We start from the raw sequence: 112,371 nt of genomic DNA, 5'->3' as shown, positions 1-112,371 counted from the left end.
GACCAGCCAGTGGGCGCGTGACACGCAGCGCCAGATCGACCAGGCGCAGCAGTACCTGGGGCGGCGGCTCGCGCAGGGCGTCGCCAACCCGGCGATCGTGCTCGACGTCGACGACACCTCCGAGATCACCTACGGCTGGGAGGCGGACAACGACTTCGGCTTCGATCCGGTCAAACAACAGCAGGCGATCGACCACGGCACGTTCACCGCGATCAAGCCGACGCTGGCGCTGGCGAACTGGGCCGCCCAGCGCGGCGTGCAGGTGTACTTCCTGACCGGGCGCTCGCAGCACCAGGGCCCGGCCTCGCTGAAGAACCTCGCCAACGAGGGCTACCCCGCCCCGGCGGAGGCGTACTTCAAGCCCGAGGGCACCGCGCCCGACTACCTCGCCTGCGGGCTCACCTGTACGACCGTGCAGTACAAGTCCGGCACGCGGGCGCACATCGAGTCGACCGGCGCGGACATCGTGCTGAACATCGGTGACCAGTACAGCGACCTGGAAGGCGGATATGCCGAGCACGGGGTGAAGCTGCCGAACCCGATGTACTACCTGCCCTGACCGTGCGACTCAGGCGCCGAGCCCGTTGTCGCTGTTGATCAGCGTCTGACCGTTCCTGGTGATCATGCCCAGGTGGTGCGTTTCGTGGTACTGCCTGCCGTTGTAGGTGTAGTCGATGGTGACCTGGACGGTGTCGGCGCCGGTCTGGCGCGGGCCATCGGTCACCCGGAGCGAGCTGACCTTGGACCACCATTCCTTGTAGCTGGCCAGGCCCTGCGCCTGCAGACCCGGCCCGAGCTTGGTCCAGCCCACGTCGGGCTGCCCGGGCATGATCGCGTAGTAGTCGCTCACCGCCTGCACCATCGAGGCAGGCGCGTTGGCGGGAGAAGAACTGGCCTGGGTGCTGGTCGACGCGGCAGTGCTGGACGCGGGAGCGGAGCCGGTCGCGGACGCCGTCACCGTGGCTGTCGCGGTCGCGGGTGGCGGCGCGGCATTCGGGTTCTGGCCGGAGTCCTTCGTCAGCAGCACGGTCGTGACCACGGCCGCGGCCACGACCAGCAGGGCCAGCCCGGCGTAGAGCGGTTTGCGGTTGCGCTTGTCCTTCGGCGCGTCGGTGAGCGTGCCCAGTTCGGCCGCGAGCTCGGCCATCGTCGGCCGTGCCGCCGGCTCGAGGTGCATCATCTTGGCCAGTACGCCGGTCAGCGGCCCGGCCTGTCGCGGAGGGCTGACGCGCCCGGCAGCGGCCGCGTACAGCAAGGCCATCTGGTTCTCGGTGTCGCCGTAGGGAAAACGGCCTTCGACGATCGCGTAGAGGGTGGCGCCGAGGGAGAAAACGTCCGAGGCCGCGTCGGGCTTCTCGCCACGCGCGGCCTCGGGGGACAGGAATGCCGGGGTGCCGGCGAATCTCCCGCTGCCGGTCAACGTGCCGTCGTCGGCGGCCTTCGAGATGCCGAAGTCGGTGATCTTGGCGGTGCCGTCGTCGCCGAGCAGGATGTTGCCCGGCTTGACGTCGCGGTGCACGATCCCGGCCGAATGCGCGGCGGCCAGCGCGGACGCGGCGTGCGCGCCGATGCGCGCGACCTCGCTGGGTGGCAGCGGTCCTTCCGCGGTCAGGACTTCGGCGAGGCTGCGCGAGGGCAGGTACTCCATGACGAGCACCGGCATGCCGTCGTCGTCCGCGACGTCGAACACGGTGATCGCGTGCCGGTGCTGCAACCGCGCAGCGAGCCGCGCCTCCCGCGCCGAGCGTTTGCGGGCCTGCTCCGCCTCCGCCGCGCTCAGCCCGGGCGTCAGCAGAAGTTGTTTCACCGCAACGGTTCGGTCGAGTAGCTCGTCCTTGGCCAGCCAGACGATGCCCATCGCGCCACCGCCGATCCGGCGTTGCAGCCGATAGCGGCCGGCAATCAGTCGTCCGTCATCGTGTCTTTCCGTCCCGGTCACCCGGTCAGGCTACGGCGTCCCCATTGTTTCGATCATCAAGCTACCGCCTGTGTCACCGCTTCGGCGGTACGAGCAGGTCCGTCAGCCCATCGAGGAGACGTTGCAGGCCGAACTCGAACACCTCGTCCAGCTCGAAATCGATGTCGTGCCGCAGCAGTTCGGCGAACTCCGGATACTGCCCGCCGTCGAGGAACAGCCCCAGCAGCGGCTCCTGTGTCTGCATCCATTCGTCCGGCGTCAGCCCGGTGTCGCGCTCCGCCTCGGCCTCGCCTTCGAGGTTCACCGCGATGCCGCGGACGAAGTTCAGCAGGGTGAGATAGGCGTAGAGCTTGGCCTTGGGCGCCAGGCCGCGAAGCGCTCGCAGCGACCATTCCGTGTGCGGCAACCCGTTGCGCAGCAGCTGCGGCCTGGTGAGCGAGAGGCTCCTGGCCAGCCACGGGTGGCGGCGGAAGATGCGCCACTGCAGCCGGCACAGGTATTCGAGCTGCTCGCGCATTCCGGCCGGCGGCTCCGCGGGCAGCGGTTCGTCGGTGAAGACCTCGTCGGTCATCATCAGCACCAGCTCGTCCTTGCCGGGGATATGCCGGTACAGCGACATCGTGGCGGTGCCGAGTTCGGTGGCGACGCGGCGCATCGACACCGAAGCCAGCCCTTCGCTGTCGGCGATTTCGATGGCCACGCGCACGATCCGCTCGCGGCTCAGCTCTGCGTCGGACGTGCGCCGCGGCGTTTGCATGGCGTCGGCGACGACCGTTCCCACGCCTTGCACCGCGCGCACCAGGCCCTCCTGGCGAAGGGTGGTCAGCGCCTTCGTGGCGGTCGCCATCGCTACTCCCCAGTCCTGCGTGAGCTGCCTCGTCGAGGGCACCCGGTCGCCCGGTTTCAGCTCGCCTTCGGCGATGCGACGGCGTAGCTCGGCGACGATCCTGAGGTACGGGTGCTCCACTGGACGGCCTTTCGGTGTACTAGTGCTCTACGTGCCATATCCACTGTTCAATGGCAGTGCACTAGGAAACTTTACACTGTACCGCAAGTGTTTGTACGGTGTACGCATGAAACGAATCCTGATCTCCGGCGCGAGCATCGCCGGGCCCACGCTGGCTTACTGGTTGCACCGTTACGGCTTCGAGGTCACCGTCGTGGAGCGCGCTCCCGAGTTGCGCACGGGTGGCCAGGCGGTGGACATCCGCGGCTCCGCTCGCGAGGTGATCGAGCGGATGGGGCTGATGGCGGACGTGCGCGCGCGGCACACCGGTGTGGTCGGTCTGCGCATGGTCGACGGGGTGAACCGGGAACGTTGGCGCTGGGGTGTCGAACTGACCGGGCATTCCGGCGGAATCATCGCGGATCTGGAAATTTTGCGCACCGATCTCGCGCGCATTTTGCACGCGGCGACGGAGCCGGACGTGGAATACGTTTTCGGGGATTCCATCACCGGGCTGGAACAGCATCGTGAAGGCGTGGAAGTCACCTTCGAAAGCGGCTCCGTGCGCCGGTTCGACGTGGTGGTCGGCGCGGACGGGCTGCACTCCGCCGTGCGGCGGCTGGCCTTCGGGCCGGAGCCGGAGTTCGTCACCGACCAGGGCTACTACAAGGTGATCTTCGCTGCCGAAACCAGCCTTGACCTCGGTAATTGGCAGGTCATGTGCGCCCTGCCCGGCAGACGCCGGGCCGGGCTCTACCCGACCTCGACCGGGCAGACGCGCGGCATGTTCTTCTTCGCCGCGCCTCCGGTCGGCTACGACCGGCGTGACCTCGACGGGCAGAAAGCGATCGTCGCCGACGCGTTCGCGGATTGTGGCTGGGAAATCCCGCGAATGGTCGAGTCCATGTGGAAAACGAGTGATTTCTACTTCGACCGCGAAAGCATGGTGTGTGTCCCGGAATGGTCGCGCGGGCGGGCGGTGCTCGTGGGTGACGCTGTTTCCGGTGGTTCCGCCGGCATGGGCACGAGCATGGCGATCGTCGCCGCGTACGTGCTCGCGGGCGAACTCGCGGCCGCCGGCGGTGAGCACGAACGAGCCTTCGCGCGGTACCGGCGGAAGCTCGGAGGTTACGTCTCGGCTAACCAGAAACCTATGCCTGGTGGGGTAAACCTGTTCCTGCCGCGCAGCGCGCGCACCGTCTGGCTGGGTGATCAACTGACCCGGCTGATGCTCGCCGGGCCGTGGCGGCGGCTCCTCACCGGCGACATGGGCAGCAAGGCCGAAAGCGTCACACTCGAAAAGTACGCTATTGCGGCACAGACGGTGGACGAAGTGCGGTGAGAAGAGGATGCTTGATAACAACGGGTTTTCGCTGAATAGTCCATAAAGGACTGTCGCTTTCGGGAGGTGCTGATGACGGGCGCGGACACTCGCGAGGATCTGGCTCCGCTACGTACGGATTTCGACCGGTCCTGGCGCGGGTACGACGCCCGTCAGGTCCGGGAGTTCGTGCAACGCGTGGAGGCGGACCTCCGGTTGCTGATCAGTGACCGCAACGCGGCGGCCGCCAGCGCCGAGGAACTGGCCAGGCAGCTGGAGGAGTTGCGCACCAAGAACGACAAGCTGCAGGCGAGGATCGACCGGATCAGCCGCAGCCCCATCGAGGCGGACGGGTTGTCCGAGCGGCTGTTCCGGATGGTGCAGCTTGCCGAGGACGAGGCCGCCGAGATCACCGAGCGCGCCCGTGCCGCGGCCGAGCGAAGCTGGGCGGCGGCCGAGCACGCCGGTCAGCGCCTGCGGGAAAGGCATGAACGCCTGGTCGCGGACGTGGACGCGCGGCGAAGGGAAGCCGCGCAGCAGCACGAAGAGTTGATGCGCCGCACGGCCGAGCAGGTCGAGGAGATGACCGCAGAGGCCGCGCGCACCCGGCATCGCCTGGACGAGCAGGCGGCCCGGCGGCGCGAGCAGGTCGAGGCCGATTTCGAGGAGGCGATGGCGGTCCGCCGCGCGGAGGCGATGCGGGCCATCGCCGAGCAGGAACGGGAAGCCACCGAGAAGGCCGAGCGCATCGTGGCGGAGGCGCAGCGCAAGGCCGGGGTGGTTGATGCGCTGCGCGGCCGGATGACCGAACAGCTGCGGGAGACCCAGCGCCTGCTGGCAGAGGCCACGCCGTTGTTGCAGGTCGAGCCCGCGGACCCGGCGTTACCGAAGCCCCGCAAGGAGGACGAGTCCGCGGCCGCGGAGTCACCCGCGGCGGAGGTGGTGATCGTGCAGCCTTCGCCGATGCCACGGCCGGCCGAGAAACCCGCTGCGGCGAAGAAGCCCGTCGGGAAGGAACCCGCCGCGAAGGAACCCGCTGCGGCGAAGAAGCCCCTCGGGAAGGAACCCGCGGCGAAGGAAATCGCTGCGGCGAAGCCGAAACCGGTGAAGGAACCGGTCAAGGCCGCCGGGTAGCCGGTTCCCAAGGCTTCGCGTACAGCGCCGAGTGCGGGTTGAACAGGCCGGCGCGGAAGTAGTAGATGTTGGTGACCACCTGCAGGAAGAGGAACAGCACCGCGTACTGCGCGCCGTTGAGCGCCGGCACCAGGTTCACCGGCAGCGTGTAGGCGATCAGGAAGCGCACGCCCGCGTCCAGCAGTGTCGCGGTGCCCCAGATGACGTTCGCCGTGCGCCAGACACGCCGGAAGCCCGGCGAGCGGACCCAAAGTGACTCCCACGGTTCGCCGCCGCCGATCCGCCCTTCGAGCAGGAACTGCGCGAAGTGGTAGACCACCGGCTTGTCGGCGCGGGTGGTCACCAGCATCCAGAAGCCGGTCGCCGCGGTGAGGAAACCCTCCTTGGCCAGCAGGAACCGCTCATTCCCGCTGACCACGGCGACGGCCGCGGACAGCAGGGTCATCGCCGCCATGAAACCGGCCAGCGCGTTGAGTTTCCGGTTGCGCAGCAGCTGGAAACCGGTGGTCAGCACGGACGGCACCGAGCTCAGCAGCAGCGCGTGGTACATGCTGAAGCCGATCCCGTGCAGCAGGTAGTACAGGGCGATCGGCGCCGCGATGTCCAGCAGCCGGGGCAGGAAGCGGATCATCTCTTGATCCCGAGGTCGTAGAGGACGACGAGTTCGCGCGCGGCGCTGGCCAGGTCGAGGTCCGGGTGCGCCTCCAGCATCATCGGGATCCCGTCCAGGCTGCGCTGCACCGACGACGCGACCACCCGCACATCGAACTCCCGGAACTCGCCCGCCCGTTGCCCGTCGGCCAGGATCTGTTCCATCGGCGAGAGCACCTCGCGCTCGGTTTCCCGCGGGTCGTAGTCCAGGCCGCCGTTGAGGAAGATGCTCAAGAGCGCCTTCATCGGGGTGCGGTGCTCGGCGACGAATTCGATGTAGCCCTCGATGTACGCGTGCAGCGCGCCGGTGCACGTCTCCTGGCTGCCGACACGCTCGGTCATGTGCCCGCCGATCTGCTGGTAGACCTCGGCGACGACCTGCTCGATCAGCTCTTTTTTGCCCTTGAAGTGGTACGAGATCAGCCGCGTGCTGCTCAGCCCGGCCCGCTCCGCGATCTTCGCGAACGAGGCCTGCGGATACCCCACCTCGGCGATGATCTCGATCGCCGCCGCCACGATCTGGGCACGGCGGGCGTTGGCGGTGAAACTCCGCTCGCTTACCTGCATGAGTAAAGAGTACCTCGTACAAGTAAGGATTGTTAGTGGTCGAGTAACTCCTTTGGGCTGAGCTGGGAGGAGGCTAATGTCGAGGAGATGAACAGCCAGCCAAGCTTCCGGGTGCGCAGCGTCGGGCGGGACGACTACGTGCCCGCCTATCTGAGCCTCATCTCGAACGCGTTGTCCTGGGGCGGTTCGCGGTTGTTCCTGCGTTTGCACGGGGTCGGCATCAACGAATGGCGGGTGCTGTCCGCGATCGTGAACGCTCCCGGCAGCACGGCCACCCGGCTGGGCGAGGAGCTCGGGCTGAACAAGTCGGTGATCAGCCGGAGCATCCAGCTGATGCAGACGCGCGATCTGGTCGCCATCGAGACCTCCGATGGCAGGCGCGGGCTGCGACTGACGGCGCGCGGCCACGAGCTGCACGACCAGCTGATGGCCATCTCGCTCAAACGCGAGGAGCTGCTGCTGGCCGGGTTCAGCGAGGAGGAGAAGCGGCTGCTGCTGTCGTTCCTGCGCCGGATGCACCGGAACGTGCCGGTGATGAACGCCTACGACCCGGAAGACCCGGTCCGGGTGTGAGGTCCACAGTGGAGCAGCTCGGTTTCGTCAGCACGGACCCGGACGTCCTCGCTGGATACCGATTCGACCAGGCCGGCTTCTGTAGTGCCGGGACGCCGCGCGCGCTCGCGCGGCCCGGCTCCACCGCCGAAGTGGTGCAGGTGCTGCGGCAGGCGAACGACGAGCGGATCCCGGTGGTGCCACAGGGCGCGCGCACGGGGCTTTCCGGCGGGGCGAACGCCATCGACGGCTGCGTGCTGCTCTCGCTGGAGCGGATGACCGAGATCCTGGAGATCGACGAGGTCAACCACACGGCGACCGTGCAGCCGGGCGTGATCAACTCCGTGCTCTCCCGGGCCGTCGCCGACAAGGGCTTGTGCTACCCGCCGGACCCCGGCTCGTGGGAGATCTCCACGATCGGCGGGAACGTGGCCACCAACGCGGGTGGCCTCTGTTGCGTGAAGTACGGCGTGACCAGCGATTTCGTCCGCGAGCTGGAGGTGGTGCTGGCCGACGGCCGGGTGCTGCGGACCGGCCGCCGGACAGCCAAGGGCGTCGCCGGGTACGACCTGGTCCGGCTGTTCACCGGCTCGGAGGGCACCCTCGGCGTGATCACCGAGATCACCGTCGCGCTGCGGCCGGCCGCGGAGAAACCGTTGACCGCGGTCGCGTTCTTCGCCACCGCGGGCGCGGCCTGTGCGGTGGTCAGCGAGTACCTGAGCACCGGCAGGCGGCCGTCGCTGCTGGAGTTCATGGACAAACCCACGGTGGACGCGGTGTCGGCGTACCGGGATCTCGGCTTCCCGGACGACATCGAGGGTGTGCTCATCGCGCAGTCCGACCGCGGTGCCGCGGCCCCGGAGGATTTGGCGGCGTTCGCCGAGGTGGCCCGCGCGGGCGGCGCGACCGATGTGCTCGTGGCGTCGGACGAAGCCGAGGCCGAGTTGCTCGTCGAAGGCCGCAGGCTCGCCGGGGTGGCGATGGAGCGGCTCGGCGACCGGCTGGTCGACGACGTGTGCGTGCCGAGATCGCGGCTCGCGGAGTTCGTCGAAGGGGTCGCCGCGATCTCCCGGGAGCACGAGGTCGCGGTGCCGTGCTGCGGGCACGCCGGCGACGGGAACATGCATCCCAACGTCGTGTTCGACAGCGCGGACGAGGATTCGGTGCGGCGCGGGCAGGCGGCGTTCGACGCGATCATGGCGCTGGGGCTGCGGCTCGGCGGCACCATCACGGGCGAGCACGGCGTCGGGATGCTCAAGCGGGACTGGCTGGAAACCGAACTCGGCGAGGTCGGCGTCGCCGTGCACCAGTCCGTCAAACAGGCCTTCGACCCGCGCGGGATCCTCAACCCGGGGAAGGTGGTGCGCCGCCGGTGAGCTTGCCATGCTGGCGGCATGGAGACAGCTTTGTGGCACCCGTTCTCGGACATGGCGACGGTTTCGGAGCACGAGTTCGTCATCGATCGTGGTGAGGACGTCTGGGTCTACGACACCGACGGCAACCGGTACCTCGACGGGACGGCCGGCCTTTGGTACGCGAATGCGGGCCACGGGCGTGCCGCGATAGCCGATGCGGTCGCGGCCCAGATGCGGAAACTGGCCGGTTATTCGATCTTCGGCGACTTCGCCAACGAACCCGCCCGCGCGCTCGCGGAGCGGTTGTCGGGGCTGGCGCCGATGCCGGACGCGAAGGTCTTCCTGACCACAGGCGGCGGCGAGTCGATCGACACCGCGGTCAAGATCGCCCGCCGCTACCACGTGGCGCAGGGCGAGCCGGGCCGCGTGCACGTGATCAGCCGGGCGCAGTCGTACCACGGGACCAACGGCATCGGCACCGGAGTCGCGGGCATCGAGGGCAACCGCGCCGGGTTCGGTGAACTGCTGCCGTCCGCGTCGCGAGTGCGGTACGACTCGGTCGAGGCGCTGCGCGAGGAAATCCTGCGCGTCGGGCCGGAGCGGGTGGCCGCTTTCCTGTTCGAGCCGGTGATCGGTGCGGGCGGCGTGCTGCTGCCGCCGGAGGGTTATGTCGAAGGCGTGGTGCGGGTGTGCCGCGAGTTCGGCGTGCTGGCCATCGCGGACTCGGTGATCTGCGGGTTCGGCAGGCTGGGCACGTGGTTCGGTGTCGAACGCTGGGGCGTGGAGCCGGACCTGATCACGTTCGCGAAGGGGGTCACCAGCGGGTATCTGCCGCTGGGCGGGGTGATCGCGCACGGGCGGGTCGCGGAGCCGTTCTTCGCGCGGCCGGGCAATTCCCTGCGGCACGGTGCGACGTACTCCGGGCACCCCACTTGTTGCGCCGCCGGGCTGGCGAATCTCGATGTGCTGGAAGGCGAAGGTCTCGTGGGTCGCGGGCAGGCGCTGGAGGGCGAGCTGGCGAGCGCGCTCGAACCGCTGGCCGCGCACCCGCTCGTCGCCGAGGTGCGTGCGGGGCTCGGTTTGCTCGCCGCGGTCGAGCTGACGCCGGAGACGTTGGCGGCGTTGCCTTCGGCCGTCACCGAGCTGCAGCTACTGGCGCGCCGGCAGGGTGTGCTGCTGCGCCCGCTGGGCACGGCGCTCGCGGTGTCCCCACCGCTGACGGTTCAGCCAGAGCAGTTGCGGCAGATCGGCACGGCCTTCGCGGACGGGCTCGACGAGCTGAGGCTCAAGGTTGAGTCCACAGTGGACTGAGTCAGCCGCCGTAGGGGTGCTTCGCCCGCGCCTCGCGGAGGGCGAAGCCCCACCAGGCGAGTTGGTCGAGCATCGTCTTGGCGGCGGTGTTGCAGCCGTCAGGTTCGAGTGGTTCGCCCGAATCGTCGAAGCGGCCCCACGCGCCGTGGAAGCTGACCGTGTCCCGCACCGTGACACTGTGCAGTTCGGCGAAGACCGGCCGGAGGTGCTCAACCGCGCGGAGCCCGCCGGCGACCCCGCCGTACGAGACGAAACCGACCGGTTTCGCCTGCCACTGGGTGTAATGCCAGTCGATGAGCGTCTTCAGCGAGGCCGGGTAGCTGTGGTTGTACTCGGGGGTCACCACCGTGAACGCGTCCGCCTTGGCCAGTCGTTCCGTCACCGCGGCGACCTCCGCCGGGGCCCGCCCGGCGAGCTCGCCGGGCAGCCGGGCTTCGGCGAGGTCGATCACGTCGACCGCCATGTCCTCGTGCTGCTCGGCCTGGCGTGCGAACCATCGCCCGACAGTTGGTCCGAACCGGCCTTCACGGGTGCTGCCGATGATCACGGCGAGCTGCAGTGGAGCTGTCATGCGCCCATGATGAAAGTTCGAGTAAGGTCGAGGTCAAGTCAGTCCATTCCGGACTGATCTTGGCGGCTGTCCGTGGGCGGAAGATCACTGAAAGCAGTCGCGCCGCGCCAATGGTTCAATGCAGTGGGCCATTTGTCAGATTTCTCGCGATGGCGGTTCTCGATAGTCTTCTCGGCGTGAGTCAAGCCTCGACCGAGGCCCGGCCTGGTGATCTGGTCGAGCGTCTTCAACAGCTATGGCAACAGGCCTGTGATGACGAGCTCCGCCCACTGGGACTGACCCTGGCCCAGCTCAACGTGCTGAGCGCGCTCGCGGGCAGGCCCGAGGTATCCACGACCGAACTCGCCCCGCTGGTCGTGCTCGACCGGCACGCGCTGCGCGACGTGCTGGGCGGGTTGCGCGGCGCGGGCCTGGTGCTGGTCGGCGGCCGTGGTTCGCTGGGGCGCACCCGTCCGGTGCAGCTCACCATCGACGGCCGGGCCCGGCTGCGCGCCGGTGAGCACGCCGTCGCGGCCGTGCAAGGGCGCATGCTCGCCGGGTTCACCCCCGGCGACCGGCATCGGCTGAGCGCGATGCTCGCCACCTGTGCGGTCAACCTCGCGCGGTGAGCCGAAACCGCTGCGCGGGCGCGATGGTTTGGACTAGCTTGAGGGGGTGACGAGCGGTGCATCCGTCGTGGGCAGGATCGGTGAACTGATCCATCCCACGCGGGGTGAGAACGGGCCGGGCGAGGTACGGCTCAGCATTCGCGGTGGCACGGAAATCTATCTGGCCCACTCCCGCGAACCCCTCTCCGCCGGTACCCGCGTACTGGTCGTGGAATGGCGCGGAGCGCGGGCCGTCGACGTCGTGCCGTGGACGGATCTGCCCGGCACTCACTGAGGAGAACACGATGTTCGGTTATCACGTGCCCGCGCCGGACGAGGCGATGCTGATCTCGGGCGGTAAGGGCGGCAGCGGGGAGAGCCCGTTCCGCGTCGTGACCGGCCATGGCAGCTTCGTCCTCCCGTTCTTCCGGAAGGTCCGCTTTCTCACGCTTGCCATGTGTGAGGCCGAAGTCGGCGAAGCCTGCGTCACCAAGCAGGGCATCGCGCTCAACGTGCGCGCGGTGATCGCGTTCAAGGTGGGCAACGACGAGGAGAGCATCGTCAACGCCGGACAGCGCTTTCTGTCCGATCAGGACCAGATGTCGGTCCTCACCGGCCGGATCTTCGCTGGGCACCTTCGTTCCATCGTCGGCTCGATGACGGTGGAGGAAATCGTTACGGAGCGCCAGAAACTGGCCACCGAGGTGCTCGACGGGTCGAAGGCGGAGATGGCCAAGATCGGGCTGACCGTCGACTCGCTGCAGATCCAGTCCATTGACGACATGAAGCTCGGCTACATCGCGGCGATGGCCGCGCCGCACAACGCCGCGATCCAGCGGCAGGCGCAGATCGCGCAGGCGCAGGCGAACCAGGCCGCGGCCGAGGCGGAGCAGGAATCCCAGCGGCAGCAGGCGGAATACGCCCGGAAGACCGCGGTCGTGCAGGCGCAGTACAAGGCCGAAGTGGACCGTGCGCAGGCCGAAGCCGCGCAGGCCGGGCCGCTCGCGCAGGCACAGGCGCAGCGCGAGGTCATCGCGATGCAGACGGAACTGGCGCAGCGCGAAGCGGAACTGCGCCAACAGCAACTGGTCGCGGAGGTCGTCAAGCCGGCCGACGCCGAGGCCGAGCGGGTGCGGATCCTGGCACAGGCCGAAGCGGAAAAGATGCGCATCCAGGCCGAAGCCGCCGCTTCCTACGACCGCGTCGCGCTGGACCGGATGCTGATCGACCAGCTGCCGATGATCGTCAAGGAAGCGGCGGCCGGACTGGCCGGCGCGAACGTGAACATCCTCAACGGTTCGGACGGCCTCGGCGAGCTCGCGGCCGGGCTCGTCGGTCAGGGACTGTCCATTCTGGACTCGGTGAAGAAGGGGCTCAACGGCGGCAACGAAAAGCCGGGCACCGAGCTCGATCCGCGCTGAGGTCGGACCAGGGTCGCGCCCGCGCGTTTGATCGGCCTCGTTCGTGTGGGGTCAGCTTCGGCCGATTCGTCCGGTGGCCAGGGACATCGCCGCGGCGAGCGGTGTTCCTGGCCCGGCGAGTATCTTGTCCACTGTGGACTCGATCGCGTCGACCCGCGCGCCGGCGTCCTGGTCGTCGAGGCCCTCGATCTCCCGGCCGAGGGTGTAGATCACGCCGCCGGCGCTGGCGACGAAGTCCGGGATCCACACGACTCCCTTCGCTGCCAACGCTTCGGCCAGGGTGTCGTCGGTCAGCTGGTTGTTGGCCGGGCCGACGACCAGCGGAACCCGCAGTCGTTCGATGGCGGCCGGGTCGAGCAGGCCGCCCACAGCGGCGGGAATCAGCACGTCGGCCGAAGTGGTGAGCACCTGGTCCGGCTCGATCCACTCATAGCCCAGTTCCCGTTTCGATTCGTCCACATCGGACGCGATGATCCTTGTGCCCGGCAGTCCCTTGGCGATCAGGGCGCCGACCGAGCCGAGCCCACTGATCACCACGGTCTTCCCGGCGACCTGGTCGGAGCCGAACACGTGCCGCATCCCGGCGCGCAGCGCGGCCAGCACCCCGACGGCGGTCGGGCCGCTGGAGGAACCCGTGCCGCCCTGGTTTTCGGGCAGGCAGAAGACGTTCGGGGTGTGCTCGCGCAGCGCGGCCATGTCGGCGGGACCGGTGCCCACGTCCGGACCGGCGATGTAGGCCCCGTCGAAGGAGGCGATGAACTCCCCGAGATCGTCGAGGACAGCCTGGCGGAACTCGGCCGTCAGCGGTGTCGACGGGTCGAGCGCGAGCACGGTTTTCCCGCCCCCGAAAGGCAAATCGGCGGCGGCGCATTTGTACGTCATCGCCGTGGACAGGCGCAGCGCGTCCTCGAGCCCGTCCCGCCAATCGGGGTAACGACGCAACCGGACACCTCCGACAGCGGGCCCCAACGCCCGGGAGTGCAAGGCGATGATCATCGGCACCCGGCTGCGGCTTCCGCGCCGGACGACCACTTCTTCATGTTCCATGCCTGAAAGCTAGCCCGATGAGCAACGTTGTGATCCAATGCCCGAACGATGTTCGGTGTCAGCGCGCGGGAGGCGAACATGGACGAACTTGATTCGGCGATCATCCGATGTTTGCAGAAGGATGCGCGGCAGTCGAACCGCGACATCGCCCGGAAGCTCGGGATCGCGCCGTCCACCTGCCTGGAGCGCACCCGCCTGCTGCGGCAGCGTGGCGTGATCCGGGGCTACCACGCGGAAATCGACCTGCCGTCGCTGCACCGCGGCGTGCAGGCGATCGTGGCCGTGCAGGTGCGGCCGCTCAGCCGCACGGTCGTCGAACGCTTCGAGCGCTCGGTGTCGGACCTGCCGGAGGTGCTCTCGGTGTTCACGATGGCGGGCAGCGATGACTTCCTCGTGCACGTGACCGCGCAGGACATCGACCACCTGCACGCCTTCCTACTGGACCGCTTCACCAGCCGCCGGGAGATCGTGGGATTCCGGACTTCGATCATCTACCAGCATTTGCGGAAGGTGGTTTTGGAGGAGTTGCCAGAGGCTTGAGGACGTGTGTGGATCGGGGCGGCGATTCGGCTACACCGCCGGGTCCGGTTTCAGCGCGGCGAAGACGGTGGGCCAGTCGGGGACCGGGGACTCCGGATCGTCGTACAGTTCGAACGTCTTCCCCGAAGCCGAAGGGTCGAACAGCGCCGCCACAACAGCGTCCGCGACTGCTTGCCTGCTGATGCGGCCCTCGCCGGTGTCGCCCTGCTCGATGCGGACGCCGTCGGAGCGCAGGTCGTGCAGCCAGCTCGGGCGGACGATCGTGTACTGCGCCCCGCTGGCCCGCAGCGCTTGCTCGCCGCGGGCCCTGGCCTCGATCCGCTCCGCCATCTCGGGGTGCTCGGACGCGCGGGTCAGGTAGATCTGCGAGATCAGCACCACCGGGATGTCCTCTTTGGCGGCGATCTCCGCGATACCCGCGATGCCTTGGTGCATAACGGTTTCCGCCTCGTCCGCCGTCTTCGGTGGTTCGACGGTGATCACCACGCCCTCGGCGCCGGCGAACACCGAGCGGTCCAGTGCGGCCAGGTCCAGTGTCGCCGTCTCCACCCCGTCCGCGACCTCGCCCGGCTCGCGGCTGGCGGCGATCACCCGGTGGCCACCGGACGCGAGCCGTTCGGAGACCGCGCGGCCGGTCCGGCCCGAACCGCCCACGACGACGAAGGTGCTGCCCATGATGCCTCCCCGTTGGCTGGTGGGGAACAGCATGGCCGCGCGGCCGACCCCGGGTCAATATCCGCGCCCCGCCACCCTGCCGCCTCCGGTGAGCGGGTCGGTGCGCAACCGCTCGAGTATCGCTTCGGCCTGCGGCTCGGCGGCCAGTTCGCGCCACACCGCCAGGGCCTGCTCGTACCATTCGCGCGCCTTCGCCGGCTGGCCCTGGCGCCGGTGTAGTTCGCCGAGCAGTTCGCTGACCTCGGCCACCGAGCGCCGGTCGCCGGTTCTGCGGTGCACGGAAAGGGAGTTGACCAGAAGCAGCCTGGCGTGCGCGAGGTCGCCGCTGCGCAGGAAGAGCTCCCCGAGGCATTGGTGCGCGTAGCCGACACAGTGATCATCGCCCAGCTCCTCGAAGATCGCGATCGCCCGGTTCAGCTCCGAGCGGGCCGCGCCGAGGTTGCCGCGCATCTGGTGCAGCACCGCGATCTGCTGCAGCGCGCGGGCTTCCCGGTGACGATCCCCGATCGCGGCGGAGAGCTCGTAAGCGTCGGTGTACCACCGTTCGGCCGTCGCGTAACAGTCGCGCAGCAGCCACAGGCTGCCGACCGCGATCCGGACGACGGCCTCACTGTGCTGATCGCCGACCCGCTCGAAGGTCTCCAGCGCCCGCAGGCACTGCGCCAGCGCGAGCTCGTCGTCATCGGTCACCCGGGACACGGTGCTGAGCCCGGCCAGCGCGATCGCCGCTCCGCGATCGTCCCCGGCCTCCTCGAACAGCCGCAGCGACTCCCGGAACGAGTCCGCCGCGGCGCGGTAATCGTCCTGGTACAGGGCGACCTGACCGAGGTTGCGCAGCACGATCGCCTGCCCGCACAGATCGCCGCAGCGGCGCGCGGCGACCAGCGCGATCTCATGCGTGCGCTGCCAATCGTCGTGCAGCGCGCGCACATCGAAATACGGGGTGCAGGCGGCGGTCAGGCGCCACGCGAGATCGTCCAGCTGCCAGTCCACGGCCAGCTCGACCAGCGCGACGAGCGTCTGCGATTCGGCCTCGAACCAGGCGTTCGGTTCGCCGGCGCCGCGCACGGCCCGCCAGGAACCGGACAGCTCGGGCACCATGCCGAAGAAATGGATCGGCATCCGTTCCGTGGCGTCCACCGCCAGCGCGAGATACCCCTCGATGACCCGGCGGACGCGTGCGCGCCGGGAGTCGGCCTCCTCCGGCGCGGCCTGTTCGACGGCGTAGCAGCGCAACAGGTCGTGCAGGCGGTAGCGCGGCTCGCCCGTGGAAGCCACCATCTCGACCAGATGCGCGTCCACCAGCACATCCAGTACGTCGTCGGCTTCCGGCCGGTCGAGGACCGCCGCGACCACCCAGGCCGGGAACTGAACGGGCCCGAGCTGCCCGAGCCCGCGGAAGGCCCGCGCGGTGCTACCGGGCAGCTGCTCGTAGCTCAGGCTGACGCTTGAGCGCACCGCGAGATCCCCGAGCCGCAGCTCGTCGAGTCGCTTGCGCTCATCGGACAAGCGGTCGGCAAGGACGGTAAGCGTCCAGTTAGGACGGTGGGCGAGCTTGGCCCCGGCCACCCTGATGGCCAGTGGAAGGCGACCGCAACAACGCAGAATCTCTTGTGCCCCTTCGGGTTCCGCGGACATTCGCTCGTGTCCGACGATGCCGGCCAGTAGCTCGGCCGCCTCCTCGCCGGTCAGGACCTCGACGTTGATCGTGCGTGCCGCGGGCAGCCCGGGTAGCAGCACGCGACTGGTGATCAGCACCGCGCAGGAGCCGGTGCCGGGCAGTAGCGGGCGGACCTGAGCCGAGTCGGCCGCGTCGTCGAGCACGATGCACAGCCTGCGCGAGGCAAGCTTCGAGCGCAGCAGCGCCGAGCGTTCGGCCAGCCCGCGCGGCATCGCCGGATCCAGAACTCCCAAGGCGCGCAACAGTTCCGCCAGTACGTCCTGCGGACGGCGCGGCGAGTCCGCGGTGCCACGGAGGTCCACATGCAACTGTCCATCCGGGAATTCGTCGCGCAGGCGATGGGCGACCCGCACCGCGATCGAGGATTTCCCCACGCCGGGCGCGCCGGACAGGATCACGGCCACCGGCTGCGTGTTCGACCTCAGCAGCCCGGTCACCTCGGCCATCAGCTCCTCGCGGCCGGTGAAATCGGGGAGGTCCAAGGGAAGTTGATGTACGGGTAACGCGGTATCGGCGCTCAACTCGGCGTGCGTCCGGCTCAGCGCGGGGCCTGGCTCGGCGTCCAGTTCGTCACGCAGCACGCGCTCGGCCTGTGTGTACGCCTCGAGCGCTTCGGCGCGGCGTCCGTCGGCGTCCAGCGCCAGCACCAGCTGTCGCCAAAGCTCCTCACGCAACGGGTTTTCCGCCAGCAGCTCCCGGATTTCCCGGACTGCCCGCGCCTGCTCGCCCAGTTCGACACGGAGCCGCACGCGTCGCTCCTGCGCGGCAAACCGCTGTTCGGTGAGGCGCGCGACTTCGGCGCTCCACAAGTGGCTGTGCGCGAGATCGGCCAGGACTTCGCCGCGCCAGCAACCCATCGCCTTGTCCAGCGCGGCCAGCGCGGCCTGCGGCTCGGCACCCTCGGCCTCGCTCAGCCTTGCCTCGAACTCGGCCACGTCGAACTCACCAGGCTCGACCTGCACCACATAGCCCCCGGCGCGGCCCTGGATCCGCTCGCCGACCCCGGCGTCGCCGAGACGTTTGCGCAGCGAATGGACGTACGTGCGGATGTTGGCCGCCGCCGAACGGGGCGCTGACCTGGGCCAGAGCACCTCGGCCAGCGCGTCCGCCGACACCACCCTGTTGGCCTGCAGCAGCAGCGTGGCCAGCAGCAGGCGCGGTTTGGCGCCGCCCAGTGGCAGGGGCCTGCCTGCCACGGCGACTTCGAACGGGCCGAGCGCGCGGAAGGTGATCACCAGGGCGAATCGTATGGTCACGGTGGGGGCGAAGCCAACACCGGCTCGTGTCCACTCGGTAAATCCTGCCGGGGGATCGGCGAACGGTCACCGCACGCGGCGCGGCGCCCCCGCCGAGATGGGCCGGAGCTCGGCCGCCGTCCGGCTCAGCCGCGGCCCGTGCGGCTCCGCCGACGCCAGCCGGTAGCAGGCCAGCAGGCGCAGCCCCGTCCACTCGTTCGCCGTCCAGCTCAGGGCCGTGATCGGCGGCGTCCAGCCCTCGGCCTGCGCGGCGTGCCACACGTCGTGCGCGTGCCCGGCGATGAGCACCAGATCGGTGACCGGCTCCGCGCGCGGCACCAGATCGACCTCGCAGCGGATCGCGTCGGCGACCGCGCTGAGATGACCCTCGAACGGGGGCCATAGCTGGGGCTCGGCGGCGAGGGCGAGCCAGCCCGGCTCCAGCCGCCCGGCCATCCCGGACAGCCAGCGCCTGGCGGAACGATCCGCCAGGAAATCGGCCCAGCCCATACAGTGATGATGGGCCGATCCCCGGCGCTGCGCCACCCGGGGGGACATTATTCCGCCGGATGCGCGTTTCGCCCGCGACGGATTGTCACTTTTCTGCCAATGAATTCAGCGGCCGTAACCAGCTCGGCGTAATGCGTCCGCGAGAGCACCGCCGGCGGCGTTACCGGAATCGCGGCGATTGCGCGACTGGCCGCCGCCCTTGCGCTGCTGGCCCTGCCGCTCGCCACCACGCTCATTCGGCTGCCGCGCCGGTTTGCCGCCGCCGACCTCGTCGTCCAGTCGCAGCGTCAGCGAAATGCGCTTGCGGGGAATGTCCACGTCGAGCACCTTGACCTTGACGATGTCGCCGGATTTGACGACGTCGCGCGGGTCCTTGACGAAGTTCTTCGACATCGCCGACACGTGCACCAGACCGTCCTGATGCACCCCGATGTCGACGAAAGCGCCGAACGCGGCCACGTTGGTCACGGTGCCCTCCAGCCGCATTCCCGGCTTGAGGTCCGCGATTTTCTCGACGCCTTCGGCGAACGTGGCCGTTTTGAACGCCGGACGCGGGTCGCGGCCCGGCTTTTCCAGTTCGGACAGAATGTCGGTGACCGTGGGCAGCCCGACGGTCTCGTCGACGAACTGCTCGGGCCGGACGGCCTTGAGCGCCCGCTCGTTGCCGATCAGCTCCGGCAGCTGCTTGCCCGTGGTGGTCAGAATCCGGCGTACCACCGGATAGGACTCCGGGTGCACGCTGGTGCAGTCCAGCGGGTCCTCACCGTCGCGGATGCACAGGAAGCCCGCGCACTGCTCGAACGCCTTCGGGCCGAGGCGCGGCACCGACTTGAGCACTTCGCGGGAACGGAACGGGCCGTTGGAGTCACGGTGGCTGACGATGTTCTCGGCCAGGCTCGCGGTGATGCCGGAAACCCTGGTCAGCAGCGGGGCGGACGCGGTGTTCACGTCCACGCCGACCGCGTTCACGCAGTCTTCGACCACCGCGTCCAGCGAACGCGACAGCGAGACCTCGGAGATGTCGTGCTGGTACTGCCCGACCCCGATGGATTTCGGGTCGATCTTCACCAGCTCCGCCAGCGGATCCTGCAGGCGGCGGGCGATGGACACCGCGCCGCGCAGCGACACGTCCATCCCCGGCAGCTCCTGCGCCGCGAACGCGGAAGCCGAGTACACGGAGGCGCCTGCCTCGGAGACCACGGCCTTCGTCAGCTTCAGGTCCGGGTGCTTCTTGATCAGTTCGATGGCCAGCTTGTCGGTCTCGCGGGAGGCCGTGCCGTTGCCGATGGCGATCAGGTCGACCTTGTGCTCACCGGCCAGTTCGGCCAGCTTCGCGATCGACTCGTCCCAGCGGTTGGCCGGCTGGTGCGGGTAGATCGTGTCGGTGGCGACGACCTTGCCGGTGGCGTCGACGACCGCGACCTTCACGCCGGTGCGGAAGCCCGGGTCGAGACCCATCGTGGCGCGGGTGCCGGCCGGCGCGGCCAGCAGCAGGTCACGCAGGTTCGCGGCGAACACGCGCACCGCGTCGTCCTCGGCCGCCTGGCGCAGCCGCAGCCGCAGGTCGATGCCAAGGTGCAGCAGGATCTTGGTGCGCCACGCCCAGCGCACGGTGTCGGCCAGCCACTTGTCGGCGGGACGGCCGTCGCCCGAGATGCCGAACCGCTGCGCGATGCGCTGCTCGTAGCTGCTCGGGCCGGGCTCGTCGGAGGGCTCTTCCGGCTCGATCGTGAGGTCGAGGACCTCTTCCTTCTCGCCGCGGAACATCGCGAGCACGCGGTGTGACGGCATTTTCGTGAAGGGCTCGGCGAAGTCGAAGTAGTCCGAGAACTTGGCGCCCTCGGTCTCCTTGCCCGCGCGCACCTTCGACGAGAGGCGGCCCTGCGCCCACATCTTCTCGCGCAGCTCGCCGATCAGGTCCGCGTCCTCGCCGAAGCGCTCCACCAGGATCGCCCTGGCCCCGTCGAGCGCCGCCTGCGCGTCCGCCACGCCCTTCTCGGCGTCCACGAACACCGCGGCCGCTGCCTGCGGGTCCTTCGACGGGTCGTTCAGGAGGCCCTCGGCCAGCGGCTCCAGGCCTGCTTCACGGGCGATCTGGGCCTTCGTGCGGCGCTTGGGTTTGTAGGGGAGGTAGATGTCCTCGAGCCTGGCCTTGGTGTCGGCCGCGCGGATCCGGTCGGCCAGCTCCTCGGTCAGCTTGCCCTGGGACTGGATCGAGTCCAGGATCGCGCCCCGGCGCTCGTCGAGTTCCCGCAGGTAGCGGAGCCGCTCCTCGAGCGTGCGCAGCTGGGTGTCATCGAGCGTGCCGGTGACTTCCTTGCGGTACCGCGCGATGAACGGCACGGTCGACCCGCCGTCGAGGAGCTCCACGGCGGCCTTGACCTGTCCCTCGCGCACGCCGAGCTCCTCGGCGATCCTGTGCTCGATCGACTGCACGACGCCTGTCACGTTCCTGATCCACTCCCTTGTCGAGGCCGGTCCGTTGCATTCTGCCTTCGGCATGCCCGCCGGTGCGGACAGGGTTGCCAAACCGTGGCGTGGGTCCAGTAACCAAATGCCGTCTGGCTGCGACTCGTGAGTATCGACAACGGTCACCCGTCCCGGTAGGTGCGTATGCAAGGCTGTGAAACGGGTGGCCGGTGTGTGCAGGTGAGCGTGCACTGCAGGCAGGTACGGGTGGAGACGGGGGACGGCAGGCGGGTTTCGTTGTCGTATCCGGGAATTCTGCTGACCGGTTTCGAGGACGGGAACCAGGTATTCGAGCGTTGGGTTCCGTTCGGCGCGGAGCCGACCGAGGAGGACGACGAGCGCTTGGTCGAGGCACTGCACGAGGCCCTGGTCTGGCAGGAGCGGCCAAGCGGTTCGGGCTGCCACACCGGCCAGCAGTGAGTGGAAATGCTTGCCCTGCATGGAGAATCGGCACCGGCCACGCGCGTCCGTTGTTGTCGCCGCGCGCGGCGGGCACGGGGAGCAGGCTCGGCGACGGTGCGGAACCCAGCGGAGTGTGCCAAGCTCGGACCGGCTCGATGAGGAGGCGCTGTGGACGACTACGTACGCGTCGGCACGGGTGGGCATCTCGTCCTCGCCCTGCACGGCTGGTTCGGATCGGCGAACGCGTGGGAGAACCTGATCCCGCATCTCGACGCCGAACACTTCAGCTACGTCTTCCCGGATTTTCGCGGCTACGGTGCCCGCAAGGAAGTGCCGGGCGAGTACACGATCGCGGAGGCGGCAGGGGATGTGCTGGCGCTGGCCGACGAGCTGCAGGCCGAGCGCTTCTCGCTGGTCGGGCATTCCATGGGCGGCAGCGTGATGCAGTGGGTCTACGCCGACGCGCCGGAGAGGGTGCGCGCGCTCGTCGGCGTGTCGCCGGTGCCGGCGAGTGGGGTCCCGTTCGACGAGCAGACCTGGGAGCTGTTCGCCGGCGCGGCCGAGGATTCGGCCAACCGTAAGGCGATCATCGATTTCACCACCGGCAACCGCCACCCCGACGCCTGGCTCGACGGCATGGTCCTGCACTCCGAGGAAAACTCCGACCGGACAGCGTTCGCCGCGTACCTGCAGGCGTGGGCGAAGACCGACTTCCACGAGCGCATCGAGGGTGCCGAGGTGCCGGTCAAGGTGATCGTCGGTGAGCACGACCCGGCGCTCGGCGAGCAGGCGATGCTGGCCACTTTCGCCCAGTGGTACCCGAAACTCGACCTCGAGGTGATGCCCGACGCCGGGCACTACGCCGCCGACGAGGTGCCGGTGACGCTCGCCAACACGATCGAAGTGTTCCTGGACGAGCACTGATGCCTGCCGCGGACGTGTTCGATCCGCGGGTTTTCGCCCGTGGCCTGCCGCACGAGGAGTTCCGCCGGCTGCGCGACACGGAACCCGTTTCGTGGCAGGACGAACACGAGGTGCTCGGCTGGCCCGCCGGCCCCGGTTTCTGGGCGGTGACCCGGTACGCCGACGTCCGGCACGTGCTGCGCACGCCGGAGATCTACTCGTCCTGGCTCGGCGCCACCCAGATCCGTGACCCGGAGCCGGACGATCTCGCGTTCATCCGCCGGATGATCCTCAACATGGACGCCCCCGAGCACAACCGGTTGCGGCGCATCGTGTCCGCGGTGTTCACACGCCGTCGCCTGGAGCGTTCGGCCGAGCAGATCGCGGAGCGGGTGCGCGGCCTGCTCGGCGCCGTCGACGGCCGGTGTGATCTGCCGGTGCAGGTCACCGACGACTTCCCGTTGCTCAACCTCGCCGACCTGCTCGGCGTGCCGCCCGCCGATCGCGGGCTGCTGCTCAAGTGGACGAACCGGGTGATCGGCTACCAGGACCCGGAACACGCGGAGATCGTGCGCGACGAGCAGGGCAGGCCGATCAACCCGCGCTCCCCGGCGATGCTCGCCGACATGTTCGGCTACGCCCAGCAACTCGCGGAGCAGAAACGCCAAAACCCGGGCGACGACCTGATGACGGCGCTCGTGCGGGCCGAGGTGGACGGGCGCGCGCTGGATGCCGCCGAGCTGGAGATGTTCTTCTTCCTGGTGGTGATCGCCGGCAACGACACCGTGCGCAGCGCGCTACCCGGCGGAGTCCTGGCGCTGCTCGAACATCCCGATGAGTACCGGCGCCTGCGGGAAAACCCGGAGCTGCTGCCCAGTGCGGTGGAGGAGATGCTGCGCTGGCATCCGCCGGTGCTCACGTTCCGCCGCACCGCGAGCCGGGACACCGAACTGTCCGGGCAGCGGATCCGGGCCGGGGACAAGGTCGTCGTCTACTTCGCGTCGGCGCATTTCGACGAGCGCGCCTTCCCCGACCCGTACCGCTTCGATCTCGCCCGGGAACCCAATGACCACCTGGCTTTCGGGCAGGGACCGCATCTGTGCCTCGGCGCCCATTTCGGACGCCTTCAGCTGCGCACGTTCTTCCGCGAGTTCCTCCGGCTGCCCGAAGTGCGGCTCGACGGCGAGGTCCGGCACCTGACGTCGAACTTCATCAACGGAATCACGCATCTCCCGCTGCATTGGTGAAGGCACGCAGTTCCACACCCGCGCCCGCCAGGGCGTCGCGCACGCCACGGGCGATCTCGACCGCGCCCGGGGTGTCGCCGTGCACGCACACCGACTCCGGCTCGACCTTGACCACGCTGCCGTCGATGGCCACCACGGTGCCCTCGGTGGCCATCCGCACGACCCGCCGCAGCACCTCCTCCGGCTCGTGGATCACCGAACCGGGCTGCCGCCGCGAAACCAGCGTGCCCTCCGGGGTGTAGGCGCGGTCGGCGAAGGCTTCCCGAACCGGGCGCAGGCCCGCGGATTCCGCCTGGCGCAACCATTCCGAACCAGGCAGCCCCAGCACGGGCAGACTCGCGTCGTACGCCTTCACCGCTTCGACCACCGCGGCGGCCTGCTCGGCGTGATGCACGATCGCGTTGTACAGCGCGCCATGCGGCTTCACGTAGGTGACGCGGGTCCCGGCGATCCTGGCGAACCCGTCCAGGGCGGCGATCTGGTAGATCACGTCGTTCACCAGCTCCGCGGGATCCACGTCGATGAACCGGCGGCCGAACCCGGCAAGGTCGCGGTAGCCGACCTGCGCCCCGACCGCGACCCCGGCCGACGCGGCCCGCTCGGTCACCTTGCGCAGCACGCTGGGATCACCGGCGTGGAACCCACAGGCCACGTTCGCACTGGTCACGATGCCCAGCAGGGCGTCGTCGTGGGTGAGCGGCCAGATGCCGAAGCCCTCGCCGAGGTCACTGTTCAAATCGATCAACGTGCTCCCCAAACTCTTTACCGAACCCGAACAAAGCGCCGACGCTCCTCGAATCCTCGTACAGCACAGTCCCACACGTCCCGGCAAGGTGCCGGGACTTCAGGAGACGAGGAGTGATCCGATGCGCATCCCAGCACGCGCCGCGCTCGCGGCCTGCGGCGCCGTGGCCATGATCGCCGTGGGTGCCCCGGCGGCTTCGGCCGACACCACCAGCTACGCGCCGATCACGCTGAGCCCGGAGGAGTCCCAGCACCTGTGCGCCGACGTGCTGCCTCATCTGATCGACCGGAAGAACAAGCTGGTCGACAAGATCAACGGGGGTGCCGACGTGCGGGGTTCGGTCGCGTGGCTCAAGCAGCGCGCGCAGAACCAGCGAGCCAAGGGACATCCGGAACTCGCGGACAAACTGGACCAGCGGGCGACGCGGCGGGCCGGTCGGGTGGACGATCTCAAGTCGGTGGACCAGCGCCTCACCGACTTCAAGAACGCCCACTGTGTGGCGAAATGAACGCGCGGCGGGTAGTGGCGGCCTGTCTGACCGCGACGGCTCTCACGCTGGGCTGCGCCGCCTGCGACGACCAGGCGGGCGGCGGCGCTTCGCAGGGAGCGAACGAGCTGAGCCAGGTGCAGACTACGCTGGACGCGATCGATTCGGAGGTGGCGGGCGACGGCTCGCCGTGAGCCAGCCCGGAGCGCCGATGACCGCACCCGCAGGCCGTGGACTCGTGCTCGTGGTGGAGGACGAGGCCGCGATAGCCGACCTCATCGTGCGCTACCTGCGGCGGGACGGGTTCGGCACGCACGTCGAGTCCAGTGGGGAGGGTGCGCTCGCCGCCGTGCGGCGGTTGCGTCCGGTGGCGGTGATCCTCGACATCGGACTGTCCGGAATGGACGGTGTGCAGGTCTGCCGCACGATGCGGGCGGGCGGAGACTGGACGCCGGTGCTGTTCGTGACGGCCAGGGACGACGAGGTGGACCGCCTGCTGGGCCTGGAGCTCGGCGCGGACGACTACGTCACAAAGCCGTTCAGCCCGCGCGAGCTTGCCGCACGTGTGCGTACGGTGTTGCGGCGCAGCGCGGGCCCGCCTGCCGAGGTGCTCGCGGTGGGCGGGGTGCGGGCGGACGTGGCTCAGCGCAAGGTTTGGGCCGGGGAGCAAGAGGTTTCGCTGACCTCGACGGAGTTCGACCTCCTGGCCGAGTTGCTGCGGCAGCCGGGCCGGGTGTTCGAGCGTGGACAGTTGCTCAGCGCGGTGTGGGGGTACGAGGCTTCGGCCGGCACCCGGACCGTGGACGTGCACATCGCGCAGTTGCGGGCGAAACTCGGTGATTCGAGTCCGATCAGGACAGTCCGTGGCGTCGGTTATGCGGCGTCGTAGCTCGCTCGCCGCGAGGGTCACCGCGGTTTGCCTTGCGGTGGCGGGGATCGCGGTGCTGGTGGCGGGTCTCGTCGCCGCGTCGCTGGTCCGGCGCACCGGCGAGGACGTGCTGCAGCGTTCGCTTTCGGCGCAGGCGGATGTGGTCGCGAGCCAGGTGGATGCCACCGGCGTCGGATCGCGAGTCGGTCTGGCCAAGGTTGCGGATGTCCTTCATGGGCAAGGGATCTCGGTCGTCACCTCGCGTTTTCCGGCCTTGGCGAGCGCGGACGCGAGTACGACGCGCGCTGCCACCGAGGCCGGTTTGCAGCGGGTCGGGGCGGGACAGTCGGTCTCGGTGAAGCGGACGGTGGCGGGGCAGGAGTACCTCGTCGAGATCCGTGGCGTGTCGGGCGCGGCGTTCGCCTTGGTGGAGCCGGTGCAGATGGCCCGGAACACGCAACGGGTGTTCGTGCGCAACCTGTTGCTGGCGCTTGGTGCGGGGCTGCTGGTCGCCGCCGTCGCCGGTCTTGCGTTCGGCCGCTTGCTCGCGAGGCCCTTGCGCCGCACGGCGAACGTTGCCGCGACGATGCGCCAGGGCCGTCGCGACCTGCGTGCTCCGGAGGAGGGGCCCGCGGAGGTGGCGGAGGTGGCGAGCGCGGTGAACGAGTTGTCGGCGGCGTTGCAGCACAGCGAATCACGGCAGCGGGAGTTCCTGCTGTCGGTTTCCCACGAGCTGCGCACGCCGTTGACCGCTGTGCGCGGGTTCGCGGAGTCGCTTGTGGACGGTGTGGTTTCCCCGGCCGAGGCGGGCGAGACGATCCAGCGCGAGTCGCAGCGACTGGAGCGCCTGGTGAACGACCTGCTGGACTTGGCGCGTCTCGGCGCGGACGAGTTCCGGCTGGACCTGGCGGAGATCGACCTTGCGGAGACGGTGCGTTCCTGCGCGGACGTCTGGCGGGTGCGGTGTGAGCAGGCTGGGGTGGTGTTCTCGACGGAGCTTCCGCCAGGGCCGGTTCGCGTTGTCGCTGACCCTCGGCGGTTGCGTCAGGTGCTGGACATTCTGGCCGAGAACGCCTTGCGTGCCACGCCTGCCGGTGCACCGATCGTGTTGTCTTTGGATAGTCGCGGCGTGATCCAGGTGCGGGATGGTGGGCCCGGGCTTGCGCCGGAGGATTACGCGGTGGCCTTCGAGCGGGGCGCGCTGAACGCGAAGTACCGGGGGAGCCGGGCGGTGGGGTCGGGGGTCGGCCTGGCCCTGGCGCACGGGCTGGTGACGCGGATGGGCGGGGTGATTTCGGCCGGGCCCGCGGCGGAGGGTGGGGCGGCGTTTTCGGTGGGGTTTGTGGTGCGGTGAGGGGTTGATCACCCGACTTGTTGCGGCTTGGGATAGCAACGGCCGCGCGCGGGGCGCGCTCTGTGCCCCCACCTCCGCCCCGAACGCGCAGTGTTCAACGGTCGGGATCGGCTCGGGGGAGGGGTGTGGGCGGGGTGGTGCGTTGGCTTGCGTTGCCGGGCGGCGGTTTGTGGGTTTGTGGTGTTAATCCTCCAGGTCGCCCTCGGTCCGTAGGTAGACCTCGCGCAGTTGCGCCAGCAGCTCCGGGTCGGGCTCTTCCCACAGGCCACGGTCGGCGGCCTCGGTCAGGCGCTCGATGATGCCGCGCAGGGCCCACGGGTTCGACTGCGACAGAAAATCCTGGTTCTGCTGGTCCAGCACATACGACTCGGACAGTTTCTCGTACATCCAATCGTCCACGACGCCGGCGGTGGCGTCGAAGCCGAACAAATAGTCGACCGTCGCGGCGAGTTCGAAGGCGCCCTTGTAGCCGTGTTTCCGCATGGCCGCGAGCCAGCGCGGGTTCACCACCCGTGCCCGGAATACGCGCGCCGTCTCCTCCGAGAGGGACCGGGTGCGGACGGCGTCGGGGCTCGTGGAGTCACCGATGTAGGAAGCGGGGGCCTCGCCGGTGAGCGAGCGGGTGAAGGCGATCATGCCCCCGTGGTACTGGAAATAGTCGTCCGAGTCGGCGATGTCGTGTTCGCGGGTGTCCGTGTTCTTCGCCGCCACGACGATCCGCCGGTACGAGCTTTCCATATCCGCGCGCGCCGATTTTCCGTCCAGGTCCCGACCGTAGGCGTAACCACCCCAGGTGGCATAGACCTCGGCGAGATCGGCGTCGTCGCGCCAGTTGCCGGAGTCCATCAGCGGCAACAATCCGGCACCATAAGCACCGGGCTTCGAGCCGAAGATCCTTGTGGTGGCACGGCGTTCGTCCCCATGCGCGGCCAGGTCGGCGCGGGTGTGGGCTCGGACGAAGTTCTCCGACTCCGGCTCGTCCAATGCGGCGACGAGGCGGACGGCGTCGTCCATCAGGTCGATCACGTGCGGGAAGGCGTCCCGGAAGAAACCGCTGATCCGCACCGTGACGTCGACGCGCGGGCGTCCCAGCTCCGCGAGCGGGATCGGCTCCAGGCCGGTGACCCGTCGTGAAGCCTCGTCCCAGACCGGCTGGACACCAAGCAGCGCAAGGACTTCCGCCGCGTCGTCGCCGGACGTGCGCATGGCCGAGGTGCCCCAGACCGACAGGCCGACCGAGCGCGGCCACTCGCCGGTGTCCTCCCGGTAGCGCCGCAGCAGCGAGTCGGCCAGCGCCTGGCCCGTTTCCCACGCCAAGCGGCTCGGGATCGCCTTCGGGTCGACGGTGTAGAAGTTTCGGCCCGTCGGCAGCACGTTCACCAAGCCCCGCAAGGGAGATCCGCTAGGGCCCGCCGCGATGTAGCCGCCGTCGAGTGCGTGCAGCACCGCGTCGATCTCGGCCGTGGTGCCGGCCAGGCGCGGCACGATCTCCGTCGCGGCGAAGCGCAGCACACCGGCCACCGGCTCCTCGGCCGTGATGGCGTCGACCGACCAGTTCGCCGCTTCCAACTGCTCGACCAGTGCGCGCGCGGTCTGCTCTACGGCGTCCACTTCGGACAATGGCGCGTCTTCTTTCAACCCCAGCGCGGAACGCAAGCCGGGTACGGCTCCTGCCTTCCCGCCCCACATCTGCTGCGCGCGCAGCATCGCCAGGACGAGGTTCACCCGCGCCTCACCGGTCGGCGCTTCACCGAGGATGTGCAACCCGTCCCGGATCTGCGCGTCCTTGATCTCGCACAGCCAACCGTCGATGTGCAGCAGGAAGTCGTCGAACTCCGCGTCATGCGGGCGCTCGCTCACGCCAAGGTCGTGGTCCAGCTTCGCGGCCTGGATGAGCGTCCAGATCTGGGCCCGGATCGCGGGCAGTTTCGCCGGGTCCATCGCCGCGATGTTCGCGTGCTCGTCCATCAGCTGTTCGAGCCGGGCGAGATCACCATAGCTTTCCGCGCGGGCCATCGGCGGGATGAGGTGATCGACGATCGTGGCGTGCGCGCGCCGTTTCGCCTGCGCGCCTTCGCCGGGATCGTTGATCAGAAAGGGATAGATGAGCGGCAGGTTGCCCAGTACGGCATCGGGCGCGCAGGACGCGGACAACCCGGCTGTCTTGCCCGGCAGCCATTCCAGCGAACCGTGCTTGCCGAGGTGCACCACCGCGTGCGCGCCGAACTCCTCTTCCAGCCAGCGGTACGCGGCAAGATAGTGGTGGCTCGGCGGCAGGTCCGGGTTGTGGTAGATGGCCACCGGGTTCTCCCCGAACCCGCGTGGCGGCTGGATCATCAGCACGACATTGCCCGCCTGCAACGAAGCCAGCACGATGTCGCCGTTGTCGACATACAGCTCGCCGGGCGCCGGGCCCCAGTGCTCCTCCATCGCGGAGCGCAGCTCCTCGGGCAGTTCCGCGAACCATTCGCGGTAGCGCGCGGCCGGCACCCGGATCGGGTTGCCTGCCAGCTGTTCCTCGGTGAGCCACTCCGGATCCTGCCCGCCCGCGGCGATCAGCGCGTGGATCAGCTCGTCCCCGTCGCCGGACTCGATACCGGGGAACGGCTCCGGCCCGAGCTCGTAGCCCTGCTCGATCATCCGGCGCAACAGTTTGATCGCCGAGGCCGGGGTGTCCAGCCCGACAGCGTTACCGACACGAGAATGCTTTGTGGGATAGGCAGAAAGCATCAGGGCGATCTTCCGCTCCGGCGGCGGGGTGTGCCGCAGCCGCGCGTGCGCCAGTGCGATCTTCGCCACGCGGCTCGCACGCTCCGCGTCGGGCACGTAGTGCGGCAGGCCGTCGTCGTCGATCTCCTTGAAGGAGAACGGAACCGTGATCAGCCTGCCGTCGAACTCGGGCACCGCCATCTGGTTCCCGGCGTCCAAAGGGGACAGTCCCTCGTCGTTGGCCGCCCACGTTTCCCGGTCACTGGTGAGGCACATCGCCTGCAGGATCGGAATGTCGAGCGCCGCCATCTCGGCGACGTCCCATGCCTCGTCGTCACCGCCGGCGCCGACCTCCGACGGGCGGGTGCCGCCCGCGGCGAGCACGGTGACCAGCAACGCGTCCGCTTTGCGCAGCTCCGCCATCATCTCCGGCTCACGGGAACGCAGCGACGAGCAGTAGATCGGCAGCGCCTGCCCGCCCGCGTCCTCGATCGCCTGCGAGATCGCCTCGACGAACGCCGTGTTCCCGGACAGGTGGTGCGCCCGGTAGTACAAGACCGCGACGACAGGGCCCTCGGCGCGGCGCTGCTCCCGCTCCAGCACGCCCCACACCGGCTGCGGCGCCGGCGGCTCGAACCCGTCCCCGGTCAGCAGCAGCGTGTCCGACAGGAACCGGTGCAGCTGTTCGAGATTTGCCGGGCCACCCTGCGCCAGGTACGCGTGGGCCTCGGTGGCGATCCCGGCCGGCACCGTGGACAGCCCCATCAGCTCCGCGTCCGGCGTCTGCTCGCCACCGAGCACCACGACATGCTTCCCGCTGGCCCGCACGATGTCCAGGCCCTGCTGCCAGGTGCGGGCCGACCCCAGGATGCGGACCACCACGATGTCCGCCCCGTCCAGCAACCCCGGCAGCTCGGCCAGATCGAGCCGGGCCGGGTTGGCCAGCCGGTAGCCGGCGGCACGGGCACTCAGCAGGTCGGTGTCCGAAGTGGACAACAGCAGGATCACGCGGGGCCTCCTCTTTCTCGCCCCTCACTCTCCGGGGGCGGGAGGCCCCGCGTCAAGCAGACCGCTCGCCCAGCCGCGGGAAGGGCTCAGTGGAGAAAATCACTTCCACGCCGACCTCGAAGTACTGCGCGATCTTCAGCGCCAGGTAGAGCGACGGGCTGTACTCGCCGCGCTCCAGGTAGCCGATGGTCTGGTAGTGCACCCCGAGCGCGTCGGCGAGCTGCCGCCGCGAGATCCCGCGCTCCGCACGCAGCATGGCGATGCGGTTGTGGATCGTCTCGCTAGTACTCATCGTGGTGCTCGCAGCATCGCCTTCTCGCGGCGGGCGGCCACACTCGAACCGGACTCACGACGGGCCATCCTACGCAGGATGATCGGCGCGGCCACGAGCCCCACGATCGCCCACATCGCGAGCACCCCCACGGTTTCCAAGGGCCGCCAGGAATGCGTCAGCTCCACGGCCGAGAGGCTGTTCGGCAGCAGCGCCGAGCGAGTGCCGAGGCCCAGCCAGTAGATCGGGAAGATCTGACCGACCCCCTGCAACCACGTCGGCAGGGCGGTGATCGGGTAGAAGACCCCGGAAACCGCGACGATCCCCATCGTCGGCAGCATGATCATGCCCATGCTCCGCGGGCTGCTCAGCAGCGAGCCCAGCACCGCCCCGATCGGCATGGTCGCGATCAGGCCCAGCACCAGCACCCACAGCAGGGTCAGCCACGAGCCGACGGTCAGCTCCAGCCCGTCGAACAGGAACACGCCGGGGATCAGCACGAGCGCGATCCCGATCAGGGTCATGCCGCTGACCTGCACGATCTTGCCGACGAGGTAGCCGAACATCCCGTTCGGCACGGCCTTCGCCCGCAGCAGCGTGCCGTCCTCGCGTTCGGTGGTCAGCTGGGTGGCGAGGTTGATCAGCCCGCCGAGCGCCACGTTCATGCCGATCACGCCGGGCAGGGTCAGCGAGCTGAGCGAGAAGTTCATCCCGGGCACGCCCGACCCGCGCATGAAGATCATCACCACGATCAGCGCCACGGCCGGGAACAGGTAGGCCCACAGGTCCTGCGGGGTGGTCAGGGTGTGCCGCAGCTCGATGCGGCCACGGGCGATCCCGGACCGGCCCGCGGTCGTGATGGCGCTCATGCCGCACCCTCTTCGAACCGGCGGGTCAAAGCCATGTACGTGTCCTCCAGGCTGGCCCGGCGGACTTCCAGGTCCTCGATCGCTTCGCCGTACTGCAGGAACAGCTCGTGCACGAACTTCGTCGCCTGGTCGCTGGTGTGCACGAAACGCCGGCCGTCCCTGGTCCACTTGATCTCGGCGCCGGTGGTCATCCGGCGGGACAGCTCGTCGGCCGAACCGTCGGCGATGATCGAGCCGCCGGCCAGGATCAGGATCCGGTCGGCCAGCTTCTCCGCCTCGTCCAGGTCGTGCGTGGTGAGCAGGATGGTCGTCTCTTCGTCGTCGGAAAGCCGGTGCACCAGGTCGTGGAACTCGCGGCGCGCCTCCGGGTCGAAGCCCGCCGTGGGCTCGTCGAGGAACAGCAGCTCGGGGCGCCCGACGATGCCGATCGCCACGTCGAGCCGCCGCCGCTGGCCGCCGGAGAGGCTCAGCACCCGCTTGCCCGCGTGCGGGGTCAGGCCGACGGTGTCGACCAGTTCGTCCACGTCCCACGGGCGGCTGACCTGCGGCGTCGAGTAGTCGGCGTAGAACGAGCCGATGTTCTTCAGCAGCTCGCGGACCCGCCATTTCGAGTGGTCACGCCAGGACTGCAGCACGACGCCTAGCCGCGCGCGCCAGGCCTCGTCGCCGCGTGCCGGATCGATCCCGAGCACCCGGACCTCCCCGGCCGAGCGCAGCCGGAACCCCTCGAGGATTTCCACGGTGGTGGTCTTGCCCGCGCCGTTCGGCCCGAGCAAGGCCACCACCTCCCCCTTGCGTGCGTTGAAGTTCACGCCGTTGAGCACATCGTTGTTGCCGTACCGCATGCGCAGGTCACGCACGTCGAGCACGAGCTCGGTGCCCGTTGCGCCAACCGGGTGCGCCACCGTCGCGGTCCCTCCCAGGACTGTCATAGGACTTCTCCCCATTGTCGAGATCCTGCGATGGAATGTAGCAGGTGTGCTACATATCTTCCAAGTCCTGCTCTGGGGTGCGCATGGAACGGCCGTTTACAGTGAGGACATGTCTCTTCCGGCGCGCGCTCGACCCGATGCGTGCCCGGGTGTATTCGCCACCCACGACGCCGCGGACGGTGCGCTGGCCAGGGTCCGGTTGCCGGGCGGTCGCGTGACTGCCACGCAACTGTGGGTGTTGGCCGATTGCGCCGAGCAGTTGGGCGACGGGGCGGTGCACCTGACCTCGCGAGGGAACGTGCAGCTGCGCGGGCTCTCGCGGGACACCGGCGAACTGGTGGCGCGCTTGTCCGACGCGGGCCTGTTGCCCGCGCCTTCGCACGAGCGCGTGCGGAACTTCCTTGCTTCGCCGTTGAGCGGTCTCGCCGGCGGGTTCGTGGACGTGCGGCCGCTGGTCGCCGAACTGGACGCGGCGGTGTGTGCTCGGCCGGAGCTGGCCGGGTTGCCCGGACGGTTCCTCTTCGCACTCGACGACGGGCGTGGCGACGTCGCGGCCGAGGACGCGGATGTGTGCTGGCAGGCGACAGCCGATGGTGCCGGCACACTGTTGCGCGCCGGGCAGCCGGTGGGCCCGGAGCCGGATCCGGTGCGGGCGCTGGTGCGGGAAGCCTTGCGGTTCATGGAGATTCGCGGTGACGCGTGGCGGATGAGGGAGCTGCCGCAGTTCGCGGACGCGCCGAAACGCCCGGCCCGTCCAGTGCCAGTGGGGGAGTTCAGGCGTGCCGACGGCGGTCGGGGTTTGTGCCTCGCGCCCCTGTTCGGCGAGCTGTCCGCCGCCTCGCTCCGACTGCTTGCGGAGTCGCCGGAGGTGGTCGTGACGCCGTGGCGGACCGTGATCGTGCCCGAGTTCCGCGCGGAACTGGCGGAGCTGTCGTCAGACAGCCAGGTGAGCGCGTGCATCGGCACGCCCGGTTGCGCGAAGTCGCGAGCCGACGTGCGAGGCGACGCGCGGCGGGTGTCCGCGCACGCACACTTCTCCGGCTGCGAGCGGCGGTGCGGGAAGCCCCGCGACGCGGCCGACGTGGTCGCCGAGAATGGCGGCTACCGCGTCGAAGGCACCTGGGTGCCGGTCGAGCGGGTCGCGGAGTTGTTGGTACAGAAGGGAAATCCGTGATCGACTACATCAGGGACGGGGCGGAGATCTATCGCCACTCGTTCGCCACCATCCGCGAGGAGGCCGACCTCGCGATCCTGCCCGAGGACCTGGAGCCGGTGGCGGTCCGCATGATCCACTCCTGCGGGATGGTCGATCTGGTCGACGACCTGGCCTACTCGCTGGAACTCGTGGACTCCGCCCGCGCGGCCCTGAAAGCCGGCGCGCCCGTGCTGTGCGACGCGCAGATGATCGCCAGCGGCATCACCAGGCGCCGGCTGCCCGCGGACAACGAGGTGCTGTGCACCCTGTCCGAACCGCAGGTCCCCGGGCTCGCCGAACGGATGGGCACCACCCGGTCGGCGGCGGCGCTGGAACTGTGGCGGGACAAGCTCGCCGGCTCGGTGGTGGCGATCGGGAACGCCCCGACCGCGTTGTTCCGCCTGCTGGAGATGCTGGCCGAAGGCGCCGGGGTGCCGGCCGCGATCATCGGTGTGCCAGTGGGTTTCGTCGGTGCGGCGGAGTCCAAAGTGGAGCTCGCGAAGCGGGCACCCGCGCCCTATCTGGTGGTGCACGGGCGGCGTGGCGGCAGTGCGATGGCCGTGTCCGCGGTGAACGCGTTGGCGAGTGAGGTCGAATGAGCACCGGTAAACTGTGGGGCGTCGGGCTCGGTCCCGGTGATCCGGAGCTGATGACCGTCAAGGCGGCGCGGCTGATCAACGAGGCGCAGGTGATCGCCTACCACAGCGCCCGGCACGGCCGCAGCATCGCGCGTTCGGTGGCGGAGCCGTATCTTCGGGCGGGGCAGATCGAGGAGGCGCTGGTCTACCCGGTCACCACCGAGACCACCGAGCACCCCGGAGGTTACGAGGGCGCGATCGCGGAGTTCTACGAGCTGAGCGCGAAGCGGCTGGCCGAGCACTTGGACGCGGGACGCGACGTTGTCGTGCTGTGCGAAGGGGATCCGTTCTTTTATGGGTCCTATATGTACATGCACGAACGCCTGTGCGACCGGTACGATGCCGAGGCCGTGCCGGGCGTGACCTCGGTGAGCGCGGCTTCGTCGGTGCTGGGCCGTCCTTTGGTGCAGCGGGACGAGGTGCTGACGGTGCTGCCGGGCACGTTGCCCGCGCCGGAGCTGGCGCGCCGCTTGGCCGACACCCAGGCGGCTGCGGTGCTGAAACTGGGCCGCACCTTCGGTTCTGTGCGGGAGGCGCTGGCCGAGGCGGGCAAACTCGACGATGCTTTCTACATCGAGCGGGCAACCTGGCAGGCCCAACGGGTGGAGCCGTTCGCCGATGTCGATCCGGAGTCGGTGCCGTACTTCTCGCTCGCGCTGGTGCCCAGTCCTGCTTATGCGGCAAGGAAGTCCGGTATCGTCGAGGAACCGCGCGAGCCGTTGGCCGTAGGTGAGGTCGTGGTCGTCGGGCTGGGTCCGGCGGGTCCGGAATGGCTGACGCCGGAGGCCGCGGCAGCGCTGGAGGAAGCCGAGCACATCGTCGGCTACGGCCCGTATGTCGCGAAGGTTCCCCAGCGTGCAGGGCAGCAACGGCACGCTTCGGGCAACCGCGTCGAGGCCGGACGCGCCCGCGATGCCCTGGAACTCGCGCGGGGTGGGGCCAGGGTCGCGGTGGTCTCGTCCGGCGATCCCGGGGTTTTCGCGATGGCTTCGGCGGTGCTGGAACAGGCTGCGGTGCTGGAGAAACCGATGTCGGTGCGCGTCATCCCGGGCGTGACGGCCGCGCAAGCGGCGGCTTCCCGGGTCGGCGCGCCGCTCGGGCACGACTACTGTGTGCTTTCGCTGTCGGATCGCTTGAAGCCTTGGGAGATCATCGAAAAACGCCTCGACGCGGCCGGCGCGGCCGACTTGGCGCTGGCGATCTACAACCCGGCTTCACGCACGCGGACCACGCAACTGGCGCAGGCGCGGGAAATCCTGCTCCGGCACCGGGACCCGGGCACCCCGGTCGTAGTGGCGCGCGATGTCGGCGGCCCGGAGGAGTCGGTGCACGTGACCACCCTCGGCGACCTGGACCCCGCGACGGTCGACATGCGCTGCCTGCTCATCGTGGGCTCGTCACGGACACAGGTGACGAACGGCCAAGTCTGGACCCCACGCAGCTACTGAAACCGCCCAGCCGCCGCCCGGCAGCGCAACCGCCACGACTACCCCCGCCCACACCCCACCCTCGAACCGATCCCCAGCGCCCTCAGCGGTCGTCGTGCCGTGTCAAGGCATCTTTTCCCGCCTTGACGTGGTGCGGCGACCGCTGAACACTGCGCGGATTGGGGCGGGGGTGGGGTCCCAGAGCGCGCTCTGCGCGCGGACGTTGCTGTTGCCACGCAAGGGAAATCGCGCAAGTCCAAAGATTGAAGGATCTCCTCGCCGGAGGGGCAGGCTCAAGGATGGCCAGGGAAACGCAGTCAGCTCACGTCGAGGAAGTGGTTGCGTGGGTGGTCATCCCGTCGCCTACTTCCAGGAGTATCACTTTGAGCCAGACCCGCAATCTTGCGTCGTCGGCCGCCGGGCATGCCGGAGGTGCGGGCCCGACTCAAAGTGATTTCGGGGTCGCAGGCGACGGGATGACCACTCGACTCGGTTGAGCGCAAAGAAAAGGCCCCCGCACCGTTGGTGCGGGGGGCCTCTCCCTTATCGAGTCTCCGTGGACCCGTTCGGCTGTTGTGGGCCGGGGCCGGGGGAATACCAGCCCCACACGGTCTTCTCCCCGTGCTCCACATGCGGCGCGACGCCCTCGGTATACGGCTCGACCTGCATCAGCTGGCCCCAGGACTGCCCGGGATCGCCCTCGAGGTAGCTCGGCACCTCCGGCTCGGACGCGACCTCTTCCAGCCACCCGAGCGGACCGCCACCGATGTTGTCGGCGATGCCCGCTTCCGGCGCCAGCGTGCCCGCCGTGATCCGGTACGCGGGCACGGTCGAGATGCCGTCGTGCGAGGTGACCGGGTTCAGGCACGGGTAGACGAACGCGGCAGGCCAGTCCATGTACACCGGCGCGCTGCCGACGCGCTGAGTCAGCGTCGTGAACGTCGGTACGCGGGGCGCGCTCACGGCGACCCAGCCGTCGTCGGTCACGTCGTTGTCCTGGGCGACGACGCGCACCAAAGTCGCGTTGGCCGGGGTGTCACCCAGTTGTACGCGCTGGTCGGCCCATTTGCCCTTGTCGTTGTCCGTGCCGTTGCCCGACGCCGTCCCGGCTCCGTTCGCCAGCACGGTGTCGCTCTTGACCACCTCGACACCCTGCGGGGTCTGCGCGCCGAACTCCAGCGCGACGTTCGTCGCCTTGCCCGCCGGGGCGGCGATGGCGACCGCGACCTGGGCGTTCGCCTTGTTCGCCGGCAGCGCGTACCAGTCGGTACGCAGCCTGCCCGTCGACGTGCCCGGGTCCTCGTGGTAGCTGCTCCACATCGGCACGGTGCTCGTGGTGAACCCGTGCGGCGGCCCGCTCAGCGGGTCGCTGTCGCCCTCGGGGCTGGTGTGGAACCCGGATTCGGTCTTGCCGTTGTCCTCGTCGGTGGGCGGCAGGCCGGGCGTGGTCTCCTTCTTCACCGGCACGGTCTGCGCCGACACTGGCTTGAGCACGCTCGAAACCGGGTCCTGCTCCACCATCACATGGTCGGACAGGTTGCAGCTCTTGCCGAAGACGTGCGCCACGTTCGCGGCGCCGAGGCTGTAGCTGTCCCACTGTTTCTGGATCGCCTTGCCCATGCTGGCGAACTCGAACGCCACGACCGCGCCACAGACCACGACCAGCGACAGCGAGCCGAGTTTCAGCGCGCGGCCCCGTTGCCGGGCGGTGACGGGTGGTGGCAGCCCGGGTTTCTGCATCCGCACGTTCTCCACGAACGCGAACACCGCCGCCACCGCGGCCGCCGCCAGCAGCAGCGTGGACAGGCGGAAACCGTGGATGGACGGCGCCTTGTCGAACCACGGCACGCCGAGGCTGGACACGAACCAGTACGCGTTCGGCCCTGTCGCGGCGAGTGCGGCGACCACCAGCAAGCCGGCCAGGAACGCCGCCCGGTTGCGTTTCGAGCGCAGCACTGTCGAGCTCGTGGCCAGTGCCGTGAGCGCGGCCATCGCCGAACCGACGGCGGCGAACGCGCCGAAGTGGTGGGTCCACTTCGTCGGGGTCAGCGCCAGCAGCAGGAAGAACAGCGCGGTGGTACCGATCAGGCGCCGGGCCGGGCCGAGGGCCGCGCCCTGGATACGCCCGCGACGCAGCAGCACGACCAGGCACGCGCCGGTGCACAACATCAGCAACAGCACCGGGAACCGGCGTGTCATGGAGCCGTCGGCGCTGTCGGCGAACAGCAGTTCATACCGCGAAAGCTCGTCGTACCATGGCAGGTTCGGGCCGACGTTGCCGCGCAGCCGGGTGGCCTCGCTGACCGTGGCGAACGTCTGGTCGGCGAAGACCACTACGAGCACCATGAACCCCGCGGCGGCGATCGGCGCCAGCACCGGCAGCCAGCCGCCCTGCTTCGCGCGGGCTCGCAGCATCTGGAACAACGGCCTCGCCGCGACCAGGAAGGGCGCTACGGCGATGAGCGCCGTCGGTGTCGCGGCGAGCGCGAAGGCCGCGGCCAGCAGGCCGAGGCACAGCGGCAGCAGCCGCCGGGTGACCAGCGTCCGCTCGACCGCGCACAGCGCGAGCAGGGAGCCCAGCGCGGCCCACGGCTCGGGGCGCACGCCGTTGTTGAACGGCAGCCACCACACCAGGAACACCATGGCGGCGGCCCAGCTCGCGGCCCGGCTGGTGCGGACCTGGTTGCCCAGCCGTGGCATCACTTCGCGGCTGATCAGCAGCCAGCTGATCACGGCGATCAGGAACGACGGCAGCCTGATCCAGGGCGGCACCGTGGACACCGTGGACATCAGCTCGTAGATGTGGTCGTTCCAGCCGAACGGGGCTTCGGCGACCCCGAACCACCGGTGGTAGTTGGTCAGATAGCCGACCTGGTCGGCGACTCTGGCCATGGTCAGGATGTAGCCGTCGTCGGAGGTCACCGGGCCGATGAACACCCACGCGCCCAGCACCCCGATCACGGTGAAGTCCCGTGGCGTGAGCTTCCACCAGCCGATCGGCGCCCAGCGTGGCGCCCGGCGGGCACCGCCGCGGTCCACCTTGTTCACCGCGATCAGGCAGCCGATCAGGGACAGCACCCCGAACACGCCGATCCCGACCTTCAACCCGGTCGGCGACGACTGGTAGCGGGTGTCCGGGGTGATGGACACACTCATCCCGGCGATCGGGTCCTTGGCCGAGGTGATGTCGGTGTAGATGCCGACCACCCGGCCGCGCACGTCACCGTCGGAGTCGAACACCGGCGTGCCGGCGATCTTCAGTGTGGTGTGCGTGGCATCGGAGGTGTAGGTGACGTCACAGCCCGTGGCGGGCAGCTCCTGGCGGGCGACCTGCTGACCACGGTTGAACGCCGTCAGCGTGCCCTTCTCCACGCGCATGAACACGCCCGCGCCCTCGCCGGTGCGCGCACCGGGGACGGTGGAGAACAGCAGCGCCCCGCCGGGGGCCCGGTTGTTCACCGACTGGATCGTGGCGCACGGGAGCTGGACCGTCATCTGCTGCGCCCAGTACGCGGTCAGCGGCGCGTTCACCGGGCGCGTGTCGCTGCCCACCGGCCACGTGATGCGGGCCGTGTCCTGGACGACGGGCAGGAACGGGAACGCGATCGCGCTGACGGCCGCGAACAGGCCGAGCACGATCGCCAGCCATCGCCACAGCAGCTTGCGCGGTCTGTCTGAGGCTGTGGTCTCCGGAGTCGCCTGGTCCGGATCGGTCACCTCATCGGGGGTGACTGTTGGCGTCCTGCTGGCCATCCACATTGAACGAACGCTATCGCCCTACGGTCAGAAGATTTCTTCGGGTTCTACGGTCAGGGATTATGCACGCCCGCCCGTCGGCCGAAACGTTCGAGATGGGTTGCGGCCGCGAGCGGTCGCCTGCTGCGCCAGCCGTGCCGCTCCAGATCCGGCGTTTCGTGCAACCGGCTCACCCCGCCGACACACAGCCACGCGACCGGCCGGATTCCCGCCGGAATTCCCAGCAAGGAGGCCAGAAACTCCTCGCGGTAGAAGCTCACCCAGCCGACGCCGAGGCCCTCCGCGGTGGCCGCGAGCCACAGGTTCTGGATGGCAAGGCACACCGAATACAGCCCGGCGTCGGCGATGGCGTGCCTGCCGAGCACATCGGGCGCGCCGCGGGCGGGGTCGTAGGTGACGACGATGCCGAGGCTGGCTTCGAGGATGCCCTCGATCTTGATCCGCCGGAACGTCGCGGCCCGCTCCGCGTCCAGCGACTTGTCGAAAACTTCACGTTCGGCGAGCACGTGTTCGTGGAACGCGGTGCGGGTTTCCTTGCTGGACACCAGAACGAAATCCCACGGTTGCGTCAGGCCTACGCTCGGTGCGGCGTGCGCGGCGGTCAGCACGCGGCTGAGCACGTCCTCGGGAATCGGTTCGCCGGTGAACTCGGCCCGCACGTCACGCCGTCGTGTGAGCACTTCGTAGAACGCGTTGGTCATGCCTTCAGCATCGCTGACACCCAGGCCACCGCGGCGGGCACATCCTCGACGGTGGTGGTTTCGGGGCGGTCGGGGCGTTTGACGACGACGACCGGTATGCCGCGTTCCCGTGCGGCGCGCAGTTTCGCCGTCGTCATCGTGCCGCCGCTGTCCTTGGTGACGAGGACGTCGATGCGGTGGTCGCGCAGTAGGGCGGATTCGCCGTCGAGGTCGTAGGGGCCGCGGTCGAGCAGGATCTCGATCCTCGGCGGCAGCGGCGGTTCCGGTGGATCGACGCAACGGACGAGGAACCACGCGCGGGTGCACCGGGCGAACGCGGCCAGACCCTGGCGCCCGCTGGTGAGGAAGATCCTTTCGCCGAGTTCGGTGCTCTTGTCGGCGGCCTCGTCCAGGGAGTTCACCCAGTGCCATTCGTCACCCGGGCCGGCCTGCCAACCCGGTCGCTGCAGCCGGAGCAGCGGCACGCCGGCCGCGCGCGTGCCCTCGAAGGCCGAAGCGCCGATGCGTTCGGCGAAGGGGTGCGTGGCGTCGACAACGGCCTCGACGTGGTTCTCGGCCAGCCAGCGGGCGAGACCGTCCGGGCCGCCGAAGCCGCCGACGCGTACTTCGCCGAGAGGCAGACGCGGGTTCGCGACGCGGCCCGCGAGCGACGAGACCACGTGCACGCCGCGCGCCACCAACTCGGCCGCGAGGGCGCGTGCCTCCCCGGTCCCTCCGAGCACCAGAATCATGGCAGTCATAATCCCTGTTCATGCGGTACGGCTGGACCACCGGGGCGTGTGCCACCGCGGCGACGACAGCCGCGTACACCGCGCTGCTCACCGGTGAGTTTCCCGACCCGGTCGAGGTGCTGCTGCCGAAGAACCGCCGCCCGGCGTTCGCGCTGGCAACCGAGTCACTGGCGCCGGGCTCGGCGAGCGCGGGCGTGATCAAAGATGCCGGGGACGATCCGGATGTCACGCACGGTGCGCTGATCGTGGCGACGGTGTCCGCCGGTGAGCCGGGCAGCGGCGTGACTTTCCGTGCGGGACAAGGGGTCGGCACGGTCACCCTGCCCGGATTGCCGCTGGCGGTGGGCGAACCCGCGATCAATCCGGTGCCGCGACGGCTGATGACCGAAGCGGTCGCGCGGGTGGCCGCGGCGCACGGTGGGTCCGGGGATGTCGTGGTCGAGATATCGATTCCCGACGGCGAGGAGATGGCGCGCCGGACGTGGAATCCCCGGCTGGGGATCCTCGGCGGGCTGTCGGTGCTCGGGACGACGGGCGTCGTCGTGCCGTACTCGTGCTCGGCGTGGATCGACAGCATCCGCCGCGGCGTGGACGTCGCGCGGGCGCTGGGGCACGAGCATGTCGCGGGCGCCACCGGCAGTACGTCGGAGCGGGTGGTCGCCGAGCTGCACTCGCTGCCCGAGACGGCGTTGCTGGACATGGGCGATTTCGCCGGGGCGGTCCTGAAATACCTGCGCAGGCATCCCGTGCCACGTCTGACGCTGGCCGGTGGATTCGCGAAGTTCTCCAAGCTGGCGGCGGGGCATCTTGATCTGCATTCGCAGCGTTCCCAGGTGGATCTCCGGTTGCTGGCGTCGCTGGTGCCCGAGTCGCTGGCGCCGTCGATCACCGAAGCGAACACCGCCTTGCACGCGCTTCAACTTGCGCAGGCCGCCGGGGTGCCGCTCGGTGATCGTGTCGCGGAGCGCGCGCGGGCGGTGGCTGTGGAGGTGCTGGAGGGGGCGTCGATCGAGGTGGATGTCGTGGTGATCGACCGCGCGGGGGTGATCGTCGGCCGCGCAGGGTCTTGAACTCAGACTGAGTGGATGACCACCGACGCAACCACCTGCATGTGGTGACTGTGACTGCATTTCCCCGGCCATCCTTGAGCCTGCCCCTCCGGCGAGGAGATCTTTGAATCTTTGGACTTGCGCGATTTCCCTTGCGCTGCGACAGCAACGGCCGCGCGTGGCCGCGCTCTGTGCACCCCACCCCCGCCCCGATCGCGCAGTGTTCAGCGGTCGCCGCACCGTGTCAAGGCGGGAAGATGCCTTGACACGGCACGTCGACCGCTGAGGGCGCTGGGGATCGGTTCGGTGGCGGGGTGGTGTGTCGGAGTGCGTTGCCGGGTGGCGGGTGGAGTCGTGAAACCCTTACAGGGCAATCACTTCTACTGCTTTTTCCAGGCCTTTGAAGTCTCCCGGGTTGCGCGTGTAGAGCGGCATGCCGTGTACCGAGGAGATGGCGGCGATTTGCAGATCCATCAACCGGGGTTTTGGCCGGCGGCCTGCCGCGAGCGTCAGTGAGACGAGTGTGCCGAATCGCGCGGCGGCCCGGCCGTCGAACGGGAGTGGCTCGAACTCCGCCAGCGCGGCGCCCAACTGCTCCGTGCGCGCCGCCCGTAGGGCCGGATCCTGTGCCATCGCCACGCCCTGGTGCAGTTCGGCGAGCGTGATCGCGGTGATTTCCGGGACTTGCGGCAATACCGCAGGATCCAGCACGGTCAGGTCGAGATAGGCGCAGGTGTCCAGCACCCCCGCCGCTGGCCGGTCAGCCACGGGGCCTCGTCCATGCGTCGGTGTCCTCCAGGTACTCGCCGGTCAGCTCCACCGAGATGTCCTCCCTTAGGGCCCGGGAATCCACCTTGGGCAGCGAACGGTGCCGTTCCACCAGCTCCTCCGCTGTCAGCTTCCGGCGGTGCGAAAGGGGGCGCAGCTCGGCGACTTCCACGCCGTTGCGCGTGATGTAGTACGTCTCGCCCGCCTCGACCGCATCCATCACGGCGGCCGAATTGTTCCTCAGTTCCCGCTGGGTGATGGTGTCCATGAACCCAGTGTAGCCCCATGTAGCACCACGTGCTACAGCCAGGCGGCGACGCCCTTGTGGCCGGAGCAGGTGCCCTGGCGGTGCTCGCTGAAGCTGTAGGTGCCGTCCTTGCAGCGGGCGGTCGCACCGGGCGGGGCGCTGTCGGCCTGTGTCGGGCGGGGGACGCAATGGCCCGAGCTGTTGATGTACGAGTCGTCACCACACGCGACCGGCGCCTTCGTGGTGGTCGTGCGTGGTGCGGCGACCGCGTGCGTCGTGGTGACCGGTGCCGGCGCGACGGAACTGGGCGGCGTGGTGGTCGGCGCGTCGACGGCCTGCGACGGCACCGGGACGGCGCTGCCGGGGATGGTCATCGTCGCGGACGTCGGCGAGCTGGTTCGGGTCGGCGCCGGGGCACCGGTGGCGGAGCAGCCACCGATCAGCACCATGCCACCGACGACAAGCCCGGTGACCCAGTGCCGACGCTTACGCGGAGTGGTCATGCAGGTGAGTCGCGAAGCGTCGCTCGGCCGTATCGGTCATCCGGTCACGAATCGGTTGCTACTCCCGAACTTTCCGTGACCGGGTCGAGGAGTACAGGAAGCTGTCCGGGAACGCCGCCGCGCCCAGCACCCGGCCGACGAAGATCACCGCCGCCCGGTTGATGCCCGCGTCCTGGACCTGGGCGGCGATGTCGGACAACGTTCCGCGCAGCACCTGTTGCTCCGCTTGGCTGGCGCGTGCCACCACGGCGGCCGGGCAGTCGGCGCCGTAGTGCGGCAACAGCTGGTCCACCACCTGCTCGATCCGGGTGATCGCCAGGTGCACGGCCAGCGTCGCGCCGGTCGCGCCGAACGCCGCAAGCGTTTCCGTGGACGGCATCGCGGTGGAACGGGCCTGCACGCGGGTGAGCACGAGGCTCTGCCCGACCGTCGGCACGGTCAGTTCGCGGCCGAGTTCCGCTGCCGCGGCAGCGAAAGCGGGCACGCCGGGCACCACCGCGTAGGGCACGCCGACGGCGTCGAGCCGGCGCATCTGTTCGGCCACCGCGCTGTAGATCGACGGGTCGCCGGAGCACAGCCTCGCCACGTCGTGCCCCTGCTCGTGTGCGGCCACCAGCTCGGCGATGATCTCGTCGAGGGTCAGGTCCGCGGTGTCGATCCGGCGCGCTCCCGGCGGGCAATGCGCGAGCAGATCCTCCGGCGTGAGGCTGCCGGGATACAGACAGACCTGGCAGCGGGCGAGCAGGTCGCGGCCCCGCACGGTGATCAGGTCGGCGGCGCCGGGGCCGGCGCCGATGAAGTGCACGGTCATTTCTGCTGGCTCCATTGGGTGACGGTTCGGGCGGGGCTCCAGCCGGTGAACCCGCCGAGCGGCGCGGCGTGTTCGACAGCGATCCGGACGAGTTCACCACCGTGCTCGGCGTAGGCGTTCGCCAGTGCTTGTTCGGACTCCAGCGTCACCGCGTGGGCGACGATCCGGCCGCCGGGCGCGAGTGCGTCCCAGCACGCGGGCCACGCCGTGAGGCCGCCACCGAGGAACACCGCATCGGGCGCCGGCAGGTCAACGAGCGCGTCCGGCGCGGAGCCCGTGACAACGCGGATGTCCGGCACACCAAGGTTTTCCGCGTTCCGGGTGATCCGCTCGGCCCGTGCCTGGACACGTTCGAGCGCGATCGCCCGGTTCCGCGGATGCGCCCGCGCCCATTCGACGGCCACACTTCCGGCGCCCGCGCCGACGTCCCACAGCAGCTCGCCGGGCGACGGCGCGAGGCGGGCGAGCGCCAGCGCGCGCAGGTCCCGTTTGGTGAGCTGGCCGTCGTGCTCGAAGGCGTCGTCCGGCAGACCGGGCAACGTGGGCAGGCCGCGGCCGACACAGTCCACAGCGACGATGTTGAGCGGATCCACCTCTGCCGACCAGGTGCGCGCGAGCCCGTCGATGCGCCGCTCCGCAGGTCCGCCGAGCTGCTCCAGCACGGTCATCCGGCTTTCGCCGAACCCGTGTGCCGTCAGCAGTTCCGCGATCTTCGCCGGGCTCGACGTGTCGGAGCTGAGCGCCAGTATCCGCGCCCCGTCGGTAAGCACCCGGGTGAGCCGGTGCACGTTCCGCCCGACGACGCTGACGACTTCGGTCTCTTCCGCGGACCAGCCGAGCCTCGCGCGGGCGAGCGTGACGGAGGACACGGCGGGCACGATCTCGACGTTCCCGAACCGCCGCACCAGTGTCGTGCCGATGCCCGAGAGCATCGGATCCCCGCTGGCCAGCACCCCGATCCGGGTGCCGGCGTGGTCGGCGAACAGCTCGTCCAGCGCGGGCAGCAACGGGCTCGGCCACGGGACTTTCGGCAGGTCGAGCGGCACGAGCGCGAGCTGCCGCGGGCCGCCGAAGAGCACGTCACAGGCAGCGATGGCGGCCCGCGCGTGGTCCGGCAGACCGGCCCAGCCGTCGGCCCCGATCCCGGTCACAACAATCGTCACGATCTCGAACCGTATGCGATGATGCCTGCCGACGGTCGTCGTGGAACCCGGTGCGAGCCCGGGGCGGTCCCGCCACTGTGACCGGCCGGTATCGGCCGGAAGCCAGAACTTCGGCGTCGTCGCGTGCTTTTCCCGGCACGGGGCCAGATCAGGCGGGCGCGGACCCGCTCGGAGCCAGAGGAGTGCAATGCGGCCGTACCCGTTCACCGCTGTCGTCGGGATGCCGGATCTGCGGTTGGCGCTGGTGTTGTCGGCCATCTCACCCGCGATCGGCGGGGTGCTCGTGCGTGGCGAGAAGGGCACCGCGAAATCCACGATGGTGCGTGCGCTCGCCGGGCTGCTGCCCGAGGTCGAGGTGGTGCGCGGCTGCCGGTTCTCCTGCGATCCCGCGGCGCCGGACCCGGCGTGCCCGGACGGTCCGCATTCCGGTCCGGCCGTGCGGCGCCCGGCCCGGCTGGTGGAGCTGCCGGTCGGCGCGGCGGAGGATCGCGTGGTCGGCTCGCTGAACCTGGAGCGCGCGCTCGCCGAGGGGGTCACCGACTACCAGCCGGGCCTGCTCGCCGCGGCGCATCGCGGGCTGCTGTATGTGGACGAGGTCAACCTGTTGCACGACCACCTCGTGGACACGCTCCTGGACGCGGCGGCGATGGGCCGCGCGACGGTCGAACGTGAGGGCGTGTCGGTGTCGCACGCGGCGAGGTTCGTCCTGATCGGCACGATGAACCCGGAGGAGGGCGAGCTCCGGCCGCAGCTGCTGGACCGGTTCGGGCTCACCGTCGAGGTGGCGTCGAGCCGGGACCCGGGGCAGCGCGCGGAGGTCGTCCGGCGGAGGCTGGCGTATGAGGCGGATCCGGACGCGTTCGCGGGCCGGTATGCCGCCGACGACGCCGAGCTGGCCAAGGAAATCCAGGCGGCACAGGAACTCCTGCCTTCGGTCGGGTTGACCGACGACGCGCTGCGGCAGATCGCGGAGGTGTGCGCGTCGTTCGAGGTCGACGGGATGCGGGCGGACATCGTCACGGCCCGCACCGCGGTCGCGCATGCGGCATGGAGCGGGCGGCCGGAAGTGTCCACAGAGGACATCCGTGTCGCGGCACGGCTGGCGTTGCCGCACCGGCGCCGCCGGAACCCGTTCGACGCGCCGGGAATCGACGAGGAGCAGCTGGAGCAGGCGCTGCAGGACGCCGAGCCCGAAGACCCTGGCCCGGACGACGACGGCCCCGGCTCGGGTTCGGCCCCGGATTCTCAAGGCACCGACGGGCAGGCGACGGACGGCCAGGACACCGACGGCGCGGGGCAACAGGGCGGCGGGGGCAGCAAACACGCCGCGGCGGGGAAGCCCTACCGGGCGCGGTTGTTCAAGGTCGCGGGCGTCGGCGAGGGAGAGCGCGGGCGACGTTCGCGGGCGGTGACCGACAGCGGACGGACGGTCGGTGTGCAGCCGCCGAGCGCGCGCGAGGGCAAGCCGCATCTGGTGGCGACGCTGCGAGCGGCGGCGCCGCATCAGCGTGGGCGTGGTCGCAGTGGCGCGGGATTGGTGCTGCGCAAGGGAGATCTGCGGTACGCGCTGCGCGAAGGCAACGAGGGCAACCTCGTGCTGTTCTGCGTGGACGCGTCCGGGTCGATGGGCGCGCGCTCGCGGATGCGTGAGGTCAAGGCAGCCGTGTTGTCGCTGTTGCTGGATGCCTATCAGCGCCGGGACAAGGTCGGCCTGATCACTTTCCGGGCCGGCGCGGCGGAGTTGGCGCTACCGCCGACGATCAGCGTCGAGGCCGCCGCTTCCCGTTTGGAGGCCCTGCCCACGGGCGGCCGGACTCCGTTGGCGGAAGGGCTTATCGAGGCCGCGCGGGTGCTGCGCGTCGAGTCGATCCGCGACCCGCGGCGGCGCCCGTTGCTCGTGGTGGTCACCGACGGCCGCGCGACGAGCGGGCCCGACGCCGTCCGCCGTGCGCAAGCGGCGGCCGGGCTGCTCGCGGGGGTCACGGCCGTGGTGATGGACTGCGAGACCGGGCGGATGCGCCTCGGCCTGGCCGCGGAGCTGGCCGGGCACCTCGGCGCGGAGCACGTGCCGCTCGGCGAGGTCGCCGCGGATTCCCTTGCCGGAGCGGTGAAATCCCGGTTGAACAGGGCCGCGTGATGGGCTCGGAGGGCAGTGTTCGTCCACGTGTGGCGTTGTCGCCAGGCGTCGTTCCCGGAGGCGAACCCGGTGAAAGCCGCGATGACGTCGAGCTCGGTGTCCCGGTGCTCCCGCGCGAGGTGCCCGGGCTTCGCCGCGGCGAACCGGCCGAGACCCACCTGGACGTAGGTGACCCCGCTGGACCACCGCGAGCGCTCGAGTTCGTCCTCCGGGCCGAGCCACGCCGCAAGATCGGAACTCATCGGACCAGCCTAGCCAGCACACCGAAGGAGGGCGGCTGATGCCGCAGGGCAAACCCGACGTGGTCCCGGACGACGGGCTCACCACCCGGCAGCGCCGCAACCGGCCGGTCTTCGCCGTGCACACGGGGCCGATGAAGGGCAAGTCGACGGCCGCGTTCGGGATGGCGTTGCGGGCCTGGAACCAGGGCTGGTCCGTCGGCGTGTTCCAGTTCGTCAAATCCGCGAAATGGCGGGTGGGCGAGGAGTCCGCGTTCCGCGCGCTCGGCAGGCTGCACGAGTCCACCGGCGAAGGCGGTCCGGTGGAGTGGCACAAGATGGGCGAGGGCTGGAGCTGGTCGCGCAAGGCGGGCAGCGACGAGGACCACGCCGCGAACGCCCGCGAGGGGTGGGCGGAGATCAAACGCCGGCTCGCCGCCGAAACCCACGGCTTCTACGTCCTCGACGAGTTCACCTACCCGCTGAAATGGGGCTGGATCGACGTGGCCGACGTGGTCGGCGCGATCACGTCGCGGCCCGGCCGCCAGCACGTGGTGATCACCGGCCGCGACGCGCCGGCAGAGCTGGTCGAGGCGGCGGATCTGGTGGTGGAGATGACGAAGGTCAAGCACCCGATGGACGCCGGGCAGAAGGGCCAGCGGGGGATCGAGTGGTAGCCAGGGTCGTCATCGCGGCCCCAGGGTCCGGGCACGGCAAGACGACGATCGCCGCGGGGCTGATGGCGGCGTTGCGGGCGCGCGGCGTCAAGGTGTCCGGGCACAAGGTGGGCCCGGACTTCATCGACCCGAGCTACCACGCGCTGGCCACCGGGATGCCGCCGCGCAACCTGGATCCCTTTCTGCAGAGCGAAGAACTGCTCGTGCCGCTGCTCCTGCACGGCGCCGCGGAGCTGGCGGTGATCGAGGGCGTGATGGGCCTGTTCGACGGCCGGCTCGGCACCGAGGGCTACGCCTCGACAGCGCACGTTGCCCGGCTTCTGGACGCGCCGGTGGTGCTGGTGGTGGACGCGAGCGCGGCCAGTCGCAGCGTCGCCGCGACGGTGCTGGGCTTCGCGAAGTACGACCCGCGGATCGAGCTGGCGGGCGTGATCCTCAACAAGCTCGGCTCGCAGCGGCACGAGGACGAGATCCGTGCCGCGCTCGCGCCGACCGGGATTCCGGTGCTGGGTGCGTTGCGCCGCAGCGAGGACATCCACGCGCCGAGCCGGCACCTGGGGCTGGTGCCCGCCGCCGAGCGTGCGGCCGAGTCGCTGCGGATGCTGCCGATGCTCGCCGAGTGGATCACGCGGGGCGTCGACCTCGAAGCCGTGGTCCGGGTGGCGCGCGGCGCGCCCGCGTTGGCCGGAAAGCCTTGGCAGCCCGAAGGTTCCTGGACCGGGAGACGTCGCGTGGTGGCCGCGGCGGCCGGCCCGGCGTTCACGTTCCGCTACACCGAAACAGACGAACTCCTTGCCGCGCGCGGGATCGACGTGGTCGAGCTGGATCCGTTGCGGGACAAGACCTTGCCGGACGAGTGCGCCGGTCTCTACTTCGGCGGCGGCTTTCCCGAGGTGCACGCCGAGGAGCTGTCGGCGAACGTGCCGCTGCGCGAGGAACTGGCCTCGGCGATCCACAATGGACTTCCGGTCGTCGCGGAATGCGCGGGGTTGCTGTACCTGTGCCGGGAGATCGACGGGATGCCGATGATCGGCGCGCTGGACGCGACGGCGCGGATGACCGAACGTGGCGCGCTCGGCTACCGGCGCGCGACGGCGCCCGCCGGGCATCTGCTCGCGCAGCCCGGTGAGGAGGTCACCGGGCACGAGTTCCATCGCACGGAAGTCCTTCCCCGGCAAGGGAAAGTCCCGGCCTGGGAGTGGGACGGCACGGCCGAGGGCTTCGCGTCGCCGACCTTGCACGCCTCATATCTGCACGTCCACTGGGCCGGGCACCCCCGGTTGGCGCGCCGGTTCGCGGCGGCGGTGCGCGCGGATGGCTGAATACGATCTGCATCATCACGGCGACACCGAGGTCGGTGCCGGGCTGGTGGACCTCGCCGTCAACGTGCGGCTGCCCGAACCGCCGGCGTGGCTGCGGCAGGAGCTGGCGGACGCGCTGACCGGCCTCGCGGCCTACCCGGACGCGAGCGAGGCGACGGCCGCCGTGGCCGAGAGACACGGCCGTTCATCCGGCGAAGTCCTCGTCACGGCCGGCGCGGCGGAAGCGTTCACCTTGCTGGCAACGGCTTTCCGTGGTCGGCACGCGGTCGTCGTGCATCCGCAGTTCACCGAGCCGGAGGCCGCGTTGCGGGCCGCGGGTCACGATGTGCGGCGCGTGCTGCTCTCCGGCGACTACCGGCTCGACCCGGCACTCGTGCCCGAGGACGCCGAGCTGGTATTCGCCGGCAATCCCACCAACCCGACTTCCGTCCTGCACCCGGCTTCCGCGCTGCTCGCACTGACGCGCCCCGGGCGGCTGGTCGTGGTGGACGAGGCCTTCCTCGATGCTGTCCCTGGCGAGCCGGAATCCCTTGCCGGGCAAGCGATTCCCGGAGTTGTGGTGATCCGCAGCCTGACGAAGACCTGGGGTATCGCTGGCCTGCGCGCGGGTTATGTGCTAGCCGAACCCGACGTGGTACGAAAGCTCAAGGCCGTGCAGCCGCCGTGGTCGGTTTCCACGCTCTCGGCCCGAGCTGTCGTCGCCTGCTGCCGTCAGGCCGCGCTCGACGAGGCTGCCCAGCTCGCTGTCGCCGCCGAGCAGGATCGGGAGAATCTCGTTGCGGGGCTGGCAGAACTGGGCCTCAAGGTGCTCGGTTCGCCGCGGGCGCCGTTCGTGCTCGTCGAAACTCCCGGCGCGGATCGGCTACGCCTCCGGTTGCGCGAGGCCGGTTACGCCGTCCGCCGCGGCGACACGTTTCCCGGGCTTGGTTCCGATCACCTGCGGATCGCGGTTCGGGACGAGGGCGTCACGGCTGGGTTTCTTCGCGCGCTGGCCGGCGTTCTCCCTCAGGTGTCGTAGGACGACCGATGACCAGCCGCTTCGGAGTTTGGAATTTACGATGGGCGTGTGACAGATGAGCGGGAGTTGTCGACACCGGTGCAGCCGCTTTCCGCCGCCAAGGCGGTGGCCGACCGGCTGATCGCCGCGATCGCGGTCGGCGACTACTCCGCGGGTGAACGGCTACCGGCCGAACGCGACCTCGCCGACATGCTCGAAGTGAGCCGGGTGACGGTCCGGGCGGCGCTCTCGGACCTCCGCGAGGCCGGTTATGTCGAAATCCGGCGCGGACGCTCGGGCGGCTCGTTCGTCCGGCAGGACTGGGGCGAGCGCACCGGGGGCGCGGTGCGCGATCTGCTGGGCAAAGATCGGGTACAACTGGAACACCTTTTCGACCTGCGGCGCCTGATCGAGTCGCTCATCGCACGCACCGCGGCCGAACGCCACACCCTGGAAGACGACGCGGCCATCCTCGGCGCGCTGAAACGGTACGAGCGCGCAGACGACGGTGTAAGCGCCCGCTCTGCCGACGTGGACCTGCACCGCACCATCGCGGCCGCGACGCACAACCCGCTGCTGGCCGACCTTGGCCGGCAGTTGCTCGCACAGGTGAGCCTCGGCGTCAGCCACGAGCCGTTCACCCCGCGCTCGCGGGAACTGGCCATCCCCCAGCACCGCGCGCTGGTCGAGGCGATCACCACCAGCGACCCCGACACAGCGGCGACCATCGCCGGGGAGCACTTCCGCATCACGGAACATGCCCTGCGCCACGCCGTCGACAAGGCAGGCACGGACTAACAAGCTCCGCCAGCCACGACCACCCCGTCCACGATCGGGGCACAAAGCGCGCTCTGTGCCGTTGCGGTCGCAACGCGAAACTCAAGCCAACCCCAAAAACACCGCCGCGGTCGCCACCTCGACACAGGCCCCGAGCACGTCCCCGGTGATCCCGCCCAGCCGCCGGGTGCACCGCCACAACAGCACCCCGGCCGCGAGATACCCGATCCCCACCGCCAACGGGCCCCGCCACCAAGGCAACCCCGGCAGCAACGCCGCCAGCCCCGCCGCAAGCGCGAAAACCAGCACTGCCAAGGGAATCGGCACTGACCCGGCAACCGTCGCCCCGAGACCCGACGGCCGCGCGGACGGTACGCCCCGCGCGCAGCACAACGAAAGCACACACCGCCCGGCCAGCACCCCGGCCACCGCGGCGCCCCAGCCACCGGCCGACAACGCTCCACATTGGACGATCAAGACCAGGACGAGCGTCGCCACGCCGGTAGGCCCGGAATCGCCGCGGCGCATGATCTCCAGCGCCCGCTCCCGGTCGTACGAGGCGCCGAGGCCGTCCGCCGTGTCCGAGAGTCCGTCGAGGTGCAGGCCCCGGCTGCCCAACGCGACCACGCCGACCGCGACACCCGCCGACGCGAGCCCAGGCAGCCCGAGGAGATGACCGCCCCACACCACCAACCCGGCCAGCGCCGCCAGCGGAACCACCGCCACGGGTGCGAGCAGCATGGCGCCGCTCGCGACCCGGCGGTCGATCCGGCTCGGTGGCGGGACCGGCAACGCGGTCAGGGTGCCGACGGCCATCCGAAGCGAATCAAGCAAGATCGGCCAGCAGCCCCATGTCGGAGATGATCGCCTGCGCCGCCCGCAACGTCGGCACAGCTTGCACCGCGCCGCTGCCTTCGCCCAACCGCAGCCCGAGGTCGAGGATCGGTTCCAGCCCGAGCGCCTTGAGCGCGTACGCCTGCGAAGGCTCCGTCGAGCGGTGCCCGGCCAGCCACCAGTGCACGGCGTCCGGCGCGATTTCCCGTGCCACCAACGCCGCCGCACCCGAGAACACGCCATCCAGCAACACCGGCACACCGCGCGCCGCGCCCTGCACCAGGAACCCGGCCGTCGCGGCTGCGCAGGCGCTGCCCAGCGCGGTGAGCACCGCGAACGGGTCGGAGCCGCGCGGCCGCGCGAGAGCGCGCTCGACCACCGAGACCTTGCGCGCCCGGCCGGCCTCGTCCACACCGGTCCCGGTGCCGACGACCTCCTCGGCAGGCACGCCGAGGATCGCGGCGACCAGCGCGGCGGCGACCGTGGTGTTGCCGATGCCCATGTCACCCGGGATCAGCAGGTCGGCCCCGGCGGAGATCTCCGCGTTCGCGACCAGCCGGCCCGCGTCGAAGGCGCGTTCGGCCTCGCCCGGCTCCAGCGCGTCGGTGAAGTCGATCGAGCCGGAGCCGCGGCGGATCTTGTAGGTCCGCACGTCCTCGGGCACGTCGGCCAGTTCGTCGTCCACCGCGATGTCCAGCACGCGCACCTTGGCGCCGACCTGCCGGGCCAGCACGTTGACCCCGCTCTTGCCCGCCAGGAACACCCGGACCATCGCGGCGGTGATCTCGCGCGGATACGCCGAGACGCCGGACACCCCGTGGTCCCCGGCGAACACCACCACCCGCACGTCGTCCAGCGGGCGCGGCGGGACCATGCCGTGCGCGGCGCTCAGCCACGCGGCCAGCTCTTCCAGCCTGCCGAGCGCGCCCAGCGGTTTGACCAGCGCGTCCAGCCTGGTCAGCGCCTCCTCGCGGGCTTGGGAGTCGGGAAGCGGAATGTCGATCACAGCAGGGCCCTTTCGCCGAGATGCAGTACGCGCCCGGCCACCACGAGCTGGACGCTGTCCGATTCCGCGGCGACCCGGTTGTTGAGCGCCCCCAGCACATCACGAAACACGCGTCCGGACACCGTCGCGGGCACCACACCCATCCCGACCTCGTTGGTCACCGCGACGATCGGGACGTGCGCGGCGCGCCACGCGTCGAGGAAATCCTCCATGCGCTCGTCGAGGCGCAGCTCCCAGCCCTCGGCCTGGTCCCAGGCGCCGACCTCGCCCAGCACCCGGCTCACCCAGGTCCCGAGACAGTCGATGAGCAGCGGTCTGGATGCTTTGCGCACTGTCGCGGCCAGGTCCGTGGCCTCGACGGTGCGCCAGTTCGCCGGGCGGCGGGCGCGGTGCTGGGCGATCCGGGCCGCCCATTCCGGATCGTCGTCGGTGGCCGGATACCCGGGCGCCACGTACACGACCTCGGGGTGGGCGGTCATCAGCCGCTCGGCGTGGCGCGACTTGCCCGAGCGCACCCCGCCCAGGATGAGCACCTTGTCCTCGTCGCGCCCGAACCGGCGGAGCAGCCGGGCGGCGGCCTCGAGCGAGGTGGCGAGCCGCTGGGTCAGCTTGGTCATACCCGGCATTCTCGTGCAAGCACTACCGTCACGTTCGTGGTGGATGCAAGATCGTTGACCGCGCTGGGTCTCGCCGCCGGCTACGCCCTGGATACGGCACTCGGCGACCCCCGGCGCGGGCATCCGGTGGCCGCCTTCGGGCGCGCGGCCGGTGCACTGGAGCGCCGCATGTGGGCCGACTCGCGGCCCCGGGGCGCCGCGTACGCTGCCGCCTGCGTTGGGGCTGCTGTCGGCCTCGGCGCTGTCGCGCAGGCGGCAGCTCGCAAGCCCTTCGCGCGCTTCGTGGTCACGGCGCTCGCCACGTGGGCTGTGCTCGGTGGTCGCGGTCTCGCCCGAGAAGGGGAGGTGATGGCCGAATTCCTCGAAGCGGACGATCTGCCCGCCGCTCGCCGTCGGCTGGCGCATCTGTGCGGACGCGACGCGACGAAGCTGGACACGAAGGAACTCGCCAGGGCGGCGACGGAATCCATCGCCGAGAACACCTCCGACGCCGTCGTCGCGCCGCTGGTGTGGGGCGCGATCGCCGGGGTACCGGGGCTGCTCGGCTACCGCGCGCTCAACACGCTCGACGCGATGGTCGGGCATCGCTCGGCCCGGTATGAGCGGTTCGGCTGGGCCGCCGCGCGCGCGGACGATCTCGCCAACCTCGTACCCGCCCGGCTCGCCGCGCTCGCCGCGACGCTGCTCGGCGGGCACCCCGGCCGGACCTGGCGGGTGTGGCGCCGGGACGCGGCCAAGCATCCGAGCCCGAACGCCGGACCGGTGGAAGCCGCGTTCGCCGGTGCGCTGGACATCCGACTCGGCGGCGTCAACACCTACGGCGGCGTGACCGAGGACCGCGGCACCCTCGGCGACGGCCGCACGCCGGAGCCGGCGGACCTGCGCCGTTCGGTGCGGTTGTCGAAGCTCGTCGGGCTCGCCGCGCTGGCCGTGGCGGTGACGCGATGAGCCTGCTGATCGCCGGGACCACTTCGGACGCGGGCAAAAGCCTTGTCACCGCCGGAATCTGCCGCTGGCTCGCGCGGCAGGGGATCCGCGTGGCGCCATTCAAGGCACAGAACATGTCGAACAACTCGATGGTCTGCGCCGACGGCGCCGAGATCGGGCGCGCGCAGTGGCTGCAGGCGATCGCGGCCGGGGTCGAGCCGGAGGCGGCGATGAACCCCGTGTTGCTCAAACCCGGCAGCGACCACCGCTCGCACATCGTCGCACTCGGCAAACCGTTCGGCACCCTCGAAGCCGGTGAGTACGCGAGCGGCCGGAAAGCCTTGGCGCAACTGGCTTTCGACACCTTCGCCGAACTCCGCACCCGGTTCGACGTGGTGGTGTGCGAGGGCGCGGGCAGCCCGGCGGAGATCAACCTGCGGGCCGGGGACTACGTCAACATGGGGCTGGCGCGGCGATTCGACCTGCCGGTGCTGGTCGTCGGCGACATCGACCGCGGCGGGGTGCTGGCCGCGATGTATGGCACGAAAGCCTTGCTGGAGCCCGAGGATCAGGCGCTGCTGGCGGGCTGGATCGTCAACAAGTTCCGCGGCGACCTCGGGCTGCTGCGGCCGGGGCTGGACCGGATCGCGGAGCTGACTGACCGACCCGTGCTTGGGGTGCTGCCGTGGCTCGACGGGGTGTGGATCGACTCGGAAGACGCGCTCGCCGCGGCGGGCTGGGCGCGGGAGCCGCAGCGTGGCTCGTTGCGGGTCGCCGTCGTGCGCTTTCCCCGCGCCTCCAACGCGACGGACGTGGACGCACTCGCCGCCGAGCCGGGCGTGACGGTGAGCCTGACCGCGGAGCCGGATGTGGTGCGCACCAGCGACATCGTGGTGCTGCCTGGCACCCGCGCCACCGTCGACGACCTGGGCTGGCTGCGTTCGCGCGGGCTGGCAGGCGCACTCGCCGAACGAGCGGCGGCGGGCCGGCCGGTGCTCGGGATCTGCGGCGGATATCAAATGCTGGCAAGGGAAATCCACGACGAGGTGGAATCCGGCGCTGGTTCGGCGGACGGGCTGGGGCTGTTGCCGACCACTGTGTCGTTCGCGCCGGAAAAGGTGCTCGGCCGTCCGGTCGGTCAGTGGCGCGGGCACGAGGTGCAGGCGTACGAGATCCACCACGGCGTGGCCACGGCGCACGCCGACGCGGAGCCGTTCCTCGACGGGTGGCGCGTGGGTTCGGTGTGGGGCACCACCTGGCACGGCACGCTCGACAACGACGGGTTCCGCCGCGCCTGGCTCGCCGAAGCGGCGGCACAGGCCGGCGCGGAATGGTCGCCCAGCCCCGGGGCGCCGGGCTTCGCGAGCCTGCGGGAGTCCATGTTGGACAGACTGGCCGACGCGATCGACGAGCACCTGGACACGGCTCTGTTGCTACGGCTGGCTCAGGCCTGAATGACCTCGACCCCTTCCATTTCGAAGGCCTGCACCAGGCTCTCGTTCGCCGCTGTGTCGGTGACCAGCGTGTGCACGTCCATCGTCGCGCTGATCCGGGCGAAGGCGTAGGCGCCGAGCTTCGAACTGTCGGCCACGACCACCACCTGCCGGGCGCGCGAGGCCAGCAACCGGTTCACGCTCGCCTCCGCTTCGTGGTGGGCGTACAGGCCGCGCAACGGATCCACCGCGTCCACCCCGAGGAACGCGAGGTCGAGGCTCACCTCGTGCAGGATCAGCTCGGCCAGCGGCCCGGTCAGCTCGAACGACCGGGTGCGCGCGACGCCGCCGGTGGTGACGATCTTGATGCTCTGCCGCACGGTCAGCTCGTGCGCCACGTTCAGCGCGTTCGTGACCACGGTCAGTGCGGGCGCGCTGTCGGTGTTGTTGAACTCGGGCCGGGTGGCGATCGCGCGGCTCACCTCGGTGGCGGTGGTGCCGCCGTTGAGCCCGACGACCATCCCGCGTCGCACCAGCTTCGCGGCGGCCTCGCCGATTCTTTGTTTCTCGGCGGAATGCGAGGCTGCCTTGTGCCGCAACGGGAGGTCATAAGCCACATTTCCGGCGACCGCACCACCTCTGGTGCGGGTCAGCAATTGCCTGCCGGCAAGGTGGTCGAGGTCGCGTCGAATCGTCGCGGGGGAAACCCGCAGTTCCTTCGCCGTTTCCTCGACGTCGATCCTGGCCCGTTGCCCGACCATTTCGAGCAACGTGTTCAGGCGTTCATGTCGATCCACGCCTAACTACTACCTGCTTTCCCGGCGAGAAGGAAATCGGTGGCCGGACAGCCCACCGGGGATCACTCGGCGGGACTGTTGGCTTTTTGCTCACAATGCCCGCAGGAAGGCAATCGACGGCATGAAGAAGTATTCGCCGCCCTTCAGCGTGACCGCCTGCGGCACCGGATCGGCGACCGTTACGCCGCTGCGGCCCCATTCCGGTGCATAACCCGACTCCGTGCGCCTGCCCTGGCCGATCACCGGATCCAGCCCAGGCTGCGAGCCGTCCGCGGTGATCGGGAAGCCGGTGTTGTTGGCCCACAGGCGCTGGGTGAACTCGAACTGGTTACCGAGATTGCTGTTGAATGCCATGAAAAGCAGGCCGACGCCGGCGGTCGGGCGCAGAATCGGCGGCAGGTCGGTGCCCGGGTCGTCCAGGCGCCTGCCGTAGGTCTGCCCGCGCCGCGCCATCAGGTGCAGGCGCTCCCGCTCCGGTGGCTCGGCCCCGCCCGAACCACGCGGGTTCGTTTTGCGGATGTGGGCCTGGAACGGGCATTTCTGGGCCAGCTTGTCGCTGTCGTAACTGAAATCGTTCTCCACCGGGTGATGCGAACCCGCCGCGCGCTGTGAAACCAACGGGGTACCGTCCTCGAAACGCCCGATCAGCATCGCGCCTGCGCGTTCCTGGTCCTCGCCTTTCAGTTCCAGTTCGCGGGCCAGCTCTTTCTCCGCCTGTTTGAAAAGGCGAACGTTCTGTTCCAGTTTCCGGAAAACGAAATAGCTGCCAAAATGCACGGCGGGGTCCGGGGCCGCGGAATCGGGGACGAGCACCTGGCTCAATGGGGTGGCCGGATCCCACTCGTTGATACCGTCGGTGGTGTCGCGCTCGTTGTCGATGTCCTCGGTGAGGAACAGCGGCTGACTGCGACCGTCGACATAACCGAAATGCTCGATCCCGTCACCGTTTTCGTTGGTCATCCCGCGCCCGGTCTCCTCGCCGACCACCGTGACCGACCCCGGCCGCAACGCGTCGATCTCGGCCCGTTTGGCGCGTACCGGCGCCTGGTGCGCGTCCCCGATCAGCAGGACCGCGTCGATCGTCTGCCGGTACGGCTCCTCCCACTCCGGCACCGGCGGATCGGTAAGGTTCTCGACAGCGCCCTTCGCCCCGCCGAGGAACGAACCATCGGCGGGCCCGCTCGCGATCCCGAGCGTCGCGTACCCATGCGCGGTCAGCCCGAGGCCGACGTACGGTGTGCCACCGGACCGGGCCGTCTTGAATGCCTCGATCTCTTCGAGGTGGGCCTTCGCGGATTTCATCACCCCCGCGACGGCCTTCAGGAACACACGCGCTTCGCCGGCGTCGCCGAAGGCCAGGAACAGGACCTGGAGATGGTCCCGGACATGGGCTTTCAGGATGTTCGGCTGTAGCTGGTCGAGCATGTCGACGGCGTCGCCGGTCGCGGTCCGCCAGCTCAGCGGATTGGACAGGTCAACGGGCATGCCAAGCCCCTCCTCGTATCTGCGTCGAGGCGTCCCCAGTTGTTCTTCTCGCGCCTCGGAAGTAAGGACCGGCCTCGCGCGGATAAATGCATCCAGAGACGTTTTTCACCCGAACGTCGCAGCGACATACCGGCACAAACCGGACAACACACGGTCAGTGTTTGATCTTGATCGGTTCGCATCACCATCCGCCTAACCGCCGCCCGGCAACGCACCCCGACACACCCCCACGCACACACCCCGCCACCGAACCGATCCCCAGCGCCCCGTCGAACACTGCGCGATCGGGGCGGGGGTGGGGTCACAGAGCGCGCTCTGCGCGCGGCCGTTGCCGTTGCCACGCAAGGGCAAAGCGATTCCAGCCCCGCAGGCGACGGCATGACCGCCCACTCACCGTGCAAAACGAAAAAAGACGCCCGCACGGCGTCGTTGCCGTGCGGGCGCCCAGTCCTCGTGCGCCCGCGTTACGCGAGTGGGCGGTCGGTCGGGGCGATCGGCGCCGGGAGCAGTTTGCGGTCCGGCACCAGGAAGCGGTCCACCGCGGCAGCCGCCGAGCGGCCTTCCGCGATCGCCCAGACGATGAGCGACTGGCCGCGGCCCATGTCTCCGGCCACGAACACGTTGTCCACGCTCGTCTTGAAGTCCTTGTCCCGAGCGACATTCCCGCGCTGGTCCAGGTCCACGGCCAGCTCGGTGAGCAGGCCCTCGCGCTGCGGGCCGACGAAACCCATCGCCAGCAACACCAGCTGCGCCGGCAGCTCCTGCTCGGTGCCCTCGACGGGGACGAATTTCCCGCCCTCACTGCGCACCTCGACCAGCCGCAGCGCGCGCAGGTTCCCGTCGTCGTCGGCGACGAACTCTTGGGTGTTCACCGAGTAAAGCCGCTCGCCGCCCTCTTCGTGCGCGGACGAGACCCGGTAGATCATCGGGTAAGTCGGCCACGGGTGCGCGTCCGAACGGGACTCCGGCGGCCTCGGCATGATCTCCAGCTGCGTCACCGAAGCGGCGCCCTGGCGGTGGGCCGTGCCGACGCAGTCCGCGCCGGTGTCACCACCGCCGATGACCACGACGTGCTTGCCCTCGGCGCTGATCGGCGTCTCGTCCAGGGTGCCCGCGGCGACGCGGTTGGCCAGCGGCAGGAACTCCATCGCCTGGTACACGCCGGTGGTCTCGCGCCCGTCGATCGGCAGGTCGCGCCACGCGGTCGCGCCGCCGGCCAGCACCACCGCATCAAAGGACTCACGCAGCTCGGCCGCGGTCACGTCGACGCCGACGTTCACCCCGGCGCGGAACTCGGTGCCCTCGGCCTCCATCTGCTCGATCCGGCGGTCCAGCCGCCATTTTTCCATTTTGAACGCCGGAATCCCGTACCGCAGCAGCCCGCCGATCGCGTCCGCCCGCTCGAACACGACCACGTCGTGCCCGGCGCGGGTCAGCTGCTGCGCGGCGGCCAGCCCGGACGGGCCCGAACCGACGACGGCGACCTTCTTGCCGGTCTTCGTCTTCGGCGGCTGCGGGGTGACCCAGCCTTCCTCCCACGCGCGGTCGATGATCGAGATCTCGACCCGCTTGATGGTGACCGGATCGTCGTTGATCCCGAGCACACAAGCGGTTTCACACGGGGCGGGGCACAGCGTCCCGGTGAACTCCGGGAAGTTGTTCGTCGCGTGCAGCCGCTCGCTCGCGTCCTGCCAGTCCTGGCTCCACACCAGTGTGTTCCACTCGGGGATCAGGTTCCCCAGCGGACAACCCTGATGACAGAACGGGATGCCGCAGTCCATACAGCGCCCGGCCTGCTTCTCCAGCTTCGTGGAGGCGAAGTCCTCGTAGACCTCACGCCAGTCCCGGATCCGGATGTCGACCGGGCGGCTCTTCGGCGTTTCCCGGCTGGTGGTCAGAAAGCCCTTGGGGTCAGCCATGAGCGGCCTCCATGATCGCCTCGTTCACGTCGCGGCCGTCGCGTTCGGCCGCGGCCTGTGCCTGCAGAACCCGCTTGTAGTCCTTCGGCATGACCTTGCCGAACCGCTCCACGGCGACGTCCCAGTCGGCCAGCAGCGCATGTGCGACAGCGGATTCCGTTTCCACGTAATGCCTTTCCACCGCGTCACGGAGGAACTCGGTGTCCTCGTCGTCGAGTGGGTCCAGGTCGACCATCTCGCGGTTGACCCGCAGCGGAGTCAGGTCGAGCACGTAGGCGACACCGCCGGACATGCCCGCGGCGAAGTTCCGCCCGATCCCGCCGAGCACCACCACCCGGCCGCCGGTCATGTACTCGCAGCCGTGGTCGCCGACGCCCTCGACGACGGCCAGCGCGCCCGAGTTGCGCACGCAGAACCGCTCGCCGACCTTGCCGCGCAAGAAGATCTCGCCCGCGGTCGCGCCGTAGCCGATCACGTTGCCGGCGATGATGTGCTCCTCCGCGGCGAACTGCGACTCCTTCGGCGGCCGCACGATGATCCGCCCGCCGGAGAGGCCCTTGCCGACGTAGTCGTTGCCGTCGCCGATGAGCCGCAACGTGATACCGCGCGGCACGAACGCGCCGAACGACTGGCCCGCGGTGCCGGTGAAGGTCACGTCGATCGTGTCGTCGGGCAGGCCCTCGCCGCCCCACTTCTTGGTCAGCTCCGAGCCGAGCATGGTGCCGACGGTCCGGTTGACGTTGCGCACCGGCAGTTCCAGCTTCACCCGGTCACCCGAGGACAGCGCGCCCTCGGCCAGCTGGATGAGCGTGTTGTCGAGCGCCTTGTCCAGCCCGTGGTCCTGCGCCACGATCTGGTGCCGGGCCGCGCGCGGCGCCAGTTCGGGCACGTGGAAGACCGGCGCCAGGTCGAGCCCGGCGGCCTTCCAGTGCTGGATCGCGCGCCGCTTGTCCAGCAGCTCGGCGTGCCCGACCGCCTCGGCGATCGACCGGAAACCCAGCTGTGCCAAGTACTCCCGCACCTCTTGGGCGATGAACTCGAAGAAGTTCACGACGTATTCGGCCTTGCCGCTGAACTTCTCGCGCAGCTTCGGGTTCTGCGTCGCCACGCCCACCGGGCAGGTGTCGAGGTGACAGACCCGCATCATGATGCAGCCCGACACCACCAGCGGCGCGGTGGCGAAGCCGAACTCCTCGGCGCCCAGCAGCGCGGCGATCATCACGTCACGGCCGGTCTTGAGCTGACCGTCTGTCTGCACGACGATCCGGTCCCGCAACCTGTTGGCCAGCAACGTCTGCTGCGTCTCGGCCAGGCCCAGCTCCCACGGGCCACCGGCGTGCTTGATCGAGGACAGCGGCGAAGCACCCGTGCCGCCGTCGTGCCCGGAGATGAGCACGACGTCCGCGTGCGCCTTGGACACCCCGGCCGCGACCGTGCCGACGCCGACCTCGGACACCAGCTTCACGTGGATACGGGCGGCCGGGTTGGCGTTCTTCAGGTCGTGAATGAGCTGAGCCAGGTCTTCGATCGAGTAGATGTCGTGGTGCGGCGGCGGGGAAATCAGCCCGACGCCCGGCGTGGAGAACCGCGTCTTCGCGATCCACGGATACACCTTCGCACCGGGCAGCTGCCCGCCTTCGCCGGGCTTCGCGCCCTGCGCCATCTTGATCTGGATGTCGTCGGCGTTGACCAGGTACTCGCTCGTCACGCCGAACCGGCCGCTCGCGACCTGCTTCACCGCGGAGCGGCGCTCGGGGTCGTAGAGCCGCTCGGGATCCTCGCCACCCTCGCCGGTGTTGGACTTGCCGCCAAGGCGGTTCATCGCGATGGCCAGGGTCTGGTGCATCTCCATCGAGATCGAGCCGTAGGAGATGGCGCCGGTGGCGAACCGCTTGACGATCTCGGAGACCGGTTCGACCTCCTCGATCGGGACCGGCTGGCGCTCGCCCTCCTTGAAGTCGAAGAGCCCGCGCAGGGTCATCAGCTTCTCGGCCTGGTCGTTGACCGCCTGGGTGTACTCCTTGAAGATCTCGTACTTCCCCGACCGCGTGGAGTGCTGCAGCTTGAACACGGTCTGCGGGTTGAACAGGTGCGGCTCGCCTTCGCGCCGCCACTGGTAGTCCGCGCCGGTCTCCAGCTCGCGGTGGCTGGGCCGCATCTCGTCGCGCGGGAACGCGAGCGTGTGCCGCTGCCCGACCTCGTCGGCCAGCGTCTCGAACCCGACCCCGCCGAGGCGCGAAGTGGTGCCCGCGAAGCAGGTGTCGATGACTTCCGCGCCGAGCCCGATCGCCTCGAAGATCTGCGCGCCGGTGTAGGAGGCCACTGTGGACACTCCCATCTTCGACATCGTCTTGCGCACGCCCTTGCCCAGCGCCTTGATCAGGTTCCGGGTGGCCAGCTTCGGCGTGATGCCGGGAATCCGGCCCTGCTGGGCCATTTCCTCGACGGTCGCCATCGCCAGATACGGGTTGACCGCCGCGACGCCGTAGCCGATCAGCAGCGCGATGTGGTGCACCTCGCGGGCGTCACCGGCTTCCACGATGAGGCCGACCTGGGTGCGGGTCTTCTGCCGCACGAGGTGGTGGTGCACCGCGCCGGTCAGCAGCAGCGACGGAATCGCCGCGTGGTTGGCGTCCACCCCGCGGTCGGACAGCACGATCAGCCGCGCCCCGTCCTCGATGGCTTCGGACACCTCGGAGCAGATCTCGTCGAGGCGCTGCACCAGCGCCTTGCCGCCGCCACGCACGTCGTAGCGGCCGAGCACGGTGACCGCCTGGAACTCGGGCAGGTCGCCATCGTCGTTGATGTGCACGAGCTTGGCCAGCTCGTCGTTGTCCAGCACCGGGAACGGCAGCACGATCTTGCGGCAGTGCGCCGGCCCGGCCTCCAGCAGGTTCGGCTCGGCGCCGAGCTGGGTGCCCAGCGAGGTGACCAGTTCCTCGCGGATGGCGTCCAGTGGCGGGTTGGTCACCTGCGCGAACAGCTGCGTGAAGTAGTCGAAGATCTGCCGCGGCTTGCTCGACAGCGGCGCCAGCGGCGAGTCGTTGCCCATCGAACCGATCGGCTCCGCGCCGTTGCGGGCCATCGGTTCCAGCAGGGTTTCCAGCTCTTCCTGGGTGTAGCCGAAGGCCTGCTGCCGGCGCACCAGCGACGCGTGCGTCGGCACCTCGCGGTCGCGCTCCGGGAGTTCTTCCAGGTGCACCAGGCCGTTCGCGGTCCACTCGCCGTACGGGTGCTCCGCGGCGAGGCCGCCCTTGATCTCCTCGTCGTCGATGATCCGCCCGGCGGCGGTGTCCACGAGGAACATCCGGCCCGGCTCCAGCCTGCCCTTGCGCACGATGCTCGCCGGGTCCAGCTCCAGCACGCCGACCTCACTGGCGAGCACGACGAGGCCGTCCTCGGTGACCCAGTAGCGGGCGGGGCGCAGGCCGTTGCGGTCGAGCACCGCGCCGATCTGGGTGCCGTCGGTGAAGGACACCAGCGCGGGCCCGTCCCACGGCTCCATCAGCGCGGAGTGGAACTCGTAGAAGGCCCGCCGCTGCGGGTCCATCTCCTCGTGGTTCTCCCAGGCCTCGGGGATCATCATCAGCACCGCGTGCGGCAGGCTGCGGCCGCCGAGGTGCAGCAGCTCCAGCACTTCGTCGAACGTGGCCGAGTCGCTCGCCCCGCGCGTGATGACCGGGTAGATCCGCTTGAGGTCACCGGGAATCAGGTCGGTGGCGAGCATCGACTCGCGCGCGTCCATCCAGTTCCGGTTGCCGCGCAGGGTGTTGATCTCCCCATTGTGCGCCACGTACCGGTACGGGTGCGCCAGCGGCCAGGACGGGAAGGTGTTGGTGGAGAACCGGGAGTGCACCAGGCCGATGGCGCTGGTCACCCGCTCGTCGGTCAGGTCCGGGAAGAAGCGCTCCACCTGCGGCTCGGTGAGCATTCCTTTGTAGACGATCGTGCGGGCGGAAAGGCTGGGGAAGTACACGCCTTCCGGCTCCAGCGCGTGTTCGGCGCGCTTGCGCACGCAGAAGGCGGCGCGCTCCAGCGCGAGATCGGTGACGCCTTCTTCGCGCGAGGCAACGAAGAGCTGGGTGAAATGCGGCATGACCGACTTCGCGGTCGGGCCGACGTGTTCGGGGTCGATGGGCAGTTCGCGCCAGCCGAGGACCTTCATGCCCTCTTCGGCCGCGATGCCCTCGATCGCGCTCATCGCCCGGCCACGCGCGGTTTCGTCGGTCGGCAGGAAAGCCGTGCCCACGGCGTATGAACCAGCTTCAGGCAGCGTGAAATCCACGACCTCGCGGTAGAACGCGTCCGGGATCTGGATCAGGATGCCGGCGCCGTCCCCGGTGTCCGGCTCGGCTCCTCTCGCACCCCGATGCTCGAGATTTCGCAGCGCGACCAGTGCCTTACGCACGATCTCATGGTCTCGCCGCCCGGCGAGATCGGCGACGAAGGCGACGCCACAGGCGTCGTGTTCGTATTGTGCGTCGTACAAGCCTGCCGGCTTGCTCGTGCTGTGGCGGGTCACGGCTGGCCGCCTCCTTGGGCGTTCGGCGGCCAGGGTTCACCCGATCGTGCAGGCCTTGGAGAGCCTGGCTAACACGGTTGTCCCGGGCCGCGATGGTCAGTCGAGAGGAAAGTGGCGAGGTGTGCTGCCATTGGGCAGCTGCCATCGCCCGGCCGCACGTCACTGGGTGGCCGTTCGAGCTGTACGTCGTTTGGGCGTTTTTTCGGTTTTCCGGCCGGCTTGGCGCTCGAAGTGGTGGGAGCGCCGCCACGGCGTGGTTGTTACTCCCGGGTTGGCCGGTCTTATGACAGTAGTGTGAATTAGCTGTTATCGACATACGTCGAACGCCGCTCGTGGGAAATGCCACGTCGGCGTTGACTCCGGACCGCTGTCCGTACCTACCCCGGACCACCGGGGTTGACCAGGTCAAACGGGGGTCAGGTGGGTCAGCGTGATCGATTCACTCGGTCAGCGGGGCCACGGTTCGCGGTAACCGGAGTGTTACTCAAGCGGCGGCCGTCCGGGGGATCAACCACGCTCTGCCTGCCGGTGTCAGCACCGCGGGAACGCGTTCGCACGGGCTTCCCTGTCGTGCCGGGGCGACCAGTCCGAGCCCGGCGAGCCGGCGCGCGCAGGATTGGTCGCAACAGGCCAGCCCGTCGAAGAAGAGATCCGGCTCGCTGCTGCAGGTGATTTCGGCGCGGCCCGAGGCCACGGCCTTCAGCAGGGCCAGCTCGCGATGATTCAGTTCGGCGGCGTCCGGTGGCATGTCGCCTCCTCGTGGTTCTTCGCTCGATTAAAACTCGCGGTTCACTCGGATCCACGGAAGATGTGCGGAATGTCTCGTCCATCGCGTGTTGCGAACATGCTGCACCGTGATCCGGCCCGGATAATGGCGTTGTGAACGGACTGGTGATGCGCTTCCTGGGGCACTCGACGGTCCGTCTGGAGCTGGCGGGACGCGTCGTGCTCACCGATCCCGCGCTCACCCGGAGCATCGGCGGGCTCGTCCGCGTCGCCGCGCCGCTGCCCCGGCACACCTGGCAAGGCGTCGATCTCGTGCTGATCTCGCATCTGCACGGAGACCATCTGCACCTGCCCTCGCTGCGGCGGCTCGGCCCGGACGTGCTGATCGTGGTACCGCGAGGAGCCGGGGAGTGGTTGCGGCGCCGGGGTTTCTCCGCGGTGCACGAGATCGGGGTCGGCGAGACCGTCGACGAGTCCGGGCTGAGGATCACGGCTGTGCCCGCGAAGCATTCCGGTCATCGCTGGGGCCCGCGGTTCACGCACGGCCCGCAGGCGCCCGCGATCGGCTACCTCATCGAGGCCGCCGGGGTGCGGGTCTACAACTCCGGCGACACCGACCTGTTCGAGGAGATGGCCGGGTTCGGTCCGCTCGATGTCGCGCTGCTCCCGGTTTGGGGCTGGGGCCCGAACCTGGGGCCAGGGCACCTCGATCCGGAGCGCGCGGCCGAGGCCGTGCGGCTGCTGCGGCCGAGAGTGACGGTGCCGGTGCACTGGGGAACCCTTGCGGTGCCGGGAATCGCGCGCACCGGCCGGATGCGCCGGCTGTTGACCGAGCCGCCGCGCAGATTCGCGACCGCCGCGGAGGGGGACACGGAGGTCCTGGTGACGGAGCCGGGGGAGCAGGTCGCGTTGCGCGACAACACAGAGGTGGGCGAGTGAGCTGGACCGACCCGGCGTCGATCGGTTACCCCACCCTGTTCCTCGGCGTGCTCATCGGTTCCATAGTGCCGATCGTGCCCACCGGTGCGGTCGTCGGCGCGGCGGCCGCGGTCGCGATGACCACCCCGCACCTGAACCTGCCGCTGGTCCTGCTGCTCGCCACCCTGGGCGCGGCGAGCGGCGACCTCATCACGTTCGCGATCGCGCGCCTCGGTGGTGACGCCGCGGTGCGCTGGCTGGGGCGCGGGCAGCGGCCGGACAGGCTGGCCGGTGCGCGGGACAGGTTCAAACGGCAGGGCTGGCAGCTCATCGTGGTCGGCAGGCTGATCCCGGCCGGGCGGATCCCGGTGCTGCTCGCGGCGGGCGCTGTGTCGTACCCATGGCGCAGACTGGTGCCCGCGACGCTCGCGGCGTGTGTGCTGTGGGCGGTCGCGTACGCGTTGCTGGGGGTGGTCAGTGGTGGCATCTTCGACTCGCCGCTGATCGCGACCCTGCTGGCCGCGGTGCTGGTGCTGGTGGTGACGGGCGTGGTGAACCTGGTGGCGAAACGGCGCCGCGAGAAGGCGAAAGGGCGCCAGGGGGAAACGAAGGTGGGTTCATGACGGAAGCGGAGCGGGGCCGCCTGCTGCGGCGTGGGCGGACGGCTGCCCGAGTGGTGCTGGTTTGGCTCACGGTCGCGCTTTCCTTGCACGGGCTGGACTTGTGGCTCGACGGGTTCTCGATGCCGCAGTGGTGGCAGCCGATCGTCTGCGCGCTGCTGCTGGGCCTGCTGACCGGTGTGGTGTGGCCGCTGGTGCTGCGGGTCGCGTTGCCGCTGGCGCTGTTCACGCTCGGCATCGGCAGTTTCCTGTTGCTGGGCGCGGGCGCGCTCGCCGCGCTGGCCGCGGTGCCCGGGGTGCAGGTCGACGGGCTGCGCACCGGGGTGCTCGTCGTGGTGGGGATTTCGGCGGTCAACGCCGTGGTCAGCAGCGTGCTGGCGATCGACGAGGACGAGATCTTCTTCCGCCGCGCCGCGCGCAGCAGCAGGCGCCGCCCCGAGCAGGCCGAAGACCAGCCGCCCGGCGTGATCTTCCTGCAGGTGGACGGCCTCGGGTACGACGTGGTGCGCCGCGCGGTGCGCGACGGCGACATGCCGACGCTGGCCCACTGGCTGGCGAAGGACAGCCACAACCTGACCCAGTGGCAGACGGACTGGAGCTCGCAGACCGGCGCCAGCGTGGCGGGCATCCTGCACGGGTCCAATTACGACATTCTCGGTTTCCGTTGGTACGAAAAGGATCGCGACCACGTGATGGCGTGCGCGCACCCGAAGGACGCGGCCGAGATCGAGCGCCGGCATTCGGACGGGCGCGGTTTGCTGGCGGTGGACGGGGCCAGTCACGGCAACCTGTTCACCGGCGACGCCCCGCACTACAGCCTGACGATGAGCGCCGTTTCGGTGTTGCTGCCCAAGGGTTTGCGCCGCCGTCGCAAGGATCGGGTTGGCGCCGGGTACTACACGTACTTCGCGAACCCGGTGAACGCCGTGCACACTTTGCTGTCGGCGTTGGTGGACGTCGGCCGTGAGCTGTCCGCGGCGGCGCGGCAGCGGCGGGCCCGGGTGCACCCGCGGGTCAAGCGCGGTGGGATCTATCCCTTGGCGCGTCCGGGAACCACGGTCATCGCGCGGGACGTCACGGTGTCCGCGGTGCTGGAGGACATGCTCGACGGGCGTTCGGTGGTGTACGCGGACTTCCTCGGCTACGACGAGGTGGCGCACCATTCCGGGATCGAGCGGTTCGATTCGCTGGCCGTGCTGCGGGCGATCGACCAGCAGATCGGGCGGTTGCACCGGGCGAGCGAACTCGCACCGCGGCGGTACCACCTCGTCGTGCTGTCCGACCACGGGCAGACGCAGGGATGGGCGTTCGCGGACCGGTTCGGTGAGACGATCGAGGAGTACGTCGGCAAACTGTGCGGTGGCCCGTCGGAGCAGGTCGCGCAGACGGGCGGGCCGATCGCCCAGCGCCTGCGGGACCGTTCGCAGCGCGCCGGCCGGATCGAGCACAAGCCGCGGCTGGACCGCACCGGCCCCAGCGAGGTCAAACGCGTCGCTCCCGGCGTGGTGGTCACGGTTTCCGGGCACATAGCGATGGTTTCCTTCACCGATTACGAAGGCCGGGTGGAGCTGGAGACGATCGAGCGCGAGTATCCGGATCTGTTGCCCGCGTTGGTGGACCACCCCGGCGTCGGCTTCATGCTGGTGCGCAGCAAGGAGTTCGGCCCGGTCGTGCTCGGCCGCGACGGCCTGCACCGGTTGGCGACGGGCTATGTCATCGGGGATGATCCGATCGCCCACCTGAACCCGCACGCGGCGGAGCAGATCAAGCGCGTCGACACGTTCCCGCACTGCGCCGACATCATGATCAACAGCCGTTTCGACCCGGAGACCGAGCAGGCTTCCCCGTTCGAGATGCACGTCGGTTCGCATGGCGGTTTCGGTGGGCCACAAGAGCGGGGTTTCCTGATCTACCCGCGCGAGTTCGATTCGCCGGGCGAGCTGGTCGGGGCCGAGGCACTGCACAAGCTGTTCCGGCTGTGGTTGACGAAGCTGGGCCACCCCGAACCCGCATAGCGGAAGGGCTTTGAACCCGACCGAGTTGGTGGGCATCCCGTCGCCTGCACTGGCCCTCATCACTTCAGCCCGGGCCCGCAACCTGCGCTGGAACCGCGCCGTGCTCAACGGGAACCGCTGAGGGCGCTAAGGATCGGTTCGGGGGCGGGGTGAGGCTCGCGTTGCGTTGCCGGGCGGCGGTGTGTGGGTCAGCTACCGAAAACCGCCGTGACCCCGCCCAGCTCACCCATGTTCGCCACGACGGTGTCGCCTGGTCGCACCGGGAAGGCACGGGTCATCGAGCCGGGCAGGATGACGTGGCCCGGTTCCAGGTCGATACCGAGCGGGCCGACGGTGTTCGCCAGCCACACCAGTGCGTTCACGGGCGAACCCAGCACAGCGGCGCCCGCGCCGGTGGCGACGAGCTCCCCGCCCAGCTGCAATGTGCAGCCGGTCAGCCGGAGGTCCACATCGGACAGTGCGGTCGGCTTGCTGCCCAGCACGACCCCGCCGGAGGAGGCGTTGTCGGCGATGGTGTCGACGATCGAGATCTTCCAGTCGGTGATCCGCGAGTCGACGATCTCCAGCGCGGGCAGGACGAACTCGGTGGCGCGGATCGCGTCGGCGACGGTCACGCCGGGGCCGGAGAGCTTCTTCCCGAGCACGAAGGCGATCTCGGGCTCGATCCGCGGCTGCAGGTACGAACCGGCCGGAATGACGTGGTGTTCCAGGTGGAACATCTCGCTCAGCAGGTGCCCGTAGTCGGGCTGGTCGACGCCCATCTGCTCCTGCATCGCCCGCGACGCGAGCCCCACCTTGTGGCCCTTGACGATCTGCCCCCGCGCCACCCAGGTGCGCACCTGCTCCTGCTGGATCCGGTAGGCGTCCTCGACGGTCGCGCCGGGGTGGGTTTCGATCACGGGGGCGGTCGGCTCGCCCTTTTCGTAGGCGAGCAGCAGCCGCTCCGCCGCCTCCCGCACCGCTGCAGATTCCATACCCGAGACCTTCGTCGCGCGAACGCCGCCGCGCAAGCCAGCCGTTCCGCTCACCGGCACGAAAAAGGCCGGGCCCCGCGCACGGGGACCCGGCCTTCTCCGGCTCGAACTAGGGCAACAGCAGGAACGCCAGGCCGTTCGGCGAACCGAGGCCGGTGACGTTGTCGTACCCGCCCGTGGTGTGGATCGTCAGGTTCGGGTAGTCGAAGGTCCGGGCGGAGGTGATCAGCCCGCTCGTGGCGTCCACCGAGTTGGCGTAGTCCACCCGCTCGACCGCACCGTCCACATGCCGGACGTCATTGATCGCCTGGCTGTGCGAAGCGGCCTGGTAGGCCAGCGGGTTGATGAAGCCGTGGTGGAAGTGCGCCAGGCTGTCCGAAACCGCCATGACCCCGGCGAGCACCGGCGACGCGAGGCTCGTCCCGCCGATGCGGTACTGGTCGTAGTACACGCCGTCCGGGAACGTCTGCGTCTGTCCGATCAGGAACCCGGTGTTCGGGTCGGCGACCGCGGACAGGTCGGGCACCACGCGGCCCTTGGCCTTGCCGTGCTGGTTCTGCGTGGACAGCGCGTCCGGCACCACGCCCTTCTGGTAGAAGGGCTGGTCGAAGATCACGCTGGTGCCACCACCGGCACCGGAGGTGAACGCCCCGGGCGGACCGGGCACGTACGTGCCGTTGGTCAGCGTGCTTTTGCCGGTCTCCCAACCGGTTTCGAAGATCTGCTTGCCGTCCTTGCCGACCGCGAGGCTGGTGCCGCCGACGGCGGTCACCCACGGGTCGGAAGCCGGGAAGTCGGCCGAGGGGGTGCCGAGGTTGGCGGCCTCGTCACCGCTGTCACCGGACGAGAAGAACACGCCGATGCCCTCCATCGCGGCCTGCAGCGCGATCTGGTTCCAGACCCGCACCTCCGACGCCGGGATGTCCTCACCCGCGTCGCCGTAGGAGTTGGAGATGATGTCGGCGGTGTGCCCGGAAACGATCCAGTTCAGCGACTCGTCCAGCGAAGCGTCCTGGCAGTCCGACGCCCCGACGTAGAGGATCTTCGCGCTCGGCGCCATCGCGTGCACGGCTTCGACGTCGAGCGTCTGCTCGCCGTACCAGCCGGCGGCGTCACACTGGTCCGGCGGCTCCAAGGCCGGGTTCGTCGGGAAGATCTTCTCCGAGAACTGGCCCTTCGACAGCGGGTTCGACGGGTCGTTCTTCTTCGCGTACTCCGCCGCGTCGGCGTAGAGCGTCGGGGAAGCGAAGGCGTCCACGATCGCGACCGTGGTGCCGGCACCGCTCGCGCCGACCTTGTCGACACCGTAAGCCGAACGCAGCTGCGCCGGGGTGTAGCCGCACGGCGCGTACGGCAGGTTCTTGCCGCCGTAGGCCGGGTCGGTGGTGTCGGTCTTCTCGCCGTAGTACGCGCTGCACGGGCGCGCGTTGCGGAAGCCGTCCGAGGGCGGCACGTCGTTCGGCGTGCCGTCGGTGTGCGAGGGCTTGAGCAGGTTGGTGGCCTGGTCCACGCCGACGACGCCGAGCACGTCACTGGCGAGCGCCGTGGGCACCGACAGTTCCTTGTCCGCGGCACGCAGCGTCTGGCCCTCGACCTTGTACTTGCCGAGTTCGACGCTGAACGCCTTCTCCACCTGGTCGGCGGTACCGGTCGCTTCGACGTACGCCTTGTTCGACGGCACGGCGCCGATGGCGAACCCGCTGCCGGCCAGCCAGTCCCGCACCGCGCCGACGGTCGAGTCCGTGGCGGCGAACTGGTCGCGCACCTGGTCGGGGGTGAGATACTGCTTGTACGTCTTGCTCGACGGGTCGCTGGCGGCCTGTGCGGCAGCCTCGGCCCCGGTCTGGTCGCGCATCGTCAGGTAGACGCGGAAGTTCAGCTTCGACGACGGGGCCGAATCGGCGACCTTCGCCTGCGGGACGGCCCAACGCGGGTGGGACAGCGGGATCACCGCTCGTCCCTGCGCGGACGCCGTGGCGGGCGCCGCCGCGGCAACGCCACCCGCGAGGGCGAGCGAAACGAACAGGGTCAGAGCTCTTCGCACTGGAGGCTTCCCCTCTGCAAAAGTAGGGCGGAACTGGCCAGAGATTAGGCCGGTTATTCGGCCAGGGGAAGAAAAAGATGACGAAAGTCGGGGAATTCCCTTGGGCGCGGGCGCAAAAGTCGGATTCCCATACTTAGTAGGTAATCGGACAAAGCGGGCCTATGGGAATACGCCGTTCTCGGTCACCACGGCGAAGATCAGGTCCGCCGGGGTCACGTCGAACGCCGGGTTGAACGCCGGCGCGCCCTCGGGGGCGATCCGGGTGCCCGCCACTGTGGTCACTTCGTCGTCGGCGCGCTCCTCGATGACGATCCCGCCACCCGCCGGCAGCTCCGGGTCCACAGTGGACTGTGGCGCCACGACGACGAACGGGACGCCGTGCCGCGCGGCGGCGAGCGCCAGCCCGTAGGTGCCGACCTTGTTGGCCACATCGCCGTTCGCGGCGATCCGGTCGGCGCCGACCACGACACAGTCCACCAGTCCGCGTGCGACCGCCGAAGCCGCGGCGGAATCCGGCAGCACCCGGTACGGCACGCCCGCCTCGGCCAGCTCCCACGCCGTGAGCCGGGCGCCCTGCAGCAGCGGCCGGGTCTCGTCGGCGAACACGTACTCCACGTGCCCGGCATCGTGCAGATGCCAGACCACGCCGAGCGCGGTGCCCCAGCCGACGGTCGCGAGCCTGCCGGCGTTGCAGTGCGTCAGCAGCCGCAGCGGCCTGCGCTCACAGCGTTCGAGGATCAGTTCGGCCGCGCGGCCGGACGCCTGCCGGTTCACCCGCTCATCCTCGTCGAGCATGGCTTTCGCTTCCGCCAGCACGCCTTCCGGCCCTTCGGGCAGCTTCGCCAGCGCCCGCCGCACGCCCCAGCTCAGGTTGACCGCCGTCGGCCGCGCGTGCGCGAGACGCTCCGCGTCGGCCAGCACGTTGCCGGTCTTGCCCTTGTGCCGCAAGGCCGACAGGGCCACGCCCAGTGCGCCGGCCGCGCCAAGGGCCGGCGCTCCGCGCACGGCGAGCCGTTGGATCGCGGAGATCAGCTCGTCCACGGTTTCCAGCCGCAGCAGCCGGAACTCCCGGGGCAGCGCGGTCTGGTCGATGATCACGACGGCGCCCTCGGCCCAGTCGATGGTTCGCTGCATACCCCCATTGAACTCGACGACGGCGTCCTCGGCGCCTAGCTTGAGGCGATGACCGGTCGTACGAAGTATCTGCTGGACGAAGCGGACCTCCCGACGCGCTGGTACAACGTGGTCGCGGACCTGCCCGAGCCGCCGCCCCCGCCGCTGCACCCCGGCACCGGCGAGCCGGTCGGCCCGGCCGACCTCGCCCCGCTGTTCCCCGAGGCGCTTATCGCCCAGGAGGTGACGGCGGATCGCTATGTCGATATCCCGGAAGAGGTGCTCGACGTCTACCGCCTCTGGCGACCGTCGCCGCTGTATCGCGCGCGGCGGCTCGAGAAGGCGCTAGGCACCCCGGCACGGATCTACTACAAGTACGAAGGTGTCAGCCCGGTCGGTTCGCACAAGCCGAACACCGCCGTGCCCCAGGCGTTCTACAACGCGGCCGAGGGCGTACGGCGGCTGACCACGGAGACCGGCGCCGGCCAGTGGGGCAGCGCGCTCGCGTTCGCGAGCGCCACCTTCGGCCTGGAGTGCGAGGTGTGGCAGGTCCGCGCCTCCTACGACCAGAAGCCCTATCGCAAGATCATGATGGAGACCTTCGGCGCGAAGGTGCACCCGAGCCCGTCGGAGCTGACCGCGGCGGGCCGCGCCGTGCTGGCCGAGCACCCGGACTCCACCGGCAGCCTCGGCATCGCCATCAGCGAGGCGGTGGAGCAGGCCGCGGCCGACCCGAACGCCCGGTACGCGCTGGGCAGCGTGCTCAACCACGTGCTGCTGCACCAGACGGTGATCGGCGAGGAAGCGCTCAGGCAGTTCGAACTGGCCCAGGACAAGCCCGACCTGCTGATCGGCTGCACCGGCGGCGGGTCGAACTTCGGCGGGCTGGCCTTCCCGTTCCTCCGCGAGAAACTCGCCGGCCGGATGAACCCGGACATCGTCGCGGTGGAGCCCGCGGCGTGCCCGTCGCTGACCCGCGGCCGTTACACCTACGACTTCGGCGACACCGCTGGGCTCACCCCGCTGCTGAAGATGCACACGCTCGGGCACGACTTCATCCCGGACCCGATCCACGCCGGCGGCCTGCGCTACCACGGAATGTCGCCGCTGCTGTCCCACATCTACGAGCTGGGGCTGATCAGCGCGGTCGCGATCCCGCAGCAGGAATGCTTCGCCGCGGGCGTGCGCTTCGCCCGCAGCGAGGGCATCATCCCGGCGCCGGAGCCCACCCACGCGCTCGCCGTCTGCGTCCGGGAAGCGTTGCGCTGCAAGGAAACCGGGGAGGAGAAGGTGATATTGACCGCGCTCTGCGGGCACGCACACCTCGACCTGCCCGCGTACGCGGCACACCTGTCGGGGCAGATGGTGGACAACGACCTGTCGGAGTCCGCGCTGGCGGAGGCGCTCGCGAGCGTCCCGGCCACCTGATGCGTGCCTGGCGCGTGCCCCGCCCCGGGCCCGCGATCGGGGCGCTGCTCCGCTCGGCGGAGGAGCCGGTGCCCGAACCGGGCGAGGGCGAGCTGCTGGTGAAGGTGCACGCGTGCGGGGTCTGCCGGACGGATTTGCACGTGGCCGCGGGCGATCTGCCGGTGCACCGGCCGTGGGTCGTGCCGGGGCATGAGGTGGTCGGCGAAGTCGTCGAGGCCGCCGGGGAGTTCGCGGCGGGGGACCACATCGGCATCGCGTGGCTGCGGCACACCTGCGGGGTCTGCCGGTTCTGCCGTCGTGGCGCCGAAAACCTGTGCCCGGAGTCGACGTACACCGGGTGGGACGCCGACGGTGGTTACGCCGAATATGCCGTGGTTCCGGCGGATTACGCCTACCGGCTGCCTGAAGGCTATTCGGATGCCGAGCTGGCGCCACTGCTGTGCGCGGGGATCATCGGGTACCGGGCGCTGCGCCGCGCGGAGCTGCCGGACGGCGGGCGGCTGGGCATCTACGGCTTCGGCGCCAGCGCGCACCTCGCGGCTCAGGTCGCGATCGCCGAAGGGGCCGAGGTCCACGTGTTCACCCGTAGCGCCAAGGCCCGGCAGCTGGCGATGGCGCTCGGCGCCGCCTCGGCGGGGACGGAGGCCGCGGCGGGCACGCTGGATTCGGCGATCCTGTTCGCCCCGGCCGGTGAACTGGTGCCGCCCGCGCTGGCGGCGCTCGACCGAGGCGGAACCCTTGCGGTGGCAGGCATCCACCTCTCCGATGTGCCGGTGCTCGACTACCAGCGGCACCTGTTCCAGGAACGGCAGCTGCGCAGCGTCGCCTCGAACACGCGGGACGACGGCCGCGGCTTCCTCGATTTCGCCGCACGGCACCGGCTCCGCATCACCACCCAGCGGTACGCGCTGAAAGACGCCGACACCGCGTTGGCCGATCTTGCCGCCGGTCGGGTCACGGGCGCAGCAGTATTGGTGCCATGAGTATCGAGGCACCGCACGCGGCAGGCGTGACGAAGGAACGAGTGCGTGGCGGACCGATCGGGTGCGGGTGTCCCGCATGAACACAGACCCGTCTCTCACTTACACGTCGTATCTCGCGCTGGACGAGGTACTCGGCGCGCAGCGGCCCCGATCGGCCGAGCACGACGAGATGCTGTTCATCGTCATCCACCAGGTCTACGAGCTGTGGTTCAAACAGCTCCTCCACGAGCTGCGTTACCTGCAGGAACGCCTGGCCGACGGCGACACCGCGCACGCGATCCGCACGCTGCGCCGGATCCTCACCGTGCTCAAGGTGGTCGTCGCGCAGATCGATGTGCTGGAGACGATGACGCCCAGCCAGTTCACCAGCTTCCGGACCAGGCTCGACGCCGCCAGCGGGTTCCAGTCGGCGCAGTTCCGGGAGTTGGAGGCGGTGCTCGGGCGGCGGTCCTTCGAGTACTACCCGGCCGACCCGCAGGCCAGAGCGCGGATCGAGGCAGCCATGTCCGGCCCGTCGCTGTTCGACTCGTTCCTGGGCTACCTCGCCGGCCAAGGATACGACGTCGAGGGTGACCGGCGTGCGCTGTTGCTGCGGATGTACGCCGACGACGCCGGGCCCGCGGTGATCGCCGAACACCTGGTGGACCTCGACGAAGGCATCCAGGAATGGCGCTATCGGCACGTCAAGATGGTGGAGCGCACGATCGGCGACAAGTCCGGCACCGGCGGTTCCTCCGGCGCGGGCTATCTGCGCGAGACTCTCTTCCGGCCGGTGTTCCCCGAACTCTGGGCGGTGCGGGCGAACCTGTAGATGTGGGAAAGTACCGGTGGGGCGTGGGGATGACCTTCCCGCGGCCCGCCGACAACTCAATCCACGGGCGGGCGCCACAAGCGACCTGCCCGCACCGCAGACGAGGAGTCATCACCTTGACCGAAGGTGTATTCGGCCGGGAAACCGGCCATGAGCAGGTCGTCTACTGCCAGGATCCGGTGACCGGCCTGAAGGCGATCATCGCGATCTATTCCACGGCGCTGGGCCCCGCGCTCGGCGGAACCCGGTTCTACCCGTACGCCCGCGAGGAAGACGCGCTGGCCGACGTGCTGGCGCTGTCCAAGGGCATGGCTTACAAGAACGCGCTCGCCGGGCTGGACCTCGGCGGTGGCAAGGCCGTCATCATCGGCGATCCCGCCAAGGACAAGAGCGAGGCGCTTCTTCGCGCCTACGGCCGCTTCGTCCAGTCGCTCGGTGGCCGCTACATCACCGCCTGTGACGTCGGCACCTACGTCGCCGATATGGATGTGGTGGCGCGGGAGACCAGGTTCGTCACCGGGCGTTCCCCGGACGACGGGGGCGCGGGTGACTCCTCGGTGCTCACCGCGTTCGGCGTCTTCCAGGGCATGCGCGCCGCGGCCGCGCACCGGTGGGGCAGCACGGATCTGGCCGGACGGCGGGTCGGCGTCTCCGGAGTCGGCAAGGTCGGGTTCATCCTGGCCGGGCACCTCGTCGAGGCCGGCGCGCAGGTGGTGGTCACCGATGTCTCCGCGGCGGCGATCGATCGCGTCAAGGCGGCGCACCCCGGGGTCGAGATCGCCGCCGACGCGGAAACGCTGGTCCGGACCCCGCTGGACATCTTCGCCCCGTGCGCGCTCGGCGGCGCGCTGAACGACGAGACGGTGCCGGTGCTGGCTGCCGAAATCGTTTGCGGCGCGGCGAACAACCAGCTCGCGCACCCCGGCATCGAGAAGCAGCTGGCCGATCGCGGCGTGCTGTACGCGCCGGACTACCTGGTGAACTCGGGCGGGGTGATCCAGGTCAGCGACGAGCTGCACGGATTCGACTTCACCAGGGCCAAGCGCAAGGCATCGGCCATCTTCGACACCACGAAGGCCGTTTTCGACCTGGGCGACGCCGAAGGCGTACCTCCGGCCACGGCCGCCGACAGGCTCGCCGAGCGGCGGATGTCGGAGGTCGGGAGGCTACGGTCCATCCTGGTGCCGTGAAAGAAATCTTCGCGGCGGCGGGCGTGCACGGCTGGGTGCACGCCCGCTGTTTCGGCTGTACCGGTGAAACAGGCCTGGGCGCGGACGAGTCCGTGGTGCTGGCTTCGACCGTGAAGGTGCCGCTGGTACTGGAATTCGGCAGGCAGGCGGCGGCCGGGCAACTGGACCCGGCCGATCGCCTGCGCGTGACCGCGGCCGACAGGCTCGGCGGCAGTGGAACGGCGGGCTGTTTCGACGACGTCGAGCTGAGCCTGCGGGACGCCGCGCTGTTCGCCTTGTCGTTGAGCGACAACACAGCCGCGGACCTGCTGTTCGATCGCGTGGGCCGGGACAACGTCCGCTCGCTGGTGCGCGAGCTGGGCCTGGCGCAGACGCGGATCATCGGCTCACCGCGCGACATCGTGCAGACGATGGCGGACGATGTCGGCGCCCGCGACGCGACGGAGTTCGCCGAGCGCTACGCGGAGCTGAGTGAGGAGCAGGTATTCGCCCTGCGCGCCCTCGACCCCGCCCACACCACGAGAAGCACTCCCCGTGACATGACCCGGTTGTTGCTGCTGATCGGCCAGGAACTCGCCGGGCCGCCCGAGGTATGCCGGTGGCTGCGGGGCTTGATGGGCCGGCAGCTGAACTGGCACCGGTTGACGGCTGCCTTCCCGCCGGAGGTGACGGTGTGGGGCAAGACGGGAAGCCTGCTGAACATCCGGAACGAAATCGGCGTGACCGAATACCCGGACGGAACCCGTTATGCGGTAGGCGTTTTCACCCGCGCCGACACCCTCACGCAACGCTTGCCAGACACAGACCACGCCATCGGCGAAGCCGCACGGTGGGCAGTGGAACACTTGGAACACAAGGAAAACTGCGGGCGATAGCCCGCTTTGCGCTCGACTACCCACTCTGTGGCGCGTGACCGCATTCCCCTGGCCATCCTTGAGCCTGTCCCTCCGGCGAGGAGAATCTTTTCCCTTGCGCTGCGAGGGCAACGGCCGCGCAGAGCGCGCTTGTGACCCCGCCCCGATCGCGCAGTGTTCAAGGGTCGCCGCACCGTGTCAAGGTGGGAAAGATGCCTTGACACGGCACGTCGGCCGCTGAGGGCGCTGGGGATCGGTTCGGTGGCGGCGTGGTGTGTCGGCCCCTGCTTTGGCGGACCGGTCACGTCCGTCCAAAGACGACATTCCATGGCCTTGCCCCGTCGTTGTTCTCGGGGGCGAGGCGGCCGCTTTCCATGCCCCGCACCACTTTCACCACCAGACCCGCCAGCTCTGCCACCGCCGGGTGGGGCATCGCCGCGGGCCAGGCCAGTGACATCCGGCTGCTGAGCATCCCGGAGGGCAACGGGCGCCACACCACGCGGGATTCCTTCTGTGCCACCGTTCCGTCGTCGAAAGCGACGCCGTGTCCGGACAGCACCATGCCCAGCGCGAACTCCGGGTTGCGTGCGTGGTGCACCGCCGTGGGGCGGAAACCGTGTTCCCAGCAGGCGCGCAGCACCGCGTCGTACCGGCCCGGGGCGCTGTCGCGCGGGAAGATCACCAAGCCCAGGCCGGCAAGCTCCGCCAAAGTCACCTGCGCCTGCGCGGCCAACGGTGAATCGCGTGGCAGCACGACGCCCAGCGGGATCTCGGCAGCTGGGCCGAACTCCAGGCCGGTCGCGTCCACCGGATGTGGCAGCAGCCCCGCGTCCAGTTCACCGTCCGCCAGCAAACGAACCTGCTCAGTCGTGGTCAGTTCCCGCGGTTCCAGCCGCACATCCGTCCGCCCGAACGAACTGTGCAGCGCCGCCAGCACCCGCCCGGCCAGCTCCGGTGGCACGCCGACGCGCAGCGCGTCCACCTCGCCACGGTGGGTCCGGCCGACCAGATCCCGCATCCGGTCCCACCGTGCCAGCAGGTCCCGCGCCTCGGTCAGCAGGATCTGCCCGGCTTCGGTCAGCTCCACGTGCCTGCTGTCGCGGTCGAACAACCGCGCGCCGAGGTCGGATTCGAGTTTCCGGATGCGCTGGCTCAACGGCGGTTGTGCGATATCGAGCCGCCCCGCAGCCCGCCCGAAGTGAAGTTCTTCCGCCACGACGACGAAGTAGCGCAGCTGACGCAGTGGGTCCACGCTGCAACGATATCGGTTCGCATATCGCCGGGACAGGCCGCTGGTCTTGGACAGGCGTACCAGTTCTGTGTTGTCTTGCGGCCATGACTCAGTTGAGACGACGAGGATTCCTCGGTGTCGGCGCGGCGGCATTGGCCGGCGCGGCCGTGCCCGCCACTGCCCTTGCCGCCGCCACGCCGGCGAGCACGGGTGCCGTGACGCTGCGCTGGTGGGGCAACAACGGCTGGGAAATCCGCCTGCCCGGCGGTAGGACCGTGCTGATCGACCCGTGGCTCACCCGCTTCAAGACCGGCACCTACACCCCGGCGGGCGCGGATCCGGCGACCCCGCTTTCGGTCGACACCGCGCTCATCGACCACTACGTCGACAGCGGCGAACTACGCGCCGACCACATTCTCGTCACCCACGGCCACTACGACCATTTGACCGACATTCCCTACCTCGCGAAGAAAACCGGCGCGACCGTGCTGGGCACCGAGACCCACCTCAACCTGCTGAGCGCACTCGGCGCCCCGGAGGACCAGTTCGGGCTGGCCGCGGGCGGCGAGTACCTGGACTTCGGCGACTACACGATCCGCGTGCTGCGGTCCCTGCATTCCGAATCCGGCACTCGCGCTACGGTCCCGTTCCCCGGCACCCGGCCCGGCTTGGGCGAGGCGAAACTGCCCAAGCCGACGGTGATCCGCGATCTCGTCGAGGGTGGCACGCTCGCCTACCAGGTCAGCGGTGGTGGCGTGAGCGTCCTGGACTTCGGCGGCTCCAACTACGTGGAGTCAGAGCTGGCCGGGCTCCGGCCCGACGTGGTGATGGTGCCCGCCGGCGGCGGCAAGATCCACGACTACGTCAGCCGTCTGCTGCGCGTGACCGGGCAGCCCCGCTACGTCCTGCCGCCGCACTGGGACGACTTCGACTACCCACTCTCCGAACCCGCGCGCGACTGGGGCGGATTGGGCGCATTGCGGACAGCCGTCGCGCAGGCGAGCCCGTCGAGCCGGTTCGTCGTGCTGGATCACTTGAACACGCTGACTCCCTAGCCGGGAAGGGCGGCGCGAACCCAGGTGCCACATCGGGTTCGCGCGGCCGTTCGCCGCGAATGCGGTGCTGGAAAGCCATTCGTCCCGCGTTGGCGGAACGAAGAGTGTCCTAACCGGACTTGCGGCGGAAGGTGCGCTTGTTGGCGGCGGGCCCGTGCGCGTGCTGGTTCTTGCCGCCGCCTTCCTCGTGCGGGTTGCCCGCGCGGTTGTGTGCCTGCTTACGTTCCAGTGCCGCCCGGAACTTGGCTTTGAGATCGTCCTCGGCATCGCCGGACGGGGGCGGGGTGTCAGGCATGCCAAACCTCCATGGTGAGCGCAACCCGTTCAGCCTGGCACGACGACGGCGGCTTGGCGAGTCGATTTCGCCACACCGAGGAGAAACTGGCAGGCTGCCAGTAACTGGACAGGGAAAGGCTACTGTTACCGCCATGGCGAACTCTGCTGCTCTGCCCGGCCGCCCGCGTTCGCGGGACGCGGCGGGGCTGCCGGCCGTCACCCCCGACCGCATCATCGCCGCGGCACTGGAGCTGACGGCGCAGCACGGTCTGTCCAACTGGACGCTGCGCCAGCTGGCCGCGGCAGTGGAGGCCTACCCGGCGGTGATCTATCACCACGTCGGCGATCGCGACGCGGTGGTCAACGCCGTGGTGGACCGGGTGATCGGGATGTACCCGCTGCCGCCGGCGGAGCTGCCATGGCGGGACTGGTTCCGCATGTTGTTCACCGAGCAGCGGGTCGTGCTCTCCAAATACCCCGGCGTGGCAAGGAGATTGTCGGTCAACGGGCCGACGGTGCACGCCGCCGCCACGACGGTCGACCGCGGGGTACGGGCGTTGCAGGCCGCCGGCTTCGGCGACGAGGCCCCCGCGATCTACCGCTTCCTCGCCAATCTCGTCTGCCTGTTCGTCTCGGTCGAGGACGACCAGCGCTGCCGGTCGGACATGCTGGCCCGCAACAGCGTCACCTGGGGCGAGCATCGCGACGATCCCGAGCTGCCCGGCCTCGCCGCGATGAGCGAGTCGGTGCACGCACTGGGCACGGACCCGGACCGCTGGGAAAACTACTTCAACGAGCAGTTCGACTACGCGATGGAGCGCGGCCTCGACGGCGTGGCCGCGAGGCTGGCCGCCATCAAGGGCACGTGATCTTCGGCTGCGGGTTGTAGTGCACCGTGCGGGTCTCCCGTTTCACTTCCCGCCCGGTGGCCGCGTCGCGCAGGATCCGGGTGTCGCTGGTGGTGAAGCCCGGCGCCCCGTTCGAGGCGTGGCAGTTCTCCGCCGGACCGGGCTTCGTGTCCGGATCGACGGGGTCGACCCGCGGCCCCGGCACCGACTCCACGGTATAGCGCTTGGTGCCCCACAGCTTCACGGTGAGCGAGGACGGGGTCCAGATCGTCTGGATGGCCACGCCGCTCGGTGAGTCGTTGGTGAACTTCAGGTCGATCACGCTGGAACCGTCCGGGTTCTGGAACACCGTCGCCTCGCGCGCCGCCGGGTAGCGGCTGATGTAGTAGCTGTGCTCCCGGTGCCCGGCGTCCTTCATCCCGCCGAAGTAGGACGCGTTGTACAGCGTCGTGGCGAACTGGGAGATGCCGCCGCCGACCTCGCGCGCCGGCGCCCCGTTCTCGATCACGCCTGCTTCCACGTACCCCTGCGCCTTGCCGCGCGGACCGGTGAAAGTGTTGAGGCTGAACGTTTCCCCCGGTTTCACGATCGCCCCGTTGACCTTCGCGGCCACCGTGCGGATGTTGACCCCGGAGTCGGCCGCGAACCCGCCGGTGGTGAACTCGCCGATCACCTCGTTGATGCCGAGCTGGTTGGCCTGCTCGGTGGTGACCTTCGCGGGCGCGTTGGTGTACTTGGCGGTCAGCTCGCGCTTTCCGGTCTGTTTGAGCAGGTCCGGCAGCGGCAGCAGGGTCGGGTCCCAGTCCACGCCCCTGCCGTCCACCGAGGGCTCGACGGTGGGTTTGCCGCCGGAGAACACGATCTGCGCGTCCTTGCCCTGTTTCTCACTGGATTTCAGTTGCGGGCCCACGGTTTCCACGATCTTGGCATTGTCCACTTTGGGCACCAGAACGCCGTTGACGGGCTCGAACCGCAGCGCGGCGGCGATCGCGGCCGGTTCGACCTTCGCCTCCGCGCCCTCACCGTGGATCAACACGGGCCCGGACACCGCGGGCTCGGCGAACTCGTGCAACGCCGTCTGCACGGCCTCGGTCGTGATCGTCACCGGGGTCGTGGCGACCGGCAGCGTCACCGGCCTGCCGGACGCCCAGTTGCCCAGCATTGCGATCGCCGCGTTGTCCACATCCAGCCGCTGACCCTGTTTCGGTTCCACCGCAACGGGTTTCGCACCCTCGAAGCGGATCCCGCCCTCGGCGGGCTCACGGTCCACGGAGGCGCGCAGGTTCTGCAGTGTGTTGGTCAGCTGGGCGCGGTCGCCCTGGGTGACCACGCCGACCTCGCGGCTGGTGAACAGCGACGAGACCCGGGTGAACGGGTTCAGCGGCTGCGCGCCCGCCTGGTCCAAAGTGGACGCCCAGTCCAGGCTCAGCCCCGCCCGCGCCGGGTCGATGACGGTCTGCACGTCCCCGGCCGTCACCGGCACCGGCTGCGCCAGCCTCGGCCCGAGCTCGTCGCGCAGCCTGTCCTCGGCGGCGGCGCGCTTGAGCCCGCCGACGTCCACGCCGGCCACGGTCACCCCGCGCGGCACGTTCCCCTGGCTGACCAACAGGTCCACCGCGTAGAGCGCGACGAACACACCCAGCACCCAGCCCGCGATGATGCCCGCGCGGCGCAGCGCGCGGTTCGGGCGCTTCGGCGCCGGGTCGGGCTCGACCTTCGGCAGGACCTCGGTGACGGGTTCGAGGACCTCGGTCTGCTCGGGATCGGTCGTGGGCCACCCAGGCTCGTGGGGCACGGCTCATCCTCCAGGTCCGGGAAACGGACAACAGGGATGAAGGTTACGTGCGCGGCACAGCGCGGCTGTCTTCGGGTAGACCTGTGGGCATGCGGCTACTGATCCTCGCCGACACCCACGTGCCCAAGCGTGCCCGCGTGCTGCCCGCCGAGGTCTGGCAGCAGGCCGAAGCGGCCGACGTTGTCGTGCACGCGGGGGACTGGGTCGAACCGGCGCTGCTGAACGAGCTGGAAGCGCGCGCGAAGCGGCTGATCGGCGTGTACGGCAACAACGACGGTTCGGAGCTGCGCGCCCGCCTGCCCGAGGTCGCGCGCGTGGAGCTGGACGGGCTGCGGCTGGCCGTGGTGCACGAGACCGGTGGCGCCAAGGGCCGGGAGAAACGCTGCGCGGAGCAGTTCCCGGAGACCGACGTGCTCGTGTTCGGGCACAGCCACATTCCGTGGGACACGGTGGCGGACAACGGTTTGCGCCTGCTCAACCCCGGTTCGCCGACCGATCGCCGACGCCAGCCGGAATGCACGTACCTGACGGCGGAGATCACCCGGGGCGAGCTGACCGAGGTGCGGTTGCACGGCCTGCCGCCGCGCTGATCAGGCGGGCGCGACCCGGAACATCATCCCGGCGTCGACGAGCCGGGCGAGCAGCGCGTCGCCCATCGCGGCGGCCGTGGTCACCTGCCCGGCGATCGGTTTGAGCTCGTCGAAGGCCAGGCACAGCCCGGATTCCCCGAGCATTTTCGCCGTCTCGCCGTAACCCGGGTCGCCGCCCGCGACCTCGGTGACCACGCGCTTTCCGCCGCCTTCGCCGACGAAGCGGACCTTGAACCAGGCGCGTTCCCGCTCTTCCTTGCTCGGACCTTGACCCGGTTTGCGCAGGTTCGACAGGGCACGGCGGGCCGGTGGCAGCTGCGCCAGCAGCACGACGGCGGCCAGCCCGAACGCGGCGCCGACGACGGTGGGCAGTCGCTTGACCGAGGCGTAGTGGCTGTAGGCGAAGTCCGGCCCGTAATCGTCCAGCAGCGCGGCCGAGCGGGCCACGATCTGCGGGTCGATCGTGGTCAGCGGCACCTGCCAGTATCCGGTTTTGGCTTCACGGTGCGGTTTCCCGACGATCGCGCGCACCCGGCGGCCGGCAGGCCGCGGCTCGGCCTTCGCCCGCTCACGCGCTGCCCGGGCCATCGGGAGCAGTCGCGACGCGGCCGTCAACGCGGAGGCATATGTGCCGCCGGAGAAGGTGCCGCCGAGCCGGAGGTGCCCGCTGACCCGCACTCGCGCATCGGCGGGCAGCTGCTTGAGCGTGTAGAAAACGCCGAGGTCGTACGGGATCGAGTCGAACCCGGCGGCGTGGATGATCCGGGCACCGCTCTGCTGGGCCTTCGCGTTGTAGCGGACGTACATCCGGTCGAAGAACTCCGGCTCACCGCACAGGTCCAGGTAGTCCGTGCCCGCTTCGGCGCACGCGGCGACGAGCGGTTCGCCGTAGTGCACGTACGGCCCGACAGTGGTGATGACGACCCGCGCGGACTGGGCCACTTCGCGCAGCGTGTCCGGCTTCGTGGCGTCGGCTTGCAACAGGTCGAGCTCGGCGCAACGCGGCTCGATGGCCGCCAGCCGCACGCGCACCGCCTCCAGCTTCGCCGGGTCACGCCCGGCGAGCGCCCACCGGCACGATCCGGGTGCGTGCCGGGCGAGGTACGCGGCCGTCAGGCCGCCGGTGAAGCCCGTCGCGCCGAACAGAACCAGGTCGTAGCCGCGCTGCTCTGCCATGCCGGCCACCATACCGGGAGTATCTACTCATCAGTAGATCCCGAGCCGATCCCGCGCGGAACGAGCGCGCTCATCCGGCAACGTCGCCGCATGGCAGGCTTCGGGTATGGCTGACCGCTATTTCGAGGACTACGTGCCGGGCTCCACGCAGGAGTTCGGCACCATCAAGGTGACCGAGGCGGAGATACTCGAGTTCGCCACCAAGTACGACCCGCAGACCTTCCACACCGATCCGGTCGCGGCCGCCGAGGGCCCCTTCGGCGGCTTGATCGCCAGCGGCTGGCACACCACGGCCATGATGATGCGGCTGCTGGCGGACAACTACCTGTCGAAGGTGGCCAGCCTCGGCAGCCCGGGCATCGACGAGCTGCGCTGGATCAAGCCGGTCCGCCCCGGCGACGAGCTGCGGTTGCGGGTCACCGTGCTGCAGGCGCGGCCCTCGAAGTCCAAGCCCGACCGCGGCCTCGTGCACAGCCGGATCGAGGTGTTCAACCAGGACGACGAGCTCGTCTTCCAGGCCATCGCGCTCAACTTCCTGTTGCGGCGCCCACACTGATGGCGACATGGTGACCATCACGCCGATCCCGGTCGGCCATCCCGACGCCGCCGCGATCCTGCGCGAGTACATCGACGACATCGCCAGCCGTTATTTCGGCCGCCAGGCCACGGACGCGGAGATCGACCAGGCGCTCGCCGACGAACCGAGCGGCCACCTGAACCCGCCCACCGGCTTGTTCCTGCTCGCGATCGTGGACGGCAAGGCGGCCGGCTGCGTCGGGGTGAAGGTGGTCGACGACCGCACCACCGAACTCACCCGGCTGTTCGTCAAACCCGCTTTCCGCGGCCAGGGCTGTGGCGAGGAACTCCTGCGGGCGGCGGAAAACGAGGCCCGCGCGCTCGGCGCCGCGGTGATGCGTTTGGACACCCGTACTGACCTGGTCGAAGCCCGCGCGCTCTACGCCAAGCACGGTTACCGCGAAACCGACCATTACACCGAAGGCCCCTACGTCGACCACTGCTTCGAAAAGTTGCTCTCCGGCCAGGTGTAGCGGGAATGGAACATGGGTAGCCCGTCCGCGAACGCACGTCGCGGAGGAGTCAGAAGATGGCGGACACATCCCGGTTGCCCACCCCTGTCGCGGAGACCTGGGAATGGCAGCGCAATGGAAACTGCCGGAACCTCGACAGCGCGGTCTTCTTCCATCCTGACGGAGAACGCGGCTTCGCGCGAGCCGACAGGGTGGCCAGGGCCAAGCGGGTCTGCATGTCGTGCCCGGTGATCGTGGAGTGCCGCCATCACGCGCTCACCGCGGAGGAGCCGTTCGGGGTCTGGGGTGGCCTCGACGAGACGGAGCGACGTGCGGCGATTTCCCGGCGCAAGCACTTGCTGGACAAGGAAGAGGCCGTCACGGCAGCGCACTGACGCGCTGAAGATCCGGCCCGCACGAAATCCTTCGTGCGGGCCGGATTCCGTCCCGTCAGGCTTCGGGGACGAGGTCCCCGTCACGGGTGATCATGTTGCGCAGCTTGGACAACGCCCGGTGCTGGGTGACCCGGACGTTGCCGGCGGAGATGTCCAGCGCCTCGGCGGTTTCGTTGGCCGACAGGCCGACGATCAGCCGCAGGGTCAGGATCTCCTGCTGCAACGGCGGCAGCGTGCTGATCAGTTTCGACAGCCGGTGGCCGAGGTCCCCGTCGAGCACGAACTTTTCCGGCCCGTTGTCGGCCAGCGGCCGTTCCGGCAGCTCCGCCACCGGGTCCGAGCGGTCGCGCGAGACCAGGCGGTAGGCGTCGGCGACCTTGTTGGACGCGATCGCGTGCACCAGGTACAGGAACGAACCGCCGCGGTCCTGGTAGTTCGGCAACGCGTGCAGAACCGCCAGGCAAACCTCCTGCGCGACGTCGTCAGCAGAGAGGTACGAGAGATCCCGGCCGCCCAAGCGGGCGCGGCAATATCGCACGGCGACCGGGGTGATCATGGCAATCAGCCTGGCCACGGCGGCAGGCTCCCCGGTTGCCGCCTCCTTGACCACAGGGTCGAGTTCTTCCTTCGTCAGCCGCGAGGAAGGGCCTCGCGGAAACGATTGCGGAGTGGTGAATCCCGGCTCCGGTGGCGCGGCGCGCACAGAAGCACTCGGCGGGACTCGTGTTCTCATAGTCGGCTCCCCAACGACAACGGCGACCCTACGACCGGTCGCCGTCGGGGCCCCACGTTCTGTCACTCTCGGTGAGCGGACACTCCCTGAAGGTCCCTGCCGACCCGCTTCCGATGCGACTGAGCGTAATCGTATGCGGTGAGCACGCAGCAGTAAAGATTTCAACTAGAGATACCCCGTTTGCAGCAGTGACCTGCTCACACACGTGTTCGGAGCGGTTACCACGAGCAGTTTCGAGCGGTTTCCGCGCACAAGTGACACGTCGAAAACAAGTGTTGCAGGTGTCCTGCTATCGGGTGGTGAAGACCCACCAGCGTAGGAGCACAAATCGTAGAATTCCGCCGATGGTGCTCGTGATCGCGAGTACCACGCCTTCGAGCGTGGCCGAGGGCGTCCCGACGATCGCCTGTAGCGAAACGAGCACGATCGAGCCGTAAAAGGCGTAAAACGCGAAGGTGCCTGCTGACTGCAGGTGAAGCTTGAGCGGCGAAGCCTGCATTCCCGCGAAGGTGACCCTGCGTTGGAATTCGGTGTTGGCGAGAGTCGTCAGCGCGATCGCGACGATGTTCGCCGCGACCGAACCGAGCACCGGCCGCGCGCCGAGGAAAACGAGTTCCTGCAGGCCGGTCGTGACCGCGCCGGCCACGACGTACCAGATGACCGGATGCGCGATCGGCAGCCGGGGCGCAGGCGGTGGCCTGTGCTCGGCTTCTCGCCGGATCCACTGCGCGGTGGTCATACGTAAAATTTACATGCCGACAGCAACTTCTTGCTGGATACAACCGAGTGACCTTGATCTCCGGTTTGCCCCGGTGGCGGCACGGGTAGGCGAAACGCATGAGTGAGGCACACGGTCATCCCCAGCCCGACGCCGTGGAAACCGACCCCGCGGCCCTGAACAGCAGTGAGGACCTGGACGAGGACCGGCTCCGGGTGGATCCGCTCGAGAAGGGCGTCGAACCGCCGGAGCACTACGCCTACTCGGACGGCTTCGGTACCACCCCGCGGGAGGAGCGCGAAGGCGAACCGCTGGACGCCCGGCTCGATCAGGAACGGCCCGACGTCCAGCCGGACGAGGTTCCCGACCGCCCGATCGCGGTCACCCCGGCCGACGAACTCGACGAGTCGATCGAAGACGCCCCGGCCGACGTCGAACCGGTGGTGCCGCAGGACACGGCAGGCGAGCCGCGGCCGTCGCCCGAGGAGCAGTACGCGGACGAGGCCGGCGGTCCGGTTCGAACCAGCCCGCCGAAACGTACGTGACTTTGGTCACGGTACCCCTGACCTGCTGAAACCAGCGTTTTTCGGGGGCTGGACAGCCGTCACCCGGCGTGATCAAGCGAGGGCCCCTACGGTCGGGGTACGAGCGCACTTAACCGAAGGGATGAACCTGATGCTCGCTTTGACAGATGCCGCAGCGGAGGCGATCAGTGCGCTGACCGCCCAGGAGGGCAAGCAGGAATCGGGTGGGCTGCGCTTCGCGGTCCAGGCCCAGCAGGAGCAGGGCGCGCAGCTCGCGCTGTCCGTCGCCGAGCAGCCGGAGGCGGGTGACCAGGTCCTTGGCTCCGATGGGGGCGCCAAGGTTTTCCTGCAGCCGGAGGCCGCCCAGTTCCTCGAGGACAAGGTGCTCGACGTGCAGCAGGACGAGCAGGGGCAGCTCAACTTCGCCGTGATGCCCCAGCCGGACCAGCCGACTGCCTGACGTCGCCACAAGCCGAACGCGGCCGGCCCTCCTCGTCGTCTCGGGGTGGGCCGGCCGTGTGGTTTCTTCAGAAGTGGTCCAGCAATTCCGGAAACCGGGCCAGCGTCAACACGCGCTCGTCGGCCGGGTCCACTTCGTCATGTTCCAACGCCCAGGTGTTCGCGTTGGGGATGAATACCGCGTTCATCCCCGCGCGACGTGCCGGGTTGATGTCGGACTTGGGTGAGTTGCCGATCATCCAGGCACGCTCGGGGTGCAGCGCCTGCTCCTCGGCCAGCCGCAGGTATGTGCCCGCGTGCTTCTCCGCGACGATGTGCACACTGCGAAAATGGTGATCGAGCCCGGATGCGTCGATCTTGCGCTGCTGTTCCTCCGGGTCGCCCTTGGTGAGCAACAGAAGCCGATGCCGCGCGCCAAGTTCGGCCAGCGTCTCGGTGACGCCGGGGATCAACTCGACCTCGTAGTCGATCAGTGCCTTGGCCAGTTCGAGGATCTGCTGTCGTTCGGCAACGGTGGCCGGGCGCTCGCGTAGCTTCTCCAGGCAGTCGTGCAGGCTGCGCAGGAAGACCTTGCTGCCGTACCCGTGCGCCGCGGAGTTCGCCCGCTCGATGTCGTCCAGGATTTCGCGCAGTTCGGTGCGGTTCATCGTCGGATGGTCGAGCCAGCCGAGGAAGTCCTGCACCACCTGCTCGAAGACGACGTTGTTCTCCCACAGCGTGTCGTCCGCGTCGAAGATCAGAATCTGGTCGGTATGCCGCACGCCCGGAACAGTACTGGCGTACCAGTCTGGGATGCAGCCGGTTTTTGCCCGCGCGGCGGCGCCACCCAGCCAACCGTCGCCGAGCAACGCGACGGCACCACCGCCCCGGGCTCCAGAGCGCGGTCTGCGCGCGGCCGTTGCTGTCGCAGCTCGCCGGGAGCGGCGCGAGTTCAAAGATCAAGAGAACTCCTCGCCGGAGGGGCAGACTCCACGATGACCTTGGTCCGTAACTCGGCCGCCGGGCCGAGGGCGGCTGGGAGGAGCCCGGCGTGCGGCCATCCCGTCGCCTGCGAAAGCGATATCACTTCACCCCGGACCCGCAAGCTTTGTGTTCTCGGCCGCCGGTTCCGGCGCAGGTTGCGGACCCGGGGCGAAGTGATGAGGGCATGGGCAGGCGACGGGATGGCCACCCACCGGGCGGGGGCGGTGTGCGTTGGCGGCCGCACTTCGCCTTGCCGCTCGCTCTCTGCCTCGCCGTCCGCTCTCCGGCCCGCGTTGTGAGCTCACCTTCGCCGTCTTGCCACCTCCCGCGCCGCCAAGTAAGTTCTTATGGAGAACTTGTGTGCGTAATGCGAACAGGACGACTCAATGGCTGAGATACTGTCACTCCACGACGCCGTCGCACGGCTGGTGCGGGACGGCGACACTGTGGCCCTCGAGGGCTTCACCCACCTGATCCCGCACGCGGCGGGGCAGGAGATCATCCGCCAGGGGCGCAAGGACCTCACGCTGGTCCGGATGACCCCGGACATCGTGTACGACCAGCTCATCGGCGCCGGCTGCGCGCGCAAGCTGATCTTTTCCTGGGGTGGCAACCCGGGAGTCGGCTCGCTGCACCGGTTCCGCGACGCCGTGCAGAACGACTGGCCGGTCCCGCTGGAGATCGAGGAACACAGCCACGCCGGCATGGCCAACCGCTACGTCGCCGGGGCCTCCGGGCTGCCGTTCGCGGTGTTGCGCGGGTACACCGGCACGGACCTGCCGAAGCACACCGAGACGATCAAGCAGATCACCTGCCCGTTCACCGGGGAGCAGCTCGCCGCGGTGCCTGCGCTCAACCCGGACGTTTCGATCATCCACGCGCAGCGCGCCGATCGCGCCGGGAACGTGCAGATCTGGGGGCTGGTCGGCGTCCAGAAGGAAGCGGTGCTCGCCGCCAAGCGCAGTCTGGTCACGGTCGAGGAGATCGTCGACGAGCTGGAACCCGTGCCAGGTCAGGTGATTCTGCCGTCGTGGGTGGTCACCGCGGTGGCGGAAGCGCCGCACGGCGCGCATCCCTCGTACGCCCAGGGGTACTACGACAGGGACAACGAATACTACGAGTATTGGGATTCCATTGGCCGGAAGCGGGACTCGTTCCAAGAGTGGCTGAACGAGAAGGTGTTCGGGACCGGGGCAGCGCACGGAGCGGGCGCGACCAAGGAGGGAGCGAAGTGACTGCGACCGCGGAGCGGACTTACACGTCCGACGAGATGATGTCGATCGCCGCGGCAAGGGCGCTCGACGGCGGGCAGAAATGCTTCGTCGGGATCGGCCTGCCCTCCACGGCGGCGAACCTCGCGCGCCGCACGCACGCGCCGGATCTGGTGCTGATCTACGAATCCGGCACGCTCGGCTCGAAGCCGGGCCGGCTGCCCGCGTCGATCGGCGACGGCATTCTCGCCGAGACCGCGGACGCGGTGATCAGCGTGCCCGAGGTCTTCAACTACTGGTTGCAGCCCGGCCGGATCGACGTCGGCTTCCTCGGCGCCGCTCAGCTCGACAAGTTCGGCAACATCAACACGACGGTCATCGGCGACGACTACGCCAACCCGAAGGTGCGCCTGCCCGGCGCCGGCGGTGCCCCGGAGATCGCCGCGTCCTGCCACGAGGTCTACGTCGTGGTCCGCCAGAGCAAGCGCAGTTTCGTGGACAAGGTCGATTTCATCACCTCCTTCGGCCACGGCACCGGCAACGGCGAGCGTGAGAAGCTGGGCCTGCGTGGCGCCGGGCCGACGCTGGTGATCACCGACCTCGGCGTGTTCCGCCCGGACGAGACCGGTGAGCTGGAGCTGACCGAGGTCCACGAGGGCATCACGGTCGAGCAGGTGCGCGAGGCCACGGGCTGGGACCTCAAGGTTTCCCCCGAGCTGGGCACCACGCCCGCACCCACCGAAGCCGAACTCCAGACCCTGCGTGAATTGAAGGCAGCCAAGTGACGGAAGCATTCGTACTCGACGCGATCCGCACGCCCTTCGGCCGTTATGGCGGGGCGCTGGCGAAGGTCCGCCCGGACGACCTGGCCGCACACGTACTGCGGGAACTGCGCAACCGCAACGATCTCGATCCATCCACTGTGGACGAAGTGATCTTCGGCGACGCGAACCAGGCCGGTGAGGACAACCGCAACGTGGCCAGGATGGGCGCGTTGCTGGCGGGCTGGCCCACGTCGGTGCCCGGCACCACCGTCAACCGGCTGTGTGGTTCCGGCCTCGACGCGGCGATGCAGGCCAGCCGCGCCATCGCCACCGGAGACGCGTCGCTGGTGGTCGCCGGTGGGGTGGAGTCGATGAGCCGCGCGCCGCTGATCCTGCAGAAGGCCGAAAAGCCGTTCGCCGCAGGCAATCAGACCCTGCATTCGAGCACGCTGGGCTGGCGCATGGTCAACCCGGAAATGCCCGGGCAGTGGACGATTTCGCTGGGCGAGAGCACCGAGCGGCTGGCCGAGCGCTACGGCATCACCCGCGAGGCGCAGGACGAGTTCGCCCTGCGCAGTCACCAGAACGCGGCGAAGGCGTGGCACGAGGGCTTCTACGACTCGCACGTGATCCCGGTGCCCGGTACGGAGCTGACCCGCGACGAAGGCATCCGCGGTGACTCCACTTTGGACAAACTCGCCAAGCTGAAGCCCGCGTTCCGTAAGGAAGGCACGGTCACCGCGGGCAACGCGTCGCCGCTCAACGACGGCGCGTCGGCCGTCCTGCTGGGCGACCAGGCGGCGGCGGACCGGCTCGGCAAGACGCCGCTGGCGCGCATCGCCGGACGCGGCGCGGCGGGCGTCGACCCGGACGTGTTCGGCATCGGCCCGGTCCAGGCAGCGGAAATCGCGCTGGAGCGCGCCGGGATCGGCTGGGACGACCTGGCCGCGGTCGAGCTGAACGAGGCGTTCGCCGCGCAGTCGCTGGCCTGCTTCGCCGACTGGCCGAAACTGGACACCTCGATCGTGAACATCCACGGCGGCGCGATCGCGATCGGGCACCCGCTGGGCGCTTCCGGCGGCCGCATCCTCGGCACGCTGGCGCACGAGCTGCGCCGCCGCGGCGGTGGCTGGGGGCTGGCCGCCATCTGCATCGGCGTCGGCCAGGGCCTGGCCGTGGTTCTGGAAGCATAGAAAGGGCGTGCTATGGCAGCACCGACGAGCGACAAGCTGATCCTGCCGCAGTACCGGCGGGATCCCGAGGGCACCCATCCGCCGATGAACTCGGCGCACTACCGGTCCACCGAGCTGCGCCATCCCAAGCAGCGACTGGTCCTGCTGCCCCAGATGCTCACCGAGGTCACCGGCCCGCTGCTGGGCCCCGGCCGGCTCGGCGAGCACGACAACGACCTGACGGTGCAGCACGAGGGCGAGCCGATCGGGCAGCGGATCATCGTGCACGGCAGGCTGCTCGACGGCGACGGGCGGCCGATCCCGGACTCGCTGATCGAGATCTGGCAGGCCAACGCGTCCGGCCGCTACCGGCATATCGGCGACCAGTGGCCCGGCCCGCTCGACCCGAACTTCACCGGGCTCGGCCGTGCGCTCACCGACTCGCGGGGCCGCTACGAGTTCACCACGATCAAGCCCGGCGCGTACCCGTGGAAGAACCACGACAACGCCTGGCGCCCGGCGCACATCCACTTCTCGGTGTTCGGCCAGGCGTTCACGCAGCGGCTGGTCACCCAGATGTACTTCCCGGACGACCCGCTGTTCTTCCAGGACCCGATCTTCAACTCGGTGCCCGACGAGAAGGCCAGGCAGCGGATGATCTCGAAGTTCGACATGAGCCGCACGATGGATCACTGGGCGCTGGCGTTCGAGTTCGACATCGTGGTGCGCGGGCGGGAAGCGTCGGTGTTCGAGGACGAGGAGGACGAGGACTGATGACCACCCCCTCGCAGACAGTCGGCCCGTACCTGGCGATCGGCCTGCCCTGGCCGGACGGCAGCGCCGTCGTCGAAGAAGGCGTGCCCGGTGCGGTGTGGATCCGGGGCACCGTGTTCGACGGCGCGGGCGCGCCGGTGCCCGACGCGCTGATCGAGACGTGGCAGGCGGACCCGGAGGGACGCTTCGACCACCCCGACGACCCGCGCGGCCGGTTCCCCGGGTTCCGCGGGTTCGGCCGGTGTCCCACCGAGCCGGACGGCACGTACGGCATCCGGACATTGCTGCCGGGCGTGGTTCCCGGCCGTGACGGACGCAAGCAGGCCCCGCACATCGACGTTTCGGTGTTCGGTCGCGGCATGTTGAACCGCGTGGTCACGCGGATCTACTTCCCGGAGAACGCCGAGGCGAACGCGGCCGACGAGGTGCTCTCGTCGGTACCGGCGGAGCGCCGCGACACACTGATCGCCACCAAGACCGAGGACGGTTACCGCTTCGACGTGCATTTACAGGGCGAAGGCGAGACAGTCTTCTTCGATGTCTGAGTTGTTCGATCCCGTCCTGGCGGCGGGCGCGGTGCGCGGCGAAGTGAGCGACGCGGCGTGGCTGCGCGCCCTGCTCGACGTGGAGGCCGCGCTCGCCGGCGCCGAGGCCGACGCCGGACTGATCCCGCGCGAGCACGCCGACCGCATCGCCGAGGCGGCCCGCGAGGGCTACTTCGACGCGGCCGAGATCGGGGCGAAGTCCGTCGGTATCGGCAATCCGGCCGCGCCGCTGGTCCGTGAGCTGACCGCGAAGGTCGGCGGTGACGCGGCCCGGTATGTGCATTTCGGCGCCACCAGCCAGGACGTCATGGACAGCGCCGCGATGCTGGTCGCCAAGCGCGCGCTGGAGCCGTTGCTGGAGGAGGTCGAAGCGTGCGCGGACCTGGCGGCTCGCTTCGCGCGGGAACACGCCTCGACCGTCCAAGCGGGACGGACGTTGTTGCAGCAGGCTCTGCCGGTGACCTTCGGGTTCACCGCCGCAGGCTGGCTGTCCGGTTTGGACGCTGCCGCGGAACGCCTTGGTGCGACACGCCTTTCCGCGCAGCTGGGCGGGGCCACCGGCACGCTGGCGTCGCTCGGCGAGCAGGGCCCGGCCGTGCTCGCCGCGTTCAGCCGCCGCCTGGAGCTGGCCGAGCCGGTGCTACCGTGGCACACCGAGCGCAGCCGGATCGCCGAGCTCGCCGGGGCGCTGGGTGAACTGTCCGGGGTGATCGCCGGGATCGGCCGGACCATCGTGCTGCTCGCGCAGACCGAAGTGGCGGAACTGGCCGAGGTCGCCGAAGGCAGTGGTGGCTCGTCCACCATGCCACACAAGCGAAATCCCGTCGCCGCCGTCGCCGCGCAAGCCGCCGCGCAGCAGGCACCCGGCCTCGTCGGTACGCTGCTCGGCGCCATGGCGCACGAGCACCAGCGGGCCGCGGGCTCCTGGCACGCGGAGTGGCGCCCGTTCACGGAACTGTTCCGCAGCACCGGATCGGCCGCGTACTGGCTGCGCACCAGTTTCGAGCGGCTGCAGGTCTATCCGGACCAGATGCGGCACAACCTGGACGTCACCCGCGGTGCGTTGCTGTCCGAACGTGTCACGACCGAGCTGGCGAAGGAAACCGGGCGGCTCGCGGCGCACGACGCGGTCACCGAATGCACCAAACGGGCGCTCGCCGGCGAGGGTGAGCTGGCCGACCTGCTCGCGGAGGACCCGTTGGTGGGCAAGCAACTCAGCCGTGCGCGGATCGCCGCCCTGCTCGATCCCGCGGAGTACCTCGGCAGCGCGTCGGTGTTCGTCGAGCGCGCACTGACCGCACACGCGATGAGAAAGGAACAGGTGTGACCACCGCTGTGCACCATGTGCTCGACGGCCCGGACGACGGTCCGGTCGTCGTGCTGAGCAACTCCATCGGCAGCAACCTGCACATGTGGGAACCGCAGGTGAAACCCTTGGTGGACAACGGTTTCCGCGTACTCCGCTACGACACCCGAGGGCATGGCGAGTCGCCGGTGCCCGCCGGTCCGTACGGCGTCGAGGACCTCGGCGGCGACGTGCTGGCCCTGCTGGACGGCCTCGGTGTTTCCTCGGCCCATTTCGTCGGCCTGTCCCTGGGCGGGATGACCGGCCTGTGGCTGGCCGAGAACACCCCGGAGCGGATTCGCGCCCTGGTGCTGTGCTGCACTTCGGCCCAGCCGGGCAACACGCAGATGTGGCTCGACCGCGTCAAGCAGGTGCGCGCCGAGGGCATGGACGGCATCGCCGCAGGCAGCATCGGCCGCTGGTTCACCCAGCCCTGGATCGACGCGAACCCCGAGCGCGCCAAGGAACTGCGGAAGATGACGGCGAGCACCCCGGCCGAGGGTTATGCGTCCTGCTGCCAGGCCATCGCCGACCTCGACCTGGTGCCGCAGCTGCCGAAGGTCACCGCGCCGACGCTGGTGATCTCCGGCGCGCAGGACAAGGCGCTGCCGCCGGACCACGGCCGGGTCATCGCCGACGGGGTGCGCGGCGCCCGGTTCGAGGTGGTGGACCAGGCCGCGCACCTTGGCAACTACGAGCAGCCCGCGCGGTTCAACGAACTGATCATCGAGCATCTGAAGGGGGCGGCGTGAGCGAGCTTGCGAGCGAACCGGCCAACACCACGCCGTCCGACAAGGAGGCCGCAGTGAGCGACGAGGTCTACGAAGCCGGGATGAAGGTCCGGCGGGAGGTGCTCGGCGACGCGCACGTCGACCACGCGGTCGCCAACACCACCGAGTTCACGAACAAGTTCCAGGAGTACATCACCCGCGCCGCCTGGGGTTCGGTGTGGACGCGGGACGGTCTCGACCGCAAGACCCGCAGCTGTATCACGCTCGCCGTGCTGACGGCGTTGCACTGCGAGAACGAGATCCCGATGCACGTGCGGGCCGCGATCACCAACGGCCTGACCCCGGACGAGATCGGCGAGGTGCTGCTGCACACCGGCGTGTACGCGGGGGTGCCGGCGGCGAACGCGGCCTTCGCGCTGGCGCAGCGGACCCTGGCCGAAATGGACGAGCAGTAGGATCACCCCGTATGGACGAGCGCGGCGCACACCACGTCCAGTCGCTGGAGCGCGGGCTGGCGGTGATCAAGGCGTTCAGCGCCGGTGCGCAGGAGCTGACGCTGTCCGACGTGGCGAGGGTGACCGGGCTGACCAGGGCCGCCGCCCGGCGGTTCCTGCTGACGCTCGTCGACCTCGGGTACGTTCGCACGGACGGCAAGTACTTCTCGCTGACCGCGCGCGTGCTGGAGCTGGGTTACGCGTTCCTGTCCGGGATGACGCTGCCCGAAGTGGCGCAGCCGCACCTGGAACGGCTTTCGGCCGAGGTGCACGAATCGTGTTCGGTGTCGGTCCTGGAGGGCGCGGACATCGTGTACGTCGCGCGCGTGGCGGTCTCGCGGATCATGACGGTGACCATCAGCGTCGGCACCCGGTTTCCGGCGCACGCCACGTCGATGGGCCACGTGCTGCTCGCCGGACTCGACGACGACGGGCTCGCGAAGTACCTCGAACAGGCCGAACTGGACAGGCTGACCGCGCACACGCTGACTTCGCCGGCTCAGCTGCGCGACGAGCTGGCGAAGGTGCGTGAACAGGGCTGGGCGCTGGTGGACCAGGAGCTGGAGGAGGGGCTGCGCTCGGTCGCCGCCCCGGTCCGCGACCGCACCGGTGCCGTGGTGGCCGCGATGAACGTGTCCACACATGCCAGCCGCACCACGCGCGAATCGGTGCGGGACGAGATGCTGCCGCCGTTGCTGGCCGCGGCGAAGCGCATCGAGGACGATCTCGCCGTCGCGCCGGCGCAGGCCCGTCGTGGCTGACACAGCGGGCCTGCTCCTCGCCGCGGGCGCGGGCCGCCGGTTCGGCCGGCCGAAGGCGTTGGTCGAACTCGAGGGGAAACCCTTGCTGCTGCGCGCTTTGCGCGTGCTCACCGACGCCGGCTGCGCGCCGATCCGAGTGGTGCTGGGCGCGCAGGCCGAGGATGCGCGAGCGCTGTTGCCGGACCCGTCGATCGCCGTGTACGCCGAGGACTGGGCGACAGGCATGGGCGCGTCGTTGCGGGCGGGGCTGCGAGCGTTGCCGGAGGCCGATGCCGTGCTGGTGCACCTGGTGGATCTGCCCGGGGTGACGCCCGAAGTGCTCCGGCGGATGCTCGAACACTCGTCGCCGGACGTCGTCGCGCGCGCCTCGTACGACGGCGAGCCCGGTCATCCGGTGCTGTTCGGCCGCCGCTGGTGGTCGGCGATCGCGGAGTCGGCGCAGGGTGACCGTGGCGCCCGCGACTGGCTCAAGACCAGGACGGACCTGAACCTGGTCGACTGCTCGGACCTGGGAAGCGGCACCGACGTGGACACGCCTGCCGACCTGAGGCCTTAGGGTGGGTGTGTGATGGTCAACTCGCCCGAAGAACTGGCCACGACGCTCGAGCGCGCCGGCTACCTCGCCGACGACGGTGTGGCCACCGCCGCGTTCCTCGCGCTGCGCATGCAGCGGCCGTTGTTCTGCGAAGGGGAGCCCGGCACCGGGAAGACGTCGCTCGCGGTGGCGCTTTCGGAGTCGCTCGAACTGCCGCTGATCCGGCTCCAGTGCCACGAAGGCATCGACGCGGCACAGGCGCTGTACGAATGGGATTTCCCGCGTCAGCTGCTGCACCTGCGCGCGCTGGAGGCGGGCAGCGAGACGCTCGACGTCGACGCCGCCGAGCAGTCGCTCTACACCGAACGGTTCCTGCTCGCCAGGCCGTTGCTGCGGGCGCTGACCGAGTCCCCGTGCGTGCTGCTGGTGGACGAGATCGACCGCGCGGACGACGAGTTCGAGGCGTTCCTGCTGCAGTTGCTCGACGAGAACGCGGTGACCATCCCGGAGTTCGGTGAGGTGCGGGCGGAGCAGCCGCCGCTGGTCGTACTGACCTCAAACCGCACGCGCGAGGTGCACGACGCGCTCAAGCGCCGCTGCCTCTACCACTGGCTCGAACATCCCGATCTGGCAAGGGAAATCGCGATCCTGCGGCGTCGGTTGCCCGGCATCGGGGAAGCGCTCGCCACCCAGATTTCGGTAGCGGTGCGGCGGCTGCGTGAGCTGGAGCTGCTCAAGCCGCCCGGCGTCGCGGAGTCGCTGGACTGGGCGCAGGCGCTGGTGGCGCTGGGCCGTGACGAGCTTGACGCCGAGACAGCGGCTCGCACCCTAGGCGCGGTGCTCAAGTACACGGAGGACATGGACCGGGTTCGCGCGAAGCTGGACGCGCTACTGGCCTGAGCCGTTGTCGCCGATGCCGAGACCTGGTAACACCCGTCAGTCTTTTCACGACTGAGGGCGAATGAAGCGCAGCCCGGTCACTGACGAAAAACCCAACACGGCGCAGACAACACGTTCGGGAAAACGACCGCGAACCCCACTCGAGAAATGGCTCACTCTGCTGACCGCTGTCACCTCGCTGGCGACGGCGGGATTGGGCGTGGCCGCCGCGGAAATCAACGTCCAGAAGAACAAGGCCCAGGCGACCGCCGAGTCCCAGAGCGCGGATCTGTCGGTGAGCCAGGGTGAAAACGCTCGTTTGAAGGACCAGAACAACCAGCTCGCCGCGGAGAACAGCTCGTTGCGCGCGCAGCCTCCTTCGACCCCCTCGTCGGCACAGCCGACCGGCGAATCCGCCGGCGTGCAGTCCGAGCTGCTCAGTGATCTGACGGCACTGAACACGAACAGCGTGAACTCGCCGCGGGCGGTGACCATCGGGACCGAGTCCTATCCCAACAGCTTCACCCTCGGCTGCAGCACCGGCGGGACGTCGGTGACGTATGCGGTGGCCGGGTACAACTGGCTGAAGGCCCGCGTGGGATTGGACAACAACGAATCCGGGAGCGCGGCCAAGGCGAATTACCCCAGCAGTATCCGGGTGACCGCCGAAGACGGCAGACAGCTCGGTGACGATTTCCAGTTTTCCCTGTCCAAGCCCGCCGATCTTTCGGTTTCCCTGGACGGTGCGGTGCAGGTGACGATCAAATGCACGCTCGTCAACCCGCGCGGAACCGGCGGCTATTACCAGGCGGCGTTCGGTAATGCGATGATCACGAAATGACGAGGCGGCGCTAGCCCGGCAGGGTCTGTTCCAGCCGGAGCAGGTGCTCGACGAGCGCGGCCGGGCTGCCGGGGGCGAGGTGGACTTCCGCGTCGCTCCCGGTGCCGGTGGTGTAGTTGAGGTAGCGGCCCCAGTCCGTGTCCGCGTAGTGCAGGGGGAGTTCGAGCCGGTGGTAGCGGTTGAGGTCGTCGCGGCGGGCGGCATAAAGCTCGCCCGTGCCGGTGACCGGGCGTTGCAGCACGTTCACCAGGTCGCGGACGTCCCAGCGGGGGATGCGATCCTCGCGGGTGACGGCCTCCAGATCGGCGACCCGGATCGTCAACGGGCGCCCGCCGCCGGGCCGCATTTCGGGCAGTTCCGCCATCAGCGCGTCCGCCAGGTGCTCGCGGTGGACGGGTTTCAGCGCGATCCCGTCCCCTACCCGGATCGCGACGATGCCCTGCAGCCCGCGGGCGGCGGCGAGGATGCCGTAGGTGCGCCGGCCGTCGTTGACCCAGCCGTAGTACTCGATCGAAGCGGTGGTCAACAACGGGAGCCAGTCGAGGAAATCGACGTCCAGCCGGCCGTTGCGATCCAGCAAACTGGCTTCCTGTAAGGACTTTTGTAGTTCCTGGCGGGCGGCGAGCTTCTCCTCGTCGCTGAGCCACACCGGCTCCGGGCGCAGCACCAGATGCAGGGTGCCCGCCTTCGCCTGCTCGACGGCGCCCGCGAGCGCCGCGAGTGGCAGGGAGAGGTAACCGGTTCCGACGACGGGCATGCGCTACTCGCCGATCACCGGCGGGGTCGCGCGCACGTCGCTGCCGAATACCGAGTCCGGGTCCGCTTCGAGGAGGTAGTCGGGACGCTGGTGCTCCTCGTCCTCCTCGCCCTTGCCGCGCTGACCGGCCGCGCCCATCGCCGACCCGCTGCTGCCCTTGGCCGCACTGCGGCTCGCGGCCGCTTCCTCGGCCGCCGCCGCGCTGGCGAACTTGCCGGAGCCGGTGTTCTTCCCCGCGCCGAGCTCGCGGGCGTTCTCCCCGGCGGCCGCTCCGCCACGGCTGATGCTCTCCTTGGCGGAGCTGCTGCCGCGGCCCTCTTTCGCCGCACTACCGCCGCGGCCCTCGGATTCGTTGCTGTACAACCGGTTCGCGGCACTACCGCCACTGCTCGTGAGCCCCCGGCCCGGACTCCGGCCGGTGCGCTGTGTCTCGTCGCTCGTGCCGCCGTAGCCGGGAGTCGCGCCGGGGAAGAAGCTGCTGGAGCTGGTGGGGCTGCTTGTGGTGGGCGTGTTGCCGGGCAGGTTGGGCAATGGGCTGACGCTGCCGCTCGTGCCGCCCGTGGTCACCGGGCTGGACGAGGTCACCGGGCTGGACCCGCTGAGGTTCGGCGCCGCGCTGACCGGCCCGCCGCCGAGGCTGCCCCCGGTCGGCTGCGTGGTGGCGGAGGAGGCGTTGGTGTTGTCGTTGTACCGGGACGTGCTGGTGCCGATCGTGCCCACGGACTGCGATTTGAGGCCGATGGTGGCTCCGTCGCTGGGCAGGGTTTTGTAGTCCATCGGGATGATGCCCTTGGTGTCCCCGGTTACCGAACTGTACTGGTCCATCACCCGGACGTTGTTCTCGTTGGCCGCGTTGGTCTTGGCGACGCCGTCCTGATAGGACTTGACGTCCCCGATCGCCATCGACGGCCCGACGATCGGGATCGCCGCCTTGAGCCCCACCGACCAGCCGCTCGGCTTCTCCGGCGCCGGCGGTACGGGGACGACCTTGGATTTCGAGGCCTCGAAAACGTCGGACTGGGCCTGCATCGATCCTTGCGTTTCGATCAATGGCCCGCGCGAGTCGTCGAATGCCTGCGCGAGAGGGTTCGCGCCCGCGTTCGCGGCGTCCCCGGAACTTCCCGTCCAGGCGGCGTTCATGCGTGCCTGAAGGGCTTTGATGGCGTTGAATTCCTCGTTGTAACCGTCGGCGAGCTGCTGGATGGACTCAGATGCTGCTTGTAGTGTTTCCGAGTTGCCGGCCGTGAAGTTGTTGTAGATCTCGGTTCCGTCCATCTTCAGGAGCCCCCCTGCAGAGTGGTGATCACGGAAGCAGCGACCTGCGTTGCCGCGCCACACGAATCCTGTTCGTTTTGGTATCCGTCGGCGGCAACTCCGAAGGTCAGGTCATCCGCAATGCCGACGAACAGATTGCAGTCTCCTTCTGGCCGCCGATCCTGGGTATCGGCGAACACGGCCGGATACCCGGAGACCTCTGTAGGATCGACGAAATCGTAACCACCTGCGTCTTTTGTCTTGTAGACGCTTGCGATCCCGCCATTGCGTTTGCCCTTGAGTATCTGAACGCTGACGTTGAGGTTCTTGCCTTGACTGGTCCGAACATCGATCCAGCCGCACCCCGGTCCCAGCGCGCTGTTCGCATCGCTCGGCGTCGGATCCGAGTAGCCGAGTTGTGAGACCAGTTGTTGGGGCACCAGGTCGCAGGGCTTGCCGACGTAGGACGACGGGTCGAGCGGGTGGGCGACCGTAGGTACCGCCGACGAGGGGTTCTCGTCACTGCTCGTCGCGGCACTGGGTGTTCCCTGGGTCGTGTTTGAGCAAGCCGATGCGGAGGCGGCCAACAGCGCTAACATGCATGCTGCGGCGGTCAGACGACGGTTGGATTTCATGCGCCGGTGCTCTCCTGGCCGCTCTTGAGTGCGGCGGTATTGGTCTCTTCGTCTGTTTGCTTCGCGTTTGTGGCATCCGTGAGTTTTTGGACGTAATTCTGTACGTAGGCCAGCATCGATTCATGCTGTGACGCCAGGAGGTCCAAGGAATCCCGAGCCTGTCGGAGGTAACCCTGACTTTCAGTGTCGCCCGCCAGTTGCGTGAGATTGCGCCGCGCCGTATCGATCACGTTCTTCTTCTGCAGGATGCTCGCCTGCCGGTCCTTCCACATCCCCAGCACCGCGTTCATCTCTTCGACGCTCGGGAACTCGAACCCGCCGCCGGCGCCGGTTGCCGCGAGGAGGGCGCCGACCGTGTCGTTCTGGCCATAGGTGCTGTACGACCCCTGCTTCGGCCCGGCGCTGACCTCCGACCAGAAGCCCCCACCGTCGCTCGCCTCGACCACTGTTGCCTCCCCGCTACCGGCTCGTGACCCTCCGATGCAGGAGCCTAGCGGACGGTTCCGCCGCCGCGGGGTGATATCGGCGAACATCAACCGCCGTGAGCTGGGCTAACAGTGTTAACGTCGAACCGGAGCCGGGGCCGTGCGGGGGAAGTTCGACAGAGACTCTGCGGTGCGAGTCACAATGGAAGGATGAACGACCCTCTGTCCGGCCTGGTCGGCTTCGCCACGGCGTTGCGTGAGGCCGGGGTGCCGGCGGGGCCGCAGCGGGTCCAGGCGTACCTCGACGCGGTCCAGCGGGTCGACGTGGGTGACGTCGGGCAGCTGTACTGGGCGGGCCGCATCACGCTCTGCGCGGATCCGGACGATCTGGCGCGCTACGACGACGCCTTCGCCCAGTGGTTCACGGCCGAGCCGCCCGCGCCGAAGCCCGTGACGGTGCCGCGCGAGAAGCAGGCGCGGATGGCGGCCATGTCCGGCGAGGAGCGCCAAGGTGGCGATACCCAGGTCGAATCCGAGGAACTCCGCGTCGCCGCGACGGACGCCGAGTTGCTTCGCCAGCGGGACCTCGCCGAACTCACCGCCGCCGAGCGCCGGCATCTCCGTGAGCTGCTCGCGGTGCTCAAACCCGTCCCGCCGACGCGGAAATCCCTCCGGCAGCGCCCCGGCAAGACGGGCGCGCTCGACCCGGACCGCACGCTCCGCCGGATGCTCGCGGGCGGTGGCGAACCCGTCCGCCTCGCTTATCGCCGGAAGTCCACCCGGCCCCGCAAAGTCGTGCTCCTGCTTGACGTTTCCGGTTCGATGAGCCCCTATGCCGACTCGCTCCTCCGCTTCGCGCACGTCGTCGTGCGGCAGGCGCCCGCGAGTGTCGAGGTGTTCACCCTCGGTACGCGCCTCACGCGTGTTTCCCGTCAGCTCCGCCAGCGCGACCCCGAACGCGCGATGCTCGCGGCCGGCGAAGCGGTACCGGACTTCGCCGGTGGCACACGGCTCGGCGAGACCCTGCGCGTGTTCCTCGACCGCTGGGGCCAGCGCGGAATAGCCCGCCGCGCGGTGGTCACGATCTTTTCCGACGGCTGGGAACGCGGCGACCCGGGTCTGCTCGCCGAACAGCTGACGCGCCTGCGCAGGCTGGCGTACGCCGTATTCTGGGTGAATCCGCACGCCGGCCGTGACGGTTACGCTCCGGTGCAGTCGGGCATCGCGGCGGCCCTTCCGCACATCGATCGCTTGCTGGCCGGGCACAGCCTGGCCACCCTGGAACGACTGCTGGTGGAGATACGTGATGCATGACGTACTTGACGAGCTCTACAAACGCTGGTCGGACGGGGAAACCGTCGGACTGGGCACGGTGGTGTCCACGTTCTCCTCGGCGCCCCGCGCGCCGGGAGCCGCGATGCTCGTCGCCGAAGACGGGGAGGTCGTCGGCAGCGTGTCCGGCGGCTGCGTCGAGGGCGCGGTCTACGAGCTGGCGCAGGAGGTCGTGGCCGAGCGCAAGCCCGTGCTGCAGCGCTACGGCGTGAGCGACGACGACGCCTTCGCCGTAGGGCTCACCTGCGGCGGGATCATCGACATCTACGTCGAGCGCGTGGACCAGCAGACCATGCCGGAGCTGGCCGAGGTCGTCGATTCCGTCCACAAAGGACAGCCGGTCGCGGTCGTGACGGTGATCCAGCACGAGGACACCACCCGGGTCGGGCGGCACATGATCGTCTGGCCGGACCGCACCGAGGGCACGCTCGGCAGCGCCCGTGTCGACGACGCGGTGGTCGACGACGCGCGCGGCCTGCTCGCCACCGGCCGCACGGCGACCCTGCACTACGGGCTCGAAGGCGAGCGGCGCGGCGAGGGCATGGCCGTGTTCGTGAACTCCTTCGAACCCCCGCCGCGGATGCTGGTGTTCGGCGCGATCGACTTCGCGGCCGCGATGGCGAAGATGGGGTCATACCTGGGATTCCAGGTCACGGTGTGCGACGCGCGCCCGGTTTTCGCCACCGCCAGCCGGTTTCCCGACGCCGACGAGGTGATCGTGGACTGGCCGCACCGCTACCTCAAGGCCGAAGCCGAAGCGGGCCGCATCGACCGCCGGACAGTGGTCGCGGTGCTCACCCACGACCCGAAGTTCGACGTGCCGCTGCTGGAGGTCGCGCTGCGCCTCGACATCGGCTACGTCGGCGCGATGGGTTCACGGCGCACCCACGACGACAGGCTGGACAGGCTGCGCGAGGTCGGTATGACCGAAGCGGAACTGGACCGGCTGGCCTCACCGATCGGGCTGGACCTCGGTGCCCGCACCCCGGAGGAGACGGCGGTCTCGATCGCCGCCGAGATCATCGCCTTGCGGTGGGGCGGTGGCGGCCGGCGGCTGGCGGAGCTTTCGGGTCGCATCCACGGTTGACCGGCACGATCCGGATGACCGCGGGCGCGAGCCGTTCCGCCTGGTACGCAACGATCTTGTGGTGCCCGTCGAGGACCAGATCCCCATCCGGCCCGCACAGCAGGACCGCGACCGGGCGCAGCCCGGAGCGCACGCCGCGGCGGTAGTAGGCGACCCGGCCGGCTTCGGCATCCGGCCAGTCGCGGCTGGCCACGAGCTGCCGGTCGTCGTAGAGCGGCGCGGGGCCGCTCAGCTCGTACCCGCCTTCGGCCAGCGCCGCCAGCATCGGGCGCAGCGTTTCGTGCAGCGGGCGCCGGATCTGCCCGGTGGCCAGCGCGATCCGCAGACTCTCGCCCACCAGAACTTGTTCCACATTCGTGTGACGATCGCGGAATTCCTGTGGTTCCATCCGCGGTCGTGGTCCGCAGATTCGGGGAAAACCAAGCACTGGGCACGCAGCCGCGGAAACCGCCCGGAGAGCCCGGCTGAGCAGGACTTGTCCGATCGCGACAGAAGTAGCAGGCTCGGTTGTGAAGCCGATCACCCAGCTCTCCCACCACACTGGAGGCCTCATGCGCATCACCGTCACCGTCGACGGCACCCAGTACACCGACGATGTCGAGCCTCGGACGTTGCTTGTTCACTACCTGCGGGAGACGTTGGGGAAAGTCGGCACTGTCGTCGGTTGCGACACCAGCAACTGTGGCGCGTGCACCGTGCATCTCGACGGGCACAGCGTCAAATCGTGTTCCGTGCTCGCGGTGCAGGCCGACGGGTGCGAAGTCACCACCATCGAAGGCCTCGCGCGCGACGGGCAGCTCCATCCCGTGCAGCAGGCCTTCCACGACAACCACGCCCTTCAGTGCGGCTTCTGCACCCCGGGCATGATCATGCAGTCGATCGACCTGCTCGCCGACAACCCGGACCCGGACGAACAGGCCGTGCGCGAGGGCCTGGAAGGAAACCTGTGCCGCTGCACGGGGTATCAGAACATCGTGCGCGCGGTGCGGGACGCTGCCGACCACATGAGCCCTGGCGCGGGCCCCGAAGCGGAGCGAATGTCCGAAACCCGGGCGCCGAGCGCGATCGCGGGCGGGGGCGAATGAGATGACCGCGACAATCGAGCCTGAGGTCGGCAAGGCTCGTACCCGCAAGGAAGACGCGCGGCTGATCACCGGCCGCACCCGCTGGACCGACAACATGACGCTCCCGGGCCTGTTGCATCTCGCCGTGCTGCGAAGCCCCTTCGCGCACGCGCGGATCAACAGCATCGACGTGTCGGAAGCGAAGCGGCGTCCCGGCGTCGTGGCGGTGTTCACCGCGACCGATCTCGACCCCGACAGCAGTATCGGTATGCCGTGCGCGTGGCCGATCACGCCGGACATGAAGTCGCCGCGCCGCCCGATCCTGGCCGACAAGCAGGTCAACTTCGCGGGCGAAGGCGTGGCGGTGGTCGCCGCGCGCAGCAAGGCCGAAGCGCAGGACGCGCTCGAAGCGATCGAAGTGGACTACGAGGGGCTGCCCGTTGTCCTCGGGCTGGAGAACGCGCTCGCCGAAGGCGCTCCGCTGGTGCACGAAGAGCTGGGCACCAACAAGAACGCGCTGTGGGTGTTCGACTCCGGCGAAGCCGGCTCGGGCGGCAATGTCGAGGAAGCCATCTCCGGTGCGGAGGTCGTGGTCAAGCGGCGCTTCCGCCAGCAGCGGCTGATCCCGGCGTTCATGGAGCCGCGTTCCTGCGTCGTGGACCCGACGGGCGCGCAGATCGTGATGTGGTCGGCCACCCAGGTCCCGCACATTCTCAAGACCATGGCGGCGCTGACGCTGGGCATCCCCGAGCACAAGCTGCGGGTGATCGCGCCGGACGTCGGCGGCGGGTTCGGCGGCAAGATCGCCGTGCTGCCCGAGGAGACCATGTCGCTTCTCGTGGCCCGGAAACTGGGCAAACCGGTGAAGTGGACGGAATCCCGCTCGGAGACGATGCTCGCCGCGCACCACGGCCGGGACCAGATCCAGGACATCACGATCTCCGCGAAACGGGACGGCACCGTCACCGGGCTCAAGGTCGAACTGCTCGCCGACATGGGTGCGTATCTCGGCCTGGTCGGGCCGGGCGTGCCGATCCTCGGCGCGTTCATGTTCAACGCGATCTACAAGATCCCGGCGTACCACTTCGCCTGCACCAACGTGTTCACCAACACCACGCTGACCGACGCCTACCGTGGCGCGGGGCGGCCGGAGGCCACGTTCGGCATCGAGCGGATCATGGACGAGCTCGCCGCCGAACTGGGCATCGAGCCGATGGAGCTGCGGCGGAAGAACTGGATCAAGCACGAGGAGTTCCCGTACACCACGGTTTCCACGCTGACGTACGACTCGGGCAACTACGAGGCCGCCACCGACAAGGCCATGCAGCTGTTCGACTACGACGGTTTGCGGCGCGAGCAGAAGGAACGCCGCGACGCGGGTGACCCGGTACAGCTGGGCATCGGGATCTCCACCTTCACCGAGATGTGCGGCCTCGCGCCGTCGCGGGTGCTCGGCTCGCTCGACTACGGCGCGGGCGGCTGGGAATCCGCGTCCGTGCGGATGCTGCCAACCGGCAAGGTCGAGGTGATCACCGGGTCTTCGGCGCACGGCCAGGGGCATGAGACGGCGTGGAGCCAGATCGTCGCCGATCAGCTTGGCGTGGCGTTCGAGGACGTCGAGGTGATCCACGGTGACACCCAGTCCTCGGCGAAGGGCCTGGACACCTACGGCTCGCGATCCCTTGCGGTGGGCGGGATCGCGGTGGTGAAGGCCGCCGAGAAGGTGGTCGCGAAGGCACGCACGATAGCCGCGCACCTGATGGAATGCTCGCCCGACGACCTCGAGTTCGCCCAGGGCAAGTTCACCGTGCGCGGTACCGACAAGTCGACAACGATTCAGGATGTCGTGTTCGCGACGTTCCTGGCGCACAACCTGCCCGACGGGGTGGAGCCCTCGCTGGACTCGGATGCGGTGTACGACCCGGAGAACTTCTCCTTCCCGCACGGCACGCACCTGTGTGCGACCGAAGTGGACACCGAGACCGGCCGGGTGAAGCTGCGGTCCTACGTCTGCGTGGACGACGTCGGTGCCGTGGTCAACCCGCTGATCGTGGAGGGTCAGGTGCACGGCGGCCTCGCGCAGGGCATCGCGCAGGCGTTGTTCGAGGAGGCCGTGTTCGACGAGAGCGGCACGCTGACCACCGGTACGTTCGCCGACTACCTGCTGCCGTCGGCCGCGGATCTGCCGAGCTTCACCACCGACCGCACCGAGACGCCGTCCACGACGAATCCCTTGGGTGTCAAGGGAGTCGGCGAGGCCGGCACCATCGCCTCCACCCCGGCCGTGGTCAACTCGGTGATCGACGCCGTCCGTCATCTCGGGGTCAACGACATCGAGATGCCGTGCTCGCCGATGCGGGTGTGGGCCGCGATCCACCGCGGCGAGCAGGCCGCCGGCGGGCTCGGCGGCGAGGCAGGTGGCGGACTCGGTTCCATCGACGCTTCTGGAGGTGCACAGTGATTCCCGCTGCCTTCGACTACACCGCTCCGTCCACAGTGGACGAAGCGGTGCGGGCGCTCGCGGAAGCCGGGGAGGACGCGAAGGTGCTGGCCGGCGGGCAGAGCCTGCTGCCGGTGCTGCGGATGCGGCTCGCCGCGCCCACCACGATCGTGGATCTCGGGAAAATCGCCGAGCTGCGCGGCGTGCGCGAGGACGGCAATGCGCTGGTGATCGGTTCGATGACCACGCACTACGACGTGCAGCGCGATCACCTGGTCGCCGAGCACGCCGCGCTGCTGGCCAGGGCGACGGACACGGTGGCCGATCCGCAGGTACGCCACCGCGGCACGTTCGGCGGCGCGATCGCGCACGCCGACCCGGCCGGTGACCTGCTGGCCCCGGCACTGGCGCTGGACGCGGAGATGGTGATCGCCGGGCCGGGCGGCCGCCGGACCGTCGCGGCGGCGGAGTTCTTCCAGGACTTCTTCACCACTTCGCTGGCACCGGACGAAATCCTGGTCGAGGTCCGGGTGCCCAAGCACACCGGCTGGCGGGCGCACTACGAGAAGTTCAACCGGGTCGCGCAGGCCTGGTCGATGGTCGCCGTGGCAGTCACGGTGCGCGCCGACGGCGACACGATCGCCGAGGCCAGCATCGCGCTGACGAACATGTCGTCGGTGCCCGTGCGGGCTTCGTCGGTCGAGCAGGCGCTGGTCGGTCAGGCCGCGACCGCGGAGGCCATCCGTTCGGCCGCGGCCCACGCCGCCGAAGGAACCAACCCCACGCCTGACGGCAACGCGGACGTCGAGTACCGGCAGGAACTGGCCAGGGTGCTGACCGGCCGGGCCGTGTCCGCGGCGATGAGCGGGTAACCGGCCCCACGCGAAAAGGCACCCACCCGGCGTAAGGTGCCGGGAGGTGCCTTTTCCACGAAAACGAAGGGAGTCGAGCCGTGCGGCTTGACCACGAGTTCACCGTTCCGGCGCCGCCCGCCCAGGTGTGGCGGGCGGTCACCGACCCGGAAAGTGTCGCGCCCTGTATGCCGGGCGCCACGCTGACGAAGGTCGAGGGTGACAGCTTCACCGGCAACGTGAAGGTCAAGCTCGGGCCGATCTCCTTGCTGTACAAGGGTTCCGGCGAGTTCCTGGAGAAGGACGAGAGCGCGCGGAAGATCGTCATCAAGGCCTCCGGCAAGGATTCGCGCGGCGCGGGCACCGCGGCCGCCACCGTCACGGTGACGCTCGTCGAGGACGGCAGCGGTACCAAGGGCAAGGTCGAGACGGATCTGAACGTCACGGGCCGCCCGGCGCAGTTCGGCCGAGGGATGATCTCCGAGGTGGGCGGCAAGATCCTGGACCAGTTCGCGCAGAACCTGGCCGAAAAGCTCGGCGCGGGCGAGGAGCCCGAGCCGGCGGCCGCCGCGCAGCAGCCGGAGGCTCCGGCGGGTGAGCCGAAGCCGAAGCTGGAGTCGGTCAAGCCCGCCCCGAAGGAAGCCGAAGCGATCGACCTCTTCGACTACGCGGGCAGCTCGGTGGCCAAGCGTCTGGGCCCGGTCATCGCCGGTGTCGCGGGGCTCTTGGTGATCCTGGCGATCATCAGGGCCATTCGCCGGAAGTAGCAGGCCCACCACCCAGCCATCCGCCACCCGGCAACGCGACGGCGAGCCCCCCACACCCCGCACCGCAGGAAGACCCATCGCCCCGAAAACGTTGCACTCACCGTGCACACCGAAACGGACGTGGTCGTGATCGGCGCGGGCCAGGCCGGCCTTTCCGCCGCATACCACCTGCGCCGAGCCGGGTTCCGCAACGAAACCGGCTTCGTCGTGCTCGACCACGGCAAACGCCCCGGCGGCGCATGGCAGTATCGCTGGCCCTCACTGCGCCTTGGCAAGGTGCACGGCATCTACGACCTGCCAGGTCTCGCGTTCGGGCAGCCCGACCTGGAAAAACCCGCGTCCGCGGTGGTCTCCGAGTACTTCGGCCGGTTCGAGCGGACCTTTGACCTGCCCGTGCACCGGCCCGTGGAGGTCCAGTCGGTCTCGCGCGAAGGTGACCGGCTCCTCGTCGCGAGCACTCTCGACGAGTGGGCCGCGCGTGCGGTGATCAATGCGACCGGCACCTGGGACAGGCCGTTCTGGCCGCACTACCCGGGCCAGGAGACCTTCCGTGGCCGGCAGCTGCACACGGCGGAATTCCAGAGCGCCGAGGAGTTCCGCGGCAAGCACGTGATCGTCGTCGGCGGGGGTGCGTCCGGCACCCAGCTGCTGGTCGAGATCGCCGAGGTCGCGAGCGGCACCACGTGGGTCACGCGCCGTCCGCCGGAGTTCTTCGAAGGTGACTTCACACCGGATCACGGTCGCGAGTCGGTCGCGAAGGTGGATCGCCGGGTGCGTGCCGGGCTCCCGCCGGAAAGCGTCGTGAGCGTGACCGGTTTGGTGCTGACGCCGGAGCTGCGCCGCGCCCGCGAGCGGGGAATCCTCGACCGCAAGCCGATGTTCGAGCGGATCGTGCCGGACGGCGTGGTCTGGGCGGACGGCACCGAACAGCGCGCGGACGTCATCCTGTGGGCCACCGGATTCCGCGCCGCGCTCGACCACCTCGCGCCGCTGCGCCTGCGCACGCGCGGCGGCGGCATCCGGATGGACGGCACCCGCGTGGTCGACGAGCCACGCCTGCACCTCGCCGGATACGGGCCTTCGGCGAGCACCGTCGGCGCGAACCGCGCCGGGCGCTCCGCGGTGCACGAGATCCGCCAGTTGCTAGACAGGCAGTGAGAACACGCGCCGCGCGTTTCCGCCGAGAAACAGCTCTTTGGCCTCGGCGCCGAGCCCCAGATCCGGCAGGCGTTTCAGGCATCGCGCGGGCGTGACCATCGGGTAGTTGCTGCCGAACAGCACGCGGCCGCGCCCGCGC

General features: G+C 69.5%; 110 protein-coding genes and 1 riboswitch (2 of these 111 running past the window's edge). Of the genes, 63 read left to right on the top strand and 47 right to left on the bottom strand.

Going from position 1 to position 112,371, the window contains the following annotated elements:
- A protein-coding gene (locus VHD82_RS27240; protein WP_325709977.1) for an HAD family acid phosphatase crosses the window boundary here: on the top strand, positions 1-559 show its 3' portion. It extends 182 nt beyond the left edge of the window; only the last 559 of its 741 coding nucleotides appear in the window; its start codon lies off the left edge, out of view; it ends in the stop codon at positions 557-559.
- 9 nt (positions 560-568) lie between these two features.
- Here VHD82_RS27240 and VHD82_RS27235 read toward each other — a convergent pair whose 3' ends face one another.
- Together VHD82_RS27235 and VHD82_RS27230 are read right to left on the bottom strand one after the other, a co-directional pair.
- Entirely contained in the window at positions 569-1,939 is a 1,371-nt protein-coding gene (locus VHD82_RS27235; RefSeq protein ID WP_325709974.1) for a serine/threonine-protein kinase, read from the bottom strand.
- Positions 1,940-1,991: 52 nt separating this feature from the next.
- Positions 1,992-2,885 (bottom strand): TetR/AcrR family transcriptional regulator C-terminal domain-containing protein, encoded by an 894-nt coding sequence (locus VHD82_RS27230; protein ID WP_325709971.1) that lies wholly within the window; start codon positions 2,883-2,885, stop codon positions 1,992-1,994.
- A gap of 106 nt (positions 2,886-2,991) precedes the next feature.
- Between VHD82_RS27230 and VHD82_RS27225 the strand changes: the two genes are divergently transcribed.
- A complete protein-coding gene (locus VHD82_RS27225) occupies positions 2,992-4,206 on the top strand; it encodes an FAD-dependent monooxygenase (RefSeq protein ID WP_325709969.1) in 1,215 nt (404 codons plus the stop codon).
- A 72-nt stretch (positions 4,207-4,278) separates the two neighbouring features.
- Positions 4,279-5,319: a DivIVA domain-containing protein gene (locus tag VHD82_RS27220; RefSeq protein ID WP_325709967.1), complete on the top strand. Its 1,041-nt coding sequence runs from the start codon at positions 4,279-4,281 to the stop codon at positions 5,317-5,319.
- Here VHD82_RS27220 and VHD82_RS27215 read toward each other — a convergent pair.
- The gene (locus tag VHD82_RS27215; RefSeq protein ID WP_325709964.1) at positions 5,303-5,950 is read right to left on the bottom strand and encodes a VC0807 family protein; all 648 of its coding nucleotides are present in this window, start codon (positions 5,948-5,950) and stop codon (positions 5,303-5,305) included. The genes VHD82_RS27220 and VHD82_RS27215 overlap by 17 nt on opposite strands.
- Positions 5,947-6,537: a TetR/AcrR family transcriptional regulator gene (locus tag VHD82_RS27210; protein ID WP_325709961.1), complete on the bottom strand. Its 591-nt coding sequence runs from the start codon at positions 6,535-6,537 to the stop codon at positions 5,947-5,949. The genes VHD82_RS27215 and VHD82_RS27210 overlap by 4 nt, the downstream gene beginning before the upstream one ends.
- Before the next feature lie 87 nt (positions 6,538-6,624).
- Here VHD82_RS27210 and VHD82_RS27205 point away from each other — a divergent pair, with 87 nt between their 5' ends.
- Genes VHD82_RS27205 through VHD82_RS27195 form a run of 3 tightly spaced genes read left to right on the top strand, consistent with a single transcriptional unit; the run spans position 6,625 to position 9,755 of the window.
- Positions 6,625-7,110 (top strand): MarR family winged helix-turn-helix transcriptional regulator, encoded by a 486-nt coding sequence (locus VHD82_RS27205; RefSeq protein WP_325709958.1) that lies wholly within the window; start codon positions 6,625-6,627, stop codon positions 7,108-7,110.
- Positions 7,107-8,465, top strand: coding sequence for an FAD-binding oxidoreductase (locus VHD82_RS27200; protein WP_325709955.1), 1,359 nt, complete (start codon positions 7,107-7,109; stop codon positions 8,463-8,465). The genes VHD82_RS27205 and VHD82_RS27200 overlap by 4 nt, the downstream gene beginning before the upstream one ends.
- A gap of 18 nt (positions 8,466-8,483) precedes the next feature.
- Complete coding sequence (locus VHD82_RS27195) at positions 8,484-9,755, top strand: aspartate aminotransferase family protein (protein ID WP_325709952.1); 1,272 nt, start codon at positions 8,484-8,486, stop codon at positions 9,753-9,755.
- 1 nt (position 9,756) lies between these two features.
- Here the strand turns inward: VHD82_RS27195 and VHD82_RS27190 are convergent, their stop codons facing one another.
- Complete coding sequence (locus VHD82_RS27190; RefSeq protein ID WP_325709949.1) at positions 9,757-10,326, bottom strand: NAD(P)H-dependent oxidoreductase; 570 nt, start codon at positions 10,324-10,326, stop codon at positions 9,757-9,759.
- A 176-nt stretch (positions 10,327-10,502) separates the two neighbouring features.
- Between VHD82_RS27190 and VHD82_RS27185 the strand changes: the two genes are divergently transcribed.
- From VHD82_RS27185 to VHD82_RS27175, 3 genes are read left to right on the top strand one after another with little or no spacing between them, the layout of a single operon-like run.
- Positions 10,503-10,934, top strand: coding sequence for a MarR family winged helix-turn-helix transcriptional regulator (locus VHD82_RS27185; RefSeq protein WP_325709944.1), 432 nt, complete (start codon positions 10,503-10,505; stop codon positions 10,932-10,934).
- A gap of 46 nt (positions 10,935-10,980) precedes the next feature.
- Entirely contained in the window at positions 10,981-11,208 is a 228-nt protein-coding gene (locus tag VHD82_RS27180; RefSeq protein ID WP_325709941.1) for a hypothetical protein, read from the top strand.
- A gap of 10 nt (positions 11,209-11,218) precedes the next feature.
- On the top strand, positions 11,219-12,334 hold the full coding sequence (locus tag VHD82_RS27175; RefSeq protein ID WP_325709938.1) for an SPFH domain-containing protein: 1,116 nt from the start codon (positions 11,219-11,221) through the stop codon (positions 12,332-12,334).
- A 51-nt stretch (positions 12,335-12,385) separates the two neighbouring features.
- On the opposite strand, the gene VHD82_RS27170 is transcribed toward VHD82_RS27175, so the two are convergent.
- The gene (locus VHD82_RS27170) at positions 12,386-13,381 is read right to left on the bottom strand and encodes a Glu/Leu/Phe/Val dehydrogenase dimerization domain-containing protein (RefSeq protein ID WP_325709935.1); all 996 of its coding nucleotides are present in this window, start codon (positions 13,379-13,381) and stop codon (positions 12,386-12,388) included.
- Positions 13,382-13,459: 78 nt separating this feature from the next.
- Here VHD82_RS27170 and VHD82_RS27165 point away from each other — a divergent pair, with 78 nt between their 5' ends.
- Entirely contained in the window at positions 13,460-13,921 is a 462-nt protein-coding gene (locus VHD82_RS27165; RefSeq protein ID WP_325709932.1) for an Lrp/AsnC family transcriptional regulator, read from the top strand.
- Positions 13,922-13,951: 30 nt separating this feature from the next.
- On the opposite strand, the gene VHD82_RS27160 is transcribed toward VHD82_RS27165, so the two are convergent.
- The 4 genes from VHD82_RS27160 to VHD82_RS27145 all read right to left on the bottom strand — a co-directional run bounded on the left by VHD82_RS27160 (position 13,952) and on the right by VHD82_RS27145 (position 20,524).
- Positions 13,952-14,596, bottom strand: coding sequence for an SDR family oxidoreductase (locus VHD82_RS27160; RefSeq protein ID WP_325709929.1), 645 nt, complete (start codon positions 14,594-14,596; stop codon positions 13,952-13,954).
- A 54-nt stretch (positions 14,597-14,650) separates the two neighbouring features.
- Positions 14,651-17,512 (bottom strand): AfsR/SARP family transcriptional regulator, encoded by a 2,862-nt coding sequence (locus tag VHD82_RS27155; RefSeq protein ID WP_325709925.1) that lies wholly within the window; start codon positions 17,510-17,512, stop codon positions 14,651-14,653.
- Positions 17,513-17,599: 87 nt separating this feature from the next.
- Entirely contained in the window at positions 17,600-18,022 is a 423-nt protein-coding gene (locus VHD82_RS27150) for a DUF6401 family natural product biosynthesis protein (RefSeq protein ID WP_325709922.1), read from the bottom strand.
- A 105-nt stretch (positions 18,023-18,127) separates the two neighbouring features.
- On the bottom strand, positions 18,128-20,524 hold the full coding sequence (locus VHD82_RS27145; RefSeq protein ID WP_325709915.1) for a Tex family protein: 2,397 nt from the start codon (positions 20,522-20,524) through the stop codon (positions 18,128-18,130).
- Between the two features lie 147 nt (positions 20,525-20,671).
- Between VHD82_RS27145 and VHD82_RS27140 the strand changes: the two genes are divergently transcribed.
- The 3 genes from VHD82_RS27140 (at position 20,672) to VHD82_RS27130 (ending at position 23,043) form a co-directional block, all read left to right on the top strand.
- On the top strand, positions 20,672-20,911 hold the full coding sequence (locus VHD82_RS27140) for a hypothetical protein (protein WP_325709912.1): 240 nt from the start codon (positions 20,672-20,674) through the stop codon (positions 20,909-20,911).
- A 150-nt stretch (positions 20,912-21,061) separates the two neighbouring features.
- Positions 21,062-21,817 carry an alpha/beta hydrolase gene (locus VHD82_RS27135; protein ID WP_325709909.1) on the top strand — a complete coding sequence of 252 codons (756 nt, stop codon included), beginning with the start codon at positions 21,062-21,064 and terminating at the stop codon, positions 21,815-21,817.
- On the top strand, positions 21,817-23,043 hold the full coding sequence (locus tag VHD82_RS27130) for a cytochrome P450 (RefSeq protein WP_325709906.1): 1,227 nt from the start codon (positions 21,817-21,819) through the stop codon (positions 23,041-23,043). Before VHD82_RS27135 ends, VHD82_RS27130 begins: the two co-directional genes overlap by 1 nt.
- Here VHD82_RS27130 and VHD82_RS27125 read toward each other — a convergent pair.
- Entirely contained in the window at positions 23,018-23,785 is a 768-nt protein-coding gene (locus VHD82_RS27125; protein ID WP_325710009.1) for a 5-oxoprolinase subunit PxpA, read from the bottom strand. The two genes, VHD82_RS27130 and VHD82_RS27125, sit on opposite strands and share 26 nt — an antisense overlap.
- Positions 23,786-23,909: 124 nt before the next feature.
- Here VHD82_RS27125 and VHD82_RS27120 point away from each other — a divergent pair, with 124 nt between their 5' ends.
- Genes VHD82_RS27120 through VHD82_RS27105 form a run of 4 tightly spaced genes read left to right on the top strand, consistent with a single transcriptional unit; the run spans position 23,910 to position 26,497 of the window.
- Positions 23,910-24,296: a hypothetical protein gene (locus VHD82_RS27120; RefSeq protein WP_325709903.1), complete on the top strand. Its 387-nt coding sequence runs from the start codon at positions 23,910-23,912 to the stop codon at positions 24,294-24,296.
- Positions 24,293-24,469, top strand: coding sequence for a hypothetical protein (locus VHD82_RS27115; RefSeq protein WP_325709900.1), 177 nt, complete (start codon positions 24,293-24,295; stop codon positions 24,467-24,469). The genes VHD82_RS27120 and VHD82_RS27115 overlap by 4 nt, the downstream gene beginning before the upstream one ends.
- Positions 24,470-24,486: 17 nt before the next feature.
- A complete protein-coding gene (locus tag VHD82_RS27110; RefSeq protein WP_325709897.1) occupies positions 24,487-25,164 on the top strand; it encodes a response regulator in 678 nt (225 codons plus the stop codon).
- Entirely contained in the window at positions 25,151-26,497 is a 1,347-nt protein-coding gene (locus VHD82_RS27105; protein WP_325709894.1) for a HAMP domain-containing sensor histidine kinase, read from the top strand. Before VHD82_RS27110 ends, VHD82_RS27105 begins: the two co-directional genes overlap by 14 nt.
- A 183-nt stretch (positions 26,498-26,680) precedes the next feature.
- On the opposite strand, the gene cobN is transcribed toward VHD82_RS27105, so the two are convergent.
- From cobN to VHD82_RS27085, 4 genes are read right to left on the bottom strand one after another with little or no spacing between them, the layout of a single operon-like run.
- Entirely contained in the window at positions 26,681-30,214 is a 3,534-nt protein-coding gene (cobN, locus tag VHD82_RS27100; protein WP_325709890.1) for a cobaltochelatase subunit CobN, read from the bottom strand.
- A 52-nt stretch (positions 30,215-30,266) separates the two neighbouring features.
- The gene (locus VHD82_RS27095; protein WP_325709887.1) at positions 30,267-30,506 is read right to left on the bottom strand and encodes a helix-turn-helix transcriptional regulator; all 240 of its coding nucleotides are present in this window, start codon (positions 30,504-30,506) and stop codon (positions 30,267-30,269) included.
- Complete coding sequence (locus tag VHD82_RS27090; protein ID WP_325709885.1) at positions 30,503-31,354, bottom strand: ABC transporter permease; 852 nt, start codon at positions 31,352-31,354, stop codon at positions 30,503-30,505. The genes VHD82_RS27095 and VHD82_RS27090 overlap by 4 nt, the downstream gene beginning before the upstream one ends.
- A complete protein-coding gene (locus VHD82_RS27085) occupies positions 31,351-32,199 on the bottom strand; it encodes an ABC transporter ATP-binding protein (protein ID WP_325710006.1) in 849 nt (282 codons plus the stop codon). The genes VHD82_RS27090 and VHD82_RS27085 overlap by 4 nt, the downstream gene beginning before the upstream one ends.
- Before the next feature lie 196 nt (positions 32,200-32,395).
- Here VHD82_RS27085 and VHD82_RS27080 point away from each other — a divergent pair, with 196 nt between their 5' ends.
- Genes VHD82_RS27080 through VHD82_RS27070 form a run of 3 tightly spaced genes read left to right on the top strand, consistent with a single transcriptional unit; the run spans position 32,396 to position 35,567 of the window.
- A complete protein-coding gene (locus VHD82_RS27080) occupies positions 32,396-33,460 on the top strand; it encodes a precorrin-3B synthase (RefSeq protein WP_325709883.1) in 1,065 nt (354 codons plus the stop codon).
- Entirely contained in the window at positions 33,457-34,080 is a 624-nt protein-coding gene (locus VHD82_RS27075; RefSeq protein ID WP_325709881.1) for a precorrin-8X methylmutase, read from the top strand. Before VHD82_RS27080 ends, VHD82_RS27075 begins: the two co-directional genes overlap by 4 nt.
- Positions 34,077-35,567, top strand: a complete 1,491-nt coding sequence (locus VHD82_RS27070) for a precorrin-2 C(20)-methyltransferase (RefSeq protein ID WP_325709878.1) — start codon at positions 34,077-34,079, stop codon at positions 35,565-35,567. Before VHD82_RS27075 ends, VHD82_RS27070 begins: the two co-directional genes overlap by 4 nt.
- Positions 35,568-36,089: 522 nt before the next feature.
- On the opposite strand, the gene VHD82_RS27065 is transcribed toward VHD82_RS27070, so the two are convergent.
- The 3 genes from VHD82_RS27065 to VHD82_RS27055 all read right to left on the bottom strand — a co-directional run bounded on the left by VHD82_RS27065 (position 36,090) and on the right by VHD82_RS27055 (position 40,734).
- Entirely contained in the window at positions 36,090-39,263 is a 3,174-nt protein-coding gene (locus tag VHD82_RS27065) for an arabinosyltransferase domain-containing protein (RefSeq protein ID WP_325709875.1), read from the bottom strand.
- A gap of 92 nt (positions 39,264-39,355) precedes the next feature.
- Positions 39,356-40,003: a 5,6-dimethylbenzimidazole synthase gene (gene bluB, locus VHD82_RS27060; RefSeq protein WP_325709871.1), complete on the bottom strand. Its 648-nt coding sequence runs from the start codon at positions 40,001-40,003 to the stop codon at positions 39,356-39,358.
- Positions 40,000-40,734 carry a cobalt-precorrin-6A reductase gene (locus VHD82_RS27055; protein WP_325709868.1) on the bottom strand — a complete coding sequence of 245 codons (735 nt, stop codon included), beginning with the start codon at positions 40,732-40,734 and terminating at the stop codon, positions 40,000-40,002. Before VHD82_RS27055 ends, bluB begins: the two co-directional genes overlap by 4 nt.
- A 20-nt stretch (positions 40,735-40,754) precedes the next feature.
- On the opposite strand from VHD82_RS27055, the gene VHD82_RS27050 reads away from it, so the two are divergent.
- A complete protein-coding gene (locus VHD82_RS27050; RefSeq protein WP_325709865.1) occupies positions 40,755-41,804 on the top strand; it encodes a cobalt-precorrin-5B (C(1))-methyltransferase in 1,050 nt (349 codons plus the stop codon).
- 342 nt (positions 41,805-42,146) lie between these two features.
- Here VHD82_RS27050 and VHD82_RS27045 read toward each other — a convergent pair whose 3' ends face one another.
- Genes VHD82_RS27045 through cbiE form a run of 5 tightly spaced genes read right to left on the bottom strand, consistent with a single transcriptional unit; the run spans position 42,147 to position 45,275 of the window.
- Positions 42,147-42,551, bottom strand: coding sequence for a type II toxin-antitoxin system VapC family toxin (locus VHD82_RS27045; protein WP_325709862.1), 405 nt, complete (start codon positions 42,549-42,551; stop codon positions 42,147-42,149).
- Positions 42,544-42,819 carry a type II toxin-antitoxin system Phd/YefM family antitoxin gene (locus VHD82_RS27040; RefSeq protein WP_325709859.1) on the bottom strand — a complete coding sequence of 92 codons (276 nt, stop codon included), beginning with the start codon at positions 42,817-42,819 and terminating at the stop codon, positions 42,544-42,546. The genes VHD82_RS27045 and VHD82_RS27040 overlap by 8 nt, the downstream gene beginning before the upstream one ends.
- Before the next feature lie 32 nt (positions 42,820-42,851).
- Positions 42,852-43,301, bottom strand: a complete 450-nt coding sequence (locus VHD82_RS27035; protein ID WP_325709856.1) for a DUF3761 domain-containing protein — start codon at positions 43,299-43,301, stop codon at positions 42,852-42,854.
- Between the two features lie 58 nt (positions 43,302-43,359).
- Positions 43,360-44,112, bottom strand: a complete 753-nt coding sequence (gene cobM, locus VHD82_RS27030) for a precorrin-4 C(11)-methyltransferase (protein WP_325709853.1) — start codon at positions 44,110-44,112, stop codon at positions 43,360-43,362.
- Complete coding sequence (gene cbiE, locus VHD82_RS27025) at positions 44,109-45,275, bottom strand: precorrin-6y C5,15-methyltransferase (decarboxylating) subunit CbiE (RefSeq protein ID WP_325709850.1); 1,167 nt, start codon at positions 45,273-45,275, stop codon at positions 44,109-44,111. The genes cobM and cbiE overlap by 4 nt, the downstream gene beginning before the upstream one ends.
- Positions 45,276-45,288: 13 nt before the next feature.
- A riboswitch (adenosylcobalamin (AdoCbl) riboswitch) is annotated at positions 45,289-45,421 on the top strand.
- A gap of 41 nt (positions 45,422-45,462) precedes the next feature.
- Between cbiE and VHD82_RS27020 the strand changes: the two genes are divergently transcribed.
- The 5 genes from VHD82_RS27020 to VHD82_RS27000 all read left to right on the top strand — a co-directional run bounded on the left by VHD82_RS27020 (position 45,463) and on the right by VHD82_RS27000 (position 51,424).
- Positions 45,463-47,412 (top strand): putative cobaltochelatase, encoded by a 1,950-nt coding sequence (locus tag VHD82_RS27020; RefSeq protein WP_325709847.1) that lies wholly within the window; start codon positions 45,463-45,465, stop codon positions 47,410-47,412.
- 280 nt (positions 47,413-47,692) lie between these two features.
- A complete protein-coding gene (cobO, locus tag VHD82_RS27015) occupies positions 47,693-48,307 on the top strand; it encodes a cob(I)yrinic acid a,c-diamide adenosyltransferase (protein ID WP_325709844.1) in 615 nt (204 codons plus the stop codon).
- Positions 48,301-49,629 carry a cobyrinate a,c-diamide synthase gene (locus VHD82_RS27010; protein ID WP_325709841.1) on the top strand — a complete coding sequence of 443 codons (1,329 nt, stop codon included), beginning with the start codon at positions 48,301-48,303 and terminating at the stop codon, positions 49,627-49,629. Before cobO ends, VHD82_RS27010 begins: the two co-directional genes overlap by 7 nt.
- Positions 49,622-50,647, top strand: coding sequence for an Rv2231c family pyridoxal phosphate-dependent protein CobC (gene cobC / locus VHD82_RS27005; RefSeq protein WP_325709837.1), 1,026 nt, complete (start codon positions 49,622-49,624; stop codon positions 50,645-50,647). Before VHD82_RS27010 ends, cobC begins: the two co-directional genes overlap by 8 nt.
- Positions 50,648-50,695: 48 nt before the next feature.
- Positions 50,696-51,424 (top strand): FadR/GntR family transcriptional regulator, encoded by a 729-nt coding sequence (locus VHD82_RS27000; RefSeq protein ID WP_325709834.1) that lies wholly within the window; start codon positions 50,696-50,698, stop codon positions 51,422-51,424.
- Between the two features lie 81 nt (positions 51,425-51,505).
- On the opposite strand, the gene VHD82_RS26995 is transcribed toward VHD82_RS27000, so the two are convergent.
- The 3 genes from VHD82_RS26995 to cobU are packed head-to-tail and all read right to left on the bottom strand — an operon-like array spanning position 51,506 to position 53,860.
- Positions 51,506-52,219 (bottom strand): adenosylcobinamide-GDP ribazoletransferase, encoded by a 714-nt coding sequence (locus tag VHD82_RS26995; protein WP_325709831.1) that lies wholly within the window; start codon positions 52,217-52,219, stop codon positions 51,506-51,508.
- A gap of 10 nt (positions 52,220-52,229) precedes the next feature.
- The gene (gene cobT, locus VHD82_RS26990; protein ID WP_325709828.1) at positions 52,230-53,243 is read right to left on the bottom strand and encodes a nicotinate-nucleotide--dimethylbenzimidazole phosphoribosyltransferase; all 1,014 of its coding nucleotides are present in this window, start codon (positions 53,241-53,243) and stop codon (positions 52,230-52,232) included.
- A complete protein-coding gene (cobU, locus tag VHD82_RS26985; RefSeq protein ID WP_325709825.1) occupies positions 53,240-53,860 on the bottom strand; it encodes a bifunctional adenosylcobinamide kinase/adenosylcobinamide-phosphate guanylyltransferase in 621 nt (206 codons plus the stop codon). The genes cobT and cobU overlap by 4 nt, the downstream gene beginning before the upstream one ends.
- Positions 53,861-53,896: 36 nt before the next feature.
- On the opposite strand from cobU, the gene VHD82_RS26980 reads away from it, so the two are divergent.
- Both VHD82_RS26980 and VHD82_RS26975 read left to right on the top strand, forming a co-directional pair.
- Positions 53,897-54,808, top strand: coding sequence for a cobalamin biosynthesis protein (locus VHD82_RS26980; RefSeq protein WP_325709822.1), 912 nt, complete (start codon positions 53,897-53,899; stop codon positions 54,806-54,808).
- Complete coding sequence (locus VHD82_RS26975; RefSeq protein WP_325709819.1) at positions 54,805-56,241, top strand: cobyric acid synthase; 1,437 nt, start codon at positions 54,805-54,807, stop codon at positions 56,239-56,241. Before VHD82_RS26980 ends, VHD82_RS26975 begins: the two co-directional genes overlap by 4 nt.
- On the opposite strand, the gene VHD82_RS26970 is transcribed toward VHD82_RS26975, so the two are convergent.
- The 5 genes from VHD82_RS26970 to VHD82_RS26950 form a co-directional block, all read right to left on the bottom strand.
- Positions 56,232-57,017, bottom strand: coding sequence for a DeoR/GlpR family DNA-binding transcription regulator (locus tag VHD82_RS26970; RefSeq protein ID WP_325709816.1), 786 nt, complete (start codon positions 57,015-57,017; stop codon positions 56,232-56,234). The genes VHD82_RS26975 and VHD82_RS26970 overlap by 10 nt on opposite strands.
- Positions 57,018-57,107: 90 nt before the next feature.
- Entirely contained in the window at positions 57,108-58,502 is a 1,395-nt protein-coding gene (locus VHD82_RS26965) for a Dyp-type peroxidase (RefSeq protein WP_325709813.1), read from the bottom strand.
- A 464-nt stretch (positions 58,503-58,966) separates the two neighbouring features.
- The gene (locus VHD82_RS26960) at positions 58,967-60,421 is read right to left on the bottom strand and encodes a glutamate synthase subunit beta (RefSeq protein ID WP_325709810.1); all 1,455 of its coding nucleotides are present in this window, start codon (positions 60,419-60,421) and stop codon (positions 58,967-58,969) included.
- Positions 60,414-64,943: a glutamate synthase large subunit gene (gltB, locus tag VHD82_RS26955; protein ID WP_325709807.1), complete on the bottom strand. Its 4,530-nt coding sequence runs from the start codon at positions 64,941-64,943 to the stop codon at positions 60,414-60,416. Before gltB ends, VHD82_RS26960 begins: the two co-directional genes overlap by 8 nt.
- A gap of 484 nt (positions 64,944-65,427) precedes the next feature.
- Complete coding sequence (locus VHD82_RS26950; RefSeq protein ID WP_325709804.1) at positions 65,428-65,691, bottom strand: hypothetical protein; 264 nt, start codon at positions 65,689-65,691, stop codon at positions 65,428-65,430.
- 131 nt (positions 65,692-65,822) lie between these two features.
- Here VHD82_RS26950 and VHD82_RS26945 point away from each other — a divergent pair, with 131 nt between their 5' ends.
- Genes VHD82_RS26945 through VHD82_RS26935 form a run of 3 tightly spaced genes read left to right on the top strand, consistent with a single transcriptional unit; the run spans position 65,823 to position 69,222 of the window.
- Entirely contained in the window at positions 65,823-66,608 is a 786-nt protein-coding gene (locus VHD82_RS26945) for an MBL fold metallo-hydrolase (protein WP_325709801.1), read from the top strand.
- A complete protein-coding gene (locus VHD82_RS26940) occupies positions 66,605-67,210 on the top strand; it encodes a DedA family protein (RefSeq protein ID WP_325709798.1) in 606 nt (201 codons plus the stop codon). Before VHD82_RS26945 ends, VHD82_RS26940 begins: the two co-directional genes overlap by 4 nt.
- The gene (locus tag VHD82_RS26935; RefSeq protein WP_325709796.1) at positions 67,207-69,222 is read left to right on the top strand and encodes a phage holin family protein; all 2,016 of its coding nucleotides are present in this window, start codon (positions 67,207-67,209) and stop codon (positions 69,220-69,222) included. Before VHD82_RS26940 ends, VHD82_RS26935 begins: the two co-directional genes overlap by 4 nt.
- Positions 69,223-69,410: 188 nt before the next feature.
- On the opposite strand, the gene VHD82_RS26930 is transcribed toward VHD82_RS26935, so the two are convergent.
- From VHD82_RS26930 to mtnA, 3 genes are all read right to left on the bottom strand, one after another.
- Positions 69,411-70,196 carry a 2-keto-4-pentenoate hydratase gene (locus VHD82_RS26930; RefSeq protein ID WP_325709793.1) on the bottom strand — a complete coding sequence of 262 codons (786 nt, stop codon included), beginning with the start codon at positions 70,194-70,196 and terminating at the stop codon, positions 69,411-69,413.
- A 109-nt stretch (positions 70,197-70,305) separates the two neighbouring features.
- Complete coding sequence (locus tag VHD82_RS26925) at positions 70,306-72,240, bottom strand: S53 family peptidase (protein WP_325709790.1); 1,935 nt, start codon at positions 72,238-72,240, stop codon at positions 70,306-70,308.
- Between the two features lie 159 nt (positions 72,241-72,399).
- Positions 72,400-73,374 carry an S-methyl-5-thioribose-1-phosphate isomerase gene (mtnA, locus tag VHD82_RS26920; protein ID WP_325709788.1) on the bottom strand — a complete coding sequence of 325 codons (975 nt, stop codon included), beginning with the start codon at positions 73,372-73,374 and terminating at the stop codon, positions 72,400-72,402.
- A 48-nt stretch (positions 73,375-73,422) separates the two neighbouring features.
- On the opposite strand from mtnA, the gene VHD82_RS26915 reads away from it, so the two are divergent.
- The 5 genes from VHD82_RS26915 (at position 73,423) to VHD82_RS26895 (ending at position 78,640) form a co-directional block, all read left to right on the top strand.
- Positions 73,423-74,781 (top strand): TrpB-like pyridoxal phosphate-dependent enzyme, encoded by a 1,359-nt coding sequence (locus tag VHD82_RS26915; protein ID WP_325709785.1) that lies wholly within the window; start codon positions 73,423-73,425, stop codon positions 74,779-74,781.
- Positions 74,781-75,764 (top strand): zinc-binding alcohol dehydrogenase family protein, encoded by a 984-nt coding sequence (locus VHD82_RS26910; RefSeq protein WP_325709783.1) that lies wholly within the window; start codon positions 74,781-74,783, stop codon positions 75,762-75,764. The genes VHD82_RS26915 and VHD82_RS26910 overlap by 1 nt, the downstream gene beginning before the upstream one ends.
- A gap of 76 nt (positions 75,765-75,840) precedes the next feature.
- Positions 75,841-76,575 (top strand): tryptophan 2,3-dioxygenase, encoded by a 735-nt coding sequence (locus VHD82_RS26905; protein ID WP_325709780.1) that lies wholly within the window; start codon positions 75,841-75,843, stop codon positions 76,573-76,575.
- Positions 76,576-76,691: 116 nt separating this feature from the next.
- Positions 76,692-77,765, top strand: coding sequence for a Glu/Leu/Phe/Val family dehydrogenase (locus tag VHD82_RS26900; RefSeq protein ID WP_325709777.1), 1,074 nt, complete (start codon positions 76,692-76,694; stop codon positions 77,763-77,765).
- Positions 77,762-78,640, top strand: a complete 879-nt coding sequence (locus VHD82_RS26895; RefSeq protein ID WP_325709774.1) for a serine hydrolase — start codon at positions 77,762-77,764, stop codon at positions 78,638-78,640. Before VHD82_RS26900 ends, VHD82_RS26895 begins: the two co-directional genes overlap by 4 nt.
- A gap of 280 nt (positions 78,641-78,920) precedes the next feature.
- On the opposite strand, the gene VHD82_RS26890 is transcribed toward VHD82_RS26895, so the two are convergent.
- A complete protein-coding gene (locus VHD82_RS26890; protein WP_325709771.1) occupies positions 78,921-79,871 on the bottom strand; it encodes a LysR family transcriptional regulator in 951 nt (316 codons plus the stop codon).
- A gap of 83 nt (positions 79,872-79,954) precedes the next feature.
- Here VHD82_RS26890 and VHD82_RS26885 point away from each other — a divergent pair, with 83 nt between their 5' ends.
- A complete protein-coding gene (locus VHD82_RS26885; protein WP_325709768.1) occupies positions 79,955-80,905 on the top strand; it encodes an MBL fold metallo-hydrolase in 951 nt (316 codons plus the stop codon).
- Between the two features lie 109 nt (positions 80,906-81,014).
- On the opposite strand, the gene VHD82_RS26880 is transcribed toward VHD82_RS26885, so the two are convergent.
- Positions 81,015-81,200: a DUF5302 domain-containing protein gene (locus VHD82_RS26880; RefSeq protein WP_325709766.1), complete on the bottom strand. Its 186-nt coding sequence runs from the start codon at positions 81,198-81,200 to the stop codon at positions 81,015-81,017.
- A gap of 133 nt (positions 81,201-81,333) precedes the next feature.
- Here VHD82_RS26880 and VHD82_RS26875 point away from each other — a divergent pair, with 133 nt between their 5' ends.
- The gene (locus VHD82_RS26875; protein ID WP_325709764.1) at positions 81,334-82,050 is read left to right on the top strand and encodes a helix-turn-helix domain-containing protein; all 717 of its coding nucleotides are present in this window, start codon (positions 81,334-81,336) and stop codon (positions 82,048-82,050) included.
- Here the strand turns inward: VHD82_RS26875 and VHD82_RS26870 are convergent.
- Positions 82,037-83,824 carry a VanW family protein gene (locus VHD82_RS26870; RefSeq protein WP_325709761.1) on the bottom strand — a complete coding sequence of 596 codons (1,788 nt, stop codon included), beginning with the start codon at positions 83,822-83,824 and terminating at the stop codon, positions 82,037-82,039. The genes VHD82_RS26875 and VHD82_RS26870 overlap by 14 nt on opposite strands.
- 89 nt (positions 83,825-83,913) lie before the next feature.
- Between VHD82_RS26870 and VHD82_RS26865 the strand changes: the two genes are divergently transcribed.
- Positions 83,914-84,414, top strand: coding sequence for a metallophosphoesterase (locus tag VHD82_RS26865; protein ID WP_325709758.1), 501 nt, complete (start codon positions 83,914-83,916; stop codon positions 84,412-84,414).
- Here the strand turns inward: VHD82_RS26865 and VHD82_RS26860 are convergent, their stop codons facing one another.
- Positions 84,415-85,590, bottom strand: a complete 1,176-nt coding sequence (locus tag VHD82_RS26860) for a saccharopine dehydrogenase family protein (RefSeq protein WP_325709755.1) — start codon at positions 85,588-85,590, stop codon at positions 84,415-84,417. It lies immediately after the preceding gene.
- A gap of 106 nt (positions 85,591-85,696) precedes the next feature.
- Here VHD82_RS26860 and VHD82_RS26855 point away from each other — a divergent pair, with 106 nt between their 5' ends.
- From VHD82_RS26855 to VHD82_RS26845, 3 genes are read left to right on the top strand one after another with little or no spacing between them, the layout of a single operon-like run.
- Complete coding sequence (locus VHD82_RS26855) at positions 85,697-86,146, top strand: MaoC family dehydratase (RefSeq protein WP_325709751.1); 450 nt, start codon at positions 85,697-85,699, stop codon at positions 86,144-86,146.
- Between the two features lie 7 nt (positions 86,147-86,153).
- Positions 86,154-86,639, top strand: a complete 486-nt coding sequence (locus VHD82_RS26850; protein ID WP_325709748.1) for a GNAT family N-acetyltransferase — start codon at positions 86,154-86,156, stop codon at positions 86,637-86,639.
- A 56-nt stretch (positions 86,640-86,695) separates the two neighbouring features.
- Entirely contained in the window at positions 86,696-87,013 is a 318-nt protein-coding gene (locus VHD82_RS26845) for a WhiB family transcriptional regulator (protein ID WP_325709745.1), read from the top strand.
- Positions 87,014-87,068: 55 nt separating this feature from the next.
- On the opposite strand, the gene shbA is transcribed toward VHD82_RS26845, so the two are convergent.
- Positions 87,069-87,746 carry an RNA polymerase sigma factor ShbA gene (gene shbA, locus VHD82_RS26840; protein WP_325709742.1) on the bottom strand — a complete coding sequence of 226 codons (678 nt, stop codon included), beginning with the start codon at positions 87,744-87,746 and terminating at the stop codon, positions 87,069-87,071.
- A gap of 289 nt (positions 87,747-88,035) precedes the next feature.
- Positions 88,036-88,485, bottom strand: a complete 450-nt coding sequence (locus VHD82_RS26835) for a GtrA family protein (RefSeq protein ID WP_325709739.1) — start codon at positions 88,483-88,485, stop codon at positions 88,036-88,038.
- A 98-nt stretch (positions 88,486-88,583) separates the two neighbouring features.
- Here VHD82_RS26835 and VHD82_RS26830 point away from each other — a divergent pair, with 98 nt between their 5' ends.
- Entirely contained in the window at positions 88,584-89,009 is a 426-nt protein-coding gene (locus VHD82_RS26830) for a hypothetical protein (protein WP_325709736.1), read from the top strand.
- Positions 89,010-89,139: 130 nt separating this feature from the next.
- Positions 89,140-89,448: a HesB/IscA family protein gene (locus tag VHD82_RS26825; protein WP_325709733.1), complete on the top strand. Its 309-nt coding sequence runs from the start codon at positions 89,140-89,142 to the stop codon at positions 89,446-89,448.
- Positions 89,449-89,515: 67 nt separating this feature from the next.
- Here VHD82_RS26825 and VHD82_RS26820 read toward each other — a convergent pair whose 3' ends face one another.
- On the bottom strand, positions 89,516-90,208 hold the full coding sequence (locus tag VHD82_RS26820; protein WP_325709730.1) for an HAD family hydrolase: 693 nt from the start codon (positions 90,206-90,208) through the stop codon (positions 89,516-89,518).
- A 588-nt stretch (positions 90,209-90,796) separates the two neighbouring features.
- Here VHD82_RS26820 and VHD82_RS26815 point away from each other — a divergent pair.
- The 12 genes from VHD82_RS26815 (at position 90,797) to VHD82_RS26760 (ending at position 100,462) form a co-directional block, all read left to right on the top strand.
- Positions 90,797-91,645 (top strand): CoA transferase subunit A, encoded by an 849-nt coding sequence (locus tag VHD82_RS26815; protein WP_325709727.1) that lies wholly within the window; start codon positions 90,797-90,799, stop codon positions 91,643-91,645.
- Positions 91,646-91,680: 35 nt separating this feature from the next.
- Entirely contained in the window at positions 91,681-92,406 is a 726-nt protein-coding gene (locus tag VHD82_RS26810) for a CoA-transferase subunit beta (RefSeq protein ID WP_325710003.1), read from the top strand.
- Positions 92,403-93,578, top strand: a complete 1,176-nt coding sequence (locus VHD82_RS26805) for a thiolase family protein (protein ID WP_325709725.1) — start codon at positions 92,403-92,405, stop codon at positions 93,576-93,578. The genes VHD82_RS26810 and VHD82_RS26805 overlap by 4 nt, the downstream gene beginning before the upstream one ends.
- Before the next feature lie 12 nt (positions 93,579-93,590).
- Complete coding sequence (gene pcaH, locus VHD82_RS26800; protein WP_325709722.1) at positions 93,591-94,331, top strand: protocatechuate 3,4-dioxygenase subunit beta; 741 nt, start codon at positions 93,591-93,593, stop codon at positions 94,329-94,331.
- On the top strand, positions 94,331-94,876 hold the full coding sequence (gene pcaG / locus VHD82_RS26795; RefSeq protein WP_325709719.1) for a protocatechuate 3,4-dioxygenase subunit alpha: 546 nt from the start codon (positions 94,331-94,333) through the stop codon (positions 94,874-94,876). Before pcaH ends, pcaG begins: the two co-directional genes overlap by 1 nt.
- Entirely contained in the window at positions 94,869-96,203 is a 1,335-nt protein-coding gene (locus VHD82_RS26790; protein WP_325709716.1) for an adenylosuccinate lyase family protein, read from the top strand. Before pcaG ends, VHD82_RS26790 begins: the two co-directional genes overlap by 8 nt.
- A complete protein-coding gene (gene pcaD / locus VHD82_RS26785) occupies positions 96,200-96,973 on the top strand; it encodes a 3-oxoadipate enol-lactonase (RefSeq protein ID WP_325709713.1) in 774 nt (257 codons plus the stop codon). The genes VHD82_RS26790 and pcaD overlap by 4 nt, the downstream gene beginning before the upstream one ends.
- A 53-nt stretch (positions 96,974-97,026) precedes the next feature.
- Positions 97,027-97,407, top strand: a complete 381-nt coding sequence (gene pcaC, locus VHD82_RS26780) for a 4-carboxymuconolactone decarboxylase (RefSeq protein ID WP_325710000.1) — start codon at positions 97,027-97,029, stop codon at positions 97,405-97,407.
- An 11-nt stretch (positions 97,408-97,418) separates the two neighbouring features.
- Positions 97,419-98,207, top strand: coding sequence for an IclR family transcriptional regulator (locus tag VHD82_RS26775; RefSeq protein WP_325709710.1), 789 nt, complete (start codon positions 97,419-97,421; stop codon positions 98,205-98,207).
- Positions 98,200-98,763: a nucleotidyltransferase family protein gene (locus tag VHD82_RS26770; protein ID WP_325709707.1), complete on the top strand. Its 564-nt coding sequence runs from the start codon at positions 98,200-98,202 to the stop codon at positions 98,761-98,763. The genes VHD82_RS26775 and VHD82_RS26770 overlap by 8 nt, the downstream gene beginning before the upstream one ends.
- Before the next feature lie 12 nt (positions 98,764-98,775).
- The gene (locus VHD82_RS26765; protein ID WP_325709997.1) at positions 98,776-99,642 is read left to right on the top strand and encodes a MoxR family ATPase; all 867 of its coding nucleotides are present in this window, start codon (positions 98,776-98,778) and stop codon (positions 99,640-99,642) included.
- A gap of 199 nt (positions 99,643-99,841) precedes the next feature.
- The gene (locus tag VHD82_RS26760) at positions 99,842-100,462 is read left to right on the top strand and encodes a hypothetical protein (RefSeq protein ID WP_325709704.1); all 621 of its coding nucleotides are present in this window, start codon (positions 99,842-99,844) and stop codon (positions 100,460-100,462) included.
- Between the two features lie 10 nt (positions 100,463-100,472).
- Here VHD82_RS26760 and VHD82_RS26755 read toward each other — a convergent pair whose 3' ends face one another.
- From VHD82_RS26755 to VHD82_RS26740, 4 genes are read right to left on the bottom strand one after another with little or no spacing between them, the layout of a single operon-like run.
- Positions 100,473-101,219 (bottom strand): ESX secretion-associated protein EspG, encoded by a 747-nt coding sequence (locus VHD82_RS26755; protein WP_325709701.1) that lies wholly within the window; start codon positions 101,217-101,219, stop codon positions 100,473-100,475.
- A gap of 3 nt (positions 101,220-101,222) precedes the next feature.
- Complete coding sequence (locus VHD82_RS26750; RefSeq protein WP_325709698.1) at positions 101,223-102,494, bottom strand: WXG100 family type VII secretion target; 1,272 nt, start codon at positions 102,492-102,494, stop codon at positions 101,223-101,225.
- 2 nt (positions 102,495-102,496) lie between these two features.
- Positions 102,497-103,108, bottom strand: coding sequence for a DUF3558 domain-containing protein (locus VHD82_RS26745; protein WP_325709696.1), 612 nt, complete (start codon positions 103,106-103,108; stop codon positions 102,497-102,499).
- On the bottom strand, positions 103,105-103,554 hold the full coding sequence (locus tag VHD82_RS26740; protein ID WP_325709693.1) for a hypothetical protein: 450 nt from the start codon (positions 103,552-103,554) through the stop codon (positions 103,105-103,107). Before VHD82_RS26740 ends, VHD82_RS26745 begins: the two co-directional genes overlap by 4 nt.
- A gap of 189 nt (positions 103,555-103,743) precedes the next feature.
- Here VHD82_RS26740 and VHD82_RS26735 point away from each other — a divergent pair, with 189 nt between their 5' ends.
- Both VHD82_RS26735 and VHD82_RS26730 read left to right on the top strand, forming a co-directional pair.
- The gene (locus tag VHD82_RS26735) at positions 103,744-104,847 is read left to right on the top strand and encodes a vWA domain-containing protein (RefSeq protein ID WP_325709691.1); all 1,104 of its coding nucleotides are present in this window, start codon (positions 103,744-103,746) and stop codon (positions 104,845-104,847) included.
- The gene (locus VHD82_RS26730) at positions 104,840-105,952 is read left to right on the top strand and encodes an XdhC/CoxI family protein (RefSeq protein WP_325709688.1); all 1,113 of its coding nucleotides are present in this window, start codon (positions 104,840-104,842) and stop codon (positions 105,950-105,952) included. The genes VHD82_RS26735 and VHD82_RS26730 overlap by 8 nt, the downstream gene beginning before the upstream one ends.
- Here VHD82_RS26730 and VHD82_RS26725 read toward each other — a convergent pair.
- The gene (locus tag VHD82_RS26725; protein WP_325709685.1) at positions 105,885-106,289 is read right to left on the bottom strand and encodes a hypothetical protein; all 405 of its coding nucleotides are present in this window, start codon (positions 106,287-106,289) and stop codon (positions 105,885-105,887) included. The genes VHD82_RS26730 and VHD82_RS26725 overlap by 68 nt on opposite strands.
- Before the next feature lie 214 nt (positions 106,290-106,503).
- On the opposite strand from VHD82_RS26725, the gene VHD82_RS26720 reads away from it, so the two are divergent.
- From VHD82_RS26720 to VHD82_RS26700, 5 genes are all read left to right on the top strand, one after another.
- Positions 106,504-107,037, top strand: coding sequence for a (2Fe-2S)-binding protein (locus VHD82_RS26720; protein WP_325709682.1), 534 nt, complete (start codon positions 106,504-106,506; stop codon positions 107,035-107,037).
- Position 107,038: 1 nt separating this feature from the next.
- Positions 107,039-109,477, top strand: a complete 2,439-nt coding sequence (locus tag VHD82_RS26715; protein WP_325709679.1) for a xanthine dehydrogenase family protein molybdopterin-binding subunit — start codon at positions 107,039-107,041, stop codon at positions 109,475-109,477.
- Positions 109,474-110,328 carry a xanthine dehydrogenase family protein subunit M gene (locus tag VHD82_RS26710; RefSeq protein WP_325709676.1) on the top strand — a complete coding sequence of 285 codons (855 nt, stop codon included), beginning with the start codon at positions 109,474-109,476 and terminating at the stop codon, positions 110,326-110,328. The genes VHD82_RS26715 and VHD82_RS26710 overlap by 4 nt, the downstream gene beginning before the upstream one ends.
- A gap of 80 nt (positions 110,329-110,408) precedes the next feature.
- Positions 110,409-111,074 (top strand): SRPBCC family protein, encoded by a 666-nt coding sequence (locus VHD82_RS26705; protein ID WP_325709673.1) that lies wholly within the window; start codon positions 110,409-110,411, stop codon positions 111,072-111,074.
- Between the two features lie 102 nt (positions 111,075-111,176).
- Positions 111,177-112,232 (top strand): NAD(P)-binding domain-containing protein, encoded by a 1,056-nt coding sequence (locus VHD82_RS26700; RefSeq protein WP_325709670.1) that lies wholly within the window; start codon positions 111,177-111,179, stop codon positions 112,230-112,232.
- Here VHD82_RS26700 and VHD82_RS26695 read toward each other — a convergent pair.
- On the bottom strand, positions 112,218-112,371 hold the 3' portion of the coding sequence (locus tag VHD82_RS26695; RefSeq protein WP_325709668.1) for an amidohydrolase family protein. It continues 665 nt past the right edge of the window; only the last 154 of its 819 coding nucleotides appear in the window; its start codon lies off the right edge, out of view; the stop codon is at positions 112,218-112,220. The two genes, VHD82_RS26700 and VHD82_RS26695, sit on opposite strands and share 15 nt — an antisense overlap.

It is taken from the genome of Amycolatopsis sp. (assembly GCF_035546795.1).
Taxonomy (GTDB): domain Bacteria; phylum Actinomycetota; class Actinomycetes; order Mycobacteriales; family Pseudonocardiaceae; genus Amycolatopsis_E.
The sequence above is the reverse complement of the archived record's forward strand: the minus strand, read 5'-3'. Positions and strand labels throughout refer to the sequence as shown.

Coding starts and splice junctions, on each gene's coding strand:
- VHD82_RS27225 (WP_325709969.1), top strand. CDS start 2,992: ATGAAACGAATCCTGATCTCCGGCGCGAGCATCGCCGGGCCCACGCTG.
- VHD82_RS27220 (WP_325709967.1), top strand. CDS start 4,279: ATGACGGGCGCGGACACTCGCGAGGATCTGGCTCCGCTACGTACGGAT.
- VHD82_RS27215 (WP_325709964.1), bottom strand. CDS start 5,950: ATGATCCGCTTCCTGCCCCGGCTGCTGGACATCGCGGCGCCGATCGCC.
- VHD82_RS27210 (WP_325709961.1), bottom strand. CDS start 6,537: ATGCAGGTAAGCGAGCGGAGTTTCACCGCCAACGCCCGCCGTGCCCAG.
- VHD82_RS27205 (WP_325709958.1), top strand. CDS start 6,625: ATGAACAGCCAGCCAAGCTTCCGGGTGCGCAGCGTCGGGCGGGACGAC.
- VHD82_RS27195 (WP_325709952.1), top strand. CDS start 8,484: ATGGAGACAGCTTTGTGGCACCCGTTCTCGGACATGGCGACGGTTTCG.
- VHD82_RS27190 (WP_325709949.1), bottom strand. CDS start 10,326: ATGACAGCTCCACTGCAGCTCGCCGTGATCATCGGCAGCACCCGTGAA.
- VHD82_RS27175 (WP_325709938.1), top strand. CDS start 11,219: ATGTTCGGTTATCACGTGCCCGCGCCGGACGAGGCGATGCTGATCTCG.
- VHD82_RS27170 (WP_325709935.1), bottom strand. CDS start 13,381: ATGGAACATGAAGAAGTGGTCGTCCGGCGCGGAAGCCGCAGCCGGGTG.
- VHD82_RS27165 (WP_325709932.1), top strand. CDS start 13,460: ATGGACGAACTTGATTCGGCGATCATCCGATGTTTGCAGAAGGATGCG.
- VHD82_RS27160 (WP_325709929.1), bottom strand. CDS start 14,596: ATGGGCAGCACCTTCGTCGTCGTGGGCGGTTCGGGCCGGACCGGCCGC.
- VHD82_RS27150 (WP_325709922.1), bottom strand. CDS start 18,022: ATGGGCTGGGCCGATTTCCTGGCGGATCGTTCCGCCAGGCGCTGGCTG.
- VHD82_RS27145 (WP_325709915.1), bottom strand. CDS start 20,524: ATGCCGAAGGCAGAATGCAACGGACCGGCCTCGACAAGGGAGTGGATC.
- VHD82_RS27130 (WP_325709906.1), top strand. CDS start 21,817: ATGCCTGCCGCGGACGTGTTCGATCCGCGGGTTTTCGCCCGTGGCCTG.
- VHD82_RS27120 (WP_325709903.1), top strand. CDS start 23,910: ATGCGCATCCCAGCACGCGCCGCGCTCGCGGCCTGCGGCGCCGTGGCC.
- VHD82_RS27115 (WP_325709900.1), top strand. CDS start 24,293: ATGAACGCGCGGCGGGTAGTGGCGGCCTGTCTGACCGCGACGGCTCTC.
- VHD82_RS27110 (WP_325709897.1), top strand. CDS start 24,487: ATGACCGCACCCGCAGGCCGTGGACTCGTGCTCGTGGTGGAGGACGAG.
- VHD82_RS27105 (WP_325709894.1), top strand. CDS start 25,151: ATGCGGCGTCGTAGCTCGCTCGCCGCGAGGGTCACCGCGGTTTGCCTT.
- VHD82_RS27095 (WP_325709887.1), bottom strand. CDS start 30,506: ATGAGTACTAGCGAGACGATCCACAACCGCATCGCCATGCTGCGTGCG.
- VHD82_RS27090 (WP_325709885.1), bottom strand. CDS start 31,354: ATGAGCGCCATCACGACCGCGGGCCGGTCCGGGATCGCCCGTGGCCGC.
- VHD82_RS27085 (WP_325710006.1), bottom strand. CDS start 32,199: ATGCGGTACGGCAACAACGATGTGCTCAACGGCGTGAACTTCAACGCA.
- VHD82_RS27080 (WP_325709883.1), top strand. CDS start 32,396: ATGTCTCTTCCGGCGCGCGCTCGACCCGATGCGTGCCCGGGTGTATTC.
- VHD82_RS27070 (WP_325709878.1), top strand. CDS start 34,077: ATGAGCACCGGTAAACTGTGGGGCGTCGGGCTCGGTCCCGGTGATCCG.
- bluB (WP_325709871.1), bottom strand. CDS start 40,003: ATGACCAACGCGTTCTACGAAGTGCTCACACGACGGCGTGACGTGCGG.
- VHD82_RS27055 (WP_325709868.1), bottom strand. CDS start 40,734: ATGATTCTGGTGCTCGGAGGGACCGGGGAGGCACGCGCCCTCGCGGCC.
- VHD82_RS27050 (WP_325709865.1), top strand. CDS start 40,755: ATGCGGTACGGCTGGACCACCGGGGCGTGTGCCACCGCGGCGACGACA.
- VHD82_RS27040 (WP_325709859.1), bottom strand. CDS start 42,819: ATGGACACCATCACCCAGCGGGAACTGAGGAACAATTCGGCCGCCGTG.
- VHD82_RS27035 (WP_325709856.1), bottom strand. CDS start 43,301: ATGACCACTCCGCGTAAGCGTCGGCACTGGGTCACCGGGCTTGTCGTC.
- cobM (WP_325709853.1), bottom strand. CDS start 44,112: ATGACCGTGCACTTCATCGGCGCCGGCCCCGGCGCCGCCGACCTGATC.
- VHD82_RS27020 (WP_325709847.1), top strand. CDS start 45,463: ATGCGGCCGTACCCGTTCACCGCTGTCGTCGGGATGCCGGATCTGCGG.
- cobO (WP_325709844.1), top strand. CDS start 47,693: ATGCCGCAGGGCAAACCCGACGTGGTCCCGGACGACGGGCTCACCACC.
- cobC (WP_325709837.1), top strand. CDS start 49,622: ATGGCTGAATACGATCTGCATCATCACGGCGACACCGAGGTCGGTGCC.
- VHD82_RS26995 (WP_325709831.1), bottom strand. CDS start 52,219: ATGGCCGTCGGCACCCTGACCGCGTTGCCGGTCCCGCCACCGAGCCGG.
- cobU (WP_325709825.1), bottom strand. CDS start 53,860: ATGACCAAGCTGACCCAGCGGCTCGCCACCTCGCTCGAGGCCGCCGCC.
- VHD82_RS26975 (WP_325709819.1), top strand. CDS start 54,805: ATGAGCCTGCTGATCGCCGGGACCACTTCGGACGCGGGCAAAAGCCTT.
- VHD82_RS26965 (WP_325709813.1), bottom strand. CDS start 58,502: ATGCCCGTTGACCTGTCCAATCCGCTGAGCTGGCGGACCGCGACCGGC.
- VHD82_RS26960 (WP_325709810.1), bottom strand. CDS start 60,421: ATGGCTGACCCCAAGGGCTTTCTGACCACCAGCCGGGAAACGCCGAAG.
- VHD82_RS26950 (WP_325709804.1), bottom strand. CDS start 65,691: ATGCCACCGGACGCCGCCGAACTGAATCATCGCGAGCTGGCCCTGCTG.
- VHD82_RS26935 (WP_325709796.1), top strand. CDS start 67,207: ATGACGGAAGCGGAGCGGGGCCGCCTGCTGCGGCGTGGGCGGACGGCT.
- VHD82_RS26930 (WP_325709793.1), bottom strand. CDS start 70,196: ATGGAATCTGCAGCGGTGCGGGAGGCGGCGGAGCGGCTGCTGCTCGCC.
- mtnA (WP_325709788.1), bottom strand. CDS start 73,374: ATGCAGCGAACCATCGACTGGGCCGAGGGCGCCGTCGTGATCATCGAC.
- VHD82_RS26915 (WP_325709785.1), top strand. CDS start 73,423: ATGACCGGTCGTACGAAGTATCTGCTGGACGAAGCGGACCTCCCGACG.
- VHD82_RS26910 (WP_325709783.1), top strand. CDS start 74,781: ATGCGTGCCTGGCGCGTGCCCCGCCCCGGGCCCGCGATCGGGGCGCTG.
- VHD82_RS26905 (WP_325709780.1), top strand. CDS start 75,841: ATGAACACAGACCCGTCTCTCACTTACACGTCGTATCTCGCGCTGGAC.
- VHD82_RS26885 (WP_325709768.1), top strand. CDS start 79,955: ATGACTCAGTTGAGACGACGAGGATTCCTCGGTGTCGGCGCGGCGGCA.
- VHD82_RS26880 (WP_325709766.1), bottom strand. CDS start 81,200: ATGCCTGACACCCCGCCCCCGTCCGGCGATGCCGAGGACGATCTCAAA.
- VHD82_RS26875 (WP_325709764.1), top strand. CDS start 81,334: ATGGCGAACTCTGCTGCTCTGCCCGGCCGCCCGCGTTCGCGGGACGCG.
- VHD82_RS26865 (WP_325709758.1), top strand. CDS start 83,914: ATGCGGCTACTGATCCTCGCCGACACCCACGTGCCCAAGCGTGCCCGC.
- VHD82_RS26860 (WP_325709755.1), bottom strand. CDS start 85,590: ATGGCAGAGCAGCGCGGCTACGACCTGGTTCTGTTCGGCGCGACGGGC.
- VHD82_RS26855 (WP_325709751.1), top strand. CDS start 85,697: ATGGCTGACCGCTATTTCGAGGACTACGTGCCGGGCTCCACGCAGGAG.
- VHD82_RS26850 (WP_325709748.1), top strand. CDS start 86,154: ATGGTGACCATCACGCCGATCCCGGTCGGCCATCCCGACGCCGCCGCG.
- VHD82_RS26845 (WP_325709745.1), top strand. CDS start 86,696: ATGGCGGACACATCCCGGTTGCCCACCCCTGTCGCGGAGACCTGGGAA.
- shbA (WP_325709742.1), bottom strand. CDS start 87,746: ATGAGAACACGAGTCCCGCCGAGTGCTTCTGTGCGCGCCGCGCCACCG.
- VHD82_RS26835 (WP_325709739.1), bottom strand. CDS start 88,485: ATGACCACCGCGCAGTGGATCCGGCGAGAAGCCGAGCACAGGCCACCG.
- VHD82_RS26830 (WP_325709736.1), top strand. CDS start 88,584: ATGAGTGAGGCACACGGTCATCCCCAGCCCGACGCCGTGGAAACCGAC.
- VHD82_RS26825 (WP_325709733.1), top strand. CDS start 89,140: ATGCTCGCTTTGACAGATGCCGCAGCGGAGGCGATCAGTGCGCTGACC.
- VHD82_RS26815 (WP_325709727.1), top strand. CDS start 90,797: ATGGCTGAGATACTGTCACTCCACGACGCCGTCGCACGGCTGGTGCGG.
- VHD82_RS26810 (WP_325710003.1), top strand. CDS start 91,681: ATGATGTCGATCGCCGCGGCAAGGGCGCTCGACGGCGGGCAGAAATGC.
- pcaH (WP_325709722.1), top strand. CDS start 93,591: ATGGCAGCACCGACGAGCGACAAGCTGATCCTGCCGCAGTACCGGCGG.
- pcaG (WP_325709719.1), top strand. CDS start 94,331: ATGACCACCCCCTCGCAGACAGTCGGCCCGTACCTGGCGATCGGCCTG.
- VHD82_RS26790 (WP_325709716.1), top strand. CDS start 94,869: ATGTCTGAGTTGTTCGATCCCGTCCTGGCGGCGGGCGCGGTGCGCGGC.
- VHD82_RS26775 (WP_325709710.1), top strand. CDS start 97,419: ATGGACGAGCGCGGCGCACACCACGTCCAGTCGCTGGAGCGCGGGCTG.
- VHD82_RS26765 (WP_325709997.1), top strand. CDS start 98,776: ATGGTCAACTCGCCCGAAGAACTGGCCACGACGCTCGAGCGCGCCGGC.
- VHD82_RS26755 (WP_325709701.1), bottom strand. CDS start 101,219: ATGCCCGTCGTCGGAACCGGTTACCTCTCCCTGCCACTCGCGGCGCTC.
- VHD82_RS26750 (WP_325709698.1), bottom strand. CDS start 102,494: ATGGACGGAACCGAGATCTACAACAACTTCACGGCCGGCAACTCGGAA.
- VHD82_RS26745 (WP_325709696.1), bottom strand. CDS start 103,108: ATGAAATCCAACCGTCGTCTGACCGCCGCAGCATGCATGTTAGCGCTG.
- VHD82_RS26735 (WP_325709691.1), top strand. CDS start 103,744: ATGAACGACCCTCTGTCCGGCCTGGTCGGCTTCGCCACGGCGTTGCGT.
- VHD82_RS26730 (WP_325709688.1), top strand. CDS start 104,840: ATGCATGACGTACTTGACGAGCTCTACAAACGCTGGTCGGACGGGGAA.
- VHD82_RS26720 (WP_325709682.1), top strand. CDS start 106,504: ATGCGCATCACCGTCACCGTCGACGGCACCCAGTACACCGACGATGTC.
- VHD82_RS26715 (WP_325709679.1), top strand. CDS start 107,039: ATGACCGCGACAATCGAGCCTGAGGTCGGCAAGGCTCGTACCCGCAAG.